Origin of the sequence: Bacteriovorax sp. PP10 (assembly GCF_035013165.1) — a bacterium.
GTDB lineage: Bacteria > Bdellovibrionota > Bacteriovoracia > Bacteriovoracales > Bacteriovoracaceae > Bacteriovorax > Bacteriovorax antarcticus.
Genome location: NZ_JAYGJQ010000001.1, coordinates 1,668,901 through 1,784,243 on the forward strand (window position 1 = coordinate 1,668,901; position 115,343 = coordinate 1,784,243).

The following is a 115,343-nucleotide window of genomic DNA, read 5'->3' on the forward strand; positions in this document are numbered from 1 at the left end:
CGGGGACATTTTACATTCAGAGCATATCTGGATCTGTGATTTCGAGCCGGTGATTGTCGTAAAAACATTTAAAGGGATTTATGCATCAGCGACGAAAACACTCTTAAGAAAGACGGGGCAGAAGTTCTCGGTGATTCAGATTTATGTTGATGAGACAAAGTCTCATTTCACTCCAGGGGATGGAGATGGGTGGGAATTAGCGAAGTATTACGTACTTCAAGGTGGAGCGCTTTGCTCAACTCTTGTTGTGCATCCATTACTACATTTTCCTATGGATGCTGTGAACGCCATTACGAAAACGGCACTTCCAAAAGACAATATTATCTTTCAGCTTTTATACCCTCATTTAAGATTCACTCTTTATCTGGAAAAAGCAGTACTGACATTTAAGACATCACTTCTGATGTCGAAGTGGTGGATGCCTTACGCTCCTTATCCAGGTCCATATGAAGGGTTACGTGATTTACTGGTAGAAGGTTATGAAGGGATCGACCACAATTTTAGTTATCCTCCTTTTAAATATCAATTTGAACCCGAGTATATTGAAGGAAAGTATGGTGAATTTCACCAGGCCTATTTTCCGGTCTTTAGAAAGTTTGCGACAAATGTTTTGGTGGATCTGACTGAGACAGAAGTTTTTTATATTACTAAATGGGCCGATTACGCGAGTACTTGGGTGCCAGGATTTCCAAAAGGCGTGGAGCTTATCAGAGATCGCGAGCTGCTTATCTCTACAGTTGCTTATTTCTTGTTTGATGTAAGTGTCGGGCATACAGTTGATCATTATAATTTTGGAAATATGGATATTAGAAAAATCCCTATGCGCTTAAGACAAGCACCACCTAAAAAAGGTGAAAAGATCACGCTTGATCGCAAGAAGCTTACAAAGTTTTGGGATTTTGGAAAATATGAAATGGCACGCAGGTTGTTTTTTAGTGAAACCACTAAGACCAGATTGATTGATACGGTTTATAATTTTGGAAAACGAAATGATAAACTTCAAAAGTATGTTGTGGAATTTAAGAATGAACTAAGAGCTGTAGATAAAAAGCTTGCGGCCGATAATGCTCAATTCACGCCAATTGATGACATCGCGGCCAGCATTCAGTTTTAATTATTTTCCTTTGAAGCGAACTTTTACACCTTCGCCTGTAGCGTCGTTCTTACCAGAAAGCTCGAGAAACTTACATCCTTTGGGAATCCCAACCATGTTTTTTTCGACTTCACAGTACGTACGTTGCAGGTCAAGTTTAATGTACTTGGCGCTAGCGCCTAATTGAATAATAGATTTCACAGTACACTCACCGTTAACCAGTTCAGCGCGTGCTTCAATCACATTGCTTTCAAGATCATGTCTGATTTCACTTAAGTCATTTAATTTAACTTTGAAAGAATCGCGTGTGTCGTTAATTCCCACGAACTGAACTCTCTCTTGAACTGTACTTCTAATCATCGAGTGAACTTGTTTTTTTTGTGATCCATCCATTAACCAGTAGAAGTCCACATAACCATTGCTATTAGAAACAAACTTACAGCTTTCATCTGTTTGAGTGTGAATAAAAAGAATGTTCTCAGGGTTTAAACTTTTTTCTAGCGTGAAGAGCTTTCTTTCAACTGCTGGAGCGGTCATTCCTGCAAAAGCAGATTGAGCGATTAAAAGTGCGCCAGTTAAAATCAGCATTGATGTCTTCATTTTAGCTCCTCTCGATCAAAGATATTTATGTCTAAACTATAACGTGAAAAGGTTTGGGGGTGGTAAAAGCATGGAAAGTTTACATGCAATGAGGATAGTTTTCATTGAGAGGGCAAGGCCTGGTATAAAGGTTAAATGAAGCTTCTATTGAAAATCATATTCTTATCAAATATGCTGGCAACCACTCTCTATGCAGGTGTTTGCCCGAAGGATGCCCCATACTTTTGTATGACCCCAGAGATGGCACCAAAGACCCAGATTAAGCTTGCCGATTTTTATCAAATCCCATCAATCATTATTTCACTTTTTAATGCTCCTATCATTTTAGATGCTCAGTGGGAGAGTCCATATTTTGGTGCCGGTATGAGCAACCAAAAAAGCATGATGATTTTAGGTGGGACGACCAGAGTGGAAGGAATGACAAAGGATGCTTATGCAGCAGTCATCTGTCATGAGTTAGGGCATGTGTTAGGTGGAGCTCCTTATCAGACCATTCATGGAGCTGAGTGGGCATCAGCAGAAGGACAAGCAGATTTTTTTGCAGCATCAGTATGCCTGCCAAGATATTTTAAAAATTTAGGAATGAGTGCTCATGATATTTCGGCCAGAGTTGAAAAGGCCGGTTATGAAATGCTTAGTAGTCTGGCACCTTTCGGATCAGGCACGAGAGACGAAGTGGACTCGCTTCAAAGATTTTATGAGTTACATGAAAAAGTAGATAACACTCTCATTAATAATTATCCATCTCTTCAATGTCGTTATGAAACTTTTAGGAGTTCTCTTAAAAGATCTGATTGTTGGTTTAGAGAATAAAAATGGAAACCCAGGGAGTGCCTGGGTTCCATAAGTAAATCACTTATTTTTTAATACCCGAATTCGGATTCATTTTATTAGCATTAGCTTGTCCAGGCTTTTGTTGCTGTCCTTTTAGTTGTTGGTTTTGATTCACTTGATTTGGATTAGCTTGAGAAGGTTGTGATTTATCCCACTGTCCTTGTTGCTGCTGACCTGGATTTTTGTTTTGGTTCTGTTGATTTTGTTGCGGTTGTTTTTGATCTTTTTGTTGAATGGACATAAATACTCCTTTAAATAGTCAGGCATCATTGCCTTTTTATGTGACTACATCTTGAGGAGCAATAGAGGTGCCACCTAACTAATTCCTTTTTTCAGTATATTTGCGATGCAAGGAATGCGACATTTTAGGACACACAGAGTGTTAAAGAGAGTTTTTGTCATTTCTATAGTAAAAAGATTAAGTATTAAACAGGTGCTGAATTCTCAGCACCTGTTATGAGTTTTTATTTTTTTGTAGAAATTTCGTAAGCAATCAAGCAAATGAACAATAGAACAAAACCTCCTACGATAAGGAGTGCTCTGATATTTGATTCTTTTTGCTCACCTTTATTTACAGTTACAACTTCGATGTCCGGCTTAATTTCATTTTGCATAATATTCTCACAATTAGTTTGAATCTTTCTTACAGAAAGACTGATGTTTAATTTACTGGGATTAGAAATTATGAATGAAGTGGTGGACCGCGGGCAAAGGAGCTGCTGATGAAATGAGATGTCTTGCTATGAGTGTAGCTTGGAGTTGAATTCGCGAGAGTCGTGAACTGAGGAGTAAAGTTGAGGGCCACTACTGGCAGTGTACTTTCAAGAAGTGGGATCTTCTTTAAAACTTTATGCTCGAAGTGAACATTAGAAGGAAGAATAAAAGAATTGATCTTAGACGGAGTTGTCTTACTAAAATAATTATCCTGCTCGAAGCTTGCTGGAGCTTTTGGCAAACAGAAGATAAAGCTCAGTACAATAAGCTTTAATAGCAAAATAATATTCGTTTGTTTAAACACTTTCGTCATTGGGAAAATTGTATCAGATAATCATTATTTAATGAATTCTAAAACCAGAATAATGGCAATTAGTGATAATGACAGAAGCCCCATCATAAAAACGTTGTCGGCCATGCGTTCAATACGTGGATTATTAGTCGGTGATCTCATCGAGATATAAGATAACACGCTTGCGACAAAAAAGAGGATGATAGGAATAATGACACATTCATCAATAAGTGTTGTGCGAGACTGGCTGCCAACTTTAATATAACTAAGAATAAAAAAACATATGCCAAGAAGGTTAGATGAGGTCGGAAGAATGTGGTGAGTGAGTGGTTCTTTTTTCATCATTTATATCCTTAATCAAGTTCAATAATCGCCTGGTAGCCATTCAGTATTGGAGCATTGCTGATAAAAGTAACAACAACACGTCCCCATCCGGCAGCAGGTACAGTTGGATGATATGTCACTTCAATTTTTGATTTTCCATTTTTAGGAAAGATTACAATCTGATAAGCATCTTTATAGTTCTGCCATTTGACTCTTTTAATAAATTGCAATCTGGCCTTTTCAATTTCCATTGTGCCTTTTGCTTCAAGTTCCATATAACCACGCTCATCTCTGAATTCCGGTGGAAGAGCAATAACGTTTTCACCTTTTAAAGCATCATCAGGAATAGGAACGAGAATCTTTTTATAAATTTCATAATTCATCTTGGCGACAAATCGTTCAGGACTATTTTCTGTGATCTCGACTTTGGCAATACCACCTGAATGCAACTTGCCTTTCAGTATGTGATAGTTGGCGATGTCGGCCGCTAAGGCCTGGTTGATAATAAAAATCGAGAACAAAAGTGTGATTAGTTTTTTCATAGTTATAAAATTATAACCTTTCATTTTAGTCAGTCTAGTCTTAACTGTCAGAGCCTTACAAATTATTACATTCGTGTAAAAGGGTTGCGCGGAATTTTTTGAAGCATAGTATGGATAATATCAAGGACGGTATTTATGAAAAGATTTCTATCATTAACAGTATTTTCAACAGCACTTCTAGTTACTTCTTCATTATCATTTGCAGGTCAATCAGCGAGAATCGTTGGTGGAGTTGAAGTTGATCCAGCTAAGACAGAAACAAGATATATTGTAAGCATCGGTGGTGGATGTGCAGGAAGCATTATCTCTCCGAAGTGGATTCTTACAGCAGCTCATTGCCAGTCAATCTTTAAGAGCGCGATCACTGGTGGAAGCGTAAACCTTAAAGCTCCAAATCGCATTAAGCTTGAAATCAAAAAATCATATATTCACCCGAAAAACAATGCTGGAAACCAAAGCTACGACTTCGCTCTTTTAGAACTTAAAGAGCCAATTGATTTCGAAGCGACAGGGTTAACATCAATTGGATTAGTCACTCCAGAGATCGCAACAACTGGTGCAACTGATGACGGTCAAATGGCCACTGTATTAGGATGGGGAACAATGCGTGAAAACGGATCAGTGACTCCACTTATGAGAATGGTAGACGTTCCGGTTGTAAGCAACGAAAGAGCTAACGCTAAAACGTCATACAATGGTTCAATCAACGAATCTATGCTTGCTGCTGGATACGATGAAGGAATGAAAGATTCTTGCCAAGGTGACAGCGGTGGACCACTTACGATCGAAGGATCTGATGGAAAACCAGTCCTTGCTGGTGTCGTAAGTTTCGGTAGAGGATGTGCGAGAGCGAAGTATTACGGAATCTACTCACGTGTATCTGCTGGATACGAGTGGATCGCTACAATGACTAAAGAATAATTTTTTAAATAAATTCTATTCCATAAAAAAGGGCCCTTTATAGGGCCCTTTTTTATTACTGAACAGACGGTTTAACTAATTTTGCGAGCTCCAGAGTTTTTCTAATTCCAGCGGCCGAAAAATACTCCATCACTAATAACTCTTCACGATTTTTATCGAGATTCGGTGTCTTCATTTCTTCTGTTGCATTCTTCATTGTCAGATCGGCCATGGCAACCAAGAGAGTGATCTCACATTGCTCTAAAACTTTGTTTGAACTTGTCAGGATGGGAAAAAGTTTTTCCTGTAATCCTTGAAGTGACTGGATGTTTTTCCATTTATCTAAGTTGTCCCCAGTTAAATTCTTTTTCCCAAAGTAATCAGGAAAACTTTCACAACGATAGGCCAGCGAGAAGTAACTGCACTTAGTTCCACGAAAATCTTTTGGTTCTTTTTGGTTTTCTCGTATGTAAGGAGTCAACGATTGATTTTCCATACACTCTTTATCTGAACGAGGACGTCCGTAAACTTCGGCCATCGGATGAAAGTAAAACCTGTCATCAAACGCAGGAGAATCCTTTCCAAAGGCCAGTTCATCCGAAACATAAGTCACAGAGTGGAGCAGGCGCTGAAAGCCGGTATACTCAGATCCTGTGACTTCTGGTGGCGGCGGTGAAGTGTAGCGCTTAGGATAGAGTGCTCGCCAGAAATTAGTACCGGGATCTTTTTCAACTCTGTCATTTTCAGGAATTTTTTCAGCACCATAAACGTTAATCACATCTCCAGGCAAGCGGGGTTCACCCACTGCAAGTTTGCGGCAAACAGGACTGTCCATCCAGTATTGCATTTCTTGCGGCCACATAAAGCGTGGCTTTGTAGAAAGTTTATGAAAACTCATCGCCGTTCCCCAACAGTTGGGCCCGCTGTGAACTAATGGTTTGTTTTGATATTCTTTGGCAAATTCAGGGAGGCAATCAAGCACGACTAACTTGTATTTCCCTTTTTTGACTGTTTGACAGCTTTTATCAGCTGCTTTCGGGGTAAAATTTAGAACAACTTTTTTCTTCCATGAGCACAATGCACTTTGCTGCTTTAATAAAAGATCGCAACTGCTTCCGGTGAGAATTAATTCCTGTTTTCCGCCAACAGAAATACCTAGCTCCTGTGAGTGAGCTAGGCCTGTAATATTAATTGAAAGTAGTAATGAATAAATAATTTTTTGCATACTTGTTAATTGTAACAAATATTGAGAATGCAATAACAGAGGGGCAAGATCACCCGTGAGAAACTATTTTACTCGGTTTTATGTTCTATGAACTGAGAACCCAGCAAAGGCCTGTTGGGTAGGCATCAGTGAAATCACATTGATATTCACATGTGCAGGACGAGTGATAACCCAGTCGATAGTCTCAGCAATATCATCAGCACTCAAGGCCTTAATCCCTTTGTAGACCGAGTCGGCCTTCTCTTTGTCGCCTTTAAAGCGCACTTCAGAAAATTCAGTGTGGCACATACCAGGTTCGATATTTGTCACGCGAACATTAGTCCCCAGTAAATCAGAGCGAAGATTCATACTCATCTGATGAACGAAGGCCTTGGTTGCTCCGTAAACATTTCCACCTTGATAAGGAAATTCACCAGCGACTGAACCAAGATTAATAATCTGTCCGTGATTTCTGCTCACCATGTCCGGTAAAATTTTATGTGTGCAGTAAAGGAATCCATTGATGTTGGTTTGAATCATCGTATCCCAATCTTCAAGCGAAGCTTTTTGAGCTAGCTCAGTCCCCAGAGCGAGGCCCGCATTGTTGATGAGAACATCAATTCTTTTCCATTCAGCAGGCAAGCTATCAATTGCTTTTGAAACCATCTCTTTATCTTGAACATCTAAAACAAGTGGATATAAATGATCGCCATATTCGGCCTTCATTTGATCAAGACGCTCACTTCTTCTTCCGGTCGCGATAACTTTATAACCTTTATTGATAAAGCGCTTAACCATGGCGGCCCCAAAGCCGGCCGTTGCACCAGTAATAAAAATAATCATATGTAGCTCCTTCTAAACGATAGTTTACGAAATGCTATTCATTGTACTCAGGGCATTATGCGTGGTAAAGGTAACTTCATGACAAATTCATTTAAGACACTCGCTTTGACTCCGGAAATCCTGGAGAATCTTGAAACTTTAGGTTTCAATTCTATGACTCCTGTTCAGGAACAGGCCCTGCCACTTATTTTGGCGGGAGAAGACTTAATTGCCCAGGCGAAAACAGGTAGTGGAAAAACCGCTGCTTTCGGCCTTGGTATTTTAAATAAACTTAATCTTGAAACTAAACAACTACAGTCTCTCGTTTTATGTCCTACTCACGAACTTGCCTTGCAAGTCGCAGAGGAGCTAAGACGCCTGGCCCGCTTTTCAAAAAATTGTAAAATCCTCGTTATTTGCGGTGGAGTCTCTGAGTACCAACAACTAAGTTCACTTGATCATGGTGCTCACATTATCGTGGGAACACCAGGACGTGTTTTAAAATTCTTAAAGAAGGGTGCTATCAATTTAAGAACCATTAACTTTTTAGTTTTAGATGAAGCAGACCGTATGCTCGATATGGGATTTCAAGAAGAGATGGAAGCTATTATCTCTTATGCTCCTAGAAAAATTCAGTCCCTTCTTTTTTCAGCGACATTCCCTCCGGAAATTGAAGAGCTAAGCCAAGCTTTTCAAAACAATCCAAAGCGCGTGACTGTCGATACGAAACACGAAAAAAATATCATCCGTCAGGTCTTCATTGAATTAAATGATCACCGTGAAAAACTCGACGCTTTAATCCGTCTGCTTGGGAATTATAAACCTCAATCAGTCGTTGTATTTTGTAAAACCAAACAATCATGTGGTGAAGTGGCAAAAGCTTTAATGAGACAAGGGATTCAGGCCCTGGCCTTCCATGGTGACTTAGAACAAAACGAGCGCACAGTTGTTCTGACAAAGTTTTCAAACTCAAGCTGCCTGATCTTAGTTGCAACAGACGTTGCGGCAAGAGGACTCGATATTAAAGATCTTGAAGCTGTCGTAAATTTCGATCTTCCCACAGATGCAGAAGTTTACACTCACCGAATCGGAAGAACTGCCAGAGCTGGTAAAGAAGGTTTAGCTTTCTCATTTTTCGTTGAAAGAGAAAGAGAAAAACTTCACGACATCGAAAACTATCAAGGTAACAAAAACGAATACCTTAAAATAGAATCCCTTTCAGCAGCAAATAAATACGATCTGAAGGCCCCAATGAGAACCATGTATATCAACGGTGGGAAAAAAGAAAAAGTCCGTCCTGGTGATATCCTGGGAGCTCTGGTGAACGAAGCAGGTTTACAAGCAAGCGAAGTAGGGAACATCAACATTCAAGAGCACCAAAGTTTTGTAGCGATTGAGGCTTCAAAAATAAATCAGACTATCAGCAAACTTCTGGATGGAAAAATTAAAGGCAGAAGATTTAAAGTAGGTGAAGCCTAGTGAAAAAAAATCCTCTTTTAGGAAAACATTCACACAATAACCGCGAAAGTCTCGAGGGACAAACCCTGCGCCTCATTCGCGAGTCGTTGAAGCTTTCATTAAAAGATGTCGCTTTAAAAATGAATCTGAAAGTGGCGGAAATCGACCATTTTGAAAATGGACGCAAGTTCTATACTGAGGACGATATTTTGAAATTCCTGAGTTGTTATAACTTCAGTTTAGAAGATTTCAAGGCGACCATGGCGCTTAAACCTTACAATAAACAAATAGTTAATCACTTCCTTATGAAACTTGCCGCTAAAAGCTCCAATTAGCTCAATCATTTCTCCTCTATAGACGAAGAGGAGGGATGAACAACTTATTTAAAATCCTCATCCTTCTCTCAGCATCCTCTTCATATGCGGCCACATGCCCCGATTCGCGCGGTAAATACGGTGATGGTATCCAGTATCAGGATATGTTTTGCAGGATCATGGTTTCAGCGGATAAGACTGATTCAAAAAGTTATAGAAACGTCACTTTCACCGACGAAGGACTCGTTCAGGTCTTCAGTAATTTTCCAGGCACAACAAATTCCAATTCAACAGGTGCGCGCGTTTATTATCTCTTCCCTTATAAAGAACAAAAATCAATTACCAATATAAGTGCAGAAGGTCTGAGTGTGAAACACCCAAGCGGCGTAAGTTTTAATTTTGATAAAGATGGAAAGCTCAGCTCTCCTGATTTGCAAATGAAAGTCTCAAAAGAGATTAACTCTCAAAATAAAAGTGGAGTTGAAATTGAAAGTTTTCCTAATGGAATCGTGATTGATTTAGGTTATCGCGGAGGAGCTTCGCCAACCAATAACAAAAATGCTGTGGTGACGATTACAGATAAAAATAAAAAGAAATGCACTATGGTTAACAGTGATATTAATAAAATCAACAAAGATGAAGTTGAACTTATCTATAAGACCAATGAAGAATTACATAAATTCCTCTCTAAAAAATGCCCTAAGCTGGATATTTCCGACTTACTAAAACCCATGAAGGAAACTTTGAAAGTAGTAATCACTCCAAAGAAGGTAGGACTTGCACCAGTGAATAATAAAAATACCAAAGAGAATGATTCCAAGAGAGAAGCAAAACCTGCTTACGATACGATGGAGGAGCTCCTGAAGGATATTGATAAAGGCGCTATACAAAGATAATTCAAACCATAGTAGTTCTTACTTACTCAATAAAAAGCAGATTGTTTATTTCGTTTTTTTGTTCTATTCAGTATTCAATTAATGAATAGAAGGGAGAGTCGAAATGAAATTTTTATTAGCTGTCATTTTAAGCGCGATGAGTTTAACTGTAGTAGCAAATGAGGTTTATGAATGCGAGTTCGTAGGCCCAAACTACATGTTATCTTTTCAAGATAACGGTCAAATCACACTTTCAAATAACTTTAAATCATACGAATGCAAAAAAGGTTACGTAAATTTACCAGGAACAGAGGCCCAGCTTTCAGTCCTTAATTGCGTATCAAGTAATGAGAAAGTCATGTTTTATGCGAACGAGAATGCAGACGGGGACATCGTCCTAGGCCGAGATTTATTATTTTCAAAAGATATTCTTTGCAAAAATAGATAATCGCAACAAAATACAACTCGATGCGTTTTGGGCAATATCCAATAGTTACTTTTTCGAGTGTTGCAAAAATATATTTCTGCAACGTTAAATAAGATTTTATGTGAATGACTCAGTCCGCATAATTTGACCGACGCAACCTTAAGGACTATTTTCTGCCATCAAATTAACCTTGGGAGAATTTATGAAAAAATTAATCGCAATCGTAGCTGTACTAGCATCTGTATCTGCTTTCGCTGGTCTTGGTCTTGATAGCTATAACGGAAAGCTAGCTCTTAATGGAAAGTACACATGTACTCTTACAAACAACACAGGTTCAGACCTTGATCTTAAATGGGTTGTTTTCAACCTTGAAAGACGTGCTGGAAAAGAAAGAGACATCGTAGTTCAAAAGAAAGTAGACGTTGTAGTTAACGCTGGTGAAACAGTTACTGTTTCTTCAGGAGAAACTGCTTCTGTAATCGGTCAATCATGTAGATTTCTTGCTCGTTAATTTTTAATTTTACGACATAGACATTATATAACCAGAGGCCTCACGCAAGTGGGGCCTTTGTCGTTTTTAGAGCTTCAGTTTCATTGGCAAAAGTCACATTCTTGTTACCTTAATATAATTATAATTTTTTTACTTTTTCTTCTAATCTTTGTTGACCACGCAGATTAATAGCGATACTTGTGTCTCAACAAAAAATTCTTTGGAGGAATTATATGAAATCACTTATCGCAATCGTAGCTGTACTTACTTCTCTTACTGCATCTGCTGGATGGGTAAAAACTATCAATGGAAAACTTTCAGGAGTTTCTAGATTCACATGTACTCTTACAAACAACACAGGTGCAGACCTTAACGTAAAAAGAGTTTCTTTCAACCTTGAAAGAAGAGCAGGAAAAGGAGATAGCCGTGATGTTACTCTTACTCAAACTGTAAACAATGTTATCTACTCTGGAGAAACTTCATCAGTTACTCTATCTGGAGCTAACGGATCATACGTTGGTCAATCTTGCCAATTCGTAGTTCGTAACTAATTTTTTAAATAAAATTTTTTATAACAAAAAGGGCCCCAAGCAATTGGGGCCTTTTTTATTTTAGACGCTTTTAAAAATACTTCATACCTAGTTGACCTCTGTGACTATTAGAGTTACTTGTGTGGCATCAAAAAACTTTTGGAGTATTTATGAAAAAAATCATCGCTATCGTTACTGTTCTTGCTTCTGTTTCTGCTTTCGCTGGATTCGCAAAAACATTCAGAGGAGAGCTTTCTTACAATGGTAAATTCAACTGTACATTCACAAACAACACAGGTTCAAACCTTAACGTTAAAAGAGTTGTTTTCAACCTAGAAAGAACTTCTGGAAAATACGATTCACGTGAAGTGACTCTTACTCAAGCTGTTGGGAACGTCGTTTACTCTGGAGAGACATCAACTGTAACTCTTTCAACTACTGGAAGCTACAAAGGTTCATCTTGCCAATTCGTTACTCGTAACTAAAAAACAGCTTCGAACATTTAAGATATTATCAAGGCTTCAAGAAATTGAAGCCTTTTTTTTTGTTTAGATATATAAGCAGGTAAATACTATAGGGTATTCTATTAGGTATTCAACACTTGCATCACCTTTGGTACATCCTTAATTATATAATTTTCATGGCCTTTTATGGAGCAGTTTATGTTTTCGAAAGCACACGTTTTACTTATTCTTTTGTGTAGTTCTCTTTCAGTGAGTTCATACGCAAATTCTAAAAAACCTCTAGCGTGGCAGATTAAAAATAAGACGTGGACCAAGTCTTACGAAAAATCTTATGAAGAATTTATTGCCAGCATTGGGAAAGCAAAACAAGCAGGTGTTTGTCATACGACGAGTGATTGTATTAAAAGCCCGGTCGCCAATCCTCAATTTTATAATTTAAATCCAGATTCATTAATGGATGTTTTTTCTGATTGTGCTGATCTTCCATACATTCTTCGCGCTTATTTTAGCTGGATGAACGATTTGCCTTTTACCTACCCAGTAGAGCTTACTCAGGCGCCATTAAAAACAGCAGAAGCTGATGCTTTGATGAAGCAGTTAGATGATTTATACATTCAGCTTGATAAAGCTGGGATGATTAAAAAACAAGTTATCAAGAGACAGATTAAAGAACTAAGAAAAAAAATCTATGGTGGATCAGGCGTAGATATTCGCTATAACAGCGGTGGAAATAAAATTGTCAGCAAGCTTTATATCAAGAATGGTGACAACGTTAATAAAGTTTTAGTTGATGTGGCCAATGCTATTTCGACTGCCACTTTCCGCACAGATGCTGCTAACAATACAACGACTAAACTCTTCAGAGACACTTATCCGGTAGCGATTACAAAAGCAGCGATTAAACCGGGAACTGTTTTATATGATCCAAACGGGCATATTGCAGTGGTTTTTGATGTCACTAAAAACGGTAAAGTTCATTTAATTGATGCCCACCCGGACAATAGCTTAACGGCGATTACTTACGGAGAGAAATTCTCTCAGACAAATGTTGAGATCGGTGGTGGTTTTTCTAACTGGAGACCATTCAACGTAGAGACAGGCGAAGTTCAGGCGGCAACAAATGAAGAGCTTCCTGATTACTCTCTTGAGCAATTTGAAAGAAAAAAACCATTTGAATTCAATAATGTTCAAATGAGTTTCCATGAATATGTTCGTAACAAACTTTCTCAAGGTGCACTGATTTATTATCCAGTGACTGAACTCAACGAGCTGATGGAAGAAATCTGCCATGACGTTAAAGAAAGAGAGATGGCCGTGAACGCTTCTCTTGCTGCAGGGATTCAAAATCAGAATCACCCGGATGTTTTACCAAGTAATATCTACGGAACGGACGGAGACTGGGAAAGTTACTCGTCACCATCGCGAGATGCCCGTTTAAAGGCCTCTATCAGAGAAGGCAGACAGTTAATGCAAAAAATTATTCAAGGGCATAAAGATGGCGATAAGAACGTTCAGTATGAAGGGACGGATTTAGAAGGTGAGTTACAAAGAACCTATGAAGCTTCTGCTTCAAAGTGCACGATCGACGTGAAAAAAACAAGTGGAGGAGTTCAGACTCTGACATTAAATACGATCTTGAAGAATATTTTTAAACTCTCTTTTGATCCATACCACTGTGTGGAATTAAGATGGGGATTAACAGATGCAGAAAGCTTGAAGTCATGTAACCAGTCGAAAGAAAAAATTGAATGGTATAATGCTGAACAGGGGCTGCGTAATTTAATCGACCGTGATTATTCGGTGAAGATGGATTACTCGTTAAGAGAGCTGCCTTCAATGCCACTATCTAAGACACCTGAAGAGAATATTTCAATCGTCGATGTCTTAAACTAAAGTGTAGCCGCTAGTGTATTAGGAAAATTGATTGTGAAGGCACTACCAAGACCAGGAGTGCTCTTCACAGTAATTGACCCATGGTGAGCGTCCATTACTTGTTTTGCAATATAGAGACCTAAACCTAGACCACTGATTCCTTCGTGCTTATTTCCTCTTTTAAATCTCTCAAAAATAGCATCCAGTTTTTCCGGAGCAATCCCGGGACCAGCGTCCTGGATAGTTAAGAAAGCTTGCCCGTGTTCCTGACGAAGTTTTATTGCGACAGGTTTTCCTTGAGCGTATTTCATCGCATTTGAAAGCAAGTTGACGATAACCTGCTCTGCTCTAAATGGATCACAGTAAACCATAATGTTTTTTTGGATTTCACTCTCGATATGACAGTTGGCCTCTGCCAGCTGATCTTCATAGCGCTCAAGGATATCAGTCATTAGCTGAGAGAAGTTCACTTCAATCGGGTCGACTGTCAACTTTCCTGCTCTGATACGAGTTGTATCGAGAAGATCGTCAATCAGTCTTGTGAGTTTATCGAGCTGCTTATTTGAAGTCATAAAATACTTTTCAAGTTTTTCAGGTGAAATATCTTTGCTTCCACTTTTTTGTAAACTTCTTGCTGCCATCTGAGTCTGAAGACGCATGGATGTAATCGGTGTTTTTAATTCGTGTGAAGCAATGGAAAGAAAATCATCACGCCATTTTAAGGCCTGAGACAATTGAGTTAATTGATCCTGGATGACTAATTTTTGTTGTTCTAATTCTTTGAAAACTTTTACTTTGCTTTTAACGATTCTGGTGTCGAGTGGCTTATAAAGAAAATCGACAGCTCCAGCATCGTAACCCATAAACGTATGTTGAGCATCAATAGCTCCTGCCGTTACGAAGATGATGGGAATTGTTTTTGTTTTTTCTTTTCCACGCATCAGTTCGGCAAGCTCAAATCCATTCATTTCAGGCATCTGAACATCAAGAAGGGCAAGAGCAAAACCATGCTTAAGTAATAACTCCAGGGCCTCAACACCCGATTGTGCCTTGTAAATGACAACGTCATCTTCTTTTAAAAGATTTTCCAGAGAAATTAAATTCTCCGGCCTGTCATCAACAATGAGAATATTGATTTTAGTTTCGTGATTCATATGTGCCTTCTATTTTAATCATCAAAGAGCTTATGTCTTTAAGGGAAAGGATAAAATCCGGTTGGCCGAGCTTTATCGCTGCGGCAGGCATGGTCTTATGTTCAGCTTCTTGTAAATCCTGAACGACAGTTAAGCCGCCTAATCTTTTGATAGTCGCAAGTCCTTCAGCTCCATCTTCATTTGCACCAGTCAGAACAATCCCTAAAAGATTTTCCTGATATGCTTGTGCGAGAGAGTCCATGGTCACATCAAGAGAAGGTCTAGCGTATTGAACTTTCTCTTCATTTGTTAAACTGAATGAAAAATCGTTTTCTACTAATAAATGATAACCTGCTGGCGCGAAATAGATATGCTTAGATTTAATAATTTCTTTTTCATCAGCTTCAACAAGCTTGACCCCTTTGGGCGGATAGAAGGCGGAAGGGATTAAAGATTTTTCGCCTAAATGTAAAACAACGATTATAGGAGTTCTAAAATTATCTGGGAGTGACCTGAAAATTTTATTTAAGGCAAAGACACCACCTGCGGAGGTGCCGATAAAGATGGCCTGAATACGTTGGATGTTCGCCATCATTTTATTTAAGCTTCCTGTAGATGCGATCGTTTGCAGACCACTGTTCAAACGAAGCGCTCTGGCTGGAGAATTTTAAACTCTCTTTTGAACCAATTCCTAAAAACCCTTTCATCGAAAGAGAGTCGTGGAAGAGGTTAATCGCTCTGTTTTGTAATTCTTTATCAAAGTAGATTAGAACATTTCGGCAAGATACAAACTGCATTTCAGAAAACACCGAATCTGTTGCGAGACTATGATCTGCAAAAACAATACTCTTTTTTAATGCCGGATCAATTGCCGCGGCATTGTAGCTGGCAGTGTAGTAATCAGATAAAGACTTCTGACCTCCGGCCTGCTGATAGTTAAGAGAGTTCTTTTTCATATCCTCAAGTTTGTAAATCCCGGCCTTAGCCTTATCTAGAATAACAGGATTGATGTCTGTAGCGTAAATCATGACTCTGTCTAAAAGACCTGCTTCTTTAAAAATAATGGCAAATGAATAGGCCTCTTCGCCACTACTGCATCCAGCAACCCAGATTTTAATCGAGGGGTATGACTGTAGATAAGGCAGGACTTTTTCCTGAAAGGCCTTAAAGTAATTTGGATCGCGGAACATTTCTGTCGTCGAGATCGTCATGTATTGCAAAACTGCATTGAAAAAATCTGGCTCGTACAAAACTTTTTCCTGAAGAGCAGAGATTGTCTTTATTTTGTGAACAATCAATACACTTGAGAGCCTTCTTTTAACTGAGGCCAGACTGTATTGTCTGAAATCATATTTATATTTCATAAACACAGCTTCAATAAACAACTTCACTTCAATGTCAAAAATAGCGGACTCTTCAGTCATGGTTTATAACCTTCCTTTTTGTGGCATCCAGACTCTTAAAAGAGACAAGAGTTTAGTCAGGTCGACTGGCTTAGCTAAATAATCATTGGCCCCGGCCTCACGGCATTTTTCCTGGTCATCGCCCATGGCTTTGGCCGTAACGGCGATAATAGGCAGGCGCTGGAAGCGTGGGTCTTTTCTGATTTCACGAGTGGCCTCGTAACCATCCATTTCCGGCATCATAATATCCATCAGGATTAAATCAATTGTTGGATTCTCTTTCATTTTTGCGACAGCTTCAATTCCATTTCTTGCTGTTTCAATCACAGCGCCTTTACTTTCAAGGGCCGCACTTAAAGCAAAAATATTTCTAACATCATCATCAACTAAAAGAATTTTTTTGCCCTCAAAGATTTGCTCTCTATCGCGCAACTTCTGCAGCATATTCTGACGGTCTTTTGAAAGTTGGTTTTCAACCTGGTGAAGGAACAATGTCACTTCACTAAATAGTCTCTCAGGTGAATGAGCGCCTTTGATAATAATTGATTGAGAGTACTTCTGAAGATTCTGCTCTTCGAGTTTTGATAAGTCCTTACCTGTATAAACGATAACCGGTGGGTGAGAGATGTTATCAATATCCGTCATGTGTTCCAGTAACTCGTACCCCGTCATGTCTGGTAAGTGCAGGTCCAGGATCATACAATCGAAAATCGTTTTCTTCAGATGTTCCATCGCTTTCACCGCATTTTCGGCCATCACAACTTCAACCATTTTATCCTGAATCAATTCTTTAATACTTTCTCTTTGAACTTTATTGTCTTCAACAACTAAAACTCGCTTCACACTATGAGTGAGTTTATCTTCAAGTTTAGCAATCGCATTTCTCATATCAATCAGAGACACTGGCTTTCTAAGATATCCAACCGCACCCATTTGCAGGGCAATGTTGGCCTGGTCTTGAGCTGATACTATATGAATCGGGATGTGGCGGGTTTTAGCGTTCATTTTTAAATGATCGATAACCGTCAGACCACTGCGATCCGGAAGGTGCATATCGAGGATTATGGCCTGTGGAAGGAAGTCTTCCGCTGCTCTGATACCTTCTTCCGCGGTCTGCGCAACGACACAGTTGAATTTTAGCTCATGGCTTAGGTCATAAAGAATTTTTGCGAAATTCGTATCATCTTCGATGACCAGTAATAAACGAACTAGATCTGATCCATCTAATTTGTTTCTGTCATCTTCAAATGGAAGTGGAAGTGTTGAAGTTTCAACTTTTACTTCTTTGGAAATTAATGGTGGCGCCTCTGTTTTAGAAAGTGCTGAGGCAACAGGCGATCTAGTCGGTGCCTGATAATGGTTTGTTTCTTGAACTTTTACGATCTTGTGATCAACATCATCTCTTTCAGGAAGATTCAGTGTAAAAGTGCTTCCTTTATTTTTTTCGCTGGTAACAACAATATCTCCACCTAGCAGGCGAGCAAGGTCTTTTGAAATGGTAAGTCCCAGACCTGTTCCACCGTATTTACGGCTAGTGGTTCCGTCAGCTTGTTTGAAGGCATCAAAGATAATCCCTTGTTGTTCAGGAGCGATTCCGATTCCAGAGTCGATGACAGCGAAGTCCACTCTTCCTGAATTTTTATTGGCCGCACGTGCAATCCTGAATGTGACGCTGCCTTTTTCTGTAAACTTGATAGCATTTGATAAAAGATTCTTAATAATTTGTTCTAGTCTTTGGCGGTCGATGAAGATCGTCGCTGGAGCATCTTTAGCAATTTCAGTTTTTAATTCAATGCCTTTATTCATAGACAGTGGTTTAAATAATCTTTCAATGCTTAAAACGAAATCCTTAAGGATGAGTTCTTCAGGTTCAAGTTCAATTTTTCCAGCTTCAACTTTTGATAGATCGAGAATGTCGTTGATTAAAGTTAAGAGATCGTTACTTGAAGAAAGAATTGTTGAAACGAATTCTTTTTCCTGTTCACCTAAAATATTCTTTTTATCTTCCAATAAAAGCTGAGAGAGAATAAGTGTACTGTTAAGCGGAGTTCTTAACTCGTGAGACATATTTGCAAGGAATTGGCTCTTATATTGGCTGGCAAGTTCAAGCTCACGTGCTTTTTGTTCAAGATTTAATTGAGTCCCTCTTAGTTCTTCGTTTTTAAGGTTAACAGTTTCAGATTGAATCTCAAGTTCGAGACTTTGTTTTGAAAGCTGTTGATTCGTTTGTTCAAGTTCAGACTGTTGAGCTTCAAGACTGAGTTGAGATTCTCTAAGAGCATTGGTTTGTTCTTCAAGCTCTTCGTTATTGGCCTGAAGCTCTTCCTGCTGAGTTTGAAGTTCTTCTGTCTGTCGTTGAGATTCTTCTAATAGGTCTCTAAGTGTTGATCTGTATTCAGCAGACTTTAATGCAATCGCAATACTTTCAGAACAAATTTTTAGATATTCAATAACATTGTCAGGGATATCAGAGAAGAATCCGATTTCCAGGACACCTTTTACGTTGTCATCACTGGTAAGAGGGAAGAGAACGATCTGGCGTGGTTTTGATGAACCTGTTCCAGAGTTGATGGTGACATAGTCTTCCGGGACATCTTTTATCACTTTAACAATATTTTCAACGGCCACTTGTCCAACCAGGCCTTCGCCTAATTTAATAGTTTGTTGTCTGGTTAAAGCTTCATCTGAAAAAGCGTATGTACCAATTCTCTTTAAAGTATTAAATTCCATATTATAAATGGCCGCGACTTTTCCATCGAGGCGATTGCATAAATACTTAAGCGCTTTGGCAGAGAGTTCTTCAAGTGAAAGGTCGCCTCTGATTTGCTCCATTAATCCAGTTTTTCCAGATTGAATCCAGTCTTGAGCTTCCAGAATTTGATTTTGTATAATTTGTTTTTCAATAACTTTACTATAGGCCTCTGATAGAGAGGATAATTGTTTTTTAGTAAAGAATGCCAGGAAGACTCCAGCAAGTAACCCTCCACCTAGAACCAGACTTAAAGTGATGATGACACTTTCTTTGGTTGAGTCGTTTCTTTGAGTACGCAGTCCTTCTTCAACTTGAATCACTCTGATGAAAAGTGAACGGAGGTTATCCATCATTCTCTTTCCTTCAATCGAAGGGAGAATTTTTTCAAAATTTTTATTATCCGATTTTAATTCGATGATTCGAAGAGCGTACTGGCGATCCCATTGGAGTAAGCGAGTATGAATGTCTTTAACCATCGCTGATTGTGATGGATTATCACTGGTCAAATTTTCAAGTTCAATGAACTTCTCTTCCCAGACTTCTTTGGCATTGTTGTATGGCTCAAGAAAGCTCTCATCGCCAGTAATGAGGTAACCGCGTACTCCTGTTTCTGCATCAACCGTCAGCTTTCTTAATTCATGGCCTCGGCTAATAATAATACTGCTATGATTCACTAACTCGCTCACCGACATTAGGTGAAAAATAATGTACACAAATATGGCACTCAAAATAAATGAGCCCACAACCGGAATGATTACTGTGCGAGTAGTAAAGCGCTTGAATTGATTTTGATCGATAGTATATTTCATACATTTTATTTAGCATTTTCAGAGAGGATTTTAAAGTAATTCGGCAGATAAACTAAAGTGTGTAGTACATATGTCAATGGTGCATCGAGTATTTTTTCTAGGTCCTTCGACATTCAAGGAGTATACAAGTCTGATATTTTTCAGACAAGTCGCATCATTGTTCAAATAACTTCACCATTCAAATTTTCTTTCTGCTTTTATGTAAAATTGAGTTCTTTGAAGTCACATGCATTTCTTCATGATAGACAATCATCATGAACTATTTTGACCACGCAGCTTCCACATTTCTATATCCAGAAGTACTGGATCAATTGCAATCTTCATTGAAAGAAGATTTCGCAAATCCAAGTGCGCAGCATATTTTGGGACACGATCTTACGGAGAAAATTTCTTTTTACAGAGAAGAGTTTTTAAAAACGTTAGGTGCCTTTAAAAATGATTTTTTTATTTTTACTTCCTCTGCGACTGAATCAAATAATACTGTCATCAAGGGAATCACTTTTGGTGAGAGAGATAGCATTCTTTATTGTCGTGCTGATCATCCAAGTGTCACTGCGCCAGTTGAAAGTACAGGCGTACTATTAAAAGAAATTCTTTTAAATAATGATGGAGTCATCAACGTTGAAAGTTTTGAAGCCTTGCTAGATTCAAGTGTAAAATTAGTTATTCTCTCTCATGTGAATAATCAAAATGGTGTGATTCAGGATATTGAATTACTCGCTCGCATAGTAAAAGAAAAATCAGGGGCCCATGTTCATATTGATGCCGTTCAGTCTTTTGGAAAAATCCCATTCAAGTTAAGTCCTGCGATTGATTCAATCAGTGTGACTTCTCATAAAATTGGAGGACCGAAAGGGGTTGCCGGTTTATATTTAAAAAACGGACATAATGTAAAACCATTACTTTTAGGTGGCGGACAGGAGCATGGACTTCGTTCAAGCACTGAATCTTTTCCTTTGATCAAGGCCTTTCATCAGGCGATGAAAATAGCAATTAAGGAATTTAATTTTTCTTCGCAAAAAATAAGTGGGTTGTCGGAAGTGATTAAGCTTCAGCTTCTTCGATCAATTCCAACGATTCAAATGCCCTTTCAGGTGACTTCTCCCTATATAGTTTCTTTTATTCTCCCGGGTATTTCTTCTGACATCATTTTAAGACATCTGGAGATGCGTGACGTTTTTATTTCGTCAACATCGGCCTGTTCGTCAAAGCAGACAGGAGTAAATCCCACACTATCGGCAATGCATATTTCAGAGCGCTTTCACAAAAACTTCCTGCGAATTTCTCTGGGGCCTAAAACCACAGAAGAGGAAGTTAAGATTCTTTTAAAAGAGTTTGTGGATGTCTGGGGTAGTGTAAAGCATATGCAAAAAAGATAAGGTTTAAAGTTATGTTTTCTAATTTAGTTATTTCTCTTGATGAATTATGGTTGAAAGGAAAAAATCGTCAGGATTATTTCCGCAAGGCCGTGGATCATATCAATGCCGTCTTTAAAAATTATCACAGCGATAAATTCACTTATAAAGTTCAGTCAGAGCGTTTGTATTACACTTCACAAACATTCTTTAATGAAGAATTAATTGAGGCCTTAACTCTTGTTCCAGGACTGGCCTACATTTCACCATGTAAGGTGCTGGATCGTCTTCCTGATGAAAATTTAGAAAATGTGTATGAAGAAATATTAAATGAACTTAAATCATTTGAGACGGCTCCGGTGACTTTCAGGGCCCTGGTGAGAAGAGTCGATAAATCATTTTCAGAAACTTCGGTAGCGGTTGCAAGAGAGATCGGCCATCGCGTGATTACAAGATACCCGCTAGCTCAAGTAGAGTTAAAAAAATCTGAAATGGTTATTGATGTACGCATTCTTCCTAAACATGTGTCGATCTCTACTCAAACCAGAAAAGGTATTGGCGGACTTCCATGGGGAACGACTGGAAGTGCAGTGACTATGCTCTCTGGTGGTTTTGATTCACCGGTCGCAAGTTATTTGATGTCGAAGAGAGGAGTGAGGCAGGCCTTCGTCTTTTTTCACGCTTACCCATTTGTTGGAAGAGAAGTTGTTACAAAAATTAAAGCACTGACATCTGTTCTGGCGAAGTATCAAAGACAATGTCATTTATATATTGTTCCTTTCGGAGACATACAGAATCTCATCAGCAAACATTGCAGAGAAGAATATAGAACTTTGATCTTTAGAAGATATATGGTGGAGATCTCAAACCTTATCTGTGAGCGTATTAAAGCGGATGCGGTTGTCACTGGAGATTGTATTGGCCAGGTATCAAGTCAGACGATGCAGAATTTACACCTGATGGATAAAGCTTCTGAGCGCATGATTCTTAGACCACTGGTCGGTTTTAATAAATTAGAAATTATGAATCTTGGCATGAAGATTGGCACTCACGACATTTCGATTCTTCCCCATGATGATGCTTGTTCTTTATTTGCTCCGAAGTCACCGATCATTATTCCGAATCTTGAGTACTGGAATAACTGGGATGCTGATTTTGATATCAGTGCTGAACTTGAGAATGCTGTGGATAAAACAGAGGCCTTTTCAGTTAATTTGAAAGGTGAGTTTTATAAGAAAGATTTTTTCTCTTTTGATTCTTAGTAGTAACTTGAAACGATAATCACCGCAAATAAAATGATGAGCATGATGATACCAATTTTAAAAAAGTTATTGGTTTCTTTGACTAGCTTATTGAGCTCAGGTTGTTCAGCAGAAGGTTGATCACTTCCTGCTCTGTAGATAGAAGTGGCATCGATATTAGACCAGTCCGGGAAAATTTCCTTACTCTCTACTTCTTCATTTTCAGGCAATTCTTTTTTCATCCAAGTACCCTCGCTTCTTTTAGCATACACCAATTCTAATGGACTCTTATTTAATTAATGAATCTCGTTGCAATTTCACTGAGTTTTACTGTCTAAGATTTAGACAGTGCTCTGGTGACCAACATAAATATTACAGCTTTGGTTGAGGGCCTTCTCGGGAGGGGATATCCTCATAGGAAGCATACCAAACATTTCACTCGGGACAATTATGAAATTAATAATGGGTCTTCTTATTCTTTTAGCGTGCCAGCAGTCATTCGCTTTTACGGAAGGCTACACAGTCCATACGAAAGTCATTGAGAGGGCCGGAAAAGAATCTTTAACAATCGTTATAGTGGATGGAGCGCTTAATAAAGGCGTAGCAAAAGATACAATCGAAGCAATCAAAAATGCGCCCTCTAAAGATATTTATCTGGAGCTGAATTCTCCAGGAGGATTCTTCCAGGAAGCTCAGGATATTTACGATTACATCAAAGCAGAAAAGAGCAATGGATTAAAAGTTGCAACGTATGTTCCAAGCGGATCTGCTTGTGGAAGTGCATGCACGATTATTTTTATCGCTGGAGAAGAGCGTATTGCCGGTGAAGCCGCGGCCTTTATGGTTCACGGAGCTCAGAGAGAATCAATGCCAGGATTTTTAAATCCTTTAATCACAAATCATATTCAACAACTTTATAGAGACAACGGTGTTTCGAGTGAGTGGATTATTGAATTAAGAAAGAAATTAGTCTTCTCCGGCATCAACGATTTTTGGTTTTCAGGGCGTGATGCTGCTTCTAAAGAAGTAGGGTTTGCAACCATCATGCACAGTGGATTGATCGAATATGATCCACCAAAGATTGACCCACAAATTCATGCACGATAATGAAAGGCCCTCTTTGTAGGGCCTTTTTTGTACCATAACTATCAAATATTATTCAAATACGTAAAGAAAAGACTTTTGTTTGATTGACCAAACACAAGTTTCTTATTAAAAACTTTATAACAATATAAGCACAGAACCTATGGAGTTTTTATGAAAAAAATTATTCTAGCTAGCGTATTCGCTGCACTTTCTTTAACGACTGCAATCGCAAACGATGGCGACCTTACTCTTCCAGGTGAGCGTTGGGCGACAAAATTTACTGCATTCGTATGTGGTGATGGAAATGTTCAAGCAACAGCTGTTCCAACTGACTTCGCAGCTTACAACATCCAAATCTCAACGATGACGACTGATTACTCTCTTGATAACTATCTTGTTAAAGCAACATTCCAGGAAAACAATGTCACTTGTAACTACAGTGCAATCCTTCTTGCAGACAACGCTGCTTGGACGATTAAGCTTGTTGACTCAAGAGCATACTCGACTGTTGATGGTTCTGTTTGTGCTGCCGGTAAAGCAGTTCTTGATTCAGCTCTAGCTGATAACAAGTACGCATACCTTCATGGCCGTGCAGCGATCTTCGCACCAGTTGCTGGAGCAGAAGCTTCATGTGGAGCTGGAGCATCAGTTGTTGGTCTTCACTTTCAGGTTACTGGAAAACTATAATTTCTAAAATTTTTTAGATAGATAAAAAGAGGGAGCTTTTGAGCTCCCTTTTTTATTTTAGTTTAATGTAATAAGTAACTACGGCATTTAGCGATATAGTCCAGTCGCATCTGTTCCATCTCTTCATCGGTCAGGTCATTCTTCGCAATTGAAAACATGATGGACTCTTCTTCCTTCATATGATTTTTCACCAAGGCCGCTACAACTTTAGCTTTCGCTGCGATTTCATCATTCCATTGAGTTTTAAAATTCATGGCCAATAATTCATCTCTGAGTTGAAAAGCGATGTCGTGTTCATCTTGGCCGCTGAGTCCTTCCAGTCTTGCTTCCTCTTCTGTATTTTGTTGAAGATGGACATAAAGGGTTTCTTGTTCAGCTTTGCCGTGCATTTCAAGTAGATTAAAAAAGCGACTTAAGTGCTCACGCTTTTCAGGGATAGAGGCCTTAGAGTCCATAATGACCTTAATCGACTCTTTTAAAAAGTCGTGGTGTTCTTTGAGCAGTGGGATGAATCCTGTCTCGTCTTGGGCGTCTGTATCGATAGAAGCGCGAACTTGTTGAAGAGTATGAGATCCACTAATGCCTAATTTCTCAAATACGTTTTCCATGTTGTTCTCCTTGAAAGATTACTTCCGGTGACTCACTAAGATATAATGCAACCAGAAGGCCATAAGGATCTATTAAGATTGGATGGCCAAACTTGATATGTTTAGTGTGTTGCTAAAAGTTTTAGTAAAATAAGGAAATTTTTAGTTGGCTGAGTGTTCGGGATGTAGGAGAAGGGGGAACAAACTTCTAATCTTCAATGGAGAATTCATGAAATCACTAATAGCTGGACTTGTTCTAACACTATCTGTTTCTGCTGCACACGCTACTGATTGGGGTCTATTCACACTTCAAGTGACTGTTGCTCAAACAATCGCAGTAGTTGTTCAACAAACTTTCTACGCAACAACAAGAGTTTCTTCAGACAGAAACGCTTATGCAAAACAAATTCAAAATGATGTTCAAGATTACAACCAAGTTGGTTATGTAAGTCCGATGCTTGCTGAAAGAATCGCTTTCGTTCAATCAGTTAACTCTGAACTTTCTGAGCAAGAATCAGTAGACGTTCTTTTAATTGCTTCTGAATCAATTCTTAACTAAAAAATCTGAAGGCCTTCATCAGTCAATGATGAGGGCCTTTTCTTGCGGAAGTTCGATAACAAATTTTGTATTCACTGAATTTGGATCATAATAAAGGCGCCCGCCAACTCTCTCAATCATACTATTCGAAATACTCAATCCAAGGCCTGTTCCTTTGCCCGGATCTTTTGTGGTGAAAAATGGGTGCATGATTTTTTGAGCAATGTCTTTTGAAATTCCTAAACCTGAGTCAGTAAAAGTAATAATCGTTCGATTGCTTAGATTATTAAAAACATAAATATGAATCCATTTTGCATCGGTTTCATCAATGGCATCGACAGCATTGTTAATCAGGTTAATGAAGACTTGAGATAACTGAACCATGTGTCCTTTGACTTCAATCGAAGTGTCACCCTCAATCTTTAAATCAATTTCCAGATGTTTTAATTTTTGTGCACTCACTGTGAGCATGTCATTAATGGCCGTCGAGACAGGAAAGACCGTGTGAGGATCTGTGGCCACATTGCGAGAAAGTTTTCTCAGGCCTTTAACTAATTTAGAAATACGCAAGACCGTCTCATCCATTTGATCCAGGCCTTTAAGAACTCTGGCCGGTATATTTTCAAGAACAAGTAATTGTCTTTTAATCAGGGCGATTTGAGTGCTTAGGATTTGAAGCGGGTTATTGATCTCATGAGCGATACCGCCAGACATTTCACCTAACGCTGCGATGTTGGAGATATGAATCAGTTCACTTTGCTGAGCTTTGATTTTTTTATAAGCGTTATTCATCTGCCAGCGGGAGATGCTAAATAATCCAAAGATATAAGCAAATAAAATACCTATTGTAATGATCCTATCACTCGAAGTGATTTCTGAAAGAGAGGAGAATAGTCCAGGGCCTGTGAATTGCTGGATAATGAAAACGATAAAACCACACGAAGCAAGAACGATTGATTTTTTTAATTCTTCAGGTGTGAAGGTAACGAAAGGAACGATCAGTGGAGCGAAGTAGTAAAACTCAAAAGCAGAATTGGCGGGGACGCCGTCAATGCTTAAAAATATTTCAAACAATCCTACGAAATGAATCAGAATCCTGCCGGCATCATACTTTCTGATGCGGATTAAATAGATTCCGATGGCCGTTAAAAAAAAAGCACTCATATGAGAAATTGTCAGTAGATTATTTTTTCCATGAAGCTCATAAAAGAAATAAAAAAGGAATGTAATGAGCGAGGCGATGGCATCAAAGCTTGCGATCTGAATGGCGATCTTCTTATTATCTTCCATTTGAGGATAGACCCCAAAAGAGATGAGCTTAAGAAATACCTTTTTAGCAAAAAGCATAATCAACCTTGTCCAAGAAATGATGATTTATCTTACTCATAAGTCTTAGGAATAGCTAAATATTTTTTCTTCTCTCGAAGTTGTCGCAATGATTACTCGAGAGGGACTTACTTATGCGTAACGGAATCGAATCACAAAAAAAATGAGAAAAGCCTGTAGTTTTTACATGATTTTCACAACTTCATCTTAAGAGGTGTATCATGCAGGAACTTTTATCCTCAGGAGTAAACCTATGAAAATGATTATCGCATCTCTTCTTTTTACACTTTCATTGTCTGCATCAGCGACAACTTATTTTAACTGTAAGATTACTGAGCTAGATGAAGTGGGTTCACCAATCAGCATCGGTAATGAAGTCACAGTAAGTGTGGCAGACGCAAACCCTAAAACAACTGTTATCGGAAGCTCAAACGGAAGACAGTACAACCTAAGTTTTTCTACTGTTGAGTCTTACAGACAAACAATCAGCACTGTTAATATTTGTTTTGGATATGATTCGAGATGTACAGTTTTAGGATCAGCTAGGAATTCGGCCGGATCACTTTTAATTGTGAACGATCTTGTTAATGCTGCTTCTGTAAGTTGTATTAGACTTTAACTTTTAAATAATCGCGTCTTTAAAGATTGAACTCTTAAAGACGCGAATTGTTTTTTTAGATTAAGGGCAAGGAGTCATCAGCTTGCCATCCAATGCCTGATTAAAAAATACCGTCGTAAAATTCAAGCTTCTTGTTGATGCACAAATCGCTGCAGAGAACTTAGTATACTCAGCAAGCAGGACTGCTTTATTCTGAGCGACAAAAGGGCTATAACGAGCGCACTCGTTATACACGTTACATGATTCAACAATCGAGAAGTCATAATAATCCACTAGAGCAGTGACCTGGTCAGTTGCATTCTTTAATCCAATCAAGAGACCCTTAGAGTGTGCTGTCGTTGCCAGAAATTTATTATAATCGATTTGGTGGGCCATTGTTAACGGGAAGCCCGGTTTGTTTGTGTATCCATCAACGTTGTCTGGGTCTACACCGTCACATCCTTTTTTCTTTGCCAGCGACATTCTGTCGGCCATGATTTTACGAACGCCTTCGTTTCTTACGTCTAGCCATTTTTCCCCAGGCCATCCATCAAGGTTATTTCCTAAAGCGACCTTTGGAAAAAGAGCAGCATCGATACGCCAGTCTTCATAAGAGCCTGCAGAAAAATAGCAGATAACAATTTTACCCTGATCTTTCAGAGTGGCGATGGTTGCTTCTGTCGTATCGTAAAGATCGATGTCGTATAACTTCGCTGGAGTGTCCAGATTCACTTGTCCTTGAAGTTGTAAGTGAAAGCTTGTTCCGGCCGGCACGGCCGAGATTGTCGGAGTTGGGGGTGTTACTGGAGGAGTCACTGGCGGAGTTACCGGAGGCGTAACCACAGGAGGAGTGACCACACTTCCTTGGTCGTTAAGAACTAGATAGTCGAGTTTTAAATCATCAGCAGATGCACTTGTTAAGCGAATCTGAACTGTATTATTAACAACTGATCCTGCAGGTAATTTAACTTTAATCGTTTTGGCCTTGCTCGTTCCACTTGTTGAAGCGACAGAGACATAAGTACCGGCAGAGTTTAATACCAGGAAAGTAAAAATATTTTTAGCAGTTGTCTGAGTCAGTGATGCTTCTAAAGTAAGAGTGCTTCCCATACCTTTCGTTGAGAATTTAAAAAGAGAAGTAAGTTTAGCGCTGGTGCTTGAATAAAGCATAACGTTGGCGTTGTCATTTGCCTTGGCCAAACTTTTAACGACACCATCAAGATCGCCAGCACTTACTGACATTGTTGTGGGAGCTGTTGTGGCCGCTTCAGAGGGGGTCATTGAGATAAAAGTCATGGTCGAAAGTAAGGCTAAAGACAAAGGCAGGCATGCACTTTTTAGCATTGAGATCCCCTGAGATAAAGTAAATGAATACTGAGTTTTCGGTTAAATCAGGACTAACTTTATAGCTGATTAGAGGCAGGGCCTAGTGAAATGTTCAGTCCTTGAACTTCAGAGGCATTAGCAGGGGAATGGTACGTTTAAGGTGACCATTATCTATGGCATTGAAGGTTTAAAATTAAGAAGTCTGATCGCAAAAGATATGGCATAATTTCTTCTGAGGTAGGCATGAAGATAAAGAATCTTAAAAGTCATTATATGAAATGTGGCGCGATCACGTTTGGATTTTGTTCATTTTTAGCTATATTATTTTATATTGGACTAAATTTGTTACTACCAGATCAAGGGGCCAGTTATTCGGCCGTGAGATTTAATATGAAAGTGGCCGGCGTTTTTGCCTTCTGTTTATTTTATATTAATCAAAAATTTTATTTCCCTCATTATTTTTATAAAAAACTTGAATGCCCAAGGTGCACGCAGACTTATTTTAAATCTAATAATGTCGGGACATCAATCCGTATGGACATTCTTAACGAATCGCCTTGCAAGAGTTGTGGCCATCAATTTCAATTTGAGATTTAAGAAGGAGTTGATATGAAAAAGGCCATTTTTCTTGATCGTGATGGAGTGATTAATAAATTAATTATCCGCGAAGGGAAAGCTCAGGCGCCTTATACACTGGAAGAATTTGCACTTTATCCAGGAGTAGAAGAAGCACTAAAAATGATTAAAGATGCTGGTTACCTTGCAATCATCGTCACTAATCAACCAGACGTTGCACGCGGATGGGTTAAAAAAGAAAGTGTTGAAATGGTAAACGCTAAAATAAAAGAGCTTCTGCCAATTGACGATATCAAAATTTGCTTTCATACAAATGCCGACAATTGTGTTTGCCGTAAACCACTGCCTGGAATGCTTTTAGAAGCGGCCGCGGATTGGGAAATTGATTTGAAAGAATCGTTTATGGTTGGGGACCGTTATGGAGATATCTCTGCCGGTGTAAAAGCAGGTTGTCGAACAATTTTAATTGGTGCAGGGGACGCTCAGGAGGATCATCCGAGTCCTGATCACAAAGCTGAATTGCTAATTGATGCTATGAAATTTATCTAATTAACATTTTTGTAAATGCTGTAACCAAGATAATACTTAATTAATTTTTTTGCTGATTCATCTGAGGCATCCAAACTTTTTAACCAACCAGGTGTCGGAGGAGTTCTTCCAAGCTTTTCTGATTCAACTCCAAAGTATTTTGTTTCTTGTTCATTCCATCCAGACTGCTTAAAAAATTCAAACCAATTTTCAGGATAGAAAAGAAATGGAGCATTTCTCATTTGAGTTAATCTCTTGGGAGTTCTTAAAAATTTTAAGATTTCAGGAGAGTAGTATTCAGTGATCCAATGGCCGAAGTTGTGATATTTTTTTAAAGCATCGGCCAGAGACCTGGCGTCGTCATTGGATAAATAGGGAATCACACCTTCAGTGATCACTAAGACATTTTTAGATTCACGGGAAATTTGAGAGAGAAATTCATCGCGGATTTCTACCTGTGATAAATCCATCTGCACTCGCTCTAGTTTGCAGTGAGGAGTTTGATCTTTTAATTTTGCATTTTTGTGGTCAATGATTTTTGGAAAATCTACTTCAATCCAGCGAAGATCGGCGGGAAGATTTAAGCGGTAGGGTCTTGTATCAAGGCCAGCACCGAGATTTAAAACAGTGTCGATCCCAGTGGGGATGAGGTTCATTATAAAATGATCGATGATATGTGTACGGATAACAACCGACCAGGCCGTATAACGTGAACCTTGAGTCCTGGTAGCGATTAACTCGCCTTGCTCACCAACCAGTAAAGAAGCAAATGTATCGTGGAAGAGAGCATCTTTTCTCAAAGACTCTTCTGCGCGATAAGCAGCAACCCACAAAGCGGTGTCGGTTACGTCATTAATTTCTGCCTGGGATAAATCCTTATTCATGAAGGTAGCATAATAGAATTTTAGTCAGAGTGACAAATGAGAAGTTTAAATGATGTTTAAAAGTCTGCGATGAGCAGCATATTCTTTTTCAACCCGTCTTTGATAACGAATTTCTTCTTTCATATTTTCTACTATTTCTTTTTCCATCATTATTTTTTCAAGCTTGATACGCTTTTTAACGACATCCAGACTTCTGGCATGAAGTGGACGATGGGGATCTTTGTAAGGAGCATATCTTTCAGATGGGATGTTTTTATAAATAACGAAAGTCATTTTTTCAATCATGGAGAGAGTATATCAAGGATCAGGTGCTGAAAATTTCTCATGGAGGAGCACGAGGAATTACAGATCTTTATCCTTGTCATTCCGACGTGAGATGAGAGTTAAAGTGCCCATTTATTGGGTATTAAAAATGACAATGATTTCATCATATTTAAATTTTTCCTGAGTCAAAAAACAAAGAAAGAGACTTCAAAAGTATAAGTTTTTCGAAGGATAAAATTGATGTGTTAAAGTTATCCCTTTCGGAATATACTTGGCCCATTAGGTGATTGATCATTTTTTGTTTAATAACAAAGGCCTGACAGTCCATAAGAGGAAAGTAAGATTTAACGCAATCCTAATATTATTTTTATAAAATTAGTAGGTTAAGTGGTAACGCCTAAATATAAAATATACCCATCTCATTGAATGGACTCTAACAGTTTGGTATTGTGCGAATATGGAATTACTCAATTTAGCTGCCGTTGCTCTGTTCAACGCATTAGATAAGCATAACATCGATAGAAATCTATTGATCGAAGGCACTGGTCTAAAAATGGAGTATATGGATGATCATCAGAAGAGACATTCGTGGGATCAGTTCGTAAAAATGTACGCTAACTGTGCAGTTCATATTGGTGCAGAGGAAACTGCAAAAGAAATTGGATACCTTGGTATCTATAATGAGAACATTGCTCTGATTAGAAAAGTTGGTACTGGTTTATTAGATGTTAAAACTATCTATTGGTATACCGCGACTTTTGTAGCGAAGCACTTATTTAAAGAAAGTGTGACTTTCAAATACAAAAAAAATAACAGCAAACAAGTTACAATGGAAATTAATATCCATCCTGAGCTTGTTGATTGTCCGTTACTACTTCAAACATACACTCACTTGTTCGAAACTCTTCCAACTGTACTTGGTTTACCAAAAGCAAAAGTTGCGGCGAGAATTACTGAAAGAAGAGGCGAGTATACAGTTTATTTAAAGCACACTTCTTATTTCAAACTTGTCTGGAAAAGATTTTTAAGCATCTTCACTGGAGACGCAAGTACTATTGAGTTGATTACAGATTTAGAAAATCAATCAATCGAGCTTTCAAAGATTATTGATGAGAAGTCTCAGCTGTTAAGAATTGTGTCTCACGATGTCGCTAATCAGATCAGTATCATTGATTACTACCTTAAAAAGACTATGAGAAATGAAGAACTAAGCGAGGAAGATCAAAAATATCTTAGCATCGCTAAAAACAGTTCTAATAAACTATATAATATTTTAAAGAATGTTCAGAACATGGAAGTTACTTCACTTCGCGGAATTGATATTGTTCCAGTTGATATTGAAAAAATCTTTATGTCTGTGCAATACGATTTTCAGACTCAGCTTGATCATAAAAAGTTAACTCTTAAATGTAAAAATGAAGTGCATCCAAGTATATCTGTTTTAGCAGAAGCTTCATCTCTTGAGACAAACGTTTTAGGAAACTTAATGGCCAATGCAATTAAGTTTTCACCTGAAGGCGAGACGATTGAGCTCCGAGCAAGACTTGTTGGTGAGAGAGTCATTATTACTGTAAGCGATCAGGGGATGGGAATTCCTTTTGAAGAGAGACATTCATTGTTTACAAAGAAGCTGAGAAACAGCTCTATTGGAACAATGGGAGAAACGGGAACGGGTTTTGGCCTTGGGATCGTTTTAAATTATGTGAAGCTCTTTAATGGCCGAATTTCAGTAGAATTAAACGTTCCTCACGGATCAGTATTCGTAGTGGAACTTGATGCCTTCGTGCCACAAATAGTTACCAATCAGGGTCCGTTCAAGAATATTTTGCCAGGCTCAAGCCTTCGTAATTAGTCTCAAATTAAATATAATTATCAGTATTCCAAATCCTATTTAGACTCTTAAGAATCGAATTTATTCTTTATGAAATAAAGGGGGACTTTATATGTTCTACTCTCGCAACCTGGGTCTTGTAACTGAAGAAGAGCAACGTAAAATTTGTAATGGAGCTGTATTGGTTGCCGGAGTTGGTGGAATGGGCGGAGTGGCCGCAGAAGTTCTGGTCAGGATGGGTGTAGGGACAATTAAAATTTGCGACTTTGATATTTTTGAAGAGACAAATTTCAACCGTCAGCTGCATTCTAATATTCAAACTATCGGTAGATATAAAGTTGAAGTTTTAAAAGAAGAGCTCCTAAAAATTAATCCCAATTTAAAAATCGAAAGTTACACACAAGGTGTGACCAGAGACAATATTGAAGAGCTGCTTGAAGGAGTTCAGATTATTATTAATGGTATGGATAAGATGTATGCGAGTCTGATTCTAGAGCGAACGGCAAGACAGAAAAAACTTACGATTGTCGATGCGTGGCTTACTCCTTTTGCCAGTGTGTTTGTCATGAAACCTGAGTCTCCTCACTGGGAAGAATTTATGGATCTGCCGACGCTTGGAGTTTCATTAGATGATATTACAGATGAGCTGTGTGCAAAGGCCGTCGCAAAAGAAATTGAGTATACTTTTTCTCATTTCAACCCTTATGACATTATTGACCGTGAACTCGTTCATGGTATCGCACACAATAAAAGAATTCGTCCCAGTTTAGCACCTGTCGTTTGGCTTTCAGGTGTTCTTATGGCCAATGAGACGGTGAAAATTCTGGCCGGTCAGCCTCATACCGATCACGCAGGAATTTTTTATAATCAATACGATCACACAATCATGCGTGGTGAAATTAAATTTAAAAACATTCGTAAAGTTTCTTAATTAGTTTTAATGGTTGAAGGGGAAGACTATGAAAAGACAATTTAAGATTGGAGAGACTGAACTGGTTCATTATTATAAACCAGGAGAAAATCTTGATGATATCTCGCTTAAGAACTTGCACAACTCATTAGTCCGAATTAACGAAGAGTCGGGTGCTAATGTTGTTAATAAAATGCTGGATAAGAAATTAACTCTGACTGAAATTAGAAATCATTTGAAGAATACTATTATCGGGATAGTTATTCTCGAAGATAGTCCCGCGGGATTTTTGCTCAGTCCGATTCTAAGCTCTATTAATAATAAACCAGTCATTCACGCTGGATTAGTTGTTATTTCTAAAAATCCTGGGGCCAATTGTGTTGGACTTTTGGCCTATGGGAATTATTGTATGGTCTTTGAAATTTTAGGGCCGATCTATGCGACTAACATTAGCAGTACTCCTTCTATCATAGAGGATTTTGTGACGATGATTCCAGATAGCTGGCCTAGTCCGGATGTTAATCTAAAAGTGGCACCAAAAAATTATAAGGATGTCGTAAAAATTTTAAAAGACGAGTACATGGATAATTATTTTCCAGATCCAGGTAAGCTCGACGTGAACTATAAACGTTTTATTTTAACTTCTAACTCTCAGGATATGGGGTTTACGACAGACTTTCATAAGATCTCCAGATCAAATGATTTGAAGTATATGTTGTTTTGCCAGGCCTGGGTTAATTATAATAAAGAAGAAGACATCATTCAGGTGGGAGAAATCAGCTTGTATGGTTATATGCGCATGAAATATTATATTTTCATGATGAAACGTGGATTGAAGAAAGCGGAAATAGGAAGAGCACGTGAGCGTGAAATGATCAGAGATATCGTTTCTTCTACAGAAAATAAAAAAGCAGCTTAATTAAATTCAACATGAGGCATTTTACCAATTTTGATTGAAAAATGCCTCATCCCTTTAGTATTCAGACCTCTTTTCATCACTATTTATAGGCAAAATTATTGCACTTATATTCATAAGCTTTTTTTGAATAGTTTATTCAAATTAATTCAGGAGGATTTTATGAAACTTACAATAATGGTTATGCTGACAATGCTTTTATCAATCTCATGCACTAAACGTGACAAAATATCAGACTTTGAGCCAGGCCCTAACACTTCAACGGAAAAAGATGGAAGTCAGGCAGGACAGGGTAGCGGGTCCTCTTTAGGAAGTGAGAATCCAGCGCCTTCAAATCCTTAAAGTTTATTTTTGAGAATGATATTAAAAGTTGTTTCAGGATTAGTTTGGTCGAGTAACAATTCACCTTTGTGATCCTGAACAATGATTCGTGAAGTACTGAGCCCCAGACCTACACCTTTGTTGGCAAATTTTGTGGTAAAAAAAGGCTTCATGATTTGGTCTCTTATTTCTAGGGGAACACCTGGGCCGCTATCAGTTACAGAGACCGTAAAGTTGCGATCGTCTTTTTTGAAACTGATGCGAACTAACTTCTTTTCACTTTCCAAGACAGCATCATGAGCATTTGTTAAAAGGTTGATGAGAACTTGAGTGAGTTGAACTGGCCTGCAGTTGACAATCATTTCAGGCGTTGAATCACCAATGACGAGAGTCACTCCAGTTGCTTTAAACTTTTCAGAACAAATATCCAAAGCGTGACCGATAATTTCCTGGATATGAACATCTTCAAATGGAGAGGTCAGGTCATTTCTTGAAAGGAATTTCAGACCTCTGACAATCATGGCGATGCGATCAATGTTGATGGCCGACTTTGAAATTTTATCCAAAAAGTACTCAGTATTTAAATTAGCACCTTCTTTTTCCAAAGTTCTTTTCATGTTGAATAGAAAGCCGGAAATGATGGCCAAAGGGTTATTAATCTCATGGGCCACACCGGTTGCGATCTGACCGATCATCATAAAACGAGCGTTTTCTTCCTGTTGCCTTCTGATTTCTTCGTGAGCTTCTGAACGATAAATTTCATTAGAGATATCAATCCCCATGATGAGATAAGAGTTTTCTTCTTCAATCTCTTTAATGTAAAAGCGCACAGTCTTTTTCTCATTGTCGATTTCGAAGTGATCGACGATTTTTATATCGCGGTTTCTTAAAAGATCAATGTGAGAGAAGTACTGCTTTAAATTTTGCAGAGGGTATTGGGTAAGGTCAGTTCCGACAACTTCTTCTTTTGATTTATTGATTATAGATAAAAAGATATCATTGGCGTTTTTGATTTTCTGATTCTGGTCAATCCACAGAATTGCTGAAGGCATAAGATTGATAAAAGAGCTCACTTCAGCTTCAGTTTTAGTTGAAAGATTATTCATGGGTTTCCTCTTAACTAAATAATAACTTACTTATTAAATAAAAAATAAATTAATTAAGAGGAACAATTTACTCAGGGATTATTTTAAAATGGCCTTTTTATACTCTTCAATTTTTTGCTGTAAGTATAACTGAATCTTATTATCGGATATGAATCGAGCAGCATTCGGGTCGAAGTTCTTTCTTCCTTCTGATTCTCGAAGAATACCTTCAGCGACGATAATTTGATCCTCCACATTCATCTGAGGGCCAGTGAGAAGGTTCCAAAGGACTAAGCGGGCATCCCATTCTCTGTCTCTGACCATACGGATTTCAGTCGCTGCTGGTTTCTCTGTCCAAAGTCTTTTAGAAACCGGACACCACGATACATCTTTTTTAATCTGCATGACGTGGATGTATTCATGAATCAGGGTGCTGTATGGGGAGTCGCTTGCGAGCACGATGGTTGTTGCATCCAGGGATTCAGGTTTCTCACCCTGACATAATGTTTTTCCCATGGCCCCTTCAATGGCAGAGATCTGAGTGAGGTGACCTTTGTCTTCACGGATCTGTCCCCAGTAGAAAAGTTTGGATGGATTTTTTCTGCCGGATGAGAGAATAAGAACTTTTATTTTTTCTTCTTCAAGTTTGGCCAGCAAGTCTTTTGGAGAGAGTTGAGACAAGGCCTGTATTTTGGCTTTGAAGTCATCGTCATCAGCAAGACAAGATTTGCATGTCGCTTTTTTTACCTGAGAGTAATTGATTGTATTAGATAAAAAAGTATAAGCTTCTTCGGGAGCACTCTCGAATGTGAAGCTAAAAAATTCTCTGTATAAAATATCTTTGTTATTAAAATTATAATGAAGGTGTTCAGACTTAAATTGCTCTTGTTCACCTTTGGTTAAACTCTTCCATAGTTTGGCGACTTTCGTTTTTGCACTCTTAAATGCATAAATAGCGTGCAGGCGTTCATGATTATAATTTCTAATGGCAGTATCTAAGAAAGCTTCTTCTGTCCCATTTTCAAGAAAGGTGATGGGGTTGAGGATAATATTAAATTCTTTTTCGCCTGTAAGAGGTGTTGGTGTGAGTCCCAGTATTTTTAAAGATTCTACGCAAGGTCTGGCCGCTTTTGAGTTCAACCATTTTTTATAAGTGCCAAGTGATTTTGTGTTGAATGAAAATCCATAAACGACATAAGGGAAAATATCGGCCGGAACCTGAGCTTCTGAAACAACTCCATTATAAATGGCCAGGCAGTAGTATTGAGAAGTGAAGTGAGAAGGGTCATTGATAATCGTTGTTTGAATTGATGAATCTATTTTAAGTGCTGGTGCCTGCTTTAATAGTTCTTCAGTGGTAAGGCCTTTTTTAATCGTTGTCATCTTTTCGAGACAGCTTTTTTCATTGGATTGCAAAGAACAAGTCTGAATAATAAATTGATCCAATTGCTGTGAATTGAGTGCCGGCGCTTTTGTTTCTGCCGAAACCGATAATATAAGTGAGAAAAGGATAGCTAAAGAGTTCATTAAACCTGCATTTTGAAATGAAAAAATTTGTTATTATAGGTTAACAAACTTTAAGTATTCCACAAGCTTTCCTATTGATTCCCTTATTTATTCCATTGATTCTGCTAATGAAATGATTAATATTAAGAGTAAGGTGGGTGAAAGGTTCAATGCTCTCGCACTTTAGAAGTAGATTAAGCGAAAAAGATTTTGAGATTTTTGTTAGTGAGTTTAAGCAAAGGCCCTTTCAAGTGTTGCCAGATGAAAGGCCTTTTTTCTATCCATTTAAGAGGACGCTTCTGTGGGCGAGACGATGATTACTTTAGAATCTTCATCGTGTCGTTGATCCAAGTTTTGTAATAAACAGCGTTCGTATAAACACCAGTATCATTACAAAGCTCACTTCCTCTGCTTGTTACACCAAGAAGGAAGAGTTGACCGTTTACTTTAAGGTAAGCAGGTCCACCAGAGTCACCGTTACATGTCCCAGCTTTTTTCTCGTTAAGGCGGAATTCAGTTTCCTGGATTGAAGCGATTGGAGCTTCAGTTACACGAAGGATTCCGTCACCTGATGATTCAATCTTTAAACAGTTAAACTTTTTACCTTGTTGATTTTCATCACAAGTAATTTCTCCGTAAGCAATAGCTTCGTCGATATCTTTAACACTCTTTGGATCAATTGGAGTTGTCGTTACTGTATCAACACCAAAACCAGCAACAGTAATCATGTCGCCTCTTTTAAGTTTGCTGTCGTCAGCTAGGATCGTTGCAGGTTTGTATCCAGCTGGGATTGTCCCTCTGAATTTAATAAGAGCGATATCACCAGTATCAATTTCAATTGTTTCGTTATTTGGATCCCAAGACTTGCTTACTTTGAAATCTGTTGCTTGAAGAACAAATTCTGCCTGAATATCTGGTTCACGAGAGTTTAATACATAATCAAGATCATTTGAGAAAACGATTTTAATATCTGACGCTTTATCAGGAGCACAGTGTGCTGCTGTTAAAACAACGTTTGGAGCAATAAGTGAACCTGTACAAACAGCATTAAATTTTGAATTGAAAATTCCTACGATGCTTGAACCAAGAACATCGCCTTCCTTAACAACTGATCCGTTCATAATTGATGTATCAATGACACGAACAGAGTCGCTCGAAGATTTAGGTGCGCACGAAGCTAGTGCTGTTAGAGTTAGAATAACTAATAAATGACGCATCTCTTTCCCCTTTAATGTGATGAGGGTTTTTATATGGGGCAGAGGTCTGATAAGCAAGATTTTTAGCTTTTTTAAAATCTAACTTTTTCTAACTGTTCCGTAGCTATTTAATACTTGTCTGGTTCAATAGGTCGGTGACATTTAAATACCATATCGACTAAGTAAATTTTTTTTACGTCAAAGATTCAGATTCAGAATGTAACTGAGCATTATATTTTTTTTAATTAGTCTCTACCTTTTTTCAATTTCTTATCAATAAAAAAGTTTGGCACATTAACTGCTCCTTGAAACGTACACGATCAATTTGATCATTACATTTTTTTAAAGGAGCCCCAAGGATGGAGCAAACGAAAAGACCTGCACGTTTTGTGCTTGCTTGGATTCTGTTACTTATAGTTGTCACTCTCAATTCTTCCTGCACACCTTCTGGTGATTCAGTGACGGCAGGAGAGATAACACAAACTGGTGAAATAGATACTTCTACTGGTCAACCAATAACTCCGGGAGTGAGTGTTCCGGACGGATATTATGCTGAACAAATAAAAACGATTGCCGGCAACTCAACATGTGCGAGTTACTCATGGTCGGGAAGAGGTAAAGCACCTGCGGCCTACATTAAAGGAATGGCACTTACCTATGCGAGAAGTTATTGTCGCTTAAAAACTACTGAAGCTGCTCCAACAAATCTAATAAATATTTTAGGTGGAAGAGCTGGAAGCTCTACGACAGATGCACTTGCTTTATACGCCTCAACTTTCAGCAGTCTTTCGATGGATGTGAATAATGCTGGAGTAGGCCCTCTTAGATCTCTTTATACTTTAGGGATTGGATTAGGGATGCGCGAGAGTTCCGGGAAATACTGTGAAGGAAGAGACATGTCGGCATCGAACACGTCAGCGAATACTGCTGAGGCCGGAATGTTCCAGACAAGTTATGACTCAATCGGGGCCTCTGCTGAGTTAACTAATTTGTATAATGAATACAAGGCCAATCCTAATAACTGTTTTCTTGATACCTTCAAAGTAGGCGTGAGCTGTGGTTCATCTAGCATCGCGGGCTCTGGTGCTGGAGCTGATTACCAGGCATTCAATAAGTCGTGTCCGGCATTTGCTGCTGAGTACGCCATGGTGATGCTTCGAGTTCGCCGCAACCACTACGGGCCGATCAATAGAAAAGAAGCGGAAGTCACGACATCTTGTAATCAAATGTTAAAAAGTGTTGAGACGTTCATTGAAAATGATTTGAACTCTTGTGCTGATATCATGTTATAAAAAATCTCAGGCCTCATCCTTCTTTTTGATGAGGCCTTTTTCAAGTCCATATAGTTTAAAGTAAAATAGTCTGAAAACTTAGGGGCAAGTTGCTTCATTTGCATGGGGAAGTATGCTTACCTTTTATCTTTACGCTAACAATCCGCAGGACGATCTTATTGTAACATTCGCGCTTCAATTCAATGTAGAGTGCAATAATGCCAATAAAGATCGTTAGTATATTAACTTTTATTGATAACTAATAATTTTACTAGTTCATTAATGCACGGGCCATAAAATTGCATTTCTTCTTATTTAAGATCTCTCATCATAGCGGAGAGTATATTAACTCAAGGAGGAACCTATGGCCGCAGTAGTAAGTGATAGTCTCTTTAGCGTTTCGCAAAGTTTTTTTTCACCAGACATCTTACAAAAAATCAGCACAGAAATTAATCAGCCAATTGAAAAAACTAAAGCAGGGCTTAAGTCAGTTATTCCTACATTATTGATGGGGATTGTTAATAAAGGGTCGACTCCTGAAGGAGCAGAGACTTTAGTAAATATGGCAAGCAGGCATACAACACCGATGAATGTTTCAGCAGACTCTGACACTTTGAAAGAAGGAAATGAATTCTTGACAGGAATTTTTGGAAACAATTTATCTAATACGGTTTCAAGTCTGGGGGTGACGACAGGAATGAATACTGGGAGCATTTCTAAAATGCTGGGAATGGCAGCTCCGTTGGTGATGGGCGCGATTGGCTCAAAAATAAAAAATGAAAAGATGAGTGCCTCTGGTTTGATGAATTTTTTAGGGCAACAAAAATCTTCTTTAATGGCGCTAATACCAAGTGGACTTGGTGGATTGACTGGAATGCAAAATAGAACGTCAGAGACAAGTGTATGGCCTAAGGTTGTATTGCTTGGGCTGGTCGTTGCAGCAGTTATTTGGTTGCTTAATACTTTTGCATTTAAGAGACCTGCTCCATTGGTTATGAAGAGTCCAACGACGTCTCTACCGGCCGCAGTAAGTCCAAATTCAATTCAGAGTATTGGGTCACTTCAGGCCTTTATGAATTCAACTGCTGCTGCGGGAACATTGAAACGTTTTCGTTTTGAGCATTTAAATTTTCAAACAGGAACGACGACCTTAATGAATGGAGCGGAAAATGAGTTGAATCAAATTGCTTTTACGATGAAAACTTTTCCGAACGCAACCGCGAGAATTGAAGGCTTTACTGATAACACAGGAAATGAAGCTGTAAACCAGACCATTTCTACAAAGAGAGCACAGGCCGTTAAAAATGAACTTGTGTCCCGTGGGGTAAGAGCTGATCGTATCCTTGCAGTGGGGATGGGACAACGTAATCCTATCGCGAGTAACGATACAGCACAGGGAAGAGCAGAGAATCGTCGAATTGAGTTTGTTGTGAAAAAATAATTTTATTTAAATTGAGCAGGGATCCCCTCGGGTGTCTCTGCTTAATTTATTTTCACAGGAGACCTTGTTAGTCAGGTATTGCAATGTTTTATACTGGTTAGGGTGTCTAAATAATATTTTCAATCTCAAGATAATTTGATTCCTGAGATTTCACGATATTCCGATAATGATTAAACAAATTATTAACCCACATGATAAAAACTATGACTCACAAAATAGGTATTGTTACAAAAAATTTGAACTTCTTTAACCTGCTTAATAAACAACGAAGATCAGATCAAAATTATGAAATGGAATTAGTGAAGTCGATGGATTCGTTTACTCAAATCCAGAATATGGGGAAGGTTATCTCTAGTTTTATTTTCGATAGTTCTCACACCACAGAAGATATTATAAAGTTCGGAAAATATATTCAGAACTCTAAACGCCATCATGGGGCCTTGATCTTTTTAGCTTTTGATAATTTTGAAATGTTTCAGGCCATCACAGTAGATGATGCTTTTTCTAATGCTAAAATTATCAACATGCCAGCAACTGCTTCTGATATCTATTTAAAGCTTATTACCGATACAGCTCAGCTGGACAATAAGGCCAATCAAAAAAGTAAGACTGAAGGGGCGATTAGTAGCGCTAGCTTCTTAAATATTTTTATTGAAGCGACTATGAGTACAGTGAAAGAGATGGCCACATGTGAAGAGATCACTCATTCAACTCCGAGTTTACTTGATTATGAGAAAATGGAGAGTGGCATTGCGATTAGAGGGAAGCTTGCGATTACATCTCCTTATTTTACGGGAAGCTTTTTTATTTCGTTTCCAGAGCAGACTTATTTAAAGTTGTGTACGAAAGTTCTTTATGAAGAAGTGACGAAGATTGATAAAGATAACGAAGATTTAGTTTCGGAGTTATGTAATATCGTTTACGGGAAGAGCAAAGTTTTGATTGCTAAGCTTGATATGAAGATGGGGATGGTCATTCCTACTTATAATCGTGATGCAAAAATTAAATCTAATTCAAGTGTACTCGTTGTGAAGTTTGCTACAGAGATGGGGGATTTTTATGTTAAAGTTGCTCCGGGATTGATTTAATACGGTTTCAGCAGTACGACAAATCACTTTATTAAGAAGTGACAATAAAACCGAATTTTATAACGGCCTATAATCTTAGGTATTCAAACTTTAGGTAATATCAATCTTTTTCCAAAAGGTCTTTTTTAAGATTTATCTAATTCCAAAGAGTATAAAAAAGTGAACAATCACTTTTTCAAATAGTTTATCTAGCGCTATTTCAATATTAAAAAGTGATAAGGCAATATTAATGGACAGTGAAGCAAATGCTTTAGAGTTGAGAGATTTTTTTCTCCAGGCCCCCATGCCTTTTGCTGTCTTGAATGGGCCTGATCATCAATTCACTTTCGCGAATAGTGCTTATGAAAAATTTGTTGAAAGAGCTGTCGTAGGGAAAACAATTAAAGATCTTTTCGCTTATGATGAAGTTAAGGATTATTTACCTCTCCTGGATAAAGTCTATGCAACAGGTATCTCTTTCATTGGTAACGAGATGCCATTTTTTATTAAAGATGGCCTTGATGCAAATAAAAGACTCTGGATCAATGTGGCCTACCACGCTTTTCGTGAAGCTTGTGGAAAGATAAAAGGTATTATCGTTTTTATTACTGACGTGACAGATATCGTGAACGCTAAACACACTATTCAAAAAAGCGAGAATCAATTTAGATTATTATCGAATGCTCTCCCCAATATGGTTTGGATGGCAAATCCCGATGGAAAAATAGATTGGTATAGTGACGTTTGGTATAAATATACAGGACATAAAAAAAATTCAATAAGTAATGAGATCTCACTTGTTATTCATCCTGATGATATTCTGCTTTCCACTGAAAAATGGAATAAAGCGATAAAAAAACAAGTGAGCTTTAAAAAAGAAATTAGGCTAAAGAAGTTTTCGACCGGTGAATACCGTTGGCATTTATGTCTGGGGATCCCTGTCAAAGATGAAAATGGAATTATTTTAAGATGGATTGGATCTTATACTGATATTCATGATCAGAAAATCAATGTTCAAAATTTAGAACAGGAACGAGACTTGAAAGAGGTTTTTGTTTCTACACTTTCACATGATTTAAGAACACCTTTAACTGTTGCTAAGTTGAGCGCTCAGATGATTGCCAAGGTTCTTTTAGATGAACCCGCATTACTTAAATCTGCCAAGCGTATATCCAGCAATATGGATAGAGCAGATAAAATGATTCAGGACTTGCTCGATACAAGTTTAATAAAAGCAGGCGGAAAACTTCCTCTTAAAATTAAAGAATGCTCTTTAAATGCTTTGCTAAAAGCTATTATTGAAGATCTTAGTAGCGTTTATGGAGATCGTTTTAAGATTAATTCCACTGAACAAATTAATGGTTTTTGGGATCCGGTTGGATTACGAAGAGTTTTCGAAAATATTCTTATGAATGCGGTCAAATATGGAAGAGATGAGGGGCCTATTAAGGTTACAGCTAATTGCTTAAATCAAAATGTAGAGATTAAAATTCATAATGAGGGCGATCAAATCAACCCTAATGAGCTGAGTTTACTATTCACTCGTTTTAAAAGGACCGAGGACTCACATTCTGGGCACCAAAAAGGTTGGGGACTTGGATTAACGCTGGTCAAAGGTCTAACTGAAGCGCATGGTGGATCTATACATGCGATAAGCTTGAAAGATGGAGGGACAACGTTTACCGTTTCCTTGCCGCTTGACTCACAAAAATATGGACTAAGATATGATGAAAAAAATGGATAGAGATTTGTTTATAAGCGGTGTCCATGGACTTGATCAAATTTTAGGTGGTGGTTTTCTAAAAGGAAGACTTTATCTTATCGAAGGTGTTCCAGGAACTGGAAAAACTATTCTTGGTAATCAATTAGTTTTTAATAATGCCAAAATGGGGAATCATTCTCTGTTTGTTACCTTATTATCTGAGTCTCATGGCAAAATGTTAGACCATATTAAATCGCTAAATTTTTATAAAGAAGATTTAGTAGGAGAGTATGTCTCTTATTTAAGTGGTTACACTGAACTCTCAGAAAATGGTCTGAACGCATTTAAAAAATTTCTTATGAAGGCGATCCGCGCTAGTAAAGTTAAACTTCTGGTTATAGATGGATTTAACTCCGTTCGATTTTTTTCAAAAGATGAAATTGAATTTTCAAACTTCCTTCATGATCTAAACACACTTGCTGGCGCAACTAATTGCACTATTGTCATTATGAATCCTTCAACTAATAATCCTACACCTTCAGAGCACGCTCTTGTTGATGGAGTTATCGAGTTAAAGAAGACTGATGTTGGAATGAGAAATGTCAGAGAGATTCACGTTCGTAAAATGAGAGGGATGACTCATTATGAAGGTCGTCATGAACTACGTATCTCGGATGAAGGACTTTTAGTTTTTCCTCGAATAGAACTTTTAGTGGCCCTGTTAAAACCTTTTCACCCTCAGCTCTCAAATAAAAAATTATCTTTTGGAATAACATATTTAGATGAAATGCTAAAAAGTGGAGTCTTTGTCGGCTCTATGACTTCTTTATTCGGCCCCCCTGGGTCAGGAAAAACTCTTATCGGAATGCAGTTCTTACATGAAGGACTGACGAATGGAGAAAATTGTCTGTATTTTGGTTTTTATGAAACCAGAGATCAGATGCTTTCTAAGGCCCGTGGTATTGGTCTCGATTTTGATCCCTATCTTGAATCTGGAAAATTTCGATTTGAATGGTTTCCACCAACAGAGCAATTAATTGATGAGTTGTTTGAAAAATTAGTCAATATTATTGAAGAGCATAAAACTGCGCGCGTTTTTGTCGATGGAATTGAAGGCTTTAAATTGTCAGCAGTTTTCTCTGATCGTCTTCCCAGATTTGTGGCCTCGTTGACTATTAAGCTACGTGCCCTTGGGGTGACAGCTATTTTTAGTGAAGAAGCAAGGCTGCCAATCGTTATTAAAGATTATCACTCAGGTGAGTACTCTGCTGCATTTGAAAACATTATTTATCTTAGATATATGGAAACAGATTTTCAGGTTAGACGACTTATTAATATTTATAAAGTCCGCTCTAGTGACTATGATATTGCTATTCATGAATTCAGTATTTGTGACAAAGGTATTGTTGTAGAGAAAAAATCTTTTAAACCAGTTAAAAATGAAGTTGAATCAGTGGATGGTGATGAATGAGCCATAAAATACTTGTCGTAGATGATGAGAAAGATATTCTTGTAACATTCCAGGATTTATTGGAAATGGAAGGATACAAAGTTATATGTGCCCACAATGCTCGTACAGCATTGGCGTTATTTCATGAATTAAAACCAGATATCATCATCACAGACATGATGATGCCAGGAATGAATGGAATGGATTTGATTCAGGTCATAAGAAAGGGAGATGATCATCCACATATTCCCATTATTTTAATGAGTGCCATGGCCTCTATTTTACATTATGAGAAAAAAGGATGGGACATCTTTATTAAGAAGCCATCAGACATTGATACAATTTTGGATTCAGTTCGACTATTGTTGGGAAAATCTAAATCCAAATAAGATAGGTCTTTAGAAGAATTATTCCCACCGATTTCCCTCCCTTCAGACTTATTATTCCCAATTCCATGGCCTATAATTTTTTGTAAATCATTTTTTTGATAAAAGAAGATATTTATGGATAATAGATCTTATCAATTTCATGGAGATCGTATGTCTTACATTAAGCATAAATTCGGAAAAACTTTTTACGTTTTACATAAATCAAAAATTAAAAACAAAAAAACTCCCATCATTTTTCTTCATGGTGGTCCAGGCGGAACTCATAACTACTTTTTACCTTTGAAGGGCCTGGCAAAAGATCGTGATGTTTATATGTATGATCAAATCGGTGGCGGGGAAAGTTCTGCTATCAACGAGAAGTTGTGGACGATTGATACATTCGTAGAAGAGCTTTCACTTTTAATTAAAGCATGGAAGCTCGATAGTTTTATTTTAATGGGAGCTTCATGGGGGACAACTCTTGCACTTGAATATTTTTTAGAAAAAGAAGATCCGAGGATTGAAAGAATTATTTTTCAGTCACCCTTATTTTCAACAAAAGACTGGGAAAAGGATGCTGTTGGTTTAATTAAAAAATTACCTAAGAATACCCAGAAGGTTATTAACTACTGTCATGAGATCGAAGCTACCGACTCTAAGGTTTATAAGCAGGCCGTGTTTGACTATTACTTGAGACATGTTTTACGTGACGGAAAATTACTTCGTAAGAAAAGTAAGAAGCCAAATATAAGTGGTGGAAAAGTTTATGAGTATATGTGGGGGCCGTCGGAATTTAAAGCGACTGGTACTTTAAAAACTTATGAGAGAGCTTCCAAGTTAAAGAAATTGAAGATGCCCGTGCTACTTATCTGTGGTGAGCACGATGAGGCGACACCATCTACAGTAAAGAAATATCATAAGATGATTAAGCAATCAGAATTTTGTGTGATTAAAAAAGCATCACACTCGATTGCCAGAGAGAACCCCAAAGCACTAATAAAAGCGATTTCTGATTTTATTTCTTCTGAAGTTCACTAATTTTAGTGGCCACTCTTTCAGCATCTGTAATTGGGTCAACATCCTTAGCGATATCTAAAATCGTTAAGTCTGGCCCAATGATAAATGTCCATCTTTTTGACATATTCAGAAGAGGAAGCTTTGATCCGTAATCAGTTGTCACTTCACCTTTTTCATCAGCAAGTAATGTAAAGTTTAAGGCATGAGCTTTCGCAAAGTCGGCCTGGTCTTTTACTGAGTTCGTACTGATACCGAAAACTTCTGCTTTTAGTACACGAATTTTTTTAATGTTGTCGCGGAAGCTACAAGCTTGTTTTGTACATCCTGGTGTTTCTGCTTTTGGGAAAAAGTAGAGAACAGTCCACATTCCTTTTCTTGACATTAAATCGAATGGTTTTCCTTCTTGAGTCTGAAGCTTAAATGGTTTTGCCGGATCGCCGACTCTTAGTTCTGAACCAAAAGCTGAAAGAGAAATAAGAAGAAAGAGAGGAATGAGTTTTAATATTTTCATATGAAAATCATATTCCTAAAGATTAAGAAGGCAAGGGAAGTCTAATTCAAATAAATTAAAATTTCTTCATGGGCCGATGTGACTTTATAGAATGCAGGAACCTGGCCAGGGAAGAGAAGAATCTTTTGACTCAAGACGTTTGAGCAAGTCATCTTCACGACACCTTGATTAATGCCTTTGAAAAACTGCTGCCATACAGAAAGGTTCTCGGACTCAATTTCTTTATACTGAGTTCCTTGAATGTTTCCAGCGATCTTTAAAAAAGTTTTAGTTTTCATCAGAAGGTTAACCGAAAGTGGGCCGGCCGCTTCCTGACTAAAAATGGTGATGCTTATTGATTCGAAATTCCATAAATCGAAAGAATTAATCTTTTCAATTTTTGCGGGCTGACCAGTGACGGTCGATAATTTCTCGGCAAAAGAATTAAGCCAACTTTCATTAAGGGCCGTGTTTTCTACTGAAGTCGTTTCTTTTAAACCCGTGGCCTTAGTGACTAATTCAAAAAGTGTCTTGCTATCAAAAGGTTTATTGAGGAAATAAACTTTACTCTCTCTGCTCATTTCAGTGAGAACCAGCTTATTGATAAAAGCAGAACATAGAATGATAGGAGTGTGGGCGTTTAATTTTGAGTCTCTGACAATAGTAATGAACTCATCACCGGTTATCGCAGGCATTCTCAGGTCAGTGATAATGAGATCAAATTTCTCTTTATCAATGGCATGCCATCCTTTTTGTGGGTGATCACAGAATGTTACCTTAGCACCAATCTTGGCAAGAAAATTTGTATAGATATTCTCTAGAGGTGCTTCATCGTCGATTACTAATACTGTAAAATTATTTTCCATAGATTAATTATGCATGGATTATATAAATTATCTTTAAAAAAATAAGGGCGATTTCAAAGGCCCACCTTTTTGATAAGGTATTTAAAGAACTCTCGACATCAATCTTGAACCCTGTCCATAATTAGCAATGAGAGCATTCTTCTTTTCTGGCGTGATATCTAAGTATTCCAGGAAATTATTTTTATCCCAATAGTTACCTGATTGAGCAACGGCCACCAAAGAGATTGTTTTAAATCCTAGAAGTCTTCCTGTCTCGCAGGCCTTCTCGATCATGGCACGGGCAAGTCCAGTTCCTCGTGCTGCTGGAAGCAGAGTGATGTCATGAATAAAAAAACAATCAGGAGTTGGAAGCATTTTAGGGAAGTTTTGATTGTTGACCGGAGTTTCTCCTAACTTCCAGGGAAACGCGATCATGTAACCAAGAAGTTCTTCGCCATTTTTTGCCACATGAAAGTATTGTCCAAATATTTCAAAGCGATTGAGCAGTACAGAGTGAGCTTCGCATAGATCTTGCGTGAAGGTTTCTTTTTGTACTTTGGAAACATCTTCCATATCTTGAATAGTCATTGGAAGTATTTTAATCGACATGCATAACTCCATTTCTTTAGATGATGATAAAAGAGGCGGTTATGAAAGTCTTTGCTCGATGCGAGGATTGAAAAAAATGGCCCCTGGAAAGGGGCCTTAGATATTAGTAACCAAAAACTTGAAATTCATTAAGTGAATAACCCCATTTAGTCAGGCGTTGTGTTCCGTACATCCTGACATAGCGACCTGTTCCTGTGAGATTTGTTATTTTGATAATCCCACCTTTACCATTCGTTTGTGAATGAATCGTCGTCCAATTGACGTTGTCATTTGAAGTCTGGATTGTATAAGCTTTTGCGGCCGCATCCCAGTTTAATGTCACACCATTAATTGTACGTTGAACTCCAAGGTCTACACTTAACCATTGAGTTCCAGCTGCTGATCCTTCAATACTATCCCAACGAGTTGCTGCGTTTCCATCGAAGGCAAGTGCAGGAAGAAAACTTGAATTGTAACTTGAAGACGCTGTTGCTGGTTTATTGTTTGAGAGAAGAATTGTTTCAGGAGTCGGAGGTGTCGGAGGAGTTGGTGGAGTGACAGTACCTGAATAGTAATGTGCTCCTAACTTATTTTTTGTCGATCCAGCATTAATACCAAATTGAGTGAGGCTCCAACGTTTTCCTGTTGCAAGATCTCCTAAGTAAAGCTGATATCCACCTTCAGTCGTGCTGGAAAAAATAACCTTATCAGATCCCACTGGTGCAGCATCAGAGTTATTTGAAAGACAGTCGTTGATTGAAAGTTGAACGGCCACTGCTCCGGGAGCTGTCCCTTTAGTATAGAGTTGATCATTTTCAACAGTGGCACTAATCCATTTTGTGAAAAAGACCGTGTTAGCATCGCGAACGATTGGATAGTAATTATTAATTCCAGGTTCAACATTGAATGGTGAAGTGACACCTGTGACTAAGTTCTTCTGGAAAATTCCTGAGTTTTCATTGTCGCCTTCAGCGAAATACACTGTGTTTCCATCAACAGAGGGATAGGGCATAGAGTTCTCAATAGTGGCCGCATTCTTCGTAAGATTAACTACTGCGCGGGTTGTGAGATTCATTCTCATGATGTCGCCATTTTGTTTGTAAAAAATGCTTGAGCCATCAAAAGAGTATTTTGGATCTTCGTTTCTCGTATTACCATTTGAGTTTGTCAGGTTAGTAGGAAGAGCACTTGAACCTAACTTCCAAAGATAAAGGTTCCAGCTATTATTTTGAATTCCCATGAAAACAATAGAGCTTCCATCTGGAGAGATGTGCGCATTCATCGGATCAGAAATTCCCCATGAGGATTTACTTAATTGGGTCAGAGTGCGAGTTGCAAAATCATAAAGAAACATTTGAGAAGTTCCATCACCGTAAGTCACGTATGAGTGGTAGACGAGTTTTCCTGTCAGTGCAGGGAAAGTAGAGTTCGGTTGATTAGTTGGATTGTTCACGCAAGCAGCTAGTGCATTGTTTGAAAAAACTTGCGGCCCAAGAAGCAATGTTAATAGTAACAGACCTACTTTACCCATGTGATACCCCTTTGTAATTTTTAGAACTACAGGTCTATCGGTACATTCAAAGGGAACTGTAAATTAAAATTGTTTCTCTCATAGAAGGTGCAAGAGTGATATAGTCTGGTATTGTTTTAACCTTTCTCTCTAAAGAAGATATCGATTCTAAACTGAACAAATTTCTCATCATTAAAATGACTGGACTTAGGAAAGTCTACCCCAAGTGTCCATGTAGCGTAGAGCCAATCCATATATAGAAGTTGCTTGTAACTCACAGAGGCATCATAGCTTTCATAGTAGAATGTAGGTGAGAATTTAGCATTGGCACCAAGAGAGTAGGCCAGGCCTTTTTCTTCGCCTATGATTTGAGTAAGAACAAAGTTATTACGAAGAACAAGAGTGTCAGACTCATCTGTCCAGACGAGAGAGTTGATTAAGTCAGTCTGAAAGGTACTGTTTAATTTCTTAGTCAAAACAAGCTGAGAGATATTCTCAAGTCCTTGCTGGCGGTAGACGATGACTTTTTGAGACAGACCGATTGTTAAAAAATGAGCATTAATATCTTTACGCAATTCGATTTTAGCAAAAGGATTAAGAGGCATATCAAGCCTGATTCCAAAATTAAAAAAGCTGGCAAAATACTTTGATTGTTTTAAGAGAAGACTTGCGCCGGCCGTATAATGCGATTCTTCATTCGCATTTATAACTTTCCCATCTTTTGTAATGACTCGATTACTTGATACGGATGTATCGCTAATCGCGTTACTAATTTCATCTTGTTGCTTTTCAATAACGATTTTCAATTTTTTAGTCGTATTAGGTAAATCAAACCTTACTTGAAAATCATAATTGGTATCTAGTGATTGCCCTTCTTTTTTATAAAAGCTGGAATAGAAGAAAATACTACTTTTGGTTTTAGATGACTGAGACCCCTGATTTGTAAAAAAAGTGTCAACTCTTCGATTGAGTTGATCCCATTTCGTTGCGATATATTCATTTGAAGCATTGATATCTTCTTCAATTGTCGTCTCTATCGCTGGAGTCGTCGGAGGCCCGACGGAAATATCTTCAGACATTACTGAGTATGAAAAAATAATTAAAATGAAAAAAAGTGAAATTTTAATAACTCACCCCAAATGTTAGGATGGTGTGCCTTTTAAAATAGCTAACATTGCTTACCTGATAAGCAAGTCGAAGGAAGTATTTATTGTAACGATAAAGGGCCCCTGCCTCCAGAAGAACCATATCCTTTTTGCCGGCATTTGTATCATCACGGCCTAGAAATGGATTTTTATGTAAAACAGTTTTGGCAAAACCAAAGGACATCGTGAAAAGGAGTGGAATCCAAGGTTGAGTAGGTATCATGACCCCTCCTTTAAAACCCAGTCCACCGGCCTTTAATTTATCTTTTTGATTCAAAGAATCCTGAAAAAGAGAGCCCGTCACATAAGCATTGTAGGTAGAATCTTTAACTTTTTTTTCAGTTATAAATCCAAATTCCAGTAAGAAATAGTCTTTATTAATAACAGGTGGGGCCAGCATGAGAAGGTTGCCCTTAGGGAATATAAAATTATTCGTGTCTGCTGCAATGACAGGACTTCCAAAAATATAAAAAATGATGAGTAGTATTTTTTTGATCAAGCCACTTTTCCACTATAAGAATATTTTAAGAAGTATATCCAATTAAACTATAAAAGACATTTTTTATTTAATAAAAGCTTCATAATGGAGTTAGAATGTTCTTAATTTTTCCCATGATCGTAAAATTTAGCGTATGCAAACTTATATATGAAACTCTATTTAATACTATTCTTACTTTTTTATTCATTGGATTTGGTGGCCCAAGAGAGTATTCAAGTTTATTCGCCTTATGATTCGCCACCCTATGTACTTAATTTAGAAAAGGGCGAGGGATTGGTGTTTGACTTTGTTAAGGAGCTCAATGAAACCTTTAAAGGAAAATATCATTTCGTTGCAAATTTTGTTACTCGCGGAAGATTAAAAATTATTTTTGATCGAAAGGATTTTGCGATGATTGTCCCTTTTGTTAATCCTGTATGGTTTGATGATATGGCCGAAAAGAAATTCTTATGGACTCAAGAAATTTCAAAAGATTGCAATGTCATTATCTATCGGCATGATAAACCGTTACACATCAAAAAATTAGACGATCTTACAGGTCTGTCCACATCAGTCGTTAATGGGCAATTAAATATCAATATTCAAAAATTGTATGATCAAAAAAAGATACGTGTCGAGAATGCAAATAATGTTGTCCTCAATTTTTTGAAGCTTTCAAAGAGGAGAGTTGATTTTTTAGTCATAGGATACACTCTTGCAGATTATATCATTCGGAATAACAAATTATTTAATCTGGAAATAGTAGAAACACCTGTAGATGTTTTTAATAGGAAGATACTCGTTTTTTCAAAGAAAGATGCAAGACTTGGTGCCGTGCTTAGAGATCAATTATCATTGATGATTAAGAATGGAAAAATACAAAAGATGTTTAATAAATATGAACTCAATTCTCATCCATCTATTTGCAATAATAAATTGGTCATTCAGTAAACTTACCCAACCAAATCATTTTTCATAGCTTAATTATTTCTTGAGTTACATGTTTTTGGAAGTAACCGATATAGGCATAACTCTTATTTTAAGGTTAATTATATGTTGGATAAATTTCATTTACGTACTCGAATGGCCATTGCAATTATTTCTGTCGTTGTGGTGAGTTTAATTTTCATGACGGTTTACAGCTACATTAAATCGTCTCAATTGATTAAAGAGGAAGCTCTTGGAAAGGCCAATTATATTTCCAGAGATTATGCTAACTCTATTCATAGCGATGTAGAAAAAGCATTCGTTCGTGCTCGCACTCTGAGAGATACATTTCTTAATATGAAAAAAAGAGGACTGACTCAAAATAGAGAGATCGTGGTCGACATGATCAGAGATAATGCTTTATCTGATAAGAATTTTTATTATGGTTCAGGGACATTCTGGGAGCCCAATGCATTCGATGGAAATGACCTGGCGGCAAAAAAACGTTATGGCGAAAACGACAGTGGGCGACTTGGATACTGGTATCGCAAGAATGGGGACAGCTATATCATGGACCCCACAACAGCTTCTCAGGAAGCGGATATGGAAAAGGATGGAATTGGGGATTGGTACCTTATTCCTAAGAAAACAAAACAGGAATTAATGATTGAGCCGTATGAATACACAACGGCCGATGGATTAAAATTAGTTTTAACTTCTCCGACTGTCCCAATGATTTTAGATAATAAATTTGTTGGTATCGTCTCTGTGGATATTACACTAAATACAGTTATCGATTTAGTAAATAGTATTAAGCCTTATGATGTAGGATATGCATTTCTGATTGATAGTACAGGGAATGTTATTTCTCATCCTGATAAAAGTGTGGTGATGAAGCCATTACAGGATCAATTCATCATGGATCAGATTAAAAAAGGTGTGGCAGAAAAGAAAGCTATAGAATTTCAAGTTAATGAAAAGGGAGAAGAGTATCATTATATAACGACACCGATTTCTCTTGGAGATTCGAATAAGTCATGGTCTCTGGTTGTCGCGATCCCATTAGCAAAAGTATTGGAAGGTTCGCGTTCTCTGGCAAAAATTCAGATAACTCTTTCAGTTTTATCTATTCTTATTATTTCTATTATTATTTTTATCATGGCCCAGTCAATTTCGAAGCCGCTTACACTTGCTGCTGATGACATTGGAGTGACGGGGAATATCCTTCTTGAAAATTCTAATAAATTAAAAATGGTTTCAGAAAAACTCTCAAGCTCATCAACAGAGCAGTCGGCCGCATTGGTTGAAACAGCAACGGCCATGGATGAGATCAATGCCATGGTTCAAAGTAACACAACTTCTGCCAAGCGAGGGAAGGAAGCGTCTGAGCATTCAAGCCAGTCTGCTCACGATGGTAAAGGGGCCACTGAAGATGTTATTAAAGCGATCCATATGATCAGAGAGGCGACTAATAAGATTTCAGATCAATCAAACCGTTCGAATACTGAGATTCAGGAAATTATTAATATCTTCAATACGATCTCAGATAAGACAAAGGTGATTAACGACATCGTTTTTCAAACGAAACTCTTATCTTTCAATGCTTCAGTTGAAGCTGCGAGAGCTGGAGAACAAGGAAAAGGATTCGCGGTTGTTGCTGAAGAAGTAGGAAAGCTTGCAGAGATGAGTGGGACTTCATCACAGGAGATCTCTGAGCTTCTGGCAAGTAGTTCACACAAGATTGAAGATATTATTAATAAAAATAAGCAGGCCACAACAGTTCTTATTGCGGAAGCTGAAGACAGAGTAAGTACTGGAGTAAAAACAGCGGAAAAATGTGCAGACGTTTTAGATAAAATTCTTGTGAACTCGTCTGAAGTGGCAAGTCTGGTAGATGAGATCTATTCAGCTTCTCAGCAGCAGGCAGCAGGTGTTTCTGAAGTCAGTAAGGCCATTGCCGAGCTGGAGTTAGCGGCACAAGAAAATTCGAATATGGCATCAGAGGCGGCGCAATCGTCGCAGGTGATTCTTGATAAGTCAGATGAGCTTAAAGTGGTTTCTGAGAAATTAAATAGCGTTATTCGCGGGGCATGATATATATTTTCGTTGGGGCAACTCAATGCTCCAACGATTTTTTTGTGCTCTTTAAAGTTGAATCATCATTTTCTTATGGTGATAATAGTTGCTGACCATCCTGGAGCAATTATGAAATTCTCTTTGTTCATTATCATTAGCTTACAAGTTCTTTTTCATTCTGCTCAAGCAGATGATCGTTGTTTTATTACAAAAGAAAACGACAAAATCACGAGTACTGGTGAATGCACGAAGAGGCATCCACCTCAATCTACATTTAAATTAGCAATTAGTTTAATGGGATTTAATGAAGGGATTTTGATTGATGAAACTCATCCAGTGATTCCCTTTGTTAAAGGATACGCGGACAATATCGAGAGCTGGAAGCAACCACAGGATCCTACGAGCTGGATAAAAAATAGCTGCGTCTGGTATAGCCAATATATAACTAAAAAATTAGGAATGAAAAAATTCCAAAGCTATGTGAAAAAATTTAATTATGGGAATCAGGATGTTTCTGGTGTTAAACGCAAACCAGATGGATTGACATCTTCATGGATCACGAGTTCTTTGAAAATCTCTCCTGAAGAACAAATACAATTTTTAGAAAAATTTCTTAATTCAAAACTTCCGATAGATGAAAAATCTGTTCGTTCTACACGCAATATTTTTTATCTTGAAGAACTGCCCGATAACTGGAAACTCTATGGGAAAACAGGAACAGGGGATTTGACTTATAAAGATGGATCTCAAGATAAAACTCATGAGCGTGGTTGGTTTATCGGATGGATTGAAAAAGGGAATAATAGAGTGATTTTCGCTCAGTATGTTGAAGAGAAGAATATTAAAACGAAAGAAAATAGTTTTGGTTATGTCGCTTCAAAACATGCAAAAGAATTAGCGAAAGAGAAACTGCTTAAAATAATTGCGAGTAAAAAATGAGGCAGTGGTTTTTAGTATTTCTTGGAGTCGCATTGTTCTATCAAACTTCTTTGTTAGGCAGTGATTTAATAAATATCCCATCTAAAGATTACTCCATCATCAATAGCGAAAAACAATCATTGGTAAAATTTCCTCCGCAAAGTAGATCTATAGTTCTCTTTTGGGCATCATGGTGTGGCCCATGTAAAATAGAAATGGCCAGACTTCGCTCATCAGTTGAGTCAGGTAAAATTAAACCAATTCAAATTTTTGCTATTAATCCTTTTGAGACATTAGTTGATATAAAAAAGTTTGTGTCGACAAACAATTATCCATTCACCTTTCTTGATGCTGCAGATATAGGTTTTGATTTAAGTATTTCCTCAACACCAACTACATTGTTTTTAGAAGGAGAAAAGATTATATCTCGCAGTTCAGGAATGAGTCTGCTCGGAATTTGGAAAGCTGAAAAATACTTAAGATGATCAAGCGCAGCGCCTATATCCCACAATAGCTTTGACCTCTCCTGAAATCCCTTTATAATTATATTTAATTTACTCATAAAATTAGGAGAGTCTGTGATTAAAAAATTAATACTTATCTCGCTACTATGCTCAACTGCGATGGCCGATTCTCGCGTTGAAGTAGGTCGCAAGTTAGTTGCAGAAGGAAATGAAAAAGGTGTTCTACCATGTATGACTTGTCATTTGCAGAATGGCGAAGGGATGCAAGAAGAAGGATTCCCAAGTCTTGCAGGAATGAATTCTGCTTACATCACAAAACAACTAAGAGATTTACAAGGTAAAAAAAGAATCAGTGATGTTATGAACCCCATAGCAAAAGAGTTAACGGAAGAAGACATCGCCAGTGTTGCGGCCTATTTTTCTCAACTGCCGGTTGTCTCTAAAGTAGAAAAAAGTACATCAGCTACAAAATTAGCTGAAGGAAAAATAATTGCTGAAAGAGGAATCTGGAGTAAGGGAGTGCCAGCATGTTTTGCTTGCCATGGACCGGGAGCTGTTGGAGTAGGTGAAACTTTTCCTCCACTTGTGAATCAAGGAAAACTTTACCTGACAACTGAGCTTACTAATTGGCAGAAAGGGGCAAGAAATAATGATCCTGAAATGCTCATGAAAACGATTGCTAAAAAACTGAGCAAAAAAGAAATTGAAGCTGTCAGCGAGTACTTAAGTTCACTGTCTGACGTAAAAACAGCAGAGGTTAAATAATGAAAGCAAATACACTATTATTGATTTTAGTCTGTTCATTTATTTCATTAGAAGCACATGCTGCAAAAAAAGTTACGTACTTTGAACCACCGCTAGAAAAAGATATTCCAGATAATGATTTTGGAAAGCTTGTGAAGTTAGGTCGAGATGTTTTCATGGACACTCAGACTCATGCAAAACCTTATGTTGGAAATTCACTTAATTGTGTGAATTGCCACTTAGATGCCGGACGACTTGCGAACTCTGCACCACTGTGGGGAGCTTACGGAATGTATCCAGCTTATAGATCTAAGACGAAAAAAGTTGATACGATTGAAAACAGAATGCAAGGCTGCTTCATGTACAGCATGAATGGAAAAGCACCGGCCGTAGATGCTCCAGAAATGAAAGCATTAGTGGTTTACATGTATTGGATGTCTACTGGAACACCTGTTGGTAAATCACTTCCAGGAAGAGTCTATCTGGATTTAAAAAAACCAAAACGTGAGCCGACATGGGAAGCAGGTGAAACTGTTTATCAAAAAAACTGCATGATCTGTCACGGAAAAGATGGCGATGGCCAATACGTAAATGGCAAAACAGTGTTTCCACCACTATGGGGTAAAAACTCCTTCAACTGGGGAGCTGGAATGCACAGGATAAATACAGCTGCTGGTTTTATTAAGGCCAACATGCCTTTAGGTCAGGGAAATAAATTATCTGATCAAGAAGCGTGGGATGTAGCATTTTATGTGAACTCTCATAACAGACCTTCTGATCCTAGACAAAAAGGTACTTTGGAAGAAGCACGCAAAGACCTGCATGATGAAAACTGTTCATACGGTAAAGACATTCATGGTGAAAAATTAGGAACGATGTAATTCTATTTTAATTTCTTGCTCCCATCTTTGGATGGGAGCTTTTTATCCCAAAGATATTTCTTCAAATCAATTTTTTCATTTCACTTATTCTAAGAACTTTCCTTGGTTGTCGTCAAATTGGTCTTCTGCCTAATTTAAGACACTTCCTTGGCCATCATCCTGCCTCCTCATAGGGGAATGGCAGTTTTAGGGCCCTTTTACCGACTTAATTAATGCATTATAATAGCTACTATTAGGGGTGAAATGATGAAATTCAATGCAAAAATTTCGATGTTGGTCTTCGTACTCGCGGCAAGCTTTGGTTGCGGTAATGACATAGGAAAAATCAAGATTAATCAAACTTCTAATCCCGTTGTCTCAAATCCAAATACCAATTCACCTGATACCGGAACCACACAACCAATAACTGGATCGCCGGCCGAAGAATATACTGCAGGTCCGATTATCTATCGTAGCAATAATGGAAATGATTTTTTATTTTCAGTCAGTGATGTAGAAGGCCCTAAAGCTGGATACTATCCGGATGAAGCACGTTTCGGAACACTCGCGGTAGGTGCAGGTGGAACGACTCCCTTATTTCGTTGTCTTTCAAATGGAACTAATCGCACTCACTTTTTAAGTACGGCCACTAATTGTGAAGGGCATACTAACGAAGGCTCTTTAGGAAATGTTTCAACTACTGCAAAATCTGGCCTGGTTCCACTTGTTCGTTGGGTTCATTTAAAATCAAGTCTTCATATCGCAGTTGTTCCAAGTGAAAAAATTGATTTCACAGGATGGAAGCAAGAGGGAACTCTAGGATACGTTACAGAAATTAGAATTCCCTCAGTGGTTAAAACACCAGACGATGGGAAAAAGTATTTTGGATATTATGCTGGAGCTATGGATGGTGTCGGTTCAGGAGATTACATTTCAGAACTTTGGACAAGCAGTAACTTAATCTTTATTAAATCTGCAGGTAACTTTGAAGCTAAGCTTGCTGATTGTGAAAGAAGAGGAGTGAAGGCCGTCATTACTTTCGACTATCTTTTTTTAGATAATGATTTTCGTTTGAAATCCGACTACAAAGAAAAATTTAAAACGGTTGAACCTATTATTCAAAAATATAGCGCAACCATTGCAGCTTTCTATGGATTAGATGAGCCCTATGCTAACAGTGCTGCTCACGGTGTAAGTGCCGCTGAAACATATCATGCTCAAGAGACGATGGGACGATTTCTAAAGTCTAAATTTCCAACTATCCCTATCGGAGTTATTTTCACAACAAATGAAGTTAAAACCGGTAACCGTCTTTTTCCAAGTTTTGATTGGTTTGGGTTTGATTGTTACAATGCTGAAATGGAATGTGGTGGGCAGTCGGTAAGCTGGTACTTTAATAAACTTTCAACAATGATGAATGAAGCTACTGTTAAAGATGGAAAAAAGCGCTACCTGATGGCCATTCCTCAATCAGGACATCCTGTTTCAGATGGGAGTAAAACAGGGGAGAAGAATATTCTTGCTCAAATTCCAGGTTACCGTCAGATCGTGAGAAGCAATTCAAATATCAAAGTTGTCATGCCATTTCTTTGGCAGACCTTTAATGATGGCAGTGCTAATTGGATTGGAACACGTGAGATACCAAATGTTAAAGCTCAGTACTTGATGTTCTATCAGGATTTTATGAGAGGAACTCTTTAAGGATAATTTTTTCTCAGTCCATTCATCTCAGACGTTAAGTAGTCGGCCGGAAGAAAATCCTGATAAATTTTCTTCTGGTAGAATTCTTTAATGATCTGATTATATCTTCCAGATTTTTTAAGCGTCTTCAATCCCAAATTAAATTTGTTAATCAGATCGGCGCTTTTAGGAGATGCTTTGGTCATGACTAAGTGATACTTGGTCAATTGGATGACATGATTATTATGAGTGATTTGTTCAATTTTCTTTTTATCAAAGTTTTGATTAAGAAGCACATACCCAACTTCCAGGTCACTTGGGACAAGTTGTACGCGGCCTAAAAGTAGCATATTAAAGGCCTGAAGCATTGTCGTCACACGATCAACTTTGATAATTTTATTTTCTTCAGCAGACAAAAACTCTTGTCCCATTCCACCAAAGCCACGGGCAGCACCAATTCTTAGTTTACTTAAATCATTATAGTTCTGCCATTTGACGGATGTTGATTTCAAATGGAAAAAAACATATTTCCCGGTGTAGATCGGGTCACTAAAAAGATAATTTTTTTCTCTTTCAGTTGTTTTAGAAAGAGCAATTGTGCCATCCCATAGACCTGACTTCGAAAGCTGATAAGCACGTTCCCACGGAAAAATTCCCAATTTCATTTCTATATTTTGAAGAGCAAAGGCCTCTTCGGTAATTTGAGAGATGAGACCTTTGTGGTCGAGGGTTTCCGAGATATAGGGAACCCATTCTCCAGCAGTCAGGCGTACAAGATCTTTTGCCTGTGCCATTTGGATAAGCGAAAAACAAACTAAAATAGCGATAAGCTTTGATAGAGCATTAATGTGAAATCTATATTTCATCCCAAGATGTTAGCTTGTTTTTTCATATTTAGGAATCATAAGCTTTCCTTAATGCTGATTACAAAAAAACAATGGCGAATTATTTTTATCGGACAAGTTTGGATTGGATTTATATCAGGATACTAGCTTAATGAACGTAGGCATTTGGCCACTTGGCGGTGAAGAGTCGTCTCAGTACTGCCTTTTTTATAAATAATAAAAACACTTTGGGAGCGCTCTTTCATTGGTATAGGAGATTTTAATTCAGACAGTCTAAATTCTGCCTGAACACTTTTATTATAGAGCTCAACAATAAAGCGCGGAAGGTAGGCCACACTTATTCCTTTACGACACAATTCTAAAGCAGAGCCCATCACTGTCACTCGAAACTTAACTTTGCGTTCAAAGCGGTGATCGGGCCATCCATCAAGTCCGATAACTTTTGAAGGAGTTCCTTCACTCGGAAGCAGTGGAATGACAAAGGGAAGATCTGAAAAATCAATGCTGCTAAACTTTTTAGAAATACCAAATACACCCATGCTGATCTTAGAGACTTCTAAAAATTCAACTCCGACTTTTGGAACCGGGACATAGGTAATTCCAAGATCAACTTGTCCATGAGCAATGGCCTCTTCAAGTTTACCAGGACCAAGTTCATGCACTTCAAGGCCTTCAAGATTTAGTGAATCCGAAAGATGGCCTAAAAAATAAGTGGTGAAGACTTCAAATGATCCAATTTTTGTAGGAGTCCATTTTTCAGAAGATTTAATTTTTTCAGGAATTTTTAACCAGCTATCTAAAAGAGCAGATGTCTCAGATCTAAAAGTTCTTCCAGCTTCGCTTAGTTTTAGTCCTCTCCCGTCTGTCTCAACCAGCTTGATTCCTATTTCAGATTCAAGAAGTCTTAAGGCCTTTGAGAGGGCAGGTTGTGAGATATGCAGAACTTCTGAAGCTCTGACAAGAGAGCCTGTGTCTGCAAAAACATGAAAGTATCGAACTCGATCTATATCCATAGGTTATATATTTATAACATTAATTCACTTTTATTCAATAAAGAAAATAGATATAAAGTTGAAAATCTTTGGATCTGGAGAATGCAATGAAAAGGTTAAGTATCAGTATTTTGTTTCTTTTATTAACTGTCAACGTGGCCTTCGCTGAAATAACGGCCCCTGTTACAACTTATGGAATCCACCTGTACTTTGATGAACAAGAGTTTGTTGATATCCTGGTGATCAATAAAGATGCCGATGGAGTACTGACTGGTGACATGCATGTTCCAAATGACTTTGATGGTAAAGTTTCAAACTTAGTCGTGAACGATGAAAAAATCGTTTTTGATTTACTGGTACCCAAAAATTCTTCACGTCCAACTGATCTAATGTTTCATTATGAAGGAAAGTTCTTCGATAAATCTCTTAATCAGATGATTGGTTTTGTCTCAATTAAAGGAGAGTCTGGATTTGTCGCTTCTTTTGTTGGATTCATCCGCGATTAGGATTCAATCTTGGTCGGGTAAAATCGTCTTTTTTTTGAAATACTTACTAAAACATTGACTCCGTACCATGGTACGGAGGATAAGATTAAGTATGGAAAAAATAACAATCAGTAAATTAGCACAAATGGCATCAGTAGGCGTGGAGACAGTTCGTTTCTATCAGAGGAAGGAACTTCTTCGTGAACCTAAAAAAACCGATACATTCAGAACCTATAATGAAGAAGATGCTCAAAGAATCATCTTTATTAAAAAGGCCCAGGATTTAGGTTTCACGCTAAGTGAAGTCAAAGAGCTTTTAGAGCTCAATGTAAAACCTCGCAACACCTGCTCTGTTGTTAAAAGCAAAACTGAATTAAAAATCATCGAAATTGAAAATAAAATCAGCGCCCTTAAAAAAATGAAGGACAGTCTCGTCCAGTTATCTTGTGCATGTGATTCTGGAATTGATTCCGTAAAACAATATAAAGTGCAAGAGTGCTTTGATTCAGTCACTGGATGCAAACCAAAGAAAATTAAGGAATAGAGGATGAACAAGAAAAACATAATGTTTTTATGCACTGGAAATTCTTGCAGGTCTCAAATGGCCGAAGGTCTGTGCCGTCAATACTGGGGAGAAGAGTTTAATGTTTATTCCGCTGGAACAAAAAAACATGGAATGAACACTCGAGCGATTAAAGTCATGCAGGAAATAGGTGTCGATATCTCTACCCACTATTCTAAAGTAGTGGATGAACTTCCAGGCATTAAGTTTGATTATGTTGTCACTGTTTGTGATGCTGCCAAAGAAACGTGTCCTTATTATCCAGGCGGGAAGATTATTCATCTTGGCTTCCAAGACCCTCCTGCCTTAACTAAAGACATGACTAATGAAGATGACATTTTAAAAGTCTATAGAAAGGTTAGAGATGAGATTCATGAGACTATAAGGAATTTAAAGGATTATTTGTAATGAAAAAATTATCTTTCTTAGATCGTTATTTAACTCTTTGGATTTTTCTAGCAATGCTCATGGGCGTTTTTATTGGTTATAGTCAACCACATGTTCCAGAGCTTCTGGACTCTTTGTCAGTAGGGACAACTTCCATCCCAATAGCGATTGGCCTGATCTTGATGATGTATCCACCTTTGGCAAAAGTTAAATATGAAGAAATAGGATTGGTTTTTAAAGATAAAAAAATTTTATTTCTATCCCTTGTTCAAAATTGGGTTATTGGTCCACTGTTAATGTTTGCTTTGGCCTTCATTTTCTTAAGAGATTATCCAGATTATATGATGGGACTTGTTTTAATTGGACTTGCTCGATGTATTGCGATGGTTTTAGTCTGGAACCAATTAGCAGAGGGGAGTTCAGAGTATTGTGCGGGATTAGTGGCCTTCAATTCTATCTTTCAAATTATTTTCTTTCCCATCTATGCTTATTTTTTTATGACCTATCTTCCTGGCTTTTTCGGTATGAAGAGCTTTGAAGTTCATTTTACAATGCTAGATATTGCAAAATCTGTAGGAATTTACCTTGGTGTTCCATTTTTGGCAGGGTTTCTAACGAGGCTCATACTTGTAAAGTCAAAAGGTCTTGTTTGGTATGAGCAAAACTTTTTACCAAGAATAAGTCCAATAACTCTTATCTTTTTATTATTCACCATTGTTGTGATGTTCTCACTTAAGGGAGAAAAAATTGTTGAGTTGCCTTTGGATGTGATCAGAGTTGCCATTCCATTGACTATCTATTTTCTCATTATGTTTTTCTTCTCTTTTTTTATGAGTAAAAAAGCAGGGGCCGATTATCAGAGATCAGTAACACTTTCTTTTACTGCGGCCTCAAATAACTTTGAACTTGCTATTGCTGTCGCTATTGCGACATTTGGAATTCATCATGGTGCCGCTTTTGCTGCGGTCATAGGGCCCTTAGTTGAAGTGCCTGTTCTTATTGCTTTAGTCAAAGTCTCTTTTTGGATTCGCAAAAAATACTTTTTTAATAATGCCGTAGCTTAGAGGGTGATATGTTTTTAAATAATGTAGTGTTTGATTTAAAACCAAAAGATAATTCAGTTTTGACTTCAACTCATGCTCCTCGAGTTCTCATTCTCTATGGATCATTAAGAAAAGAGTCTTATAGTAAAAAGCTTGCTGAGGAGGCCGGAAGAATCCTTACTCATATGGGGGCCGAAGTTAAATTTTTTGACTCAGAAGGATTGCCACTTTTTGATAATGGCAGATCTATCGATCATCCCAAAGTACAGGAATTGAGAAATTTAAGTATATGGTCAGAAGCTCACGTGTGGTCTAGCCCAGAGCTTCACGGCAATATTTCGGGTGTCATGAAAAACCAAATTGACTGGATTCCACTGGCATTAAACGCTGTGAGGCCGACTCAAGGAAGGACTCTGGCCGTTATGGAAGTATCTGGCGGTAGTCAGTCTTTCAATGCAGTCAACACAATGAGAATCCTTGGAAGATGGATGAGAATGATTACAGTCCCTAATCAGTCCTCAGTGGCGCAAGCATTTAATGAGTTTAATGAAGATGGGACAATGAAGCCTTCTTCTTATAGAGATAGAGTCGTTGATGTAATGGAAGAATTAATGAGATTTACCTACCTCACTCGTGATGTCTCTGATTTTTTAGTCGATAGATATAGCGAGAGAAAAACAGCGAATCTAGACATTCAGTATAAAGCTTTGAAAGATCAAAAATAATTTTAAAAAAATTATTGTAAGATTTCCTTTAGTTTCGTCTGAATATCCTGACTCATATATTCTTTAGCTTTTGGATCTAAAACATAATACGTAATCAATTCAGCAAAACATTCATGACTATTTGTCATCGAGTATAGTGTTGGATAACCGTATTTAACTCCACGAATACGATCTTCATAATAAGTCTTATTCGTATTGTCTTGTTCAATATAAACTAAGATCTCTTTAAACTCGTCTTGCGATTTCTGATAATCGATATCTCTAATAAAGTCATTTTTCCCATCCCAAGACCATCCCAGGTCAGACTTGATCTCACTTGAAATATGCTTTTGGGCAATATCAAAAACGTGAGCAAGTTCATGGAGAATGGCATGAGTGTCTCTTGGAAGTTTTGTATAAGGATCAATAAAGTTATTTGAACCAAAGAATTTATCAGTTATTCCAATAACGTTCGTTGTCGGATTTACCCAAATAAGAGTGTTCTCTTTTTGTCTGATGAACTCAGCTCTTCTCATTTTAGAGTTCGGAAACCATGTAGACGAATAAGTCACACGATGAAATTTTGTAATTCCTTTTTCCTTAATGGTTTTATAAAAATTGGCCAGTTCAGGGCGGTCTATTTCTTTGAGGATACTTTTGATTTTATCTTTCTCGGCCTCAGTCCAGGGCTTGAATTCAACAGCATCACAGAAGCTGTAATGGGGGAATTTATCATTACATTCAAAGCTATCTGGGAAAGTCATGAAGTCGATAGGTGACGCCGCAAAAGAGCTAAGAGTGAACGTCAGCGATAGGAGTGAAATAATAGATTTAAGCATAATGTTCCTTTCCCAAATACCAATGTCTAAAAGTCTGAGCACTGTCGAAAAGTTACACAGTTTTATCAGCTCTAACATAGTAGAAGGGCATGATTTCATCGTTTCACAGAGGTATTACGCAACTTATATGCCAGACCTAAATAGTAGGGGAAATGTAACCTACCTAAATCAGAGAAACTTCTGAGATAAATGAAAAATCTACCAGCTATTATCTTTTCCATACTAAATATAAACTAAAACAGTACGTGTAATCTAACTAGATATCTAGGATGTTACTTAATGATTAAGTTTAAATTTATCTTTTTAATGAGCATGATGTTTTGTATTCAAACTTCATGGGCCTCACCAAAATCTACTAGGTTTATCAAAATCCCAGCAGGTTCAAATCATCTGAGTTTTGCTAAAGCTCCCAATATTGAATGGAGTGAGTTTTGTTATAATCAGAAATTAGGCTGCGCTCGCTTTCAAGTGAAGGGTGCTCAAAAACCAAATTTTGGATTCATTAAAGTTGTCACTGATAAATTAGAGAAACAAAATTTCAAAAAATATTGTAGTGAAGTCTTTGATGTTAGCAAATCAATGGATGCAAGCTTAGGCAATTTTACCAATGATGCTCAAGCCGCACTACCACATTGCTCATGGATGGGATCAAAAGATATGACTCATCTCTTCTGGAAAGATGGGATTACTTTAATTGTGACGACTTCAGATAAATATGATGTTCAAAAAATGATACGAGAGGCGAAGCTGAATGAAAAAAATTAATATTATTTTACCAGCTATTCTTATAATGAATTGCAGTCTTGCGACAGCAGCTGAACCATTTCAGTTATTAGAAGAAAATAAAATGCTCACGGCCATTAAGACAGAGCCTGATCAATTTAAAAGAGAAGAGATGGCCAAAAAGGTTGGAGAGAAGTGCCCTTTTGTTGATAAAGACTCACAGATGGCAGGATTGCTTCCGAGCTCTAATAGTTTAAATTTATCGGCCGGTATGTCAGATCAAAAGAAGGCCGAGTGTGCTACTTATCTTCAAAATTTTAATAAAAGTTTAGAGCAGACCAAAAGCCTCCAGGTCATGGTTGGGGATACGACCGCCGAGCTTACTCCAGAACAAAAGACCGACTTAGAAAATAAACTTAGTACTACCGTCAATGCAACGTCTGGTCTTCGCTCTATGATTGAAGCGCAGTGTACGTTTAGCAATAGCAATGATGAAGTGACTAATATTGGTAATGGGCTTATTAGTGCTGTCGAAGGTGGTTCTGCTGCAGTTGCCACTTTTAATCCAGTGGTTGCTCTGATCGGTGCAGGTGCCGCAGCTACCGGGCGTTTAGTCTCAACTTTAGGAGGCTGGCTATTTGGAAAATCTAAAAATGAAATGGGGAAAGAGGCCACTGAGGCCGATCGTTATATAAGTGATCTATGCTCTTTTAGAGATCTGGCCCAAAAGTATGACAAAATTTACAGTGACCCATTTGAAAAAAGATTAAAAGAAAAAGAAGTTCCCAAAAAGAAGATTGTATTAACAGAAGATGAGTTAAATCTTAAAGGCTGTGCCAATCAGTTAAAATCATCTGTTGATAAGCTACAGGAATTCTCAGTTGAACTTGCCGCTGCCGCTGATAAACCAAAATCACAGAGACAATGTTTAAGCCTTTTAAACAATTATAATGACTCTAAGGCCAGTGGTGATAGTTTTGCATTGGAAAATCTATCTTCAAGATATGGTTGCTCTACTGATGAAGTAGAAAAAAAATACGTTTATTACTGTAAGAGCTTAAGCTCTATTGATTCAATGGCCGATGGTGATATCTACACTAAATGTGAGAGTGAAGAGTTCCAATCATCTGTTTCTGCAAAATTTGTTACCTTGTCTGATATTCTTTTTAGAAATGTTCAGGAAGATACTAAGAAGATCGCTCCTTATACAGATGAACTGCAAAGAATCCGTAGCATTGAAGAAAGTAATAAGGTTGTTGTTGAGCAAGTTGATGCTATTGATAGCTTGTTAGATATTAATCCTATGGCAAATTTAAATACTGCTAAATCGATGACCAACTTAGGTCGAAATTTATTAGGTAGTCGCTTCGATACTTTTGCCAAAAATAATTTTAAAACAGCAGGGAAAGAATTGAAAGAAGCTTCCGGTGTACTCGATGACCTTGTCGATCAACACACATCACTTTATAAAAAGAGCTTTTTCTCTTGGAGAAATAAAAGTGATGCAGAGAAGGCCAAAGTTCAAAAAGAAATTTGTAGTAATGCTTCTCAGGTTAAAAGACAGTTAGCGAATTCTTATAGATCTACGGCCGGAGTTAAGGACATTTGTGATTTCATGAAAGGGGACGGGGTTCCTGCTCTGAAGGCTCCAGGTTATAATTATGATAGTTATTCAGCACCGCTTAGTGATCAAGACGGCAACCTTACAAATAGATGTAAAGAAATCAATATGACAGCGACTAAGAACTTTGCAGATATTAAAGCAAAAATGACACTTGTTAGTAGTTTAGGATGCGATAAAATCTAAACCTTTTGTTTCATTTGCTGGGATGAGAAGCTCTGGAGGCGTTGGAGTGAACGTGGCCCAAGTCTCAGGAGGAGAGTTTCTTAATTTCTCAGCAGTATGATAACTAGAAGATTCAAGCTTAATTTTTTTCAAGAGAGCTTGCAGGTGTTCTAGTCTTTTAAAGCGAATTGCTGGATTACTTTGAGCTGTCGCCCAGTTTTCACCATCAATTAAGTTAATCTCATTATTTTTTTGTAATATCTTGTGAAGTCTTCCATGAGGAGCGATTGAAACAAGATTACAAGAGTTCACAAAGTTAATGATGTCTTGGTTAAAAAGAATAAACTTACAGGTCTTTAAAAAGTCTTCTTCTGTTTCATTCGGATAGCCAATAAGAACGTTAATCCCAACCTGCATTGGTTTGCCTTCTTTGATAAGCTGTCTGATGTTGTTGAAGATCTGATAGATCCCTTGTTCATTGGAGTACTTCATCATGTGCTTTAATACGGGCCCAGATGCAGACTCAAATCCAAAATTGATTTTACGACATCCACTGTCATAAAGAAGTTCGAGGTAGTCTTTATTTTTTAACTGACCCGCCACTCGAAACCAGCTGCCCCATTTAATATTGAGTTCATCATCAATCATCTTCTGGCAAAGATTCTTAAGCCAGATATGGTTTGCATTGATAAGAGCATCTGTAACATAGACAAACTTATTTTTAAGGGGAGTTAAGATCTCCATACACTTTTCAACAGGGGCAAGGATGTAGTCTTTGTAGTAGTCATCTTGCGTACAGAAAGTGCACTTGTAAGGGCAACCAACGGAGAAAGAAGTGTTAACGTACCCAACATTCGCCGAGTTTTCATAAGAGATTGGTGTAAATTCTGTGAATTGATTAATGGTTGCGTCGATGTGCCATGAATCAGTATTATCTCTAAAACAAAGTCCTTTGAGATTCTTTAAATTGGTAAAATCAAAATCGGCCTTGAAGATTTCCTGTACTGTTTCTTCGGCCTTTCCTTTGACGTAACTATCGATATAGGGACGCTTCTCCATGTTATTTAACCCGAAGTGCTCCGGGAAAAAGAACAATGGGCCACCAAAAATGTTTAAAACATTCGGGTAAAGGGCCTTTAGTGCTTTTGAAAAAAACATAGCAGCATGGAAATTTGAAAATAAAACGCAGAAACCTATCATTTTCGTTTCAGGAGTAATGACTTTGGCGATATCTGCAAAGATGTTCTGTAGGTTATCAGGAAGCTCGTGAAGCTCTAAATCTTTGTCCAAATTATCTTCGAAATAAAGAGCAGACCCCAATCTTGTATTTGAGTGAATGATATTGTCGTAAAAATCGCAATCGTGCCCCGCTGACTTCAGAGATGTTAATAGTGTCAAAGGACCTATTGTGTAAGAGTCATCATCTGTTGAGGTAAGATTAATAAAAAGAAACTTGCTCATTTTAAATCTCTGGGTATTGCGACATTGCTTACTTTCAAGACAATAGTATGTACCAGTCGCTAGGGGAAATCAAATAAATTTACTTTCTTGCAAAACCTAACATTCGCGCTTTTTTCAGAGAGAAAAATCGAAATATTCTATCAAATTTTAAGCAAGGACTTCTTGCTGTTTCCCTAGGGAGTGAGTCTGAGATTCCTGCTGAATGTAAATTCGTTTGACCTTTTATTTTTTATCCATAAACTCTCAAAGAATTTTGAAATCAAACCAGGGTCTTATGAGTTTAAATAGAGCGACGGGAAGAAAATTACAGATACTATCGGCACATGAGGATCCTCATCAGCTCGATTTATTGAGTTTTGTTACAGAACATGTCGCTGAGTTTACCGCAAAGGAAAAACCGGCACGCGTATCGTCGCCAAAAAATAATACTCCCAAGATTGCCTCTTATCATTTTCATGGAAATGTAGACATCAATAAGAGCTTTGCAAATTTCTGCGTTGGAAAATCTAACCAGTTTGCCGTTGAAGCGATTAAAAGATTTATTTCTAGCGACAAAAATGATTTTGGACTGATTTTTCTGAAAGCAGCAAGTGGGTTAGGGAAGTCACATCTTCTTCATGCTGTTGGTAATGAGATGCTTTCTTTGAAGAAGTCATTTTATTTCAGTTCACCTCTAATGATGTCTCCGCTGGTTGATACGTTTAGTATGCTGAAGTTTTACGATATTTTATTGATTGATGATATCGAAGAAATTGAAGGCAATGCTGAACTTCAAAAGATCTTTTGTCAGCTTATGGACTTTGCTTCGGCCGGTAAGATTAAATTGATTATCGCTGGTGCGAAATTGCCAAAAGACTTAAATGCTTGTGATGAGCGCACGAAAGGAAAGCTTTCGGCCGCACTTTTTCATCACATTGATGAAATGAACAGTGATCTTGCTTTTGATATCGTTGAATCAAAAAGTACTGCTCTCAATCTAAACCTTCCAGAAGGAGTGAAAAGATTAGTCTCAAATCAAATCGGATTTAATGTTTATGGAGTGGAGAGTCTTCTTTATAAATTTAAAAATGCCAGCGACATAAAAGGGCAGAAGATCACGATGGAAATGGCCTTAGAGGAAATCAAGGTTAAAAAAGTTATTTACCGTTCAGATGATTTTCATAACTTTCTGAATGCAGTCGCGATTGCTTTTGAGATAAGTCTTGAAGAGCTGATGTCTTCAGTAAGGAAAAAAGAGTTTGCTCTTGCCAGACATGTGGCGATGTATGTTCTTAAGGACAAAAAGAGACTTGGCGTGATGAAAATTGCAGAGCTTTTTGAAAGGGATCACAGCTCGGTTGTCCATGCGATTGCACGTATTAAGAAGCAGCTTGAGAGTGATCAGGATATGAAAAATAAAGTTCAAGCTCTGCTTAGTGAAGTTTAAGTACTATGTCGTTTGAATGCCTTCGATGTTATGGGCAGGAATACGCTCTAGGCAGTTTTGGGCCGCTACACGTCCAGCTTCAATTAAGCGGATGCGTTCGCTCTTTTGAAAAAAACCAGAAAAAGGGCTACACTTTAAATTTTGTAGTGGTCGAACTTCAGTAATTTCTACATTTCTAATTTCAAGAACACTTTTTATTTTATCAAGTTGATCTTTAGTGATGATGCCTTCATTCATAAGTTTCGTTAATTTATCTAATTCCTTATTAACCGTTTGTGCATTTTTTAAATCACGATAAAGGCGCTCGTTGATTAAGATGGCGATCAGGTGATTTAGAAGACCCATACCACGCTTCCAATCGCCTAAGGCCATGATTCGAGGGAAGGGAACTGGTATGATCACGCGATTGACATCAGATTCTTCGAGGGCATATCTTATCGGAGCATTATTGACTGTACCGCCATCAAGGCAGGCACCGAGCCCCTTGATTTCTACCGGACGAAAGAGCCCGGGAAATGCACAAGCAGCACTCACAACATTAAAAACATTTTCTAAGCTTTCTTGCGTATCAAAATCTTTACCCGTGAAATTAATAATTTTTTCATAAGTTGTAGCTTCTTTTTTTCCGATATTGCCAATCACACCATTAATAGGGGCGACAATCACTCGAAATTCAACTTCACGTTTTTTTGTATTACGCTCTGGTTTAACCATCCTGCGCATAATTTCTAAAAGACCACTATTGTCTGAGAGTCCACGGCCAGTGAGTAAGTTGAGTGGATTTAAAGATAAAGAATTTTGCCAGCCTCCATTCTCAATCCATGCTGCAATAAGATTTTGGGCCATTTCTTTTTCACATCCATTGCGTATTCCAATCGCGTAAGCGAGTCCATTTAAAGCACCGGAGCTTGTGGCAACAATTCGGTCAATATGCATTTCGGATTCAGCTAAAACTTGAATGACTCCTGCTTCATACGCTCCACGTGCGACTGCCCCAGGAAGAACTAATGCAAAATGTGATACTGGAGTCTTGGTCATAAAAAAAATCCTTTTTCCTTTATTGAGAAAGCGCACCAAGTTTATTTTTAATTACATCTTTAAGATGGAGAAGTGTTTCTGGTTTTTTCCGATGTCCTGTTTTGGAATCTTTCTTTCGTGAATAAATTCGATATTGTCCTGATTTTAATTTTCTAATCATCTAAAAAATAAATGCAAACGAGGTGCCGTTTATAAGTTCGTGACTTCAATCATTGACGCTAAAGAGAGAGGACTTATACGACACTGAAAGGGGATTTTCGCCTCCTTCTTTTTTTATAGTCTAGTATGTCTTGGTCGCAATTAAAGGAGTATGCTTTTTTTGGGAGTGAATATTAAAAAATGGAGTTTAACGAATGAGTATAATTAAAAGTCCGCGCGGAGAACAATCTCTCGATGTTTTTTTTATTCCAAAAACGATCGCTGTTATCGGTGCCACAGATAAAGAAAACAGTGTCGGTAAAACTATTTTAATGAATTTAACGACCGGGACTTTTAAAGGAATAGTTTTTCCAGTTAATCCTAAAAGAAATGAAATCCTGGGTTTTAAAACTTACCCCGATTTAAAATCTATTCCACAAGAAATTGATCTCGCTATTATCGTCACACCTGCCTCCTCTGTTCCTGGGATCATCCGCGAATGTAGTGAAGTCGGAGTGAGAGGTGTGGTGATTATCTCTGCTGGGTTTAAAGAAGTGGGCGAGGAAGGAGTGAAACTCGAACAGGAGATTTTAGCAATCGCCCGAAAAAGTGGAATTAGGATTATTGGTCCAAATTGCCTAGGTGTTATGTCTCCACTTACGGGGTTGAATGCGACCTTTGCAGCTGGGATTGCCAATGCAGGATCTGTTGGATTTATTTCTCAATCAGGAGCGCTCTGCACGGCCATCCTGGATTGGAGTTTACAAAATAATGTAGGCTTTAGCGCCTTCTTATCTTTGGGATCAATGATCGATGTTGGTTGGGGAGATTTAATTAATTATTTAGGCCAGGATCCGCAAACGAAGAGCATCGTTATTTACATGGAAACAATCGGAGATGCGCGAGCGTTTCTATCAGCGGCCCGTGAAGTTGCACTTAATAAACCCATCATCATTATTAAACCTGGTCGAACGGAAGCTGCAGTGAAGGCCACCGCTTCTCACACAGGCTCTCTCGCGGGTTCTGATGATGTTCTTGAAGCTGCCTTTGCACGCTCGGGAGTGTTACGGGTTAATTCCATTGCCGATTTATTTTATATGGCCGATGTTCTTTCTAAACAACCTAATCCCAAAGGTCCAAAACTGACTATTCTAACAAATGGTGGAGGGCCGGGAGTTCTAGCGGCCGATGCTCTTATCATTGGTCACGGTGAACTCACAGATATTACCCAGGAGACCATTGAAGCTTTAGATAAAGTTTTACCACCCACATGGAGTCATCATAATCCGATTGATGTTATCGGAGATGCTTCACCAGAGCGTTTTGAAAAATCAGTTAAAATAGCAATTGAAGACCCGAACGCAGATGGTCTGCTGGTCATTCTAACTCCGCAAGCAATGACTGATCCTACGGCCACGGCCGAAGCACTTAAGATTTATGCCAAAGCTGGCAAACCTATATTGGCGAGTTGGATGGGAGGAGCAAGTGTTGAAGATGGAAAAAAAATTCTCAACGAAGCTGGCATTCCTACTTTTTCTTATCCCGATACGGCCGCCAGAATCTTTAATTACATGTGGACGTATACTAACAATTTAAAATTAATTTATGAAATCCCTTCTCTTGTGTATGACGAAAAAGTGGAGACACCGGATAGAAAATTAACGGCAGAAATTATTGCTAAAGCAGGAAGTGAAGGGCGTACCATTTTAACTGAGACTGAATCAAAAAATCTTCTTCGTGCTTACAACATCCCAACTGTTCCGACTTCCATCGCTGATTCGATAGATAAAGCGATCGAGGATGCCAATAAAATGGGTTATCCCGTCGTCTTAAAATTGTATTCTGCAACTATCACTCATAAAACAGATGTCGGTGGAGTTGTTCTTAATATAGATTCCCCAGAGGCCGTAAGATTTGCCTTTGATACAATAAAAAACTCAGTCACAACAAAAGTTGGGGCCGAACATTTTCAAGGTGTCACAATCCAGCCGATGATTAAATCAGACGGAGCTTACGAGATCATTATTGGCAGCAGTCTCGATTCTCAATTCGGTCCGGTTCTTTTATTTGGTACAGGTGGACAACTCGTTGAAGTTTTCAAAGACCGCGCCCTTGCTCTTCCTCCGTTAAATGCCACTCTTGCAAGAAGAATGATGGAGAGAACAAAAATTTATCATGCACTAAAAGGTGTCCGCGGCAGAGCACCCGTTAATCTCGAGGAGCTCGAAGCGATTCTCGTTTGTTTTAGCAACTTGGTTGTTGAGCAGCCGAGGATTAAGGAAATTGATATTAACCCTCTTATGGCCTCGGCCGATGGCCTGATTGCACTCGATGCTCGTATCCTTCTTCATGACGCCAATGTCGACCTGACAACAATTCCCAAAATCGCAATAAGGCCATATCCCACTCAGTACATTAATGAATGGATGACGGCAGAAAATCTAAAAGTTATTTTCCGTCCCATTCGCCCAGAAGATGAACCTGAAATGGTAAGGTTCCATCAGCGCTTATCAGAAAAGTCGGTCTATCTTCGTTACCTGGAGGCCATCTCGCTAAATCAGAGAACGAATCATGAGAACCTTGTCCGCAATTGTTTTATTGATTACGACCGTGAGATCGCTATCGTCGCAGAGATGAACAATTCCAAAACAGGTCTGCTAGAAATTGTCGGAGTTGGTAGGATTAGAAAATCCATAGGATTTAATTCTGGTAGCATTGCGATCGTAGTACGTGATGATTTTCAAGGGGCCGGTATTGGGAGTGAATTGGTAAAAAGAATGATTGAGATTGGTGTGGATGAAAAATTATCGCTCATCAATGCAGATGTTTTGAGTGAAAATGAAAATGGTATTTCGATGCTTAAAAATCTTGGGTTCACGATTAGGGAGAGTGCGAAGGAGGGGATTGTGCATGCTGAGTTTTTAATTGAGTAGAATTTATTCCTTGTTCGTGTACTTATTAAAAACAGACGATATCCGTCTGGAATAATGTTCTTAAGTGCTTTTATTCCAAAAGCCTTTCATAATTCTTTTAGGAATTATAACTCAAGGCGGCAGGAGTGAAAAATTTTAACTATAAAAGGATTTTCTTCACTCCAGTTTATTGGATGTTTGTTATCACTGTAGTGATTGATGCCTTCTTAGAATATTTTTTTAAAGAGCGCTATAACACTGGTTATAGTTTTTTAATAAGTCTAATTTATGGAATTCAAGATGATTTTGTTGCCGTTAAACTTAGAGAATTTTTAGGTTTTGAACCTATTCGTTATTTACGTGCAATCGAAATTGGAATTATTGCGGGTATAAAACTGTTATTAATCCCTTTATTATTAATAATAATTTTGTTGTCATTAATTCCAATTTTTTATCTAACAGGTAGTCGTGAAATTCTCAATACCTTACCTGCGACTGACGGATTAATTATTTCATACGTGGTTAACATCGTTTTGGTTTGGATGTTTGTTGGTGTTAACTATGCCTTCTTTACGAATGATATTTCAGATATAAATCGAAGAAGCTTTGAAGTTATAAAAGAAAAACCTAAGAAATTTTTTATTGTAATCATCATTTATACAATGCTGCTAAGTTTGGGATCGTTTTCTAGGAACATGCCGGGATTAGAGATTGTTGTCAATGCATTAGTTTTACTTATAGCTTCAGTGCCATTGAGATGCTGGCTTTATAAAATATTCTCTGAAATCAAAACAGCGGATACAATCGAAGAGTTGAGATGAAAGGTTTTCTTAAATTTATTTCTCTTTTGTCATTTTTATTTATTATCGATTCTACATTTGCAGATTCGGTCCACCGATCCCAATATATTATAAATTTTAGTGAAGATGGAAAATTGGTTTACATTAATTGGTTGGATTATAAAAAGAATATTATTGTAGATAGCGATTATGCAGGCAAGTATAAATTCTCTGAAGATGAATTCTCCTTAGCTAATTATCCTCAGAATGGGCTCTATTTAGTAAAGGATAGAAAGTTTTTATGGCGATTAGAAGATGACTCCTCAGGAGTGCCATTGAATGATCAAGAGCATTTGGTTGGTGGGGGACCATGGGCAAGCTCTGTCAAAGATAAAGCTTTTAGTTTATATCGCAATGGAAAATTAATAAAAACTTTTAAAATAGAAGATTTTTGCAGCGACCAATCATCATTCGTACATACAACCAGTCACTTCTTTTGGATGAAGGAATACAAGTTAGATAATTCTAAGAAACAAATAACTTTTTTTACATGCAAAAAGGATTATTCTATTGATATTCCAACTGGTGAAGTTCGTTTTGAAAGACACTATATTATGATTCTGCTTGAGGTTATATACAACTTCATCCTTTTTTCAGCTCTGTGCTCTATAGTGATATTTCCTGTCACTTCAATTTTTAGAATATTCTTGTTCTTTAGTAAGCGAGGTTCAGTTAAGTTAAGAAAAAGGATTTCAATGGCGGTAGTAATTAGTTTGGGTCTTATGGTTCTGGCCATTCTCATGATGATTCTTCCAGTACGACAATATTAATGAATTTAAGAAATCTAAAAATCAGGTAGATTAGTGATGAAATATTATCAAATGCATGAGCAAGTTTACAAAGGTCTTAAAGACCAGGGATTTATTTCCTGGGATAAAGAAAAAAATCCAGAAGATCTTTGGTCACATCAAATTAACCAAAAACTTAAAACATTCTTAGATGAACAATCAATCAATCTGAAAAAATTAAATACATTAGATCTTGGAACAGGATCTGGCACTTGTGCCTTATTTTGTGCGAAAGAAGGAGCAATAAGTACCGGAGTCGATATATCTAATACTGCCATCGATATGGCCCGTGCTAATAATGCTCACTTTAAATTTGATGCAGAGTTTTTAACGGCCGATATTCTTAATCTAAAATTGGATAAAAAATTTGACCTTATTACTGATAGCTCACTACTTCATTGTATTGTTGGAGCTGATGATAGGGGAATGTTTTATGAAGTGATTAAGTCGCACTTGGCAGCTTCAGGTCTTGTATTTATTCATACAATGGTCTCAAGTAATGATATGTCTTTATTACTTGATAATGATTATCTTCATCTCGAAGGTGAGGTTCTTTATTCTTTAGGCATTACAGATATTAATGATGGGCGTATGCTATTTGAAGGGAAAAGTTATTTTCCTCATCGTTCTATTCTTAGTCTTGATAATCTTTTAAGCGAAATCGAGACGGCAGGATTAGAGGTTATATCTAGTACCGTTATTTCGAATATAGGAGACCCTGATAATTTTATTGCTCTGCTTAGAAAATTTTAACTAGGTTGAGATTTTTAGCCTTGGGAACTTTCTATGAGATTATTCCTTGGAATAGAATTACCTGAAAACATAAAACAAGAAATTTATAATTTCCTATTACCTTTGCATAAAAATGAAAAGCAATGGGAGCGTGCCCATGACTATCATCAGACACTACTTTTCATTGGGGATTCTACAGAAGAGCAGCTCGAACTTATAAAAGAAAGAATGTCGTTGATTAAGTTTCTACCTTTTGAACTTGAAACGTCAGAGTTTAAGTTTTTAAGGCGAAGACTGCTGTATCTTGATTTAGTTCCTTCACCTGAACTCATAATGCTTCATAAGCAAGTCCACGAGCTGTTCCCAGAATGGATTAGACCTGATGAGAAAGGCTTTCTCGTGCATATCACTGTTAAGCGATGGCAGAGGCATGAGTATGATGAGCTGGTTAATGGATTTAAGGGGAGAGCGCTTCCTTCAATGAAATTTAACGTCAGCTCGCTGGCCTTATTTAAATCGGAGCGGGATTTTAATAGTAATAAGTATCATGTTATCCACCGGACACAATAATAGGTCTGCGAGAATTATTCTTCCATTAATCTGAATTAATTTTATTTTAACGATTTTTTTCGAAGCTGAGAGTAGCTCTTGACCAATGCTTCCAGTGAAAAATTGCGATTCAAACCACTCGGATTAGGTAGGACCCAAACTTTTGCCCCTCCAAATTCTTCATCCTGAAGACCCCAATCTATTTCTCTTTTTCCAGAAATTTCTACATAGGCAGCTTTCCCTAGGAAAGCGATAAAGACTGGCCTGTTTTTCAAAATCTTTTTTTCAAGAATCTTAGCTTCTTTCTGGAATTCACCTTTTGAAAGATCACTTGCTTTTTTTGTCGCACGTGAGACAGCACTGGTAATCCCATATCCATAATTTAAAAGATCAATATCGTTTTTAGCTTCCAGGATTTGATCTGTGAACCCGGCCAAGTGAAGGACTTTCCAAAAGCGATTACTTTTGTTCATAAAGTGATGACCTTTTTTGGCAGAGCCAAGCCCGGGATTAAGGCCGCAGAAAACGATTTTTAACTTTGGTTGTATGAGATCGGGTAGTGTAAACAATTTCATCATTTTAATTTGCCCTACCAATCGCTTTTTGTGAAGAGCAAATTTACTGGCCGATAAGTTGAGCACTGTTCAGTAATTCTTCAAATTCTAACTTGTGATCCGGAAAATCTCTGGTTGCTTCAAGAACTAAGCTCTCAAGAGAACCCATTTTCCTTTTCATCTTTATGCTTCGTTCGATGAGCCCTCTATAGATAAGCACATCTTTGATCTTTTTGCTGAGAAGGCGTTCGCCGGCCAGAATAACCATCTGGTCATCTTTTGAAGTGAGATGAATGACGTGAAAATAAACGCCCTGAACATCTTCCGGCCACTGGTCAAGATCCGTCTCTTCAAACAAATCCAATAGAATATTAAGCTGCTCACATTCTTCAAAACTCTGGGAGATATTTTTTAATATTTCATATTTTCCATTGGAAAATTTAAAAGAACCTTTAAGAGCATCAATCCCTTTATCAGTTTCTTTCTGATTAATAAAATACTTTCCAAGAATCGCGAGTCCGGCAGAGAGGTAGGTTTGAGTGCGCACTTCGGGGGTACGAATAGTATGGTAAATTTTTAAGTAATTATTAATATCTTCATATTTTTTATTAATAATAGAAAGTCTGATCAATTCAGGAATTTTCTTTGATGGTGTCGGATATTTTTTGGCCATGGACAAGTTGATGTCATAAGCTTTTTTGAAATCATTTTGATTATAATAAATTGATCTCAGCTTATTGAGCGACTTAAAGTATTCTGGATTGTGTTGAACGGACTCTTCATATGAAGAGATCGCTTTTTCTTCTAACTCATATTCTGTATAAATCTGGCCGAGGTAATAAAACCCTTCATATGGACGTGCATTGAGCTTAACTGCCGTTTGAAAAGACTCCATGGCCCTTTCCAGGTTCCCTTTTAAAAGACTCGTGCGGCCTTCTTCTATTTTATTAATATAAGTTGATGGTGCAATTTTAGTTTTTGCACTTTGAAGGACACTGTCAATGACTGAGGAGCCGGTAAAAGGTTGTACAATGATTCCATCCATATCGTATTCTAGCTCCAGAGCAACTTCTTCGATGGCATTAGAATCTACTACAATGAAAAAACCAGCCCCCAGGCGGTTGGGAACATTTGTTAAGTGATGATCAAAAAGTTGTACAGTACTTCCACCGTTAATCGTATTGTTACCGATAACGTAATGTGGTCTTCTCGTTTCAATGATTTTAAGTGCATCTGAAAAATTATCACAATCGATCATGTTGGACATTTTCGATCCAAGCTGGACAACCGATTTTTTGATAGAGGTACGCGTGCTTGATGAGACATCAATAATCAGCCAGGACTTAGACTCGAAATAATCGAGAATAGGTCTATTCTTTTTATCTACAGGGTCGAAGTACTCACTCATTTATTTTCTCTGTGAAGATGTTGTTTCATTAAAAATTCGTTAATTTGATCTTGTTGTTTGGAGTAGAGCTTTAATATTTTTTTCCAACCGACCTGATCATATTGAGAAAAACGCAAATCCACAAAAACCATTTCTTTGCTTAAACTATTTGATTCAATCTTTTCTACTCTTGCTATGACTTCAAAAAGTGCTTCTTTAAAACTTCCTGAATTAGGAAGAGAAATCTTTTTCCCCGTTTCCATACTTAGAAAAAATAGAGTCAGACTATGTCCTTTTTGACATGTGTTGATGGGGATTTCCAATGTAAGCCCATCGTCTTTTAACTCTTTTATAAAAACACTTTCTGTCTTCGTAAAAAGCATTTGGCTTGTTTCATTACGCAGACAAATCTTGTGTCCGAATGGTGTAAAAGATTGCTTAAAAATGTAGTCAGATAAAAGTTGGCCCATAAGCTTAATTATATATTAAGAACCCTGAGGGAAGATGGCCTAGACACTTTTTCCGGTGCGAAATGGATGTCCATAAGGCTGTATTTATTTAAAAATTACCAATGAAATTTCAATGAACTATTTCTTTTAGTGTTTAGGGGAGCATGTGATCAATTTGGCCCATATTAATGGCAAAACAATAAATGAAAAATCAGAACAATAAAATTTCTAGTTCTAATCTAAAGAGAAAATGAGTATTTGAAACATCGATCATTCTTTTCAAGGATATATGTTTACTAAAAACATTTTCTAAAAGATTTTTTGTCTATGCTTTGTAATTTTATTGATTGGGGAAAAAATCCTCAAGCAAAAAGAATTTTCTTAACGCTAGCTAATCTTTTAAAAGCAAAAGTTGGCAAGCTATATGCTCTATTCTTATTTGAACTATTAACTTCAAGTAAGGAAAAGGTCATGAATCGAAATCATCAGTCACAAAATACATTACATCATAGAACAAACTATCCTGATGAAAACATAATGAGTAATAGTAACTACAGAAGTGATGGCCCTGGTCCTGTGGAAATAGAGTCAGTGAATAATGAGAACTTCATTCAATCTTTTCGGGGTAAAGGTCCCAAGGGATATATAAGATCTGACGAAAGAATAGAGGAGGAAGTTTGTAAAATTCTGGCCAGAGACAGAGATATCGATGCCAGCTCAATTGATGTTAAGGTTGAAAATGGAATTGTTAAACTAACTGGCCCTGTTCGAAGCCGTCAGGAAAAATTCGCGATTGAAGATGCTGTTGAAAATGTTTCAGGTATCAATGAAGTGAAAAATGATATTAAAGTTCAAAAAAATTATGATGCTTTTTCTTATGAATTTTAGCTAAGGGAGACACTAGTGTCGTCCTCATTAAGGAGATATCTATGAAAGTTAATAAAGGATCAGGACAAAAATCATTAAGATCTAAGTTAAGTCACGAGAAAAAACTTAGTAAGAGTGGGGTAAAGAATACTGGCATGCAGAATTCGAATCAAGCAGGTAAGCGTTCTCTTGGTCAAATGAATATAGATGAAGAGGATATTCAGATCGGAAACAAAAAGGAATATAACAGTTGATAAAATTAAAGAGCAGCTGACTCATTTGTTGTCGATATAAGGCCGGACTAACAATAAAAGGTTAGGCGTTAGCACATCTCTTGCGTAACGAGCTGTGCTTACTGTTTATTTGCAAGAAATAGAATCAACTTGAGGATCTATCTGTTTGTTAAATTTAACAGCACAACTTTTTAAATGACGCCCCAGGTTTTTTGTAAGACTAATTTTGGTATTAGTATATCTACATACCTGCCAAATTTCACTTTTTGCACCAAAAGTCCAAACAGGATCAGTTTTGCTATCAGCATTGTCTGGAGCGAGTTGGGCCATCTCTTTTGGATTGCCATCGTAAAAATCAACAGACTTTAGAATATGAATATCATTCGAGTCCTGGAAGGTTTTCCAACTAGAAATATTTTTGGCAATGGTCTGGTTAGTGTCTATCTTCGGAGGACATGGTAATTCTTTTGCAGAAATACGAACGGTGAAGAGACAAAGAATTAAAAAAGAGATCATTTTCATTTTGTTTTTCCCAACGAGGCTAGTCCGCCATCGCTTCTTTAAGAACCTTATCATAAATAAACTTCAACCCATTTCGAGTTCGCGTCGAAATAATCGGCCAGTAGATAGATTTGGTATTTAAGTATTTTAACGCGTCCTCATTAGATAATTTTCCAGCAAAGACAGTATGAGAAATGGCATGAGGAGTAGGTGATAAGTATTTACTTTTTTCAGTAATATACTTCGTCTGATATGGTTTCGATAAAACCATATCAAGCCATTCGAATGCAAGCTTTCTAACAAAGGGATTTCTATTCACAGCAGTTGTTACACTTAAATAATCAGTCCAGAAAGTTATACCTTCTTGTGGAAAAGAAAATATCCACTGATTCGCGGTATCGTCTTTAACTGATCCCGTAATTCCCCAGGCAGTTGTGAAGACAACTCCTTCAAGATCTTTCATCTTCGGGGCCCCATCCCAAAAACGAGCATTGCTGAGTAATGCTTTTAGTTTGGCCTTAAATTGAGGTGTATCAATTTTATTAAGATTGCTCATATCCTCAGGTTTGTACCCAAGAGCAAGTGCTGTAATATATATATTAGCTTCATAGAAGCCTTTAGAGATTGCGTATTTATTTTTGTATTTTGGATCCCACAAAACGTTCCAACTCGTAGGAGCTGTTTTAATAAGCTCTTTATTGTAGAGTAGGCTGTACCCTCCGGCCGCAGCGGGAATTCCATAAAGCTTGTTATTCTCTGTTACAAATGAATTGGTAATATATCGACTTTCAACGAATGCAAGATTTGGAACTTCTTTTACAGAAATAGGAAGAACAAGATTGTGCTTAATAAATTCTGTGCGCTCATCTTTTAAGAAATTATGAGAAGGTGAAAAGATGTCTGTCTGCCCTGAGCGAACTCTATCAAAAAATTCGTCTGGACTTATAACAACGCGTGCTTCGACGTTAATTTTCTTATTGTATTTTTTTAAGATGATTTTTTTAAAATCGTTGATTGCTTCTTCTGGAGCATAGGATGTCCAAACATCGATACGGAGAGTTTCATCAAATTTAAGACCGCTCGTGTTTTCAACAGCGAAGACCTTCGTTAAGGATATTAAAATTGCTAGAGCAATTGTTATGAGGGGCAGTGATATTTTCATTTGTTAATAATACTTTTTTTTACAATTTGCGACAATTTAAAATAACTCTAAATATCTTTAGGGACTAACCCTATCTGGCTAATTTAATTTGGGACCCACACGAAGAAGTGAAGCATGAATGGTCATTCCTTTGCGAATCCAAAAAATCTTAGCAAGTCTTACTTCTAGACTAGATTTGATAAGTCAGAATAATTAATTGATAATTTAAGAATTAAAAAATGGTACACGTCAGTTGTACGAGGGGAAGTTATGCGTTTTATTATTCTATCGGTCTTGGCCCTTCTGGCCCAGTCTGTGGCCTTTGCAGGAAGTGGTTTTGAAGGAACTTACAAAGTAGAGCGCATTACAACAACGACAGGTCCATGGGCCGATGCATTTTGGGGACGCCCTAACATCAATCAACTCAGTGAGATTGTCCTAGAGGACATTGCGGATAATCTTTATATCAATTTAAAAGATAGTGAAGGCCTTACGTGGTCTGCGAACTACGGGGTTTGCACTGGCCAGGGCGAGTATTGTAATGCTCATAAATCAGCAGACGGACAGACTCTTGAAATTGAATTCACGGGGGACTGGCAGACATTGAAAATCACCCTTGGTCAGCACCAAGGACAGATGAAACTGATTGGCGATAAAGGACCGGCCTCTATTGCTTTCGAATATATCAAAAAATAAAAAGGGGACACTACATGCTTTACGATAAAAGCATGTAGTATTTCCTCGTCCACGGGCCGAGAGTCGTTAAGTATTCGCCAGATTTAAAAATCAAATAAGGCCACACCGCCCATCGCTCGTCCATTCTCATCCGAAGTGTACAGTGGAAGAAATCTCCAATCTGAAAGTGAGGTGATATCTGGTTCTTTTTCCTGGTTTGTTTTTCCGTGAGTAGAAGCGACTTTTCCAAAAACATAACCGAAGGCCAATCCTAGTGGATAATCACTGACCCAGTGAACTCCAATATTCACCATTTGAAAACTTAGCAGTGTTAGCAATGTAAATCCCACGGGCCTAATCACAGATCGATACTCTGGATAATTAGAATCAATAACAGTCAAAGTTGAAGTCGCGGCCATTAAGTGTCCTGATGGTACAGCATCATAGGCCGAAACATCTTTACTGTAATTAGGGCTAAAGGGTCTCCATCTTCCTCGGTATTTTGTAGCACGATTGGGATCCTCTCTTCCAGTTGCCCGCTTTAAAACTTGCGTTGGAATGGAAGCCGTAATTAATGAATTCATTATTTGTGACCCCGTCTGCAAGGCACGATTGTCACTTGTCACTGCACCTGTAATCGCAAAACTTGCAGCAATCGAAGTTTGCAGCCATCCATCTCCAATGAAGTACATTGTTGATCCAAGATCCGTTGGGCCTCGAAAAATATTTGTGCCCCCGATTGTAATCATCGGTTTCGTATGATCATCATTTCCAAGACCTAATTTGTTTCCAAGGATCTTGGCATGTTTATAAATTTTTTCATCGTAAACGTAAAAGACAACACTAGAAGCGATGACACCACCCCAGGTCCAGAGAGTGGCCGGTTTTGTATTAAAAGAAAATTCCCATCCTTCTTTTAGTGAGCGAGGAATATCTGTGACGAAATCAAACGGGCCTGGTTTTTCGTATTGATCTGAAGGAGTGGTTTCCGAATAAGAGTTATTTGAAAATAGAAATAAGAGTACTAAAAAAAGTTTCATAAAATCACACCCTCGTAAGACTTAAAGGACCACTAGCTTATGCAAGCAGAAGGACTCACGAAGGTAAACTTAAAAAAACCTAAACTTAGAGAAATTTGATTTGGTATAGCAAATAAAGAGCAACTCAGTTTTGCATCTGTCGCTACACGTATTTATTTTATCAAATAAAGATATCTGAAAATTGTATTAGTCTTTTGAGCATTTATATTTCTTTTTGCTTCAGAAATTCTTCCTTTATAAATTTCAATGTTTTTTTCTTTTATAAATTCCTCTTTTAATTCTTCTGCAACAATAAGTGAACGCTCCCAAATCTTTCTTTCGTTTGCCGTAAAATCATGAGAGCAGAATGTAAAGTTTTGCAAAGATAAAATTTCTTGTACCTTATTAGGATTTGCAGAAGAGGTATAAAAGATAGCGATAGTACCGCCTGGTTTTAAAAATCTTCTAAGAGTCATTATGTAATTGTGAATATCATCTACAAAATAAAGGGAATCAATTAAGGCAATAACATCATATTTTTCATGAACTAGTTCTTTAAGATTGTTTAGGTTTCCTACAACGAACTTGATCTGATTAGTTCTTTGTTGAGCTTGCTCAATGGCACCAAATGCAAAATCAATTCCTGTCACTTTTGCCTTGGTTACATCGCTTATATATTCAGAAATTTTTCCAATACCACACCCAAGATCTAGCACATCATGATTTTCATTCAACTGCAATTTATCAAGCAGAAATTGCAGTTGCTCTTCATCCATCATGTTGGCCTGACATAAATCACGGCCATAAACTCTCTCACAGAATTTGGCGTAGGCCTTACTGGTGGAGGTCGCGGCGTACATTTTACTAAATCCTTTAGCGCCAAATAAACGAACCATTGTTTTAAGAAAGATTTCAGTAAATTTAATTTTCATACGGATCTCCAATACAAAATAGAATTGCGATAAAAAGACAAAGTTGTATTGGAAAATTTAATTCAGTAGAGGATCAACGATTTGAAGATTTAATATTCTGGTGAAATGAAGTGGGACGCAGAGATAATTAAACTTAGATTTTAGAACGAAGAATAGAGCGTAGTAAGCAAGGATCGGAGTTAAAATGACAGAGATAAGAAAGGCCGCAATTATTTGAATATCAATCGAAGTTCCAAAGTAAACGATTACAGCAGCAAAGATAAAGGCCGCGATAAAAGTTAATAAATTGAAGAGTTGATTTTGCATGTATATTTTCTAACAAATAACGACGAAAAATGCATCTATTTAGCAGAGAGAACCGTACTAAGACTTAGGGGGCCATATTCGATTTGAACCACTCATTATCCCTATGAATGCCAACTTTTATCGCCTATGAGCGTTTCAAAAATGCGAAGTTTACAACACTCTTCACTGCGGAGAATCGACTCGAGTTCTATATAAGTCTCTAAAATGACGTTTATTAATCATTAAGATTTTATCAAGTTTTATTGAGAGCGGTTATTTGTTTAAATTTTGAACCACTTCAATCCGATAATGGGGTCATGAAAAAAATAAACAAAACACTCTCTCTAGCAGTTCTCGTTTGTACAACAATTATAGGTTCAGAAGCTAATGCCGTCGTTGGGCTTAGTATTACGTCTCCACCTAAAAACTTCTCTGTTACCACGGCCAATCAAAAGGCGGTAGTAATTGAAGGTGTGTGCGTGGCCAGAAGGACGATCATGACCCAGGCCACTGACTCTGCATCCAAGCAGACACCAATTGAGTCGACCATTTGTACTTCTAAATCAAAGTATAAGATGCAGTTGAATTTAACAGGTTTGAAAGATGGGAATATTCAAATCAGAGTTGCTGAGGTTGTAAATTACAAAGATACTAAAAATGCTTATCAAACTATTATTAAAAAAACAGTAGTGGCGCCAACGCCGACACCAACGCCGACGCCGACACCGACGCCGACACCGACGCCGACACCGACGCCGACGCCAACACCAACACCAACTCCGGTACCAACGCCGACTCCAACTCCTACACCAGCTCCAGTGGGAAGCGTAGGAACTAAGATGGGTGTAAACATCGGTTTCATAACTGATTGGGCAAACAACTACATGTTTGTTGATGCTATTAAGACTGCACGTGGATGGAGCCCTGTCGATAGTACTTGCGTACTTGGTTATGGTGAATCTAAGTGTGCTGGATTAACTTATCCCAAAGAAGATGCTCAAGGCTGGCCACTGTCGGATTTTCAAGTCATCCTTATTACAGATGGTGGAGATGCACTAAATCGTCCAATCAAAGAACGTAATCCTAGTTTCATTGGAACTTACAATATTGTTTTTAACGGACAAGCGTCTGTTAACATCTCTAATGGTAGTGGAGTCATTAAAAATCAGGTCTACAATGCTGCAACCAATACGACTACTGCTCAGGCAGTGATGGACGGAGCTACGGGGCAGTTATTTTTAACTTTCCATAATACGAAATATTCAGCAACTGAAGGTGGTGTAAAAAACTTACAAGTATTGCGCCCAGGTTATCCGGTTGGAACGACGAAAGTCTTCACGGATGAATTCTTAAAAACAATTGCTCCGTTTGCAGCTTTAAGATTTATGGAAGCTCAGAATACTAATGATTCGGAAGTGACAAGTTTTTCTCAAAGAACACCAGGTAATTATCCGTTCCAAGGGAGCTGTTCTGCACCGAAATGTATGTCAGGTATTTCGTTAGAATATATCGCTCAACTTGCAAATTTAACTGGTAAAGATATTTGGGTAAACATTCCTCACAAAGCGGATGTAACAGCATACTCAATTGAGATGGCGAAATTCTTTAAAGCGAATTTGAATCCAAACATTCACCTTTACGTTGAATGGTCTAACGAACTTTGGAACTCTATATTCGGACAAACTGCTGACAATTTCGAAGCTGCTGCCGCATCAGTTAAGGCGGGAGATCCGAATCACTTTTCAATGGGTGGCGCGAATGAATGGTACCAAGGTTACAGACGTATTGCTTATCAGACAATGCAAATGAGTAAGGCGTTCAGAACTGTTTATGGTAATGATATGATGAATATTGTTCGTCCTGTCTTTGCAATGCAATTCAATTACCAATATCTTACGGTAGATGCACTTTACTATCTGAAAACGAACTATGGTGATGTTAGCCAATACTTTTATGGACTCGCAGGAGCACCATATTGGCAAGCACCACAAGGCAATTATGTAACAGTAGATTCACTGATGGCCGCGATCGGTTCTACTCTAAATACTTATCAAATTCCGGATTCAGGTAAAGGAACTGCGACTGCTGCTTCTATCGCAAATGATACTGCATATTCAGGAACAACATTCCTTCAACTTGCTAATCACTACGGTATCAAGTCACTTGCCTATGAAGGGAGCTCGGATATGTCTCTGAACTCAAACGATGAAGTGAGTCAGCTGTCTAAGTTGGATCCAAGAAACGGTACTTACATTAATGATTTCTTCAAGCAGTGGTACGGTTGTGGAAATGATTTGTTCATGTATTACAAGTTAGGTGGTGGACCGGGGAACGGTTGGGAACTTTACGAAGACCTAACTCTTCCGTCAGTGAAAAGTGATGCCTTGAATGCACTTATGCAAAAACCGCTGAGTGGGTTTACGACTTGTAAGTAAAATTTTTTAAAACAAAGGTGCCAGTAGACTTTTGGTCTGCTGGCACCTTTTTTTTAGTTCGGTGGACTTAGACAAATATCCCCAATCAAAAATCCTTCATTTTTTATTAGAGCTCATTTTTATTACAAGGCCGACAGTTTCTGACTGGCCCAGGTTTTGCTTTTTATTAAAGTAGAACTTTCTGGTCTGCAAATATCAGGAGCACTATATGACAGAACAACGTTTGAATCGAGCAGGGCCTCTTTCTGGATTAGTTTTCTTGGTCATTTTTTTTGTGGGGCTTAGTTGGGCCGCTTACATGACATATATAAACACATTTTTAAACACAACTTCAGTGGCGATTTTTGTTGTTACATTTTTGGTTGCTGGCCTTATCTCATTATCTATTAAGATTGCTAATCAGTGGGAAAAGGCCATCGTGCTCAGATTGGGGAAATTTTATTCATTAAAGGGACCGGGAATTTTCTTTATTATTCCATTCGTAGATGTTGTTGCTTATTGGCTTGATACAAGGGTGATTACCTCCAGTGTAAACACTGAAAGAACGCTTACTAAAGATACAGTTCCCGTCAATGTCGACGCTGTTCTTTTCTGGAAAGTGACGGACCCTGAACGAGCGGCACTAAATGTCGCCGATTATGAAAGCGCTATCGGATGGGCCTCTAAGACAGCACTTCGCGATGTTATTGGGAGAACGATGCTTGCAGATATGCTTGAGGGGAGAGGGAAGATCGGTAAAGAGTTACAAAGAACCATCGAGGAGCGTGCCGAACCTTGGGGGATTAATATTGTCTCAGTAGAGATAAAAGATGTCTTAATACCAGCAGCACTCGAAAATGCAATGTCGATGCAAGCTCAAGCGGAAAGAGAACGCCAGGCACGTGTCATCCTTGGAGAGTCAGAAAAACAAGTTGCAGAGAAATTTGAAGAAGCGGCGAGAACTTACGCTGACAATCCAGTGGCCTTCCATTTGCGAGCGATGAATATGCTTTATGAAGGATTAAAACAAAACTCTACCATTGTTGTCGTTCCAAGCTCTGCGCTTGATACAATGCAATTGGGTGCTATTTCCGGTTTAACCGCTCTGGCCAAACAAGACAAAGCAGAAAAAGAACAAGCTGCGGCCCGTAGACCAAATGCTAACGTGAACGAGTTGCAATAAGGCCAATAAGGTGCCAGCAGACTTGTGGTATAGCGGTGTAGCTACCACAAGTCTGCTGGCACCTTTTTGCCTTTTTGCCTTTTTGCCTTTTTATTTAAATTTAGGATGGGCAAAGTGTAGCCTTCTGTCACATCCATAAGAGACAGCGCTTTCATCTGCTTGAATATAACCAATTTTGACCCAATCACCATCATCTTGCTTATTGCTGGTATCGTTTACGTAAATATTAAATTTAATTCCATACGAATGATTTTTTTTAATGTTTAATTCATCTCTAAAGTCAGTGTCATCATTTCTAGCAACGCTCTTATCTGTTTTAATCATCATAAACTTTGGAGTTCTAACTTTTTCCCCCACAGCTAATCCCATTTCTGAGATCGGGTAGACTTGTCTGTAGATTGGATCAGAGTCTACTCCTTTAAAAACTTTCATGATTTTTAGAGCAAGTCTAATAACACTTGGTCTAAATCCTAAGCTTGGTTTATTAGTTAAACCAACATCCATAAAACGATTTCTTTGAGTTCCCATTAAGACATCAACTAAAAAGAAATTTGCAGTCTGAACGACACTATCCTTATCAGTTGTTGGAAAAATCTTTCCGGCCAAACCAAATCCTCTGGCATCTCCACGCTCAGTTTCAGATAGGGCCGTTGATGCTCGTCCGATAAATAATCCCGTTGAGCCATTTTTAAAATACCCACTATATGGATTGGCCTTATTAATATTCCATGTACCAGAAAAGCAGGCACCATTTGAATGTAGAAGTTTTTCTAAACGAGGGTAGTAATCATCAGTATCTTTAAGTGTTCTTGTCGCACGATCAAGGAGACGGTTAATTCCACCTCTGATGAACTTGTCACTCGTAACTTCATAATGGGGTAAGTGATTTTTCTCATAACTTTTGATTTCGTTATTGATATGAATATCTGCTGTCATTGGATTTTCACCAAATACAACATTTCTGACTTCATTGAAGCTAGATGCAGCTAATAAGGGAGTAGTGCTAATAAGTAGCAAGCTGATGATTGCAAGTGACTTCATGGGATTTCCTTTGAGATAGATTCGAAAGTAAAATGTCATGCTCTAAGGGCCATGTACACTAATCTTCGCTTAGACGAACTTTCGAAGTCTTTTGAAACTTGAAGTAAATACATATAAATACGGTAGTATACGACTATCGTTTACTTCAGGTACTTCATTCTAGGTATACTGATTCCAGAATCATATCTGTCTGTTGGCAATTAATCTCTTAATCTTCATCAGAATCATATTCATGTCGTCGCTCATTGGCGTATGCTTCGTCTTCATCGTATTCTTCATCATCTTCTGCTGAATCAAAATGATCTTCGAAGTCATCTTCGTCTTCAGTTACATCCTGGTCATCATCTTCCAGGCCATCAAGTGGAGTTTCCTTTTCATCTTCTACTTCGTGATAGTTTCCAAATTCGTCTTTGTAGATATCTTTGTTGCTCAAGTGATCACCTCAATTAATAGTGTTTTTAAGAAACCTCATAACATAATTATTTTTAGCTAGGCTGTCCATCCATTTCAGAGCTTGGGGCCTATTAGTAACTTTAATTTTAATGATTACGATATTTAAAAGATGCTTGACCTGAAGCGATCAGAGTTCCATCAGTTGTGAAGACTTTTGCCTCGGCAAAAAAGATTTTTCTTCCACCACCAATTTTATTACCTTTAACTATAAGAGTGCCTGAGCTAACACTTGCTACATAATTTACATTTAAAGTGATCGTTACAGCTTGCAGTTCTGGTGCTCCAGGAGGAGCGTAAAGACCGGCAAAGCCACAAGCAGCATCAATAAGAGTTGAGACGACTCCACCTTGTAAAGCGGCCTGTCTGTTCATGTGCCACGGTTGAATAGGCATTTCAAATTCTGCAAATCCTTCTTCCCATTTTGTTAGTTCAAATCCCATTCTTTCTAGAAATGGATTGCTAAAGGATTTTTCAATTGTCATAAAATTTTCTCACATTAAAGTAAAAAGATTAATTTTTAGAAAGAATAAATGATAATCCCGCAATTATCAAGATTACATGTGCCCCCAGCGGCCTTTAGGGAGTTGCTGACATTCTGTTGTTGAATCAACAGATCATTAATGAAAGCATCTGGATCCACAGTCTCTGACATTTTTAATTGAGGTCTTAATGGATAGTTATAATAAAGTACACTATTAACCTCTGAAAGTTTCTCTTCCAAAGTCATTTCTGAGTTCGAAGAAATTTTCTTTTGATAAGTTATCAATGCTTGTAAGCGACTCTCAGAAGAGTCAAGGGCCGTCTCTGCTTCTTCATCAGTAGTGTAATCAGTAAATTTATTAAGTTCATTTACAGGTATCTTCTCGCTCTTAATAAGAACATCTACCACCTCATCAGCAGCATTACCTGCAGCAATCCATAAAAGATGGGGAGTCGTTAGATCAATTCCAGCATTGATTAAAGCTAGTGCGATGTCTTGAGACTTATAAAGAGCAGTATTCATAAGAGGGAATGGTGTACCCATTGATGTATCTGGGATATTAGGATTCGCCTTATGATCTAATAAAATTTTAACACCTTCTACGTTATTGTAATAAACCGCACGAACTAACGGAGCAGGGGGAGTAAATGAATAAGGATCATTTTCTTTTTTATCTCTACCATTGCTGTCAGGATCAGCTCCAGCATCTAAGGCAAGTTCAGCACATTTATTTCTTTCAGAAATTTCTTCTTTACTAAGTTTTGCATCAATCCTTAAGCTTGAAAAATCAAGAGATGCATTCAAGTAGATCGTTGCTGCTTTTTTTGAATCCGCTTCATAGTATGGATTGTACATTAGTCCTAAGAATTTTCGACATTGAGACAAAGGTGCTTCTACTGGTGCTATTGGAATTTGAGTCTGCACTTTAGTAGGGGAGACTTCTGGATAAGCACTAGTTTGTGGATCGTCTCCGTAATATTCTTTGATTTTATCGCTTACTTGTTGAGAAATGTCCGTAAACTTTTTGCTTATAGAATCAAAAAATGACCCTTCAGCATGAGCAGGTGATGAAGCAGTAATTAATCCAAATACAATAAGTGGTAAAAAATTAAGCTTAATCTTTAGCATATAGCTTCCTTTGAAAACGGTATTTTTCTTAAATCAAGTTTAGTAATAGCATGCCGGATGCCAATAGATTACGAAGTGAAATCAAGGGGTTGTGAGCAGTAATCCATTTTCATTTATTGAAAAAGATACACCTGCTTAGATTTTAGACAGACAACAAGGGATCGCAATTTTTGTATTGTAATTATAAAAGTTACAATATAGCTTAATGTAATTAAGGAAGTTACAATAATGCTCGACTCACATTTTGATACAACATTAAAAATCATGATAAACCTCGCAGTAAAAAGAGAGGAAGTTCACAGCTCAGAATCACTGGCGCAAAGCCTGGGAACGAACCCTGCTTTTATTAGAAAGATTATGGCGAAACTTTCACGAGCAGGATTAATTCTCACTAAAAGAGGACAGTCCGGCGGAGTCAGCCTGCTGAAAAACCCGAAGGACATAAGTCTAAAAGATATTTATCTTGCGGCCAATGACCGTATAAATATAAGCGAAGTAAAAAAAACGAAATCAGACTGCTCAGTCAGTTGTTCAGCACAGAATATTCTCTTGAAATTGTCATCCCGTCTGGAGTCAGCACACCTGCTGATTTTAAGTAGGATAAAACTTTCTCACCTTACAAAAGATATTAAATATGAAAAATAATAAAGCATTCTTTATGAAACTCCTCAACCTTAGTCGGGAAGAGTGGCCTTTACTTATTAAAGGAATGATCTTTCTTTTAATCAGCAGTGCTGCACTCATGGCCTATCCACAATATATAAAGGCCATCATCGACAATGCACTTCAAACAAAAGATACCAAGGCCTTGAACTATGCTGCTCTATTTGCTCTTGGAGTATTTATCATTCAGGGGATTTCTTCCAGCTACCGCTTTTATTATTTTACATTAGCTGGCGAAAAAACAGTTAAGCGCCTGCGTGTAAAATTATTCTCGCAAATTCTTTCACAAGAGATGCCATTCTTTGATTTTCAAAAAACAGGAGAGTTGCTGGGCAGGCTTTCTTCTGATACTGCCGTATTGCAGAATGCTTTGAGTGTAAACATCTCAATGCTCGTCAGAAATCTTTTTCAGACCATAGGTGGGATTGTCCTACTGTTTATTACATCAACAAAACTTACAGTTTTTATACTTATCCTTATTCCACCTCTGGCATGGCTAGTTGCCGCCTTTGGAAAAAAAGTAAAACACATTTCTAAACTTACTCAGGATGCGCTTGCTGTTTCATCAGGAGTTGCTGAAGAAAGTATTTCCGGAGTGCGCACAGTAAAAGCATTCGCGCAGGAGAAATGGGAAATTAATAGATACGGAGACCAGCTACAAAAATCCTTTAATCTCTCACTTGATAGAATTTCAGTTGTCGCAAAATTTACCGGAGTTGTATCCATCGTTGGATTTTTCGCCATCGTTTTTATCGTCTGGTACGGCGGTCGATTGGTAATCCAAGAGGAAATGAGTGTCGGAACACTTACGTCTTATATTTTATATGTAATGACCGTCGCATTTTCAGCAGGCCTTTTGGGCAGTTTATATACGGATTTCATGTCTGCCTTCGGTGCCGGACACAGAATTTTTGAGCTTCTCGACATAGCTACAGTAAACGAAGAAAACTTTAAGAAACCTCTGAAGAATATTTCAAAAGGTGTCATCGAAATTCAACACGCAGACTTTTCTTATCCTGCAAGACCAGATCAACTTGTCCTAAAAAACTTCTCAATGAAGATAGAGCAGAACGAAACGATTGCGATTGTCGGTTCTTCCGGTGCTGGAAAATCTACAATCGCTCAGCTTTTGATGCGATTTTATGATTTAAATAGCGGAAAAATCCTCATCGATGGCCTTGATATAAAAGATTACGATCTCTATGCTCTTCGCAATCAGGTTGGAATCGTTTCTCAGGAACCAATCTTAATTTCTGAATCTATTGAAGACAACATCCGTTACGGAAAACCAGATGCAACTTTTGAGGAAGTAGTGGCAGCAGCTAAAGTTGCGTATGCAGATGACTTCATCACAACTTTTTCTGCTGGTTATAAAACTCTTGTAGGAGAAAAAGGAGTGCAATTATCCGGTGGACAAAAACAGCGTGTGGCGATTGCCCGAGCTGTTTTAAAAGACCCTAAAATTCTTATCCTTGATGAAGCAACGAGTGCCCTTGATAGTGAAAGCGAATACCTTGTTCAGGCAGCGCTGGAAAATCTTCAGAAGGGTCGTACGACGTTAATCATTGCTCACAGACTTTCGACAGTGAAGAAGTCCGATAAGATTTTTGTTATGGATCACGGAGAGATTGTGCAGTCAGGGCCGCATGATGAACTGATTTTAATGAAAGATGGATTTTATAATAAGTTAATTGAAAAACAATTTAACAACTAAGAGAGGATTTATGAACCGTAAAGTATTACCAGAAACGAGAGTGCATCCAGAGGCCTTAAAATTTATTTCAAACAATAACATTGATGTCGTTCAGGAAGTTATCAATGTTGTTGAGAAAAATAAAATTGTTGTGGTTGGAATGGGGCAGAACCCAGTTGTGAAAAAAGCAAGGAAAGTTCTTGAAGAGCAGAAGTTAGAGTATACATACCTTTCATACGGGAATTATTTTTCTAAGTGGAAGCAGCGTTTGGCGATTAAGCTTTGGAGTGGGTGGCCGACGTATCCGCAGGTGTTTGTTGATGGTACTCTGATTGGTGGATGTGATGAATTGATTAAGTTTTTGAAATTGAAGTAGAGAATTTAGATAGATCTTTTTGAGTAGGTTCCAGATCTGCAAGAAAATATTTTGCCTGGAACCTAGATTAAGTCTGTATCTTGAAATTTATTCATTGCTAGGTTTTTTTGCCCTACTTTTCCATAACAAATATGCCATAGCAACTGCAGGCACAAAGATTAGACCAGCATAAATAAAAGAAAAAAGCTTCATATTATACTTCCAATTCTGCAAAATTAATGCGGATCCAATAAAAGAAAAGTAGTTTCTTTGGTAGTTTCATTTTTTAATAACCCCTTTGTAAATTACAGTTGAATCGGTTTTTTTATAAATACTGTATTTCTATAAGTCTCATCCCCGCGCCAAAGAAGCTGAGGTGCATTTGTACTATAAACCCAAAATTTAGCACCTTTTCCTACAGAAGCTGATTGAGCTGAAGCAAGTAGGACATTCCATAAGTTTTTCTTACGATATGCTTTATTAATTGATCCGCACATTAAATAAGCACCACTATTTTTTACTGCTATTAAAACAGCACCAAGAACTTTGTCATTTTTACAAATTAAAACAGACAATACATCCTTCTCAACATTCTTCATCATTTTATTAAATGTTTTCATGAAAACGTCATCACAAGAAAAATTGTCTTCCATTGTTTTTAAAAAACCTGGATAAATAGATTTATCAAAATAATTTCCTATTTTAACTTGAATACCTTTTGGAATTTCTAGATTGATTGGATTTCTCCAAAAGTTGAGACTACTTTCATGGACATTAGTGCTCCATCCTTCATTTTTGAGTTTCAAAATTATCTTTTTATCGACCGGAGCATTACCCTTAGTCAGAAGATTGAAATAAGGATATTTTGCATTGAAAGGAGATTTAGAAACTGGTTTTTTAAACATTGTTTCAATTTTTGGAATATCTTTTTCCCAAGATTTTTGATTAGAAATCATAACTGGAGTCATCGCAGAGTTTCTCCAGAAGGGACAATTGTAATACTCAAAAGAATTTCCAATTTTTAATTTCTTGTCACCCAAAGCAGAGTAGCAATCAAGGATTTGTTGGATAGTCTCAGGTGTTGCGAATTTATTCATGGCTTAATCTCTATTAAATTACTAATAGGATAGATTCTAAACTAACTAAGAATAGTTTTGATAAAAATAAATTATTAGGGGTTATGAAAGAAGAGACAAATGGTACATATATGTTAATGATCTTTGAATTGGAAAGGCCTTTTCATCGCTGAATTATCTCACTGAAAATCTATTATAATTGTCTATTAATCTAGAAATTTAAGCTAAGTTCGTCTGCAGTCTAGTGCTGGCCATTCTGCTATTGTATTGATTTTTCATCCATTTTAGCTCTGAATGGACGTATTTCTAATAGATGCAAAAAGCATCATTTTGATGTATAATGAATCAAAAGGAGGCCTTATGAGCAAAGCTAGAACTGTGAGATTTGATGAAGATGTTGACCCATTGGTAGATCGTTTCGTAGAAAAAAATGACATCAATTTTAATAAGCTGGTGAACCTTGCTGTTAAAGAATTTATTTCTAAGCCACACACGATTGAGCTTGAGCCTGTTACAGCGGATGAGTGGGATAAGAATATGAAGAAGGCCTATAAGAAAAATAAAAAGGCCATGGATGAATTAGCAAAATGAAGATTAAGGTTCCGACTGTCGAGAACGTCATACAGACTAATAAGTTTGTCTGTAATGAAAAAGGACAGATTTCACATCTATTAGATCGAGGAAAAATTGAAAGTGCGATCAGTACTGCATTTTATCCTGGGTCTGAGCCTTTTGAAAATGGAGGTGTCGCTAGACTTGCTGGATCACTTTGCTTTTACTTAACAAAGATTCATGCATTTTTAGATGGCAATAAGCGGACTGCTACTTTAGCGGCCATTATTTTTATGAATGCAAATGGATGGGACCTGTCTTACCCAGATAATGATGAAGATGAGTTTTCCGAACTTGCAAAAATTATAAACCAAGCTGCTGCAAGTGAGATTTCTAGAGGAGAGTTAATAGAATGGTTTGAGCTGCATAAAATTTTAATTGATTAAGGATAAAATTTTATGCATTGAAGTACTCTCGAACCATCTCATTATATCCTGCAATACTAAATCAAGCGACAACCCGGCCATCATTCAACGTAATAACCTGATCACAATGCGCGGCTGAACTCGGCCTATGAGCAATAATAATTGCAGTCCTTCCAATAAACGCCGTCTGTATCGTATCCTGAATCAAAGCATCCGTTTCAACATCCACACTAGCAGTCGCTTCATCCAGAATAATAATTTTCGTATTAGCAATCAAGGCACGAGCAAGACACAACAACTGCCTCTGCCCAACACTAAAGTTCAATCCATTCTCATGAACAATTGTCTCTAAGCCTGATGGAAGACTTCTCACAAGTGCTGCCATATGCGATTTTTCCAGAGCACTCCAAATAACCTCATCGCTATATTCATAATTTCTATCTAAGTTCTCGCGTAACGATCCTATAACGAGAGTCGGCTCTTGAGGAACATAAGCAATAGACTGACGAAGTCTCGCCAAAGGAATTGTTTGAACATCCACACCATCAATCAAAATTTTTCCTTTCTCAGAAAGAAAGTTTCTACTGATCGCTTGGATAATACTACTTTTCCCAGATCCCGTTCTCCCCATTAGAGCAGCGTGCTTCCCACCTTGAATCTTAAAATCTACACTTTTTAAAATCCATGGAAGATCTATATTGTAACGGGCCCATACGCCTGCAAATTCAACTGTTCCAACTGTCGGCCAGACGGCATCTGGGCGAAGAGCAGGTTCGTGATTAATAGAAGGCTCAGGACTTAATAATGAGACATCATGTAAGCGCTCAACTGAGACCATCGCATTTTCAATTTCAGAAGTTCCACGAGAAATCGATTTTAAGTTTCCTAAAAACTCATTAGAGAAAACGAGAATTAATCCGGCCAGGGCGGCATCAATCATTTTATTATGTGATAAATAAATTAAACTCGCCGTCGTTGTCCCGACAAAAATAGTGGCAAGAATCCCCAGGTGAACGTCGGTGTAACATTTCATATAACGAGCACTGATAGAAACTCGTTGGGCCGTACGGATTTTTTCGACAAAGTTAGTTGAAAATTCTTCAACACGATTATGACTTCTGATCGCTGTTCTACCACGGATGCATTCACGGAAAAAAGCAAACATCGGGCTTCGGCTTATAGAAGATAGGCGAGCGAGGTCTCTTGATGCTGGCTGAGTGAAAAGAAAAAATCTCATATAAGCAAATAGAGTAGGAATCGCGGCCAATGTCATGAAAGGGACATTCCAGCATATAAATCCGATTTTAAAAATCATATTTAAAATGGCATCGAGGTAACGAGAAATAAATCGTGATAGCGAAGACTCGATTCTCTCCAGGTCGACAGAAAAACGATTGAGAATTCTTCCCGATGGATTCACATCAAAGTAGCGTAGTGGTGAAGCTAAAATTGCAGAAAAAGCACGCTTATGAATTCTGTTGGCAGCGTGAATCACTGTCATCGTCGATGTCCTGTCACCCCAATACGACATGAAGAGAGCACACAAAGCTATCGCTGCATAAATTCCCCAGCCAATAGCAGGAGAGAATTGTGAAGATACAGAAGAATTGGCCCAGTTCTTTAACCAGAAATTCTGAAGCAGAGTGAGGATATTGGCCGAACAAAGAATAACAGCGAGAGAAATCGCCTTGTTTTTCCAATCAGCGCCGTCACCAAACGAATGTAAAAAATTCTTATAGACGTTGCTGCGAACTCGACCGATCCTTCTGTCTTCGACAGTTGTAAATTCAGTCGGAGTGGCCTCTTCTTCAGTTTCTTCATTAACATGAACAGCAACAGGAGTTTCAACATGATCATGTTGAGATTTAAGTTCACTCTCTATAAAAGTTCTAAACTCCGGATTCGTTGCGACCAGGTCATGGTAAGTTCCCATGGCCGAAATTGTTCCATTTTCCAGGAAAAGAATATTATCAAATCTTGGAAGTGAGTTAAGTCTGTGAGTCACACAAATTCTTGTTTTGTCTGACCAGTGATTAAAAAGCAGCTGATTCGAAATAAACATTTCTGTTTTTACATCGAGAGCACTGAAAGGATCATCAAGAAGAATAATTTCCGGATTCATCACCACAGCACGGACCATTGAAAGTCGCTGCTTTTGCCCACCTGAAAGATTGATTCCGTGTTCACCAATTTCAGTGTCCAATCCGTGAGGCATTAACGCCAGGTCGGGTTGGAAGGCGCAAAGTTTGATAGCTTCATCGATGAGAGATTTATCTAAATTATTTTTTCCGAACTCAATGTTTTTTCTAACGGTATCGTTCATGATAAAAGGCTGCTGAGGAACATAAGCAATACGCTTATTCTGCTCTTGCATCCAGACTTTTCCATGCCCTTGCATTTCACCAATCAAAGTTTCAAGCAGAATTGATTTTCCACTTCCGACTCTTCCTACGATCGCAAGACTTTTTCCATTTTCAACGATGAATGAAATATTTTGCAGTATAGATTTGCCATCGATAGAGACATCTAATGATGAAGTCCCTGTGTTGGTTTTATTTTGATCTCTTAATTTTTGCTCTTCTTCTGAAATTTCTTCCAGCGAAAAGAAATCAATTAATCTTTGGGCCGAAGCAAGAGTCTTCGCAAAAACAGTGATGACATCTTTAAGAATTAAAAATGGCATAGGCAAATCAGCATAGATAACGAGTGCTGCAAAAACTTTTGCCGGTGTCAGCACATTTCCCATTGCTACATAAAGACCGAATCCAATAATCGCGGCCATTGTGGCCGAGCCCATAAATATGAGAGATCCAAAGGCCGAAAGAAGCGTGCGCTTTTCTAAACTTTGAAGTTCTGCATCTCTTAGACTCAAACAATCCTTAGTCGTCGCTTTTTCCCAGACAAAAGATTTAATCACTCGAATCCCAGTGATCACTTGAGACATATAAGTGACGCGCTCATCACGTCTCTTCATCAACTCAAATTCATATTCACGGGATTTTTTCGAAATGTATTTTGCCAGCGGAATAACTAAAGCAAGAACAAAAACGCTGATTGCTCCGGGCATTCCTAGAAATTTATGAAGAAGATAAGTCGCAATAATAAGGTGAGTGATAACTCCGAGACAGTCCGCAATTCTCTCTACAAGATTCGTGACCGAGTCCACATCAACTTCAAGACGATTAATTAAATCTCCCGACGGGCATTTCTGACGACTTTCAAAGTTTAAAGCAAAGGCCTTTCGCAAAACTTCTTTCTGCAGGCCATGTGTCATCTTTATTTTCGCTTTCATGAAGGTCATCATGTACTGAGCGAACACCAGGATGGTCATCATTGATGAAAGAGAAAAAACCACTCCCCATAATCCGGCCGTTCTAATGTCATCTTGAGCAACCGCAGTCAGATAAGAGTGAATCGCAAGAGCGGTAAGACCACCCATGGCCTCGTTCCATTGAAAAAGCATGACGGTTTTAAACGTCGCCATTTTTTGCTTACGCAATTGAACCCACAAAAATTTTAAGCGTGGGTGCTTTTCGTGGCCCAGATTGAATTCATTCGGCAGGAATGCTGAATTTTTAATATCGTCAGGTAGAGGAATAAGATCGTCGATCTGAAGAGGGCGACGACGAGCAAGCCTGGAAAGATTAAAAGCTTTCCAAAAGAATAGAGTTTGCAGCCAAACCATAACTCGTGTGTCCTTAATAAATTAATAATGGAAGAGCAAAAAAATGGTGCCCGAGACGAGATTCCCGAAGGCCATCTTACAGCCATCAATCCTTAACAAGTCATCTCAATAAAGTATAATAATATTAATGTATTTGGAAATATAATTGAGTTATCTATTGAAATTGTTATTTTTCATCATCAAACATTTCGATCACAGGGTCTTCATATTTTCTTATTAAGAACATAGTTTTATGACCTTTAATTAATTCATGAATTTTTAACTCTTAATTTAGGTATAGTTGTTAAAAAATAAGTAGGGTATCTCACATACCAACAACTAAAGTTCCAGGCATCTTCAAACTGCCAGTGCAAGAAGACAAGTGGGCTGGCTGGAACCTTTCACAGAAAATGGGATCATATTTCTCTATGTTAATGGAGTGAAAAGGTAGGACATTTGTGACCGTATTAAGAAAGATTAAAACAAAAAGTCCAATATCCCGATAAATAAAGAATGAAAATTTTATTTATTTTCTTATTCTCATTTTTTTATTTCAGCGATGCTTACACGCAAGTTAATACTGAAAGAACTAAAGTCTTTTTTAAGACTCTAGAAAATATCGGTGTGCCTCCAATTGCTTGCGATACAAAGTTTGGATTAGCAACGACGACCGTAGTGCCTGTTGACTTCAAAACGGTAAAGCTAAACGTCAGCTCAAAAAGATTAGAAAATTATGAGGGAGTCAAGGTAAGTGTTCTATCAAAAGAAGAGGCACAAAAACTTTTTGATAGCTTTAAAGAGCTAAGATATATTCCTTCTAAATACTTGGAGGATGGATGTTACGCCCGTGCACATGAGCTTGCATTAATCGCAAAAAATAATGGCATAACTCTAGGTAAGGCATTCCTTTTACCTAACAAAGATGGTGATCTTCTTTATCCTAAAAACATAAAGGCGAATGATCCAGATAGGTTTGCAAAGAGTTTTAATGGTTGGAAGTATCATGCAAATGCTTTTGTCTTAGTTCAAAATGGTGACAAAGTTGAACCCTATGTCTTTGATCTTGGCGTTTCAGAAAAAATTCAAAGTTTCGATGAATGGAAGAATAATCTTGCTCATTCTCCTAAGGAAAGTCGAATCATTACAAAGCCTGCGGCTTCTATCTTTCATGACAGTTCGTTCTCATCTCCTGATTTAAGTATTATTGATAGTTTGGTAGAGACTCAAAAAACAATCGATGAGCTTGGTATGGATGAATATCTCTTTCGGCTAGAGAGTGGCTGGCTTTAATAATGTGGAGGAACATCGTCCTCTAACGTTCTAGTAGACTGTGCATTACCATCGATAGAAATTTTCAAGTTTTGAATCTCTTTGATTAATTTATCGATGAGCTGCTGCTGATCGGAAACCATTTTATTCAACTCATCTACAAGAAAATCTTGGTGAGAGAATTTAATTTCAAGGGCCGTTAAACGTTCTTCAATCATAAATACCTCTGTAATTTTCCTTTTAATGTATGTTTTTTTAACAAATAGAGCAGACTAAAACTAGATAAGAATAGTTTTGATAAAAAATAATAACTATGGATAATAGAAGAAGAGAAAAAATGGTGCCCGAGACGAGAATCCCGGCTTCACTTTTTTACTATCACAACAGATCACTTTAATTATCAAAAAAAGGCTATCAAATCAAAGCCTTAACAACAAGTTTTAGATTCACAATTGATATCCACAATGTTCGGTTTTTATCCATTTTTAGGAATTTTAGAACCGATTTAGAACCGCGAACGAAGTTATTTGATAACGAAATGTTCAAAGTTTCTGCACCTCAGTTAACTCCAAAAGCTTAGAAACAAAATTCTCTTGGATAGCATTGTCCATTGAATAAAGACCGTTTTCCTTGTTTTGCAGCCATTTGCTGGCAAAAATAGCACCTGTTCCAAATGCAGCTCTATTTATACTTTCATGGGTTAATCTTAGAGTTTGATGAGGGAGTCCGAAAATAACCTCATGTTTCCCGATTATTCCTCCGACTCTGATTGAGTTTACATGTTTACCTGGATCTAGATTTAAATTTGTAGCGAGTTTTAACGCAGTTCCTGAAATATCTTTTTTATCTCTAAAATGCTCTTCAATAACTTCTATGTCAGCATGGGGGATTATTTTTTGAAGTAATTTTGAGGCCATCATTAACCAGTTGATCCCAAGTGTAATATTAGGAGAATGAAGGATTGCGGTTTCCTTTGATGCCTCTAGGATATTCGTAAATTGCTCTGTAGTATAATTTGAAATAGCTGAAACTATTTTCGCTCCAGATTTCGAGATTTCAGAATAAAGCTTGCATGCATTACTAGAAGAAAAATCTATTACTATATCGACAGGATTTTTATCAAGAAATGGTTTGTTCATTTTATCTTCGGAGATAAAAGGTGCAAATTTTTTATCAAACCCTAATGAATGACTAGCGTAAAGCAATTCTTTAGAGATTGTCCGCTTACAGACCCATTCTAAGCTCAGTGCCGGGTCAGAAACAAGTTCTTTGGCCACAATCGATCCGGTTCTTCCAAAGCCTAATAGACCAATTCTAATTTTCATAATTTCTCCAAAGTCGGTATAACTTTAATTAATTAGACATAACTCCGTAAATTAAGCACCCAATCCACACTAACCAAAATAGTTTATCTACCATTTATGATTTTCAATTTTCACGCTTCACTCCTTGAAATAATTTAATTAAGCAACTGCAATTAAAACTATGGAAGTAATCCAAAACATAAAAGAGATATAATTGTCGGTATTAGAGCACCTTTTAAAATTCCTAATGGAGATATATTTTCATCATCAAAGGCAACTTTTAATATCCCATAGCCCGCAGGATTGGGTGCATTGGCTATTACGGTTAATCCACCTCCAGAAACTGCCCCTGCTAATAAGTAATATTTTGCAGAGTCAGATAGCTCAACTAGAGATCCCAAATAGGTCAAGGCCGCGTTGTCTGTTAGTGCAGTTAACCCAGTCGCTCCAAAAAAGAGAATATAGTCTGAAAGATTTGTAATAAGAGGCTGGAGCCACCATTTTTGTGGAGTTCCTAGAACTATTAGGCCAGCTAGAAAAAATCCAACCATTAAGGATTCTTTAATTTTAATACTATCTTGAAATTCTTTTGTTACAGAAGTAAATCCAAGAAAAAATAAAAATAAACCAATGAATATTGTAAGGTGGTGAGCAGTTATAACAACCGCGATTAAAAATAATAAGTGAATGCATATAACCCATATTGGAGTATCAGTATTTTTTTTAGATATTTTATTTTGTAAATCTAAAGTTCCAGTCAATTCTTTTTTAAAGACCAAGGTAATCAAAATAGTACTTATGAAGCAAGAGATAGCACCCTTGTATCCAAAGTTCACAAACATATGTTCAAGACCCCATCCCCATTTACTTGCAACCATTAAGACTGGAGGTGCTGCAAAATGGGAGAGAGTACCTCCAATTGACACATTCACGAAAAGTAATCCAATGGTAGCGTACTTAAATTTTAGACTCATAGATTTTGAAAAAAAGTATTTTAATAAAATTAGTGCCGTTACAGTCATTGCAGCTGGTTCGGTAATAAATGATCCAACCAGTGGACCAAGAATCATGACAGTTAAATAGAATGCCATCTTGCCAGATAAGGGAATAAGTTTAGAAAATTTAATGATTAATTTTTCTGCTAATTGCACAATGGGTTTTGTACCTGCCATGGCCATAATAACAAAAACAAAAGCTGGTTCTGTGAAATTAAGTGTCTCAATGTAGTGAACAGACTCGGAGTATCCAATATAAAATATCATTATTGTAAAAAATAAAATCGACCATATTCCAAATACTGCTTCAATTTCGGCCAAATAATGAAAAAGATTTTCGTGAACAGAGCCTTCGGGATAACGATGAGCGAATTTTGCAAATTTGCTAACAAGGAATGTGTGAACGATGGCCAAAAGAAAAATAATAGACGCGGCAATTTCAAGGTTGCTAGGATTCATAATATTCACCTAAATGATATTACAATGGCGACCCTACCATGGAAAACTCTCGTCTTAAAATAAGGCGAAACCCTTTTTTGTATATCAAATTTCAACACATATATGTTGTTGTGTCAATTAAGGCATATAATACATTAATTTAAACGGCGTACAGTTTTTTAAAACTGAAGCTCTTTGTAGAGCTTCAGTTTAGGAAGATTTTTAGAGCTAATAGTACTTGCTACTCTGAAAGTATTACCTCGAAACTCAATTTTTAAAATTATAAAATCACTATATTAGAAATAGCTTTTAATTATATTATCTGTGATCTTTTTGATGAGAAGAGTTTGAAACCCCATTAGATACTAAATAAGATACTGTAGAAGCTATAATACCAAGAACGACTAGTGATGGCTCTCCTGAAATTTCTGCAATTAAAACAGGACCAAATAGAAGGCCATTGTAGCTAGCAGCTATAAATGAAGCAATCCCAATGATTGGTAATATTCCAGGAGTTGCAAAATGAAAAAGCAATTGAAAAACTTCACCTATACATGCACCGATTGTAGCGGAGGGAAGAAACAATCCACCGACACCACCAAATGCAAAGGTTATTATAGTCGCGAGTGATTTTAGAATTGAGATAAGAAATGATTGATCAATGTCATATTTATTTGCCAACAAATTATTGATTACATCGTTGCCACCAAACATTGTTACGTAATGGCCAAAATGATAAAGTCCAATATAGGCAATAAGGCTTAAGAGAATACCACCTAACAAATATTTGGTCATAAGGCTTAATTTGCTAGTAAAGTTAAGATTAATTTTCTTCAATATATTTATGAAAGATGTTGAGAATAATCCTGTTATAACTCCAATTAAAGCGCAAATAAATATATCTTGCCACCTTAAATCATAATTCAAATTTATTATAAAAAATTTGGCACTGCCACGAAACTGTATAAATACAGTGTAACTTGTTACAGCTCCTATAAAGGACTGCACCAAAGGCTCATGAGCAAAATCTTTTTTATATGGCGATTCTAGCGCCATGATTGTACCAGATAGCGGAGCTTTAAAAATTGCAGCAATACCGGCAGATGCTCCTGTCATTATTGCATCTGATAAGTTTCCGTCAAAGTGAAGCACGGGTTTTAAAAAATTTATAATTCTTTGAGTGAATAATCCAATAGCAGCTCCGAGCCATTTAGATGATCCTTCTAGGCCAGCACTCGCTCCAAATCCAATTGTGGTCAGGGAAGCAAAAAATTTAGGAATAGACTTCCTAAGGCTCAATGATTTAGGAGTTGTATGAAATGCATGAACAACTTCATCAGCAGTTGAAGTAGTTAAAACAGAAAATTGTTTGATAATTAATCCAGTTAATATCATTCCGATAAAGGGGAGCATTCCTAAAAGATGCAAAGGAATATATTTTTTAGTTTGCATAGCAAACATATCAGTTAGTAGCCAGTCATAGAAAGCAACTGATAGACCGACTAAAGATCCGATAATTATGCCATTGAATATAGCTGACTTCGAAGTTTTAACACCTAAAATACTTTCATTAAAGTAATTAGTAATTGTTAGTTTCATTGGAAAACCTTGCAAAAATAATGATTTATTGATATAGTTATATTCTATATCACGACAATCCGAATAAGGAAAATGCTATGTATAATTATAATCATCTTTACTATTATTATATTACGGCACAGTTCGCTAGTATAACTAAGGCATCGGAATATTTAAAAATATCGCAGCCTTCATTAAGCTCTCAGATTAAAATTCTTGAAGAATCTATGGGGGTAAGTTTATTTATTAGAAATGGTCGAAATATTGAATTAACCCAAAAAGGTAAAATCATTTATTCATTTTGTTCTAAAATGTTTAAAGAGACGGATGGCTTATCCAAGTTTCTTAACAATATAGAAGGTGAGAATAATGAATTGTTGAAGATTGCTGTTTCAGATCAAATAGAGCGCCCATTCATTGCAGAAATAATTGGTAAATTTATGAAAAAAAATAAAACTGACAAAGTTCCCAAAATTATTCTTAGCACTGGAACACATGAGAGTTTAGTTACTGACTTTAATATGGGGGAATACGACTTATTTATTTCTCATTCTAATAAATCATTTGGAAAAAGAAGATTTGATACTGTGGATTTACCTGTCGCTTTAATAGGATTGCCAAAGTTTTTATTTAAAGACGGAAAAAATTATAAAAATATTTCTTCATTTTTAAAAAATAATCAATCAGGATTTATTATGCCTGATGATAGTTTTAAACTAAGGGATGAGATTGATGTGTTTTTTACTGAAGAAAAATTTCGTCCCGAAATTAATTTTGAAAGCAATATCTTATCCGCAAATGTGAGGTGTCTGATTGAGGGGGCCGGGGTAGCCTTTTTACCTATTGCATATGTAAAAAAAGAAATTAAAAAAGGAATTCTCGCAAGCTATGCGCCATCTCTAGGTTTTTGGAATCATCAACTTTATATTTCTACTAAAGTTGGCGATGGTGCACAAAAGAGTTCAGAAGAATTTAAAATGTTATTTTTAGAAGAAGTTAATATAAATAGTGTAAGCTGAGTTGTTACTTATCTCTATTTTCACCATGCTTTTTATCTAATACCTCTTATAGTTTTTAGTTATGAATTTATTCTGGAAAATTAGTTTTCATTGCCATTTAAGCTTTTATGTGTATATTATGAATTTTAGATTGTTCTAAATAGTCATTATACATTTTCAAATATTCAGCGTTTTATTTTTAACAATATCAATAATTATAAAAATTATAAATAACTTCTCTAATAATTAATTCATTAAGTTCAAAAATATCTTCATCGAGGTTTTAATGGTAAATTCAAGTCCCAAGCATATCTTTATTTCTAATAGACTTCCTTTTAGTGTCGACGAAAATAAGGAATTAAAGCGTGGATCTGGTGGGTTAGTATCCGCACTTCTTGGGGTAAGCCTTGATGAACCGTTTACATGGATGGGGTTTGAAACCTCTGAGTTCCAGGCTGATTTATTTAAGAAAGATGCTTCAAGTGTTCAAAAGAATCTTTTAATAGAACCAGTCCTTATTGATAAAAAATTATACGATTGTTACTATGATGAATTTTGTAATGATGTTTTGTGGCCACTGTTTCACTATGAGAGTCAGCAAACATTCTTTAAACAAGAAGCTTGGGATGCATACGTTTTAGCAAACAAATTAATGGCCAATGCTATTTTAAAAACCGCTAAAGATAATGATAATATTTGGATCCATGATTTTCACTTTTTTCTTCTTCCGAAAATGTTAAAGGACATCAATCCCAGACTAAAAATCGGAGTTTTTCTTCATACACCATTTCCCAGCGCTGAAATCTTTCGGCAGCTACCTGTAAGAGAAGAACTCTTAGGAAGTGTTATCCTTGCTGACTTAATTGGTTTTCACGAGCATTCGTATTTAAGACATTTTACTGTATCCATGAAAGCTCACTTAGGAATTGATTCTAGCTTTTTTAAAGCGCGCATAGGAAATCACATTCTTCATCTTGGAGTCTATCCTATAAGTATTGATTCTATAGGATTAAAGGCAAAAGCAGAAAGTCCTAAAGTCGTTGCTCAAACTAAAGAATATTATAATACAATTAATTCAGAGTATTTAATTCTTGGTGTTGATCGTCTTGATTATTCAAAGGGGCTAAAGTTAAAATTAAAAGGCTTTAAAAGGTTACTTCGAAAATATCCAGAATTAATTGGTAGAGTTAATTTACTTCAGGTCGCGATCCCAACCAGAATTAAAGTTCCAAGTTATATTCATTTAAAAAATGAAATTGATAAATTAGTAGGTGAGATTAATGGTGAGTTTGGTCGACCAGATTATAATCCTGTCAGCTATATATATAACTCAGTCTCAGAAGTAGAGTTATTGGCCTTGTACAGAAGATCACAGGCAATGCTTATTACAAGTAAGAGAGATGGGATGAATTTGGTTTCGATGGAGTATTGTATTTCACAAAATATGGAAAATCCCGGTTCTTTGATATTAAGTGAATTTGCGGGAGCAGCTTCATTGTTTGGTTCAGCTCTTATCATTAATCCTTGGAATGAAGACTCAATTGCTGACAATATTTATCAAAGTTTTATAATGGAAAAGGAAGAAAAAATTCAGCGAATGGAAGGCATACAAAATATTCTTACGAAATACTCAGCAAGTATGTGGGCCAGAAATTTTTTAAAAGATCTTGAAGGCACACATGAGGGCGTAGTTAAGGGACAGACGATCAAAATTCTTCCTGAGCTTGAAAAATGGCCTCTTGAAATGAAGCAAATTCTTCAAAAATATAAAAAAATTAAATTATTCCTTGATTATGATGGCACGTTAGTTGGATTTCATAATAAATATCAAGAGGCTTCTATTTCACCTGAGATGATCAGTTTGTTAAAGGATTTAAGTAAATGGATGAAAATTTCTATTATCAGTGGAAGGTCTCCAGAATTTTTAGACTCTCAGTTTAATCATGTCGATGTTGAAATGGCCGCTGAACATGGTGCCTATTATAAAGATTCTAAAAGTGAATGGATTTGTCGCGTAACTAGTGATACCAGTACTTGGTTTCCGGAAGTTATAAAAGTCATGAATTCATATACAGATAAAGTGCCTCTTTCTAGTATTGAAATAAAAAAATCATCCGTGGTTTGGCATTACAGACAATCTCCAAATGACTTTGCGACCTTTCAGGCCCGTAAGCTTGATGATGAATTACAAGCATGTCTTTCAAATCAACCAGTCGCAATTTCGATTGGTTCAAAAATAGTCGAAGCAAAGGCCACTGAATGTAATAAAGGTGATTATATTAGGTTTAGAATGTCACAAGAAGATGATACTTTATTTATATGCATTGGTGATGATAAAACTGATGAGGATATGTTCAAAATAGCAAAGGAAAATGGTCTGACTATAAAAGTTGGCAGCGAAGAAAGTGAAGCACAGTTTTGTCTAGCAAAACAAAGTGACGTTTTCACATTTTTAAAAGGATTATACAATTATGAAAACGGTCCACAAATATAATTATGCTGTAACTGGAAACTGTAATTACCTAGCTTATGTAAAAGACGATAGTTCTTTGGATTGGATGTGCTGGCCTCAAATGGATTCTAGTTTCATTTTTGGTGCCTTGTTGGATGATGAAAAAGGCGGTCGTTTTCAAGTTATTCCACAAACCACTTATAAATCTAGTCAAAAGTATATTGAAAACACACCCATAATTGTTACATCATTTCAATGTGAAGATGGAGATTTTGAAGTTATAGATTTTGCTCCAAGGTTTGTTAATTTTAACCGTTCACATAAACCTCTCCAGTTTTTTCGTAAAATAAAGAGAATTAGGGGATTTCCTAAAATCACTATTGTCTGTGATCCAAGAGGAGATTATGGACAAAGTGTACCAGTCGTAAATATCAGCAGTAATCATATAAGTTTTTCGGGCCTTCATACGCCACTTCGTTTGACTACAAATGCCTCTAAATCCTATATCGTGGAACAAAGATCATTTGTACTTACTGAAGACTTATATTTAGTTTTATCAGGTGAATCGTTTGAAGCTCCACTTAAAGAAACATTAGAAGAATTTTATTACAAAACTGTTGAGAACTGGAGAAAATGGGTTAAAGAGACTTATATACCAAATGTATTTCAAAAAGAGCTAATTCGTTCTGCGATTACTATAAAACTTCACCAGTTCGAAGATACGGGGGCAATCATAGCTTCTGGTACGACATCCTTACCGGAAGATCCTGGCAGTGGAAGGAATTGGGATTACCGCTACTGCTGGCTTAGAGATTCATATTTTAGTCTTGCAGCACTTAATAGCCTTGGACACTTTGAAGAAGCGGAAAAATATTTGAATTTTGTTCAGAATATTCTCGCTGATATAAAAAAAATACAACCCATGTATAAAATCAACGGGGACACAAGTATTCCTGAAAGTGAAATGGATTTAAAAGGTTATTTAAAAAATAGTCCTGTTAGGGTTGGAAATGCGGCCCATTTTCAAAAGCAATTTGATTCTTACGGACAAGTGATTTTAAGTTTATTACCTCTTTATACAGATGAAAGAATCATTCATCAAAGTCATTCGAAGGACTTGATGCCAATCTATGATTTATTGGATGAGATCTTATTGGTTATGGATTTACCTGATGCCGGTATCTGGGAGTTACGTGGAAGAAAAGAAAAACATCTTGGATCATATATTTTTCACTGGGCCGGCGCCAAAGCAGCTAAAAAAATTGCAAATTATTACAATGATCAGAAGCTCTATCAAAAAGCAGACTCTGTGGAAACTTTATCTGCTGCCAATATTGAAAAATGCTACTCATCAATAACAAAATGTTATATGGCCGATCAAACATTAAATCATTATGATGCTACAGCATTTTTATTAATCACTATGAACTACACCGATGTAACTCAGGAAAAGACTAAAGTGTTTTTTAATAAGTTGCAGTCAGAACTTCTGACAGAAGACGGGATGATATATCGTTATCGTACTCCTGATGATTTTGGAGATACGAATGCTACTTTTTTGATTTGTACTTACTGGTATATTGAATCATTAATTTGTATGGGAAGACTTGAAGAAGCAACTGTCATATTAAAGAAAATTATAGGCCATGCTAACCATGTAGGTCTCCTAAGTGAAGATCTTGATCCTAAAGACGGAAGTCAATGGGGAAATTTCCCACAGACATATAGTCATGTTGGTTTAATTAATGCAGTTTGCAGGCTTGCGAGAAAAAAAGACCTTATGGTATTTGAGTAAGTTCAAATAGATTTTTAGAGTTTGGTAGAATAAGAGAAAAAGTAGAACCCTTATTAATTTCACTTTGAACAGTAATTTTTCCACCATGAGCTTTGGCAATAGAGCTACTTATTGCTAGTCCAAGACCAGTGCCTTGGGCAGCTGTTTTACGAGCTTGCCAGTACCTTTCAAAGATATATGGAATTTCATTGTTGTTAATTCCAGGGCCAGTATCACTAACTGATATAACGATGTCATTTTTATTTTCGTAAGCTTCTAACTTTATAAAACCAGACCTTGGTGTGAACTTAACTGCATTACCAATTATATTTGTAATAACTTGCTCAATCCTTCCTTCGTCAATAAAAAGATAAGCAAGGTTTTTTTGAATTTTTTGTTCAAAATGAAGTTCATTTGTTTTAAAAATGGGCTCAAAACGTGAGCTTAGAGTTTCTAGTAAAGTTTCGAGGTTACATCTTTTTTTAACTAAAACTAATGAGTTTGATTCAATCCTTGAGTGATCCAATAATTCTTCAATAAGCTTTTTCATGGATAAAGCAGCTTTTAAAATTCTATCAAGATGATTATCTTCACGGTGCTTAAATTCTTTAGTATTTTGTTTTTTGACCTTATTGGTAATAAGGTGTGCTGTCATTATGATACTTGAAAGTGGATTTTTTAGATCATGAGCAACAACTTCAATTGTTTCTTTTCTGGCGTTGGATAGCTCTTTTTCTTTTTTTGCTACCTGTTCTGAAATTTTATCGTGAATCTTTTTTTCTCTTAATGTTTTAAGTAAAAGATTTAACGTTAATGCAACAAGGACAATGGTTAGAAGTATTGTAACTAGGAGAGTCTTCATGATGTTTTGGGAGGCAAATGTATTGTCTTGTTTTTCATGCTCATATTGATCAGACACACGTTTCACAATTTTATTTAAGTTGGCCATTATCAGTCTGGATTTAGGGGCCGTTATGTTTTTTATGTACTCATTTATTTCCTTTTTGTCATAACTGATATGGTTTTTTCTAATCGTTGGCAATTGCAGGTCTGAAAGTTCAAGATGTGTTGTTTTAATGTCAGTAAGGATTTTTTTTGTAGTTATATCCTCAGACATTTTTTCAAAGTCTTGCAAGAGCTGTGTGAAAGTTTCGTTGTTTTTATTGATCTCATTAAGAATGTCAGGATCGCCTTTTAATACATAAATCGGAATAAGAGATAATTGATAATTTTTTAACCTTCTTAAGTCTCCTGAAACAATTAATTGTTCGGTGTATTTTTCGATGATTTTTTGAGTGTTAATGACTTTGTGTAATGAATATATAGAACTAGCTAACGCAGGTAGAAATATTAATGTAATGAATATTAATCCAAAATATATTTTACGATCAAAGTTTTTCATATCTTATCCTTTGATGAATGACTGTTTGCAGTGAGGTGGTTTTCCTCACTAGGGAATAGTTAATGAAATACTATAACATATAGTCTAATATGAGTATAATGTTATGTGTTCTGTAGTGACTTTTCCTAATGACATTCGTCTTGTTTATCAAATAATTTCAAAATAGGTTTAAATATGGATTTATTTACATTGCTAGAGAGTTCCTTGATGAAATGGTTTTTTTTATTTCTGGGTACTTTCACTCTTTATTTTATTGTAACTTTAATACTTAAGTATTTTATTATTAAAATTGAAAAAATTTCTAGTAATACATCTACTTTGATTGATGATTTGGTTGTTGATCTTCTGAAATGTATTAAGAAATATTTTATATTATTTATTAGTTTTTATATTTCATTTTCTTTCATGAATGTTGATGTCAGTTATAATCTTAAGATAGATAAATTATTAATGATTATATGTGCAATTCAACTTATCCAAGTTGCAGGGCGATTAATTAATTTCTGGGTAGTAAAGTTTTTAAAAATAGAATCGACTGAGTCAGGAGAAAAACTTGCCTCTCTTCGGTTTATGACTATCGGTTTGAAGGTTATTGTTTACTCAATTATATTTTTGGTAATGCTTAATAACCTGGGTATTGATGTTACCGCATTGATTGCTGGTTTAGGGGTTGGTGGGGTGGCCGTAGCGTTGGCACTTCAGAATATTCTCACAGACTTATTTTCTTCTCTGACAATTGTTCTTGATAAACCATTTGTTGTCGGTGATTTTATTGTTATCAATGATTTTATGGGAACTGTTGAATTTATCGGTATAAAGACCACAAGATTAAGAAGTATTTCGGGTGAACAATTAATATTTGGTAATGGAGATTTACTTCAAAGTCGTATTCGTAATTATAAGAGAATGAATGAAAGAAGGGTTGTTCAAAATTTAACTGTTACCTACCAAACTTCATCTGAAATGTTAAATGAGATACCAAAAATCGTTAAAAATATTGTTGAATCTCTCGATTCAGTGAGATTCGACCGTTGTCATTTTCTTCGTTTTCAGGATTCTTCTCTTGAATTTGAGTTAGTTTACTGGGTGGAGAGTGCCGAATTTAATGATTACGCTGATAAAGCTCACAAGATCAATGTCTCAGTTTTTCAAGCTTTCAGTGAAAGGAATATTGAGTTTGCTTATCCTACGCAAACTCTAAATCTTGTTAATCAAAAAAGAGATAATGTAGAGTTTAATTAGTGTAAACTAGAGTGTGTTGAAGCAGCATACTCTAGTATAAATTAAATTTTATCAGTTATTATTCTATAAAGGGTCTTCATAGTAGTTAACTGCTACCATTGAATCAGCACTATTTAATAATTTTATACAATCAGGGCTTAAATGCTTCAGGCATACAAGTTTGTGAACTTTAGAATATCTCTTTGTAATCTTATTTATAGCTTCAATTCCACTATGATCAACTATACGAGATTCTTTAAAATCAATAATTATTTTATTAGGGTCATTTGATAAATCAAATATTTCTTGAAAGTTAGCAGTTGATCCAAAAAAGAGTGGTCCAAAAATTTCATAATGTTTAAGACCTTGATCATCCACATAAATTTTAGCTTTTATTCTAGTAGCGCTGTCCCATGCAAAAACTAATGCAGAAGCAATTACTCCTGCGATGACTGCAATTGCTAAATCAAAAACAACAGTTAAAACTGAGACAAGTATCAGGACGAATGCATCTGCTCTCGGGATTTTTGTTAATACTTTAAAACTAGTCCATTCAAAAGTTCCATAGCAAACCATAAACATCACACCTACTAAAGCAGCGACTGGTATTTTTCCAATTAGGCTAGATCCAAACAATATGAAGAATAAAAGAAAACTACCTGCCACAATTCCAGAAAGTCTTGCTCTCGCTCCGGAACTGATATTAATGATACTTTGACCTATCATAGCACAGCCGCCCATTCCACCAAAGAAGCCTGTAACAATATTGGCAGCCCCCTGTGCTATACACTCTTTATTGGCATGGCCTTTTGTCTCAGTAATTTCATCAATAAGGCTA

115 protein-coding genes and 1 pseudogene (2 of these 116 only partly in view) are annotated in these 115,343 nt (G+C 37.2%); 64 read left to right on the forward strand and 52 right to left on the reverse strand.

Annotation, left to right across the window (positions count from 1 at the left end; translation table 11 throughout):
- On the forward strand, positions 1-1,114 hold the 3' portion of the coding sequence (locus SHI21_RS08190) for a hypothetical protein (RefSeq protein ID WP_323575854.1). It extends 317 nt beyond the left edge of the window; 1,114 of the gene's 1,431 nt are visible here — the last part of the coding sequence; the start codon falls outside the window, past its left edge; it ends in the stop codon at positions 1,112-1,114.
- Here SHI21_RS08190 and SHI21_RS08195 read toward each other — a convergent pair whose 3' ends face one another.
- The gene (locus tag SHI21_RS08195; protein WP_323575855.1) at positions 1,115-1,693 is read right to left on the reverse strand and encodes a hypothetical protein; all 579 of its coding nucleotides are present in this window, start codon (positions 1,691-1,693) and stop codon (positions 1,115-1,117) included.
- Positions 1,694-1,828: 135 nt separating this feature from the next.
- Between SHI21_RS08195 and SHI21_RS08200 the strand changes: the two genes are divergently transcribed.
- Positions 1,829-2,506, forward strand: a complete 678-nt coding sequence (locus SHI21_RS08200) for an ImmA/IrrE family metallo-endopeptidase (protein ID WP_323575856.1) — start codon at positions 1,829-1,831, stop codon at positions 2,504-2,506.
- Between the two features lie 43 nt (positions 2,507-2,549).
- Here the strand turns inward: SHI21_RS08200 and SHI21_RS08205 are convergent, their stop codons facing one another.
- The 5 genes from SHI21_RS08205 to SHI21_RS08225 all read right to left on the reverse strand — a co-directional run bounded on the left by SHI21_RS08205 (position 2,550) and on the right by SHI21_RS08225 (position 4,399).
- Positions 2,550-2,768, reverse strand: a complete 219-nt coding sequence (locus SHI21_RS08205; RefSeq protein ID WP_323575857.1) for a hypothetical protein — start codon at positions 2,766-2,768, stop codon at positions 2,550-2,552.
- Positions 2,769-2,991: 223 nt separating this feature from the next.
- The gene (locus tag SHI21_RS08210; protein ID WP_323575858.1) at positions 2,992-3,141 is read right to left on the reverse strand and encodes a hypothetical protein; all 150 of its coding nucleotides are present in this window, start codon (positions 3,139-3,141) and stop codon (positions 2,992-2,994) included.
- Between the two features lie 68 nt (positions 3,142-3,209).
- Positions 3,210-3,554 carry a hypothetical protein gene (locus SHI21_RS08215; protein WP_323575859.1) on the reverse strand — a complete coding sequence of 115 codons (345 nt, stop codon included), beginning with the start codon at positions 3,552-3,554 and terminating at the stop codon, positions 3,210-3,212.
- A 24-nt stretch (positions 3,555-3,578) separates the two neighbouring features.
- Positions 3,579-3,875 carry a hypothetical protein gene (locus tag SHI21_RS08220; RefSeq protein ID WP_323575860.1) on the reverse strand — a complete coding sequence of 99 codons (297 nt, stop codon included), beginning with the start codon at positions 3,873-3,875 and terminating at the stop codon, positions 3,579-3,581.
- Between the two features lie 11 nt (positions 3,876-3,886).
- Positions 3,887-4,399, reverse strand: coding sequence for a hypothetical protein (locus tag SHI21_RS08225; RefSeq protein WP_323575861.1), 513 nt, complete (start codon positions 4,397-4,399; stop codon positions 3,887-3,889).
- Positions 4,400-4,534: 135 nt separating this feature from the next.
- Between SHI21_RS08225 and SHI21_RS08230 the strand changes: the two genes are divergently transcribed.
- A complete protein-coding gene (locus tag SHI21_RS08230; RefSeq protein ID WP_323575862.1) occupies positions 4,535-5,320 on the forward strand; it encodes a S1 family serine peptidase in 786 nt (261 codons plus the stop codon).
- Positions 5,321-5,375: 55 nt separating this feature from the next.
- Here the strand turns inward: SHI21_RS08230 and SHI21_RS08235 are convergent, their stop codons facing one another.
- Together SHI21_RS08235 and SHI21_RS08240 are read right to left on the reverse strand one after the other, a co-directional pair.
- Positions 5,376-6,524, reverse strand: coding sequence for a hypothetical protein (locus tag SHI21_RS08235; protein WP_323575863.1), 1,149 nt, complete (start codon positions 6,522-6,524; stop codon positions 5,376-5,378).
- 78 nt (positions 6,525-6,602) lie between these two features.
- A complete protein-coding gene (locus tag SHI21_RS08240) occupies positions 6,603-7,346 on the reverse strand; it encodes an SDR family oxidoreductase (protein WP_323575864.1) in 744 nt (247 codons plus the stop codon).
- Between the two features lie 78 nt (positions 7,347-7,424).
- Here SHI21_RS08240 and dbpA point away from each other — a divergent pair, with 78 nt between their 5' ends.
- The 8 genes from dbpA to SHI21_RS08280 all read left to right on the forward strand — a co-directional run bounded on the left by dbpA (position 7,425) and on the right by SHI21_RS08280 (position 13,776).
- Complete coding sequence (gene dbpA / locus SHI21_RS08245; protein WP_323575865.1) at positions 7,425-8,804, forward strand: ATP-dependent RNA helicase DbpA; 1,380 nt, start codon at positions 7,425-7,427, stop codon at positions 8,802-8,804.
- The gene (locus SHI21_RS08250; RefSeq protein ID WP_323575866.1) at positions 8,804-9,118 is read left to right on the forward strand and encodes a helix-turn-helix domain-containing protein; all 315 of its coding nucleotides are present in this window, start codon (positions 8,804-8,806) and stop codon (positions 9,116-9,118) included. Before dbpA ends, SHI21_RS08250 begins: the two co-directional genes overlap by 1 nt.
- A 35-nt stretch (positions 9,119-9,153) precedes the next feature.
- On the forward strand, positions 9,154-9,993 hold the full coding sequence (locus tag SHI21_RS08255; RefSeq protein ID WP_323575867.1) for a hypothetical protein: 840 nt from the start codon (positions 9,154-9,156) through the stop codon (positions 9,991-9,993).
- A gap of 103 nt (positions 9,994-10,096) precedes the next feature.
- Entirely contained in the window at positions 10,097-10,420 is a 324-nt protein-coding gene (locus SHI21_RS08260) for a hypothetical protein (protein ID WP_323575869.1), read from the forward strand.
- A gap of 181 nt (positions 10,421-10,601) precedes the next feature.
- Positions 10,602-10,910, forward strand: a complete 309-nt coding sequence (locus SHI21_RS08265; protein WP_323575870.1) for a hypothetical protein — start codon at positions 10,602-10,604, stop codon at positions 10,908-10,910.
- 212 nt (positions 10,911-11,122) lie between these two features.
- Entirely contained in the window at positions 11,123-11,440 is a 318-nt protein-coding gene (locus tag SHI21_RS08270; RefSeq protein WP_323575871.1) for a hypothetical protein, read from the forward strand.
- A 149-nt stretch (positions 11,441-11,589) separates the two neighbouring features.
- Entirely contained in the window at positions 11,590-11,904 is a 315-nt protein-coding gene (locus SHI21_RS08275) for a hypothetical protein (RefSeq protein WP_323575872.1), read from the forward strand.
- A gap of 177 nt (positions 11,905-12,081) precedes the next feature.
- A complete protein-coding gene (locus tag SHI21_RS08280; protein WP_323575873.1) occupies positions 12,082-13,776 on the forward strand; it encodes a hypothetical protein in 1,695 nt (564 codons plus the stop codon).
- Here the strand turns inward: SHI21_RS08280 and SHI21_RS08285 are convergent.
- The 4 genes from SHI21_RS08285 to SHI21_RS08300 are packed head-to-tail and all read right to left on the reverse strand — an operon-like array spanning position 13,773 to position 19,852.
- Positions 13,773-14,909, reverse strand: coding sequence for a hybrid sensor histidine kinase/response regulator (locus tag SHI21_RS08285; RefSeq protein ID WP_323575874.1), 1,137 nt, complete (start codon positions 14,907-14,909; stop codon positions 13,773-13,775). The two genes, SHI21_RS08280 and SHI21_RS08285, sit on opposite strands and share 4 nt — an antisense overlap.
- Complete coding sequence (locus SHI21_RS08290) at positions 14,893-15,483, reverse strand: chemotaxis protein CheB (RefSeq protein ID WP_323575876.1); 591 nt, start codon at positions 15,481-15,483, stop codon at positions 14,893-14,895. The genes SHI21_RS08285 and SHI21_RS08290 overlap by 17 nt, the downstream gene beginning before the upstream one ends.
- Position 15,484: 1 nt before the next feature.
- Positions 15,485-16,312 (reverse strand): CheR family methyltransferase, encoded by an 828-nt coding sequence (locus SHI21_RS08295; protein WP_323575878.1) that lies wholly within the window; start codon positions 16,310-16,312, stop codon positions 15,485-15,487.
- A 3-nt stretch (positions 16,313-16,315) separates the two neighbouring features.
- The gene (locus SHI21_RS08300) at positions 16,316-19,852 is read right to left on the reverse strand and encodes a response regulator (protein ID WP_323575879.1); all 3,537 of its coding nucleotides are present in this window, start codon (positions 19,850-19,852) and stop codon (positions 16,316-16,318) included.
- 254 nt (positions 19,853-20,106) lie between these two features.
- Between SHI21_RS08300 and SHI21_RS08305 the strand changes: the two genes are divergently transcribed.
- Positions 20,107-21,231: a cysteine desulfurase family protein gene (locus SHI21_RS08305; protein WP_323575880.1), complete on the forward strand. Its 1,125-nt coding sequence runs from the start codon at positions 20,107-20,109 to the stop codon at positions 21,229-21,231.
- An 11-nt stretch (positions 21,232-21,242) separates the two neighbouring features.
- The gene (thiI, locus tag SHI21_RS08310; RefSeq protein WP_323575882.1) at positions 21,243-22,469 is read left to right on the forward strand and encodes a tRNA uracil 4-sulfurtransferase ThiI; all 1,227 of its coding nucleotides are present in this window, start codon (positions 21,243-21,245) and stop codon (positions 22,467-22,469) included.
- Here the strand turns inward: thiI and SHI21_RS08315 are convergent.
- Positions 22,466-22,690, reverse strand: coding sequence for a hypothetical protein (locus SHI21_RS08315; protein WP_323575883.1), 225 nt, complete (start codon positions 22,688-22,690; stop codon positions 22,466-22,468). The genes thiI and SHI21_RS08315 overlap by 4 nt on opposite strands.
- A gap of 208 nt (positions 22,691-22,898) precedes the next feature.
- Here SHI21_RS08315 and SHI21_RS08320 point away from each other — a divergent pair, with 208 nt between their 5' ends.
- Together SHI21_RS08320 and SHI21_RS08325 are read left to right on the forward strand one after the other, a co-directional pair.
- Positions 22,899-23,555, forward strand: a complete 657-nt coding sequence (locus SHI21_RS08320; RefSeq protein WP_323575884.1) for an ATP-dependent Clp protease proteolytic subunit — start codon at positions 22,899-22,901, stop codon at positions 23,553-23,555.
- A gap of 150 nt (positions 23,556-23,705) precedes the next feature.
- Complete coding sequence (locus SHI21_RS08325) at positions 23,706-24,221, forward strand: hypothetical protein (protein ID WP_323575885.1); 516 nt, start codon at positions 23,706-23,708, stop codon at positions 24,219-24,221.
- A 62-nt stretch (positions 24,222-24,283) separates the two neighbouring features.
- Here SHI21_RS08325 and SHI21_RS08330 read toward each other — a convergent pair whose 3' ends face one another.
- The gene (locus SHI21_RS08330; RefSeq protein ID WP_323575886.1) at positions 24,284-24,829 is read right to left on the reverse strand and encodes a hemerythrin domain-containing protein; all 546 of its coding nucleotides are present in this window, start codon (positions 24,827-24,829) and stop codon (positions 24,284-24,286) included.
- 208 nt (positions 24,830-25,037) lie between these two features.
- On the opposite strand from SHI21_RS08330, the gene SHI21_RS08335 reads away from it, so the two are divergent.
- Positions 25,038-25,367: a hypothetical protein gene (locus tag SHI21_RS08335; protein WP_323575887.1), complete on the forward strand. Its 330-nt coding sequence runs from the start codon at positions 25,038-25,040 to the stop codon at positions 25,365-25,367.
- A gap of 18 nt (positions 25,368-25,385) precedes the next feature.
- On the opposite strand, the gene SHI21_RS08340 is transcribed toward SHI21_RS08335, so the two are convergent.
- The gene (locus tag SHI21_RS08340; RefSeq protein WP_323575888.1) at positions 25,386-26,636 is read right to left on the reverse strand and encodes a sensor histidine kinase; all 1,251 of its coding nucleotides are present in this window, start codon (positions 26,634-26,636) and stop codon (positions 25,386-25,388) included.
- 289 nt (positions 26,637-26,925) lie between these two features.
- Here SHI21_RS08340 and SHI21_RS08345 point away from each other — a divergent pair, with 289 nt between their 5' ends.
- Positions 26,926-27,291: a hypothetical protein gene (locus SHI21_RS08345; RefSeq protein WP_323575889.1), complete on the forward strand. Its 366-nt coding sequence runs from the start codon at positions 26,926-26,928 to the stop codon at positions 27,289-27,291.
- Positions 27,292-27,351: 60 nt separating this feature from the next.
- Here the strand turns inward: SHI21_RS08345 and SHI21_RS08350 are convergent, their stop codons facing one another.
- On the reverse strand, positions 27,352-28,614 hold the full coding sequence (locus tag SHI21_RS08350) for an endo alpha-1,4 polygalactosaminidase (RefSeq protein WP_323575890.1): 1,263 nt from the start codon (positions 28,612-28,614) through the stop codon (positions 27,352-27,354).
- Between the two features lie 591 nt (positions 28,615-29,205).
- Between SHI21_RS08350 and SHI21_RS08355 the strand changes: the two genes are divergently transcribed.
- The gene (locus SHI21_RS08355; RefSeq protein WP_323575891.1) at positions 29,206-29,721 is read left to right on the forward strand and encodes a D-glycero-alpha-D-manno-heptose-1,7-bisphosphate 7-phosphatase; all 516 of its coding nucleotides are present in this window, start codon (positions 29,206-29,208) and stop codon (positions 29,719-29,721) included.
- Here the strand turns inward: SHI21_RS08355 and SHI21_RS08360 are convergent.
- Both SHI21_RS08360 and SHI21_RS08365 read right to left on the reverse strand, forming a co-directional pair.
- Positions 29,718-30,584: a class I SAM-dependent methyltransferase gene (locus tag SHI21_RS08360; protein WP_323575892.1), complete on the reverse strand. Its 867-nt coding sequence runs from the start codon at positions 30,582-30,584 to the stop codon at positions 29,718-29,720. The two genes, SHI21_RS08355 and SHI21_RS08360, sit on opposite strands and share 4 nt — an antisense overlap.
- A 45-nt stretch (positions 30,585-30,629) precedes the next feature.
- The gene (locus tag SHI21_RS08365) at positions 30,630-30,869 is read right to left on the reverse strand and encodes a hypothetical protein (protein ID WP_323575893.1); all 240 of its coding nucleotides are present in this window, start codon (positions 30,867-30,869) and stop codon (positions 30,630-30,632) included.
- Between the two features lie 436 nt (positions 30,870-31,305).
- Here SHI21_RS08365 and SHI21_RS08370 point away from each other — a divergent pair, with 436 nt between their 5' ends.
- From SHI21_RS08370 to SHI21_RS08385, 4 genes are all read left to right on the forward strand, one after another.
- A complete protein-coding gene (locus SHI21_RS08370) occupies positions 31,306-32,700 on the forward strand; it encodes a sensor histidine kinase (RefSeq protein WP_323575894.1) in 1,395 nt (464 codons plus the stop codon).
- A 91-nt stretch (positions 32,701-32,791) separates the two neighbouring features.
- Positions 32,792-33,610 carry a HesA/MoeB/ThiF family protein gene (locus SHI21_RS08375; protein WP_323575895.1) on the forward strand — a complete coding sequence of 273 codons (819 nt, stop codon included), beginning with the start codon at positions 32,792-32,794 and terminating at the stop codon, positions 33,608-33,610.
- A 28-nt stretch (positions 33,611-33,638) separates the two neighbouring features.
- The gene (locus SHI21_RS08380; RefSeq protein WP_323575896.1) at positions 33,639-34,508 is read left to right on the forward strand and encodes a hypothetical protein; all 870 of its coding nucleotides are present in this window, start codon (positions 33,639-33,641) and stop codon (positions 34,506-34,508) included.
- 159 nt (positions 34,509-34,667) lie between these two features.
- The gene (locus SHI21_RS08385) at positions 34,668-34,847 is read left to right on the forward strand and encodes a hypothetical protein (RefSeq protein WP_323575897.1); all 180 of its coding nucleotides are present in this window, start codon (positions 34,668-34,670) and stop codon (positions 34,845-34,847) included.
- Here SHI21_RS08385 and SHI21_RS08390 read toward each other — a convergent pair.
- The 3 genes from SHI21_RS08390 to SHI21_RS08400 form a co-directional block, all read right to left on the reverse strand.
- The gene (locus tag SHI21_RS08390; protein ID WP_323575899.1) at positions 34,844-35,932 is read right to left on the reverse strand and encodes a sensor histidine kinase; all 1,089 of its coding nucleotides are present in this window, start codon (positions 35,930-35,932) and stop codon (positions 34,844-34,846) included. The two genes, SHI21_RS08385 and SHI21_RS08390, sit on opposite strands and share 4 nt — an antisense overlap.
- 78 nt (positions 35,933-36,010) lie before the next feature.
- Positions 36,011-37,438: a hypothetical protein gene (locus SHI21_RS08395; RefSeq protein WP_323575900.1), complete on the reverse strand. Its 1,428-nt coding sequence runs from the start codon at positions 37,436-37,438 to the stop codon at positions 36,011-36,013.
- Positions 37,439-37,734: 296 nt separating this feature from the next.
- On the reverse strand, positions 37,735-38,634 hold the full coding sequence (locus SHI21_RS08400) for a S1 family peptidase (protein ID WP_323575901.1): 900 nt from the start codon (positions 38,632-38,634) through the stop codon (positions 37,735-37,737).
- Between the two features lie 338 nt (positions 38,635-38,972).
- Between SHI21_RS08400 and SHI21_RS08405 the strand changes: the two genes are divergently transcribed.
- The 7 genes from SHI21_RS08405 (at position 38,973) to SHI21_RS08435 (ending at position 46,950) form a co-directional block, all read left to right on the forward strand.
- The gene (locus SHI21_RS08405; protein ID WP_323575903.1) at positions 38,973-39,905 is read left to right on the forward strand and encodes a hypothetical protein; all 933 of its coding nucleotides are present in this window, start codon (positions 38,973-38,975) and stop codon (positions 39,903-39,905) included.
- Between the two features lie 343 nt (positions 39,906-40,248).
- Positions 40,249-41,325 (forward strand): OmpA family protein, encoded by a 1,077-nt coding sequence (locus SHI21_RS08410; protein WP_323575904.1) that lies wholly within the window; start codon positions 40,249-40,251, stop codon positions 41,323-41,325.
- A gap of 203 nt (positions 41,326-41,528) precedes the next feature.
- Complete coding sequence (locus SHI21_RS08415; protein WP_323575905.1) at positions 41,529-42,413, forward strand: chemotaxis protein CheX; 885 nt, start codon at positions 41,529-41,531, stop codon at positions 42,411-42,413.
- Positions 42,414-42,642: 229 nt separating this feature from the next.
- On the forward strand, positions 42,643-44,136 hold the full coding sequence (locus SHI21_RS08420) for a sensor histidine kinase (RefSeq protein WP_323575906.1): 1,494 nt from the start codon (positions 42,643-42,645) through the stop codon (positions 44,134-44,136).
- On the forward strand, positions 44,117-45,565 hold the full coding sequence (locus SHI21_RS08425; RefSeq protein ID WP_323575907.1) for an ATPase domain-containing protein: 1,449 nt from the start codon (positions 44,117-44,119) through the stop codon (positions 45,563-45,565). Before SHI21_RS08420 ends, SHI21_RS08425 begins: the two co-directional genes overlap by 20 nt.
- Positions 45,562-45,933, forward strand: a complete 372-nt coding sequence (locus SHI21_RS08430; protein ID WP_323575908.1) for a response regulator — start codon at positions 45,562-45,564, stop codon at positions 45,931-45,933. Before SHI21_RS08425 ends, SHI21_RS08430 begins: the two co-directional genes overlap by 4 nt.
- A gap of 114 nt (positions 45,934-46,047) precedes the next feature.
- Positions 46,048-46,950 carry a proline iminopeptidase-family hydrolase gene (locus SHI21_RS08435; RefSeq protein WP_323575909.1) on the forward strand — a complete coding sequence of 301 codons (903 nt, stop codon included), beginning with the start codon at positions 46,048-46,050 and terminating at the stop codon, positions 46,948-46,950.
- On the opposite strand, the gene SHI21_RS08440 is transcribed toward SHI21_RS08435, so the two are convergent.
- The 6 genes from SHI21_RS08440 to SHI21_RS08465 form a co-directional block, all read right to left on the reverse strand.
- A complete protein-coding gene (locus tag SHI21_RS08440) occupies positions 46,928-47,440 on the reverse strand; it encodes a peroxiredoxin (RefSeq protein ID WP_323575911.1) in 513 nt (170 codons plus the stop codon). The two genes, SHI21_RS08435 and SHI21_RS08440, sit on opposite strands and share 23 nt — an antisense overlap.
- A 41-nt stretch (positions 47,441-47,481) precedes the next feature.
- A complete protein-coding gene (locus tag SHI21_RS08445) occupies positions 47,482-48,285 on the reverse strand; it encodes a response regulator (protein ID WP_323575912.1) in 804 nt (267 codons plus the stop codon).
- 81 nt (positions 48,286-48,366) lie between these two features.
- Positions 48,367-48,873 (reverse strand): GNAT family N-acetyltransferase, encoded by a 507-nt coding sequence (locus tag SHI21_RS08450; RefSeq protein ID WP_323575913.1) that lies wholly within the window; start codon positions 48,871-48,873, stop codon positions 48,367-48,369.
- Between the two features lie 103 nt (positions 48,874-48,976).
- On the reverse strand, positions 48,977-50,383 hold the full coding sequence (locus SHI21_RS08455) for a discoidin domain-containing protein (RefSeq protein WP_323575914.1): 1,407 nt from the start codon (positions 50,381-50,383) through the stop codon (positions 48,977-48,979).
- Positions 50,384-50,499: 116 nt separating this feature from the next.
- Positions 50,500-51,441, reverse strand: coding sequence for a hypothetical protein (locus tag SHI21_RS08460; RefSeq protein ID WP_323575915.1), 942 nt, complete (start codon positions 51,439-51,441; stop codon positions 50,500-50,502).
- Positions 51,442-51,484: 43 nt separating this feature from the next.
- Positions 51,485-52,006 (reverse strand): hypothetical protein, encoded by a 522-nt coding sequence (locus SHI21_RS08465; protein WP_323575916.1) that lies wholly within the window; start codon positions 52,004-52,006, stop codon positions 51,485-51,487.
- A gap of 147 nt (positions 52,007-52,153) precedes the next feature.
- Between SHI21_RS08465 and SHI21_RS08470 the strand changes: the two genes are divergently transcribed.
- The 7 genes from SHI21_RS08470 to SHI21_RS08500 all read left to right on the forward strand — a co-directional run bounded on the left by SHI21_RS08470 (position 52,154) and on the right by SHI21_RS08500 (position 59,675).
- Positions 52,154-52,936, forward strand: a complete 783-nt coding sequence (locus SHI21_RS08470) for a substrate-binding periplasmic protein (protein ID WP_323575917.1) — start codon at positions 52,154-52,156, stop codon at positions 52,934-52,936.
- Between the two features lie 102 nt (positions 52,937-53,038).
- Entirely contained in the window at positions 53,039-55,006 is a 1,968-nt protein-coding gene (locus SHI21_RS08475) for a methyl-accepting chemotaxis protein (protein ID WP_323575918.1), read from the forward strand.
- Between the two features lie 111 nt (positions 55,007-55,117).
- A complete protein-coding gene (gene blaOXA / locus SHI21_RS08480) occupies positions 55,118-55,927 on the forward strand; it encodes a class D beta-lactamase (RefSeq protein ID WP_323575919.1) in 810 nt (269 codons plus the stop codon).
- Between the two features lie 32 nt (positions 55,928-55,959).
- Positions 55,960-56,391, forward strand: a complete 432-nt coding sequence (locus tag SHI21_RS08485; RefSeq protein ID WP_323575920.1) for a TlpA family protein disulfide reductase — start codon at positions 55,960-55,962, stop codon at positions 56,389-56,391.
- A gap of 93 nt (positions 56,392-56,484) precedes the next feature.
- The gene (locus SHI21_RS08490; protein WP_323575921.1) at positions 56,485-57,135 is read left to right on the forward strand and encodes a c-type cytochrome; all 651 of its coding nucleotides are present in this window, start codon (positions 56,485-56,487) and stop codon (positions 57,133-57,135) included.
- Positions 57,135-57,995, forward strand: coding sequence for a c-type cytochrome (locus tag SHI21_RS08495; protein WP_323575922.1), 861 nt, complete (start codon positions 57,135-57,137; stop codon positions 57,993-57,995). Before SHI21_RS08490 ends, SHI21_RS08495 begins: the two co-directional genes overlap by 1 nt.
- Positions 57,996-58,238: 243 nt before the next feature.
- Positions 58,239-59,675 carry a hypothetical protein gene (locus tag SHI21_RS08500; protein ID WP_323575923.1) on the forward strand — a complete coding sequence of 479 codons (1,437 nt, stop codon included), beginning with the start codon at positions 58,239-58,241 and terminating at the stop codon, positions 59,673-59,675.
- Here SHI21_RS08500 and SHI21_RS08505 read toward each other — a convergent pair.
- Positions 59,672-60,520: a substrate-binding periplasmic protein gene (locus SHI21_RS08505; RefSeq protein ID WP_323575924.1), complete on the reverse strand. Its 849-nt coding sequence runs from the start codon at positions 60,518-60,520 to the stop codon at positions 59,672-59,674. The two genes, SHI21_RS08500 and SHI21_RS08505, sit on opposite strands and share 4 nt — an antisense overlap.
- Before the next feature lie 122 nt (positions 60,521-60,642).
- Complete coding sequence (locus tag SHI21_RS08510) at positions 60,643-61,512, reverse strand: LysR family transcriptional regulator (RefSeq protein ID WP_323575925.1); 870 nt, start codon at positions 61,510-61,512, stop codon at positions 60,643-60,645.
- Between the two features lie 86 nt (positions 61,513-61,598).
- Here SHI21_RS08510 and SHI21_RS08515 point away from each other — a divergent pair, with 86 nt between their 5' ends.
- From SHI21_RS08515 to arsH, 5 genes are all read left to right on the forward strand, one after another.
- On the forward strand, positions 61,599-61,997 hold the full coding sequence (locus SHI21_RS08515; RefSeq protein ID WP_323575926.1) for a hypothetical protein: 399 nt from the start codon (positions 61,599-61,601) through the stop codon (positions 61,995-61,997).
- 91 nt (positions 61,998-62,088) lie between these two features.
- Positions 62,089-62,520, forward strand: coding sequence for a MerR family DNA-binding protein (locus SHI21_RS08520; protein WP_323575927.1), 432 nt, complete (start codon positions 62,089-62,091; stop codon positions 62,518-62,520).
- A 3-nt stretch (positions 62,521-62,523) separates the two neighbouring features.
- Positions 62,524-62,946, forward strand: coding sequence for an arsenate reductase ArsC (locus SHI21_RS08525; protein ID WP_323575928.1), 423 nt, complete (start codon positions 62,524-62,526; stop codon positions 62,944-62,946).
- The gene (gene arsB, locus SHI21_RS08530) at positions 62,946-63,989 is read left to right on the forward strand and encodes an ACR3 family arsenite efflux transporter (RefSeq protein ID WP_323575929.1); all 1,044 of its coding nucleotides are present in this window, start codon (positions 62,946-62,948) and stop codon (positions 63,987-63,989) included. The genes SHI21_RS08525 and arsB overlap by 1 nt, the downstream gene beginning before the upstream one ends.
- Positions 63,990-63,997: 8 nt before the next feature.
- Positions 63,998-64,693, forward strand: coding sequence for an arsenical resistance protein ArsH (arsH, locus tag SHI21_RS08535; protein ID WP_323575930.1), 696 nt, complete (start codon positions 63,998-64,000; stop codon positions 64,691-64,693).
- 11 nt (positions 64,694-64,704) lie between these two features.
- On the opposite strand, the gene SHI21_RS08540 is transcribed toward arsH, so the two are convergent.
- Complete coding sequence (locus tag SHI21_RS08540) at positions 64,705-65,511, reverse strand: hypothetical protein (RefSeq protein ID WP_323575931.1); 807 nt, start codon at positions 65,509-65,511, stop codon at positions 64,705-64,707.
- A gap of 279 nt (positions 65,512-65,790) precedes the next feature.
- On the opposite strand from SHI21_RS08540, the gene SHI21_RS08545 reads away from it, so the two are divergent.
- Both SHI21_RS08545 and SHI21_RS08550 read left to right on the forward strand, forming a co-directional pair.
- Positions 65,791-66,276, forward strand: coding sequence for a hypothetical protein (locus tag SHI21_RS08545; RefSeq protein ID WP_323575932.1), 486 nt, complete (start codon positions 65,791-65,793; stop codon positions 66,274-66,276).
- The gene (locus tag SHI21_RS08550) at positions 66,263-68,041 is read left to right on the forward strand and encodes a hypothetical protein (RefSeq protein WP_323575933.1); all 1,779 of its coding nucleotides are present in this window, start codon (positions 66,263-66,265) and stop codon (positions 68,039-68,041) included. The genes SHI21_RS08545 and SHI21_RS08550 overlap by 14 nt, the downstream gene beginning before the upstream one ends.
- Here the strand turns inward: SHI21_RS08550 and SHI21_RS08555 are convergent.
- On the reverse strand, positions 68,021-69,481 hold the full coding sequence (locus SHI21_RS08555; RefSeq protein ID WP_323575934.1) for a B12-binding domain-containing radical SAM protein: 1,461 nt from the start codon (positions 69,479-69,481) through the stop codon (positions 68,021-68,023). The two genes, SHI21_RS08550 and SHI21_RS08555, sit on opposite strands and share 21 nt — an antisense overlap.
- A gap of 274 nt (positions 69,482-69,755) precedes the next feature.
- Between SHI21_RS08555 and SHI21_RS08560 the strand changes: the two genes are divergently transcribed.
- Positions 69,756-70,907: a DnaA ATPase domain-containing protein gene (locus tag SHI21_RS08560; protein WP_323575935.1), complete on the forward strand. Its 1,152-nt coding sequence runs from the start codon at positions 69,756-69,758 to the stop codon at positions 70,905-70,907.
- Positions 70,908-70,910: 3 nt separating this feature from the next.
- Here SHI21_RS08560 and SHI21_RS08565 read toward each other — a convergent pair whose 3' ends face one another.
- Complete coding sequence (locus tag SHI21_RS08565) at positions 70,911-71,945, reverse strand: patatin-like phospholipase family protein (RefSeq protein ID WP_323575936.1); 1,035 nt, start codon at positions 71,943-71,945, stop codon at positions 70,911-70,913.
- A 353-nt stretch (positions 71,946-72,298) separates the two neighbouring features.
- On the opposite strand from SHI21_RS08565, the gene SHI21_RS08570 reads away from it, so the two are divergent.
- From SHI21_RS08570 to thpR, 5 genes are all read left to right on the forward strand, one after another.
- Positions 72,299-75,016, forward strand: coding sequence for a bifunctional acetate--CoA ligase family protein/GNAT family N-acetyltransferase (locus SHI21_RS08570; RefSeq protein ID WP_323575937.1), 2,718 nt, complete (start codon positions 72,299-72,301; stop codon positions 75,014-75,016).
- A gap of 125 nt (positions 75,017-75,141) precedes the next feature.
- A complete protein-coding gene (locus SHI21_RS08575) occupies positions 75,142-75,816 on the forward strand; it encodes a hypothetical protein (RefSeq protein ID WP_323575938.1) in 675 nt (224 codons plus the stop codon).
- Positions 75,813-76,604: a hypothetical protein gene (locus SHI21_RS08580; protein ID WP_323575939.1), complete on the forward strand. Its 792-nt coding sequence runs from the start codon at positions 75,813-75,815 to the stop codon at positions 76,602-76,604. Before SHI21_RS08575 ends, SHI21_RS08580 begins: the two co-directional genes overlap by 4 nt.
- 36 nt (positions 76,605-76,640) lie before the next feature.
- Complete coding sequence (locus SHI21_RS08585; RefSeq protein WP_323575940.1) at positions 76,641-77,375, forward strand: class I SAM-dependent methyltransferase; 735 nt, start codon at positions 76,641-76,643, stop codon at positions 77,373-77,375.
- Between the two features lie 33 nt (positions 77,376-77,408).
- Complete coding sequence (gene thpR / locus SHI21_RS08590) at positions 77,409-77,924, forward strand: RNA 2',3'-cyclic phosphodiesterase (protein WP_323575941.1); 516 nt, start codon at positions 77,409-77,411, stop codon at positions 77,922-77,924.
- 41 nt (positions 77,925-77,965) lie between these two features.
- Here thpR and mug read toward each other — a convergent pair whose 3' ends face one another.
- Genes mug through SHI21_RS08605 form a run of 3 tightly spaced genes read right to left on the reverse strand, consistent with a single transcriptional unit; the run spans position 77,966 to position 80,314 of the window.
- On the reverse strand, positions 77,966-78,481 hold the full coding sequence (gene mug, locus SHI21_RS08595; protein WP_323575942.1) for a G/U mismatch-specific DNA glycosylase: 516 nt from the start codon (positions 78,479-78,481) through the stop codon (positions 77,966-77,968).
- Between the two features lie 40 nt (positions 78,482-78,521).
- Positions 78,522-79,865, reverse strand: a complete 1,344-nt coding sequence (locus tag SHI21_RS08600; RefSeq protein ID WP_323575943.1) for a tetratricopeptide repeat protein — start codon at positions 79,863-79,865, stop codon at positions 78,522-78,524.
- Positions 79,862-80,314, reverse strand: a complete 453-nt coding sequence (locus SHI21_RS08605; RefSeq protein ID WP_323575944.1) for a hypothetical protein — start codon at positions 80,312-80,314, stop codon at positions 79,862-79,864. Before SHI21_RS08605 ends, SHI21_RS08600 begins: the two co-directional genes overlap by 4 nt.
- Positions 80,315-80,764: 450 nt before the next feature.
- Between SHI21_RS08605 and SHI21_RS08610 the strand changes: the two genes are divergently transcribed.
- Both SHI21_RS08610 and SHI21_RS08615 read left to right on the forward strand, forming a co-directional pair.
- Positions 80,765-81,181 (forward strand): BON domain-containing protein, encoded by a 417-nt coding sequence (locus SHI21_RS08610; RefSeq protein WP_323575945.1) that lies wholly within the window; start codon positions 80,765-80,767, stop codon positions 81,179-81,181.
- 41 nt (positions 81,182-81,222) lie between these two features.
- Complete coding sequence (locus SHI21_RS08615; protein ID WP_323575946.1) at positions 81,223-81,414, forward strand: hypothetical protein; 192 nt, start codon at positions 81,223-81,225, stop codon at positions 81,412-81,414.
- A 105-nt stretch (positions 81,415-81,519) separates the two neighbouring features.
- On the opposite strand, the gene SHI21_RS08620 is transcribed toward SHI21_RS08615, so the two are convergent.
- Positions 81,520-81,915 (reverse strand): STY0301 family protein, encoded by a 396-nt coding sequence (locus SHI21_RS08620; RefSeq protein WP_323575948.1) that lies wholly within the window; start codon positions 81,913-81,915, stop codon positions 81,520-81,522.
- A gap of 19 nt (positions 81,916-81,934) precedes the next feature.
- Positions 81,935-83,056, reverse strand: coding sequence for an ABC transporter substrate-binding protein (locus SHI21_RS08625; protein ID WP_323575949.1), 1,122 nt, complete (start codon positions 83,054-83,056; stop codon positions 81,935-81,937).
- Positions 83,057-83,305: 249 nt separating this feature from the next.
- Here SHI21_RS08625 and SHI21_RS08630 point away from each other — a divergent pair, with 249 nt between their 5' ends.
- Complete coding sequence (locus SHI21_RS08630) at positions 83,306-83,731, forward strand: hypothetical protein (protein ID WP_323575950.1); 426 nt, start codon at positions 83,306-83,308, stop codon at positions 83,729-83,731.
- An 83-nt stretch (positions 83,732-83,814) separates the two neighbouring features.
- On the opposite strand, the gene SHI21_RS08635 is transcribed toward SHI21_RS08630, so the two are convergent.
- The 3 genes from SHI21_RS08635 to SHI21_RS08645 all read right to left on the reverse strand — a co-directional run bounded on the left by SHI21_RS08635 (position 83,815) and on the right by SHI21_RS08645 (position 85,967).
- Positions 83,815-84,750 (reverse strand): phosphatase PAP2 family protein, encoded by a 936-nt coding sequence (locus SHI21_RS08635; protein ID WP_323575951.1) that lies wholly within the window; start codon positions 84,748-84,750, stop codon positions 83,815-83,817.
- 152 nt (positions 84,751-84,902) lie between these two features.
- A complete protein-coding gene (locus SHI21_RS08640; protein ID WP_323575952.1) occupies positions 84,903-85,661 on the reverse strand; it encodes a class I SAM-dependent methyltransferase in 759 nt (252 codons plus the stop codon).
- 57 nt (positions 85,662-85,718) lie between these two features.
- Positions 85,719-85,967: a hypothetical protein gene (locus SHI21_RS08645; protein ID WP_323575953.1), complete on the reverse strand. Its 249-nt coding sequence runs from the start codon at positions 85,965-85,967 to the stop codon at positions 85,719-85,721.
- Between the two features lie 296 nt (positions 85,968-86,263).
- Here SHI21_RS08645 and SHI21_RS08650 point away from each other — a divergent pair, with 296 nt between their 5' ends.
- Positions 86,264-88,381, forward strand: a complete 2,118-nt coding sequence (locus SHI21_RS08650; RefSeq protein ID WP_323575954.1) for a hypothetical protein — start codon at positions 86,264-86,266, stop codon at positions 88,379-88,381.
- A 208-nt stretch (positions 88,382-88,589) separates the two neighbouring features.
- The gene (locus SHI21_RS08655; protein ID WP_323575955.1) at positions 88,590-89,543 is read left to right on the forward strand and encodes a slipin family protein; all 954 of its coding nucleotides are present in this window, start codon (positions 88,590-88,592) and stop codon (positions 89,541-89,543) included.
- A 90-nt stretch (positions 89,544-89,633) separates the two neighbouring features.
- On the opposite strand, the gene SHI21_RS08660 is transcribed toward SHI21_RS08655, so the two are convergent.
- The 4 genes from SHI21_RS08660 to SHI21_RS08675 all read right to left on the reverse strand — a co-directional run bounded on the left by SHI21_RS08660 (position 89,634) and on the right by SHI21_RS08675 (position 92,646).
- On the reverse strand, positions 89,634-90,584 hold the full coding sequence (locus SHI21_RS08660) for a hypothetical protein (protein WP_323575956.1): 951 nt from the start codon (positions 90,582-90,584) through the stop codon (positions 89,634-89,636).
- Between the two features lie 208 nt (positions 90,585-90,792).
- On the reverse strand, positions 90,793-91,017 hold the full coding sequence (locus SHI21_RS08665; protein WP_323575957.1) for a hypothetical protein: 225 nt from the start codon (positions 91,015-91,017) through the stop codon (positions 90,793-90,795).
- A gap of 106 nt (positions 91,018-91,123) precedes the next feature.
- Positions 91,124-91,519: a PaaI family thioesterase gene (locus SHI21_RS08670; protein ID WP_323575958.1), complete on the reverse strand. Its 396-nt coding sequence runs from the start codon at positions 91,517-91,519 to the stop codon at positions 91,124-91,126.
- 35 nt (positions 91,520-91,554) lie between these two features.
- Positions 91,555-92,646 carry an ankyrin repeat domain-containing protein gene (locus SHI21_RS08675; protein WP_323575959.1) on the reverse strand — a complete coding sequence of 364 codons (1,092 nt, stop codon included), beginning with the start codon at positions 92,644-92,646 and terminating at the stop codon, positions 91,555-91,557.
- Between the two features lie 228 nt (positions 92,647-92,874).
- Here SHI21_RS08675 and SHI21_RS08680 point away from each other — a divergent pair, with 228 nt between their 5' ends.
- From SHI21_RS08680 to SHI21_RS08690, 3 genes are read left to right on the forward strand one after another with little or no spacing between them, the layout of a single operon-like run.
- Positions 92,875-93,291 carry an Rrf2 family transcriptional regulator gene (locus SHI21_RS08680; RefSeq protein ID WP_323575961.1) on the forward strand — a complete coding sequence of 139 codons (417 nt, stop codon included), beginning with the start codon at positions 92,875-92,877 and terminating at the stop codon, positions 93,289-93,291.
- Complete coding sequence (locus tag SHI21_RS08685; protein WP_323575962.1) at positions 93,281-95,023, forward strand: ABC transporter ATP-binding protein; 1,743 nt, start codon at positions 93,281-93,283, stop codon at positions 95,021-95,023. Before SHI21_RS08680 ends, SHI21_RS08685 begins: the two co-directional genes overlap by 11 nt.
- Positions 95,024-95,033: 10 nt before the next feature.
- Positions 95,034-95,378, forward strand: coding sequence for a glutaredoxin domain-containing protein (locus SHI21_RS08690; protein ID WP_323575963.1), 345 nt, complete (start codon positions 95,034-95,036; stop codon positions 95,376-95,378).
- Between the two features lie 284 nt (positions 95,379-95,662).
- Here SHI21_RS08690 and SHI21_RS08695 read toward each other — a convergent pair whose 3' ends face one another.
- Positions 95,663-96,325, reverse strand: coding sequence for a hypothetical protein (locus tag SHI21_RS08695; protein ID WP_323575964.1), 663 nt, complete (start codon positions 96,323-96,325; stop codon positions 95,663-95,665).
- Positions 96,326-96,793: 468 nt separating this feature from the next.
- Here SHI21_RS08695 and SHI21_RS08700 point away from each other — a divergent pair, with 468 nt between their 5' ends.
- Complete coding sequence (locus SHI21_RS08700; protein ID WP_323575966.1) at positions 96,794-97,024, forward strand: hypothetical protein; 231 nt, start codon at positions 96,794-96,796, stop codon at positions 97,022-97,024.
- Complete coding sequence (locus SHI21_RS08705) at positions 97,021-97,431, forward strand: type II toxin-antitoxin system death-on-curing family toxin (protein WP_323575967.1); 411 nt, start codon at positions 97,021-97,023, stop codon at positions 97,429-97,431. Before SHI21_RS08700 ends, SHI21_RS08705 begins: the two co-directional genes overlap by 4 nt.
- Positions 97,432-97,492: 61 nt before the next feature.
- Here SHI21_RS08705 and SHI21_RS08710 read toward each other — a convergent pair whose 3' ends face one another.
- Positions 97,493-101,095 carry an ATP-binding cassette domain-containing protein gene (locus SHI21_RS08710; protein WP_323575968.1) on the reverse strand — a complete coding sequence of 1,201 codons (3,603 nt, stop codon included), beginning with the start codon at positions 101,093-101,095 and terminating at the stop codon, positions 97,493-97,495.
- Between the two features lie 492 nt (positions 101,096-101,587).
- Here SHI21_RS08710 and SHI21_RS08715 point away from each other — a divergent pair, with 492 nt between their 5' ends.
- Positions 101,588-102,364, forward strand: a complete 777-nt coding sequence (locus SHI21_RS08715; RefSeq protein ID WP_323575969.1) for a protein-glutamine glutaminase family protein — start codon at positions 101,588-101,590, stop codon at positions 102,362-102,364.
- On the opposite strand, the gene SHI21_RS08720 is transcribed toward SHI21_RS08715, so the two are convergent.
- The 4 genes from SHI21_RS08720 to SHI21_RS08735 all read right to left on the reverse strand — a co-directional run bounded on the left by SHI21_RS08720 (position 102,361) and on the right by SHI21_RS08735 (position 106,679).
- Positions 102,361-102,561: a SlyX family protein gene (locus SHI21_RS08720; protein WP_323575970.1), complete on the reverse strand. Its 201-nt coding sequence runs from the start codon at positions 102,559-102,561 to the stop codon at positions 102,361-102,363. The genes SHI21_RS08715 and SHI21_RS08720 overlap by 4 nt on opposite strands.
- Positions 102,562-102,885: 324 nt before the next feature.
- Positions 102,886-103,668: a 4-hydroxy-tetrahydrodipicolinate reductase gene (locus SHI21_RS08725; RefSeq protein ID WP_323575971.1), complete on the reverse strand. Its 783-nt coding sequence runs from the start codon at positions 103,666-103,668 to the stop codon at positions 102,886-102,888.
- Between the two features lie 158 nt (positions 103,669-103,826).
- Positions 103,827-105,101, reverse strand: coding sequence for a putative Na+/H+ antiporter (locus SHI21_RS08730; protein WP_323575972.1), 1,275 nt, complete (start codon positions 105,099-105,101; stop codon positions 103,827-103,829).
- Between the two features lie 297 nt (positions 105,102-105,398).
- Positions 105,399-106,679, reverse strand: a complete 1,281-nt coding sequence (locus SHI21_RS08735; protein WP_323575973.1) for a chloride channel protein — start codon at positions 106,677-106,679, stop codon at positions 105,399-105,401.
- A gap of 77 nt (positions 106,680-106,756) precedes the next feature.
- On the opposite strand from SHI21_RS08735, the gene SHI21_RS08740 reads away from it, so the two are divergent.
- From SHI21_RS08740 to SHI21_RS08750, 3 genes are all read left to right on the forward strand, one after another.
- On the forward strand, positions 106,757-107,677 hold the full coding sequence (locus SHI21_RS08740) for a LysR family transcriptional regulator (RefSeq protein WP_323575974.1): 921 nt from the start codon (positions 106,757-106,759) through the stop codon (positions 107,675-107,677).
- A 265-nt stretch (positions 107,678-107,942) separates the two neighbouring features.
- Positions 107,943-110,150, forward strand: a complete 2,208-nt coding sequence (locus SHI21_RS08745) for a bifunctional alpha,alpha-trehalose-phosphate synthase (UDP-forming)/trehalose-phosphatase (RefSeq protein ID WP_323575975.1) — start codon at positions 107,943-107,945, stop codon at positions 110,148-110,150.
- A complete protein-coding gene (locus SHI21_RS08750) occupies positions 110,128-111,903 on the forward strand; it encodes a glycoside hydrolase family 15 protein (RefSeq protein ID WP_323575976.1) in 1,776 nt (591 codons plus the stop codon). Before SHI21_RS08745 ends, SHI21_RS08750 begins: the two co-directional genes overlap by 23 nt.
- Here SHI21_RS08750 and SHI21_RS08755 read toward each other — a convergent pair.
- On the reverse strand, positions 111,887-113,284 hold the full coding sequence (locus tag SHI21_RS08755) for a sensor histidine kinase (protein ID WP_323575977.1): 1,398 nt from the start codon (positions 113,282-113,284) through the stop codon (positions 111,887-111,889). The two genes, SHI21_RS08750 and SHI21_RS08755, sit on opposite strands and share 17 nt — an antisense overlap.
- 207 nt (positions 113,285-113,491) lie before the next feature.
- Here SHI21_RS08755 and SHI21_RS08760 point away from each other — a divergent pair, with 207 nt between their 5' ends.
- Complete coding sequence (locus tag SHI21_RS08760) at positions 113,492-114,526, forward strand: mechanosensitive ion channel family protein (RefSeq protein ID WP_323575979.1); 1,035 nt, start codon at positions 113,492-113,494, stop codon at positions 114,524-114,526.
- 41 nt (positions 114,527-114,567) lie between these two features.
- Here SHI21_RS08760 and SHI21_RS08765 read toward each other — a convergent pair.
- A pseudogene (locus SHI21_RS08765) lies at positions 114,568-115,343 on the reverse strand (SulP family inorganic anion transporter); it runs 755 nt beyond the window's last position.

Excerpts from the sequence above, each read along its gene's own strand:
- SHI21_RS08195 (WP_323575855.1), bottom strand. The coding sequence starts at position 1,693 with ATGAAGACATCAATGCTGATTTTAACTGGCGCACTTTTAATCGCTCAA.
- SHI21_RS08200 (WP_323575856.1), top strand. The coding sequence starts at position 1,829 with ATGAAGCTTCTATTGAAAATCATATTCTTATCAAATATGCTGGCAACC.
- SHI21_RS08205 (WP_323575857.1), bottom strand. The coding sequence starts at position 2,768 with ATGTCCATTCAACAAAAAGATCAAAAACAACCGCAACAAAATCAACAG.
- SHI21_RS08210 (WP_323575858.1), bottom strand. The coding sequence starts at position 3,141 with ATGCAAAATGAAATTAAGCCGGACATCGAAGTTGTAACTGTAAATAAA.
- SHI21_RS08215 (WP_323575859.1), bottom strand. The coding sequence starts at position 3,554 with ATGACGAAAGTGTTTAAACAAACGAATATTATTTTGCTATTAAAGCTT.
- SHI21_RS08220 (WP_323575860.1), bottom strand. The coding sequence starts at position 3,875 with ATGAAAAAAGAACCACTCACTCACCACATTCTTCCGACCTCATCTAAC.
- SHI21_RS08225 (WP_323575861.1), bottom strand. The coding sequence starts at position 4,399 with ATGAAAAAACTAATCACACTTTTGTTCTCGATTTTTATTATCAACCAG.
- SHI21_RS08230 (WP_323575862.1), top strand. The coding sequence starts at position 4,535 with ATGAAAAGATTTCTATCATTAACAGTATTTTCAACAGCACTTCTAGTT.
- SHI21_RS08235 (WP_323575863.1), bottom strand. The coding sequence starts at position 6,524 with ATGCAAAAAATTATTTATTCATTACTACTTTCAATTAATATTACAGGC.
- SHI21_RS08240 (WP_323575864.1), bottom strand. The coding sequence starts at position 7,346 with ATGATTATTTTTATTACTGGTGCAACGGCCGGCTTTGGGGCCGCCATG.
- dbpA (WP_323575865.1), top strand. The coding sequence starts at position 7,425 with ATGACAAATTCATTTAAGACACTCGCTTTGACTCCGGAAATCCTGGAG.
- SHI21_RS08255 (WP_323575867.1), top strand. The coding sequence starts at position 9,154 with ATGAACAACTTATTTAAAATCCTCATCCTTCTCTCAGCATCCTCTTCA.
- SHI21_RS08260 (WP_323575869.1), top strand. The coding sequence starts at position 10,097 with ATGAAATTTTTATTAGCTGTCATTTTAAGCGCGATGAGTTTAACTGTA.
- SHI21_RS08265 (WP_323575870.1), top strand. The coding sequence starts at position 10,602 with ATGAAAAAATTAATCGCAATCGTAGCTGTACTAGCATCTGTATCTGCT.
- SHI21_RS08270 (WP_323575871.1), top strand. The coding sequence starts at position 11,123 with ATGAAATCACTTATCGCAATCGTAGCTGTACTTACTTCTCTTACTGCA.
- SHI21_RS08275 (WP_323575872.1), top strand. The coding sequence starts at position 11,590 with ATGAAAAAAATCATCGCTATCGTTACTGTTCTTGCTTCTGTTTCTGCT.
- SHI21_RS08280 (WP_323575873.1), top strand. The coding sequence starts at position 12,082 with ATGTTTTCGAAAGCACACGTTTTACTTATTCTTTTGTGTAGTTCTCTT.
- SHI21_RS08285 (WP_323575874.1), bottom strand. The coding sequence starts at position 14,909 with ATGAATCACGAAACTAAAATCAATATTCTCATTGTTGATGACAGGCCG.
- SHI21_RS08290 (WP_323575876.1), bottom strand. The coding sequence starts at position 15,483 with ATGATGGCGAACATCCAACGTATTCAGGCCATCTTTATCGGCACCTCC.
- SHI21_RS08295 (WP_323575878.1), bottom strand. The coding sequence starts at position 16,312 with ATGACTGAAGAGTCCGCTATTTTTGACATTGAAGTGAAGTTGTTTATT.
- SHI21_RS08300 (WP_323575879.1), bottom strand. The coding sequence starts at position 19,852 with ATGAAATATACTATCGATCAAAATCAATTCAAGCGCTTTACTACTCGC.
- SHI21_RS08305 (WP_323575880.1), top strand. The coding sequence starts at position 20,107 with ATGAACTATTTTGACCACGCAGCTTCCACATTTCTATATCCAGAAGTA.
- thiI (WP_323575882.1), top strand. The coding sequence starts at position 21,243 with ATGTTTTCTAATTTAGTTATTTCTCTTGATGAATTATGGTTGAAAGGA.
- SHI21_RS08315 (WP_323575883.1), bottom strand. The coding sequence starts at position 22,690 with ATGAAAAAAGAATTGCCTGAAAATGAAGAAGTAGAGAGTAAGGAAATT.
- SHI21_RS08320 (WP_323575884.1), top strand. The coding sequence starts at position 22,899 with ATGAAATTAATAATGGGTCTTCTTATTCTTTTAGCGTGCCAGCAGTCA.
- SHI21_RS08325 (WP_323575885.1), top strand. The coding sequence starts at position 23,706 with ATGAAAAAAATTATTCTAGCTAGCGTATTCGCTGCACTTTCTTTAACG.
- SHI21_RS08330 (WP_323575886.1), bottom strand. The coding sequence starts at position 24,829 with ATGGAAAACGTATTTGAGAAATTAGGCATTAGTGGATCTCATACTCTT.
- SHI21_RS08335 (WP_323575887.1), top strand. The coding sequence starts at position 25,038 with ATGAAATCACTAATAGCTGGACTTGTTCTAACACTATCTGTTTCTGCT.
- SHI21_RS08340 (WP_323575888.1), bottom strand. The coding sequence starts at position 26,636 with ATGGAAGATAATAAGAAGATCGCCATTCAGATCGCAAGCTTTGATGCC.
- SHI21_RS08345 (WP_323575889.1), top strand. The coding sequence starts at position 26,926 with ATGAAAATGATTATCGCATCTCTTCTTTTTACACTTTCATTGTCTGCA.
- SHI21_RS08350 (WP_323575890.1), bottom strand. The coding sequence starts at position 28,614 with ATGCTAAAAAGTGCATGCCTGCCTTTGTCTTTAGCCTTACTTTCGACC.
- SHI21_RS08355 (WP_323575891.1), top strand. The coding sequence starts at position 29,206 with ATGAAAAAGGCCATTTTTCTTGATCGTGATGGAGTGATTAATAAATTA.
- SHI21_RS08360 (WP_323575892.1), bottom strand. The coding sequence starts at position 30,584 with ATGAATAAGGATTTATCCCAGGCAGAAATTAATGACGTAACCGACACC.
- SHI21_RS08365 (WP_323575893.1), bottom strand. The coding sequence starts at position 30,869 with ATGATTGAAAAAATGACTTTCGTTATTTATAAAAACATCCCATCTGAA.
- SHI21_RS08370 (WP_323575894.1), top strand. The coding sequence starts at position 31,306 with ATGGAATTACTCAATTTAGCTGCCGTTGCTCTGTTCAACGCATTAGAT.
- SHI21_RS08375 (WP_323575895.1), top strand. The coding sequence starts at position 32,792 with ATGTTCTACTCTCGCAACCTGGGTCTTGTAACTGAAGAAGAGCAACGT.
- SHI21_RS08380 (WP_323575896.1), top strand. The coding sequence starts at position 33,639 with ATGAAAAGACAATTTAAGATTGGAGAGACTGAACTGGTTCATTATTAT.
- SHI21_RS08385 (WP_323575897.1), top strand. The coding sequence starts at position 34,668 with ATGAAACTTACAATAATGGTTATGCTGACAATGCTTTTATCAATCTCA.
- SHI21_RS08390 (WP_323575899.1), bottom strand. The coding sequence starts at position 35,932 with ATGAATAATCTTTCAACTAAAACTGAAGCTGAAGTGAGCTCTTTTATC.
- SHI21_RS08395 (WP_323575900.1), bottom strand. The coding sequence starts at position 37,438 with ATGAACTCTTTAGCTATCCTTTTCTCACTTATATTATCGGTTTCGGCA.
- SHI21_RS08400 (WP_323575901.1), bottom strand. The coding sequence starts at position 38,634 with ATGCGTCATTTATTAGTTATTCTAACTCTAACAGCACTAGCTTCGTGC.
- SHI21_RS08405 (WP_323575903.1), top strand. The coding sequence starts at position 38,973 with ATGGAGCAAACGAAAAGACCTGCACGTTTTGTGCTTGCTTGGATTCTG.
- SHI21_RS08410 (WP_323575904.1), top strand. The coding sequence starts at position 40,249 with ATGGCCGCAGTAGTAAGTGATAGTCTCTTTAGCGTTTCGCAAAGTTTT.
- SHI21_RS08415 (WP_323575905.1), top strand. The coding sequence starts at position 41,529 with ATGACTCACAAAATAGGTATTGTTACAAAAAATTTGAACTTCTTTAAC.
- SHI21_RS08420 (WP_323575906.1), top strand. The coding sequence starts at position 42,643 with ATGGACAGTGAAGCAAATGCTTTAGAGTTGAGAGATTTTTTTCTCCAG.
- SHI21_RS08425 (WP_323575907.1), top strand. The coding sequence starts at position 44,117 with ATGATGAAAAAAATGGATAGAGATTTGTTTATAAGCGGTGTCCATGGA.
- SHI21_RS08430 (WP_323575908.1), top strand. The coding sequence starts at position 45,562 with ATGAGCCATAAAATACTTGTCGTAGATGATGAGAAAGATATTCTTGTA.
- SHI21_RS08435 (WP_323575909.1), top strand. The coding sequence starts at position 46,048 with ATGGATAATAGATCTTATCAATTTCATGGAGATCGTATGTCTTACATT.
- SHI21_RS08440 (WP_323575911.1), bottom strand. The coding sequence starts at position 47,440 with ATGAAAATATTAAAACTCATTCCTCTCTTTCTTCTTATTTCTCTTTCA.
- SHI21_RS08445 (WP_323575912.1), bottom strand. The coding sequence starts at position 48,285 with ATGGAAAATAATTTTACAGTATTAGTAATCGACGATGAAGCACCTCTA.
- SHI21_RS08450 (WP_323575913.1), bottom strand. The coding sequence starts at position 48,873 with ATGTCGATTAAAATACTTCCAATGACTATTCAAGATATGGAAGATGTT.
- SHI21_RS08455 (WP_323575914.1), bottom strand. The coding sequence starts at position 50,383 with ATGGGTAAAGTAGGTCTGTTACTATTAACATTGCTTCTTGGGCCGCAA.
- SHI21_RS08460 (WP_323575915.1), bottom strand. The coding sequence starts at position 51,441 with ATGTCTGAAGATATTTCCGTCGGGCCTCCGACGACTCCAGCGATAGAG.
- SHI21_RS08470 (WP_323575917.1), top strand. The coding sequence starts at position 52,154 with ATGAAACTCTATTTAATACTATTCTTACTTTTTTATTCATTGGATTTG.
- SHI21_RS08475 (WP_323575918.1), top strand. The coding sequence starts at position 53,039 with ATGTTGGATAAATTTCATTTACGTACTCGAATGGCCATTGCAATTATT.
- blaOXA (WP_323575919.1), top strand. The coding sequence starts at position 55,118 with ATGAAATTCTCTTTGTTCATTATCATTAGCTTACAAGTTCTTTTTCAT.
- SHI21_RS08495 (WP_323575922.1), top strand. The coding sequence starts at position 57,135 with ATGAAAGCAAATACACTATTATTGATTTTAGTCTGTTCATTTATTTCA.
- SHI21_RS08500 (WP_323575923.1), top strand. The coding sequence starts at position 58,239 with ATGATGAAATTCAATGCAAAAATTTCGATGTTGGTCTTCGTACTCGCG.
- SHI21_RS08505 (WP_323575924.1), bottom strand. The coding sequence starts at position 60,520 with ATGAAATATAGATTTCACATTAATGCTCTATCAAAGCTTATCGCTATT.
- SHI21_RS08510 (WP_323575925.1), bottom strand. The coding sequence starts at position 61,512 with ATGGATATAGATCGAGTTCGATACTTTCATGTTTTTGCAGACACAGGC.
- SHI21_RS08515 (WP_323575926.1), top strand. The coding sequence starts at position 61,599 with ATGAAAAGGTTAAGTATCAGTATTTTGTTTCTTTTATTAACTGTCAAC.
- SHI21_RS08520 (WP_323575927.1), top strand. The coding sequence starts at position 62,089 with ATGGAAAAAATAACAATCAGTAAATTAGCACAAATGGCATCAGTAGGC.
- SHI21_RS08525 (WP_323575928.1), top strand. The coding sequence starts at position 62,524 with ATGAACAAGAAAAACATAATGTTTTTATGCACTGGAAATTCTTGCAGG.
- arsB (WP_323575929.1), top strand. The coding sequence starts at position 62,946 with ATGAAAAAATTATCTTTCTTAGATCGTTATTTAACTCTTTGGATTTTT.
- arsH (WP_323575930.1), top strand. The coding sequence starts at position 63,998 with ATGTTTTTAAATAATGTAGTGTTTGATTTAAAACCAAAAGATAATTCA.
- SHI21_RS08540 (WP_323575931.1), bottom strand. The coding sequence starts at position 65,511 with ATGCTTAAATCTATTATTTCACTCCTATCGCTGACGTTCACTCTTAGC.
- SHI21_RS08545 (WP_323575932.1), top strand. The coding sequence starts at position 65,791 with ATGATTAAGTTTAAATTTATCTTTTTAATGAGCATGATGTTTTGTATT.
- SHI21_RS08550 (WP_323575933.1), top strand. The coding sequence starts at position 66,263 with ATGAAAAAAATTAATATTATTTTACCAGCTATTCTTATAATGAATTGC.
- SHI21_RS08555 (WP_323575934.1), bottom strand. The coding sequence starts at position 69,481 with ATGAGCAAGTTTCTTTTTATTAATCTTACCTCAACAGATGATGACTCT.
- SHI21_RS08560 (WP_323575935.1), top strand. The coding sequence starts at position 69,756 with ATGAGTTTAAATAGAGCGACGGGAAGAAAATTACAGATACTATCGGCA.
- SHI21_RS08565 (WP_323575936.1), bottom strand. The coding sequence starts at position 71,945 with ATGACCAAGACTCCAGTATCACATTTTGCATTAGTTCTTCCTGGGGCA.
- SHI21_RS08570 (WP_323575937.1), top strand. The coding sequence starts at position 72,299 with ATGAGTATAATTAAAAGTCCGCGCGGAGAACAATCTCTCGATGTTTTT.
- SHI21_RS08580 (WP_323575939.1), top strand. The coding sequence starts at position 75,813 with ATGAAAGGTTTTCTTAAATTTATTTCTCTTTTGTCATTTTTATTTATT.
- SHI21_RS08585 (WP_323575940.1), top strand. The coding sequence starts at position 76,641 with ATGAAATATTATCAAATGCATGAGCAAGTTTACAAAGGTCTTAAAGAC.
- thpR (WP_323575941.1), top strand. The coding sequence starts at position 77,409 with ATGAGATTATTCCTTGGAATAGAATTACCTGAAAACATAAAACAAGAA.
- mug (WP_323575942.1), bottom strand. The coding sequence starts at position 78,481 with ATGATGAAATTGTTTACACTACCCGATCTCATACAACCAAAGTTAAAA.
- SHI21_RS08600 (WP_323575943.1), bottom strand. The coding sequence starts at position 79,865 with ATGAGTGAGTACTTCGACCCTGTAGATAAAAAGAATAGACCTATTCTC.
- SHI21_RS08605 (WP_323575944.1), bottom strand. The coding sequence starts at position 80,314 with ATGGGCCAACTTTTATCTGACTACATTTTTAAGCAATCTTTTACACCA.
- SHI21_RS08610 (WP_323575945.1), top strand. The coding sequence starts at position 80,765 with ATGAATCGAAATCATCAGTCACAAAATACATTACATCATAGAACAAAC.
- SHI21_RS08615 (WP_323575946.1), top strand. The coding sequence starts at position 81,223 with ATGAAAGTTAATAAAGGATCAGGACAAAAATCATTAAGATCTAAGTTA.
- SHI21_RS08620 (WP_323575948.1), bottom strand. The coding sequence starts at position 81,915 with ATGAAAATGATCTCTTTTTTAATTCTTTGTCTCTTCACCGTTCGTATT.
- SHI21_RS08625 (WP_323575949.1), bottom strand. The coding sequence starts at position 83,056 with ATGAAAATATCACTGCCCCTCATAACAATTGCTCTAGCAATTTTAATA.
- SHI21_RS08630 (WP_323575950.1), top strand. The coding sequence starts at position 83,306 with ATGCGTTTTATTATTCTATCGGTCTTGGCCCTTCTGGCCCAGTCTGTG.
- SHI21_RS08635 (WP_323575951.1), bottom strand. The coding sequence starts at position 84,750 with ATGAAACTTTTTTTAGTACTCTTATTTCTATTTTCAAATAACTCTTAT.
- SHI21_RS08640 (WP_323575952.1), bottom strand. The coding sequence starts at position 85,661 with ATGAAAATTAAATTTACTGAAATCTTTCTTAAAACAATGGTTCGTTTA.
- SHI21_RS08645 (WP_323575953.1), bottom strand. The coding sequence starts at position 85,967 with ATGCAAAATCAACTCTTCAATTTATTAACTTTTATCGCGGCCTTTATC.
- SHI21_RS08650 (WP_323575954.1), top strand. The coding sequence starts at position 86,264 with ATGAAAAAAATAAACAAAACACTCTCTCTAGCAGTTCTCGTTTGTACA.
- SHI21_RS08655 (WP_323575955.1), top strand. The coding sequence starts at position 88,590 with ATGACAGAACAACGTTTGAATCGAGCAGGGCCTCTTTCTGGATTAGTT.
- SHI21_RS08660 (WP_323575956.1), bottom strand. The coding sequence starts at position 90,584 with ATGAAGTCACTTGCAATCATCAGCTTGCTACTTATTAGCACTACTCCC.
- SHI21_RS08670 (WP_323575958.1), bottom strand. The coding sequence starts at position 91,519 with ATGACAATTGAAAAATCCTTTAGCAATCCATTTCTAGAAAGAATGGGA.
- SHI21_RS08675 (WP_323575959.1), bottom strand. The coding sequence starts at position 92,646 with ATGCTAAAGATTAAGCTTAATTTTTTACCACTTATTGTATTTGGATTA.
- SHI21_RS08680 (WP_323575961.1), top strand. The coding sequence starts at position 92,875 with ATGCTCGACTCACATTTTGATACAACATTAAAAATCATGATAAACCTC.
- SHI21_RS08685 (WP_323575962.1), top strand. The coding sequence starts at position 93,281 with ATGAAAAATAATAAAGCATTCTTTATGAAACTCCTCAACCTTAGTCGG.
- SHI21_RS08690 (WP_323575963.1), top strand. The coding sequence starts at position 95,034 with ATGAACCGTAAAGTATTACCAGAAACGAGAGTGCATCCAGAGGCCTTA.
- SHI21_RS08695 (WP_323575964.1), bottom strand. The coding sequence starts at position 96,325 with ATGACTCCAGTTATGATTTCTAATCAAAAATCTTGGGAAAAAGATATT.
- SHI21_RS08700 (WP_323575966.1), top strand. The coding sequence starts at position 96,794 with ATGAGCAAAGCTAGAACTGTGAGATTTGATGAAGATGTTGACCCATTG.
- SHI21_RS08705 (WP_323575967.1), top strand. The coding sequence starts at position 97,021 with ATGAAGATTAAGGTTCCGACTGTCGAGAACGTCATACAGACTAATAAG.
- SHI21_RS08710 (WP_323575968.1), bottom strand. The coding sequence starts at position 101,095 with ATGGTTTGGCTGCAAACTCTATTCTTTTGGAAAGCTTTTAATCTTTCC.
- SHI21_RS08715 (WP_323575969.1), top strand. The coding sequence starts at position 101,588 with ATGAAAATTTTATTTATTTTCTTATTCTCATTTTTTTATTTCAGCGAT.
- SHI21_RS08720 (WP_323575970.1), bottom strand. The coding sequence starts at position 102,561 with ATGATTGAAGAACGTTTAACGGCCCTTGAAATTAAATTCTCTCACCAA.
- SHI21_RS08725 (WP_323575971.1), bottom strand. The coding sequence starts at position 103,668 with ATGAAAATTAGAATTGGTCTATTAGGCTTTGGAAGAACCGGATCGATT.
- SHI21_RS08730 (WP_323575972.1), bottom strand. The coding sequence starts at position 105,101 with ATGAATCCTAGCAACCTTGAAATTGCCGCGTCTATTATTTTTCTTTTG.
- SHI21_RS08735 (WP_323575973.1), bottom strand. The coding sequence starts at position 106,679 with ATGAAACTAACAATTACTAATTACTTTAATGAAAGTATTTTAGGTGTT.
- SHI21_RS08740 (WP_323575974.1), top strand. The coding sequence starts at position 106,757 with ATGTATAATTATAATCATCTTTACTATTATTATATTACGGCACAGTTC.
- SHI21_RS08745 (WP_323575975.1), top strand. The coding sequence starts at position 107,943 with ATGGTAAATTCAAGTCCCAAGCATATCTTTATTTCTAATAGACTTCCT.
- SHI21_RS08750 (WP_323575976.1), top strand. The coding sequence starts at position 110,128 with ATGAAAACGGTCCACAAATATAATTATGCTGTAACTGGAAACTGTAAT.
- SHI21_RS08755 (WP_323575977.1), bottom strand. The coding sequence starts at position 113,284 with ATGAAAAACTTTGATCGTAAAATATATTTTGGATTAATATTCATTACA.
- SHI21_RS08760 (WP_323575979.1), top strand. The coding sequence starts at position 113,492 with ATGAAATGGTTTTTTTTATTTCTGGGTACTTTCACTCTTTATTTTATT.